The organism is Pantoea sp. OXWO6B1 (assembly GCF_001641135.1).
Classification (GTDB): domain Bacteria; phylum Pseudomonadota; class Gammaproteobacteria; order Enterobacterales; family Enterobacteriaceae; genus Pantoea; species Pantoea allii.
In genome coordinates this window covers 57,672-172,734 of the sequence record NZ_CM004290.1, presented here as the reverse complement: position 1 = coordinate 172,734, position 115,063 = coordinate 57,672, and the positions used below count along the sequence as shown (strand labels likewise).

The following is a 115,063-nucleotide window of genomic DNA, read 5'->3' as shown; positions in this document are numbered from 1 at the left end:
GTCGTCATTCTGGCGATAATAGTGGGAACGGTCATGGCGCGAGCCATGGTGAGTGGCGTCATTGAACAATACAACATCCCTTTCAGCGACTGGACGCTAATGATGTATATCACTCAGGCCATGATGATTTTGCTTTATACCACGGTATTCACCGGCTTGATGTCTATTCCACTCTGGTATTTCTTCCTGGGTGAAAGCGACGAGCAGGGCAAATAAATACGACGCCCGCCTGGTGCGGGCGTTTTATTGATCATAACGATATACCGGGTGTTTTCAGGCCACGTATTTAATCATGGTGGACAACATGGGCACGTTGCAGCGCATGTTTAAACTGACTGACATCCTCTCTCAACCAATGGCGTTGCGTCAGAGGCAGGTGCTCCAGCGCCTCGGGAAGAGGCACACCATTTAATTCGCCTTGATTGCAAAGCGCCCTGACCAGGCTTGCCTGAGAAATGCCCAGGTAGACCGCCATTTCAGATAATGTCATAAGATCTGAGTGCATGCTTACCTCCTGACCCTGAATTGTTGATGCATTTTTGTTCAATCCCATCCCGCCGTTATTGATCTAAAACAGGAATGGGCATAAAACAGTCAAAGGATTGATAAAATTGCTAAGCTGGTAAGATGGCTCCCAATAACCAGAGATAACACAGTGCAACATTATGGATTGATGGCGCTTTTGCTCGTTTCCTGTTGGGCAAACGCCCATAACATCGTTGTCGGGCAGCCTCTACCGTCGGTCTTTATTGCGGATAAAGGTGAGATGCGGCTCGATAGCGGAAAGATTGACTATCAAAAATGGAACAGTCTGACTCTGACGGGGAAAACACGTTTAATTATTCACGTTGCGGGTCGATTATCGGCAAAAGAACAGTCGGCAGCTCTCATTGACGCTCTTCAGCACGCCAACCTGCCTAAAAAACAATTCCAGACCACGACCATCGTCAATACTGATGATGCTTTACCTGGCAGCAGTCTGTTTGTGGTCAATAGTATCCGCGCCAGTAAAAAAGCATCGCCATGGGAACAGTTTATTATCGACAGTAGCGGTGTGGCACAGCACCGCTGGCAGCTTAAGCCCGAAGGTGCGGCAGTCATTGTGCTGGACCAGAAGGGACAGGTGAAATTTGCTAAAGACACGGCGCTCAGTGCTAATGACGTTTCTCAGGTAATTGCGACATTACGTGCACTGGCAAGCTGAACCCCGGGCGCTCAGGAAAACCTGTCACGCCACAGGCAAATACGACGGAGGTTTATGAATTCTCCACCTTTTCCACAGGCTCAACTAGTATTAATTATGTGGATTTAGCGAGAAAAAACCTGAAACCCTAAATGTAAAAATAACGGGTAAGCCTGCCAACCATGTTATGGCAGATTAAGCGTTTCTTTAAAGGGCATCGCACTTTTAGCGTTGTCATAAATGTATCCGTTGATAAGGACAGCCCGAATGACGGTCTGCGCAAAAAAACACGTTCACCCCACTCGCAGTGCTGCTGAGCAATTACTGGCTGATATTGATCGGCGGCTTGAGCAGTTATTGCCTGTCGAGGGAGAACGGGATTTTGTAGGTGCCGCGATGCGTGAGGGCGCGCTGGCACCGGGTAAACGTATTCGCCCGATGCTGTTGTTGCTCACAGCACGCGATCTGGGCTGCGCTGTCAGCCACGAGGGATTGCTGGATATCGCCTGCGCCGTGGAAATGGTGCACGCGGCATCGTTGATTCTTGATGATATGCCCTGTATGGATGATGCGCAGATGCGTCGGGGCCGCCCTACCGTTCACTGTCAGTACGGCGAGCATGTGGCAATACTGGCGGCGGTCGCCTTACTGAGCAAAGCCTTTGGGGTCATTGCTGATGCAGATGGCCTGACGCCGCTGGCAAAAAACCGCGCAGTGTCAGAATTATCAAACGCCATTGGTATGCAAGGTTTGGTACAGGGTCAGTTTAAGGATCTGTCAGAAGGCGATAAGCCGCGCAGCGCTGAAGCCATTTTGATGACGAACCACTTTAAAACCAGCACCCTGTTTTGCGCGTCTATGCAGATGGCCTCAATTGTGGCGAATGCCTCCAGCGAAGCACGCGATTACCTACACCGTTTTTCGCTTGATCTCGGCCAAGCGTTTCAACTGCTGGACGACTTAACGGATGGCATGGCTGACACGGGTAAGGACATCAATCAGGATGAAGGCAAATCGACCCTGGTCAATTTATTAGGCTCCAGAGCAGTTGAAGAGCGTCTGCGGCAGCATCTGCATCTCGCCAGTGAGCACCTCTCAGCCGCGTGTCAAAACGGTCATTCTACTCAACAATTTATCCAGGCCTGGTTTGACAAAAAACTCGCTGCCGTCAGTTAAGGATGCTGCATGAGCCACTTCGCGGCGATCGCTCCGCCTTTTTACAGCCATGTCCGTGCACTGGAAAACCTCGCTCAGGAGTTAGTGGCTCGCGGTCATCAGGTGACCTTTATTCAGCAACAGGACACTAAACCACTCATTCAGCATCCCCACATCGGATTTCATGCTGTAGGAGAAGAAAGCCATCCGTCTGGCTCATTATCGCGCCTGCTGCACTTAGCGGCCCATCCTCTGGGGCCGTCAATGCTTCGGCTCATCAATGAAATGGCGCGCACCAGCGATATGCTGTGCCTGGCGCTCCCCAGAGCCTTTAACGATTTGGCGATAGATGGTGTCATCGTTGATCAGATGGAGCCAGCAGGCGCTCTGGTCGCTGAAGCGCTGGGGCTGCCGTTTGTCTCGGTTGCCTGTGCACTCCCGCTTAATCGCGAACCGGATTTGCCCCTGGCGGTGATGCCTTTTGACTATGGCACCAGCGATGCCGCACGTGAGCGCTATGCAGCCAGCGAAAAAATTTATGACTGGCTGATGCGTCGGCATGACCGCGTCATTGCCCATCACAGTCACAGGATGGGCTTAGCACCCCGGGATAAACTCCATCAGTGTTTTTCGCCATTGGCACAAATCAGTCAGCTTATTCCAGAACTGGATTTTCCCCGTAAAGCGCTACCGGCTTGTTTTCATGCTGTTGGCCCCCTGCGAGAAACGCAGACGACATCAACCTCTTCGCCGCTTTATTTTTCGCCGTCTGAAAAGCCCCGAATTTTCGCCTCGCTGGGCACGTTGCAGGGTCATCGCTACGGTCTGTTTAAAGCCATCGTGAAAGCCTGTGAAGAGATTGATGGTCAGCTTCTGTTGGCGCACTGTGGCCGCCTGACTGCCTTTCAGGCCGAAGAGCTGGCGCGAAGCCGTCACACGCAGGTTGTGGATTTTGCCGATCAGTCGGCCGCGCTGTCGCAGGCGCAGCTTGCCATTACCCATGGCGGGATGAATACGGTGCTGGATGCCATTAATTATCGCACGCCCCTTTTAGCCCTTCCGTTGGCATTTGATCAGCCCGGCGTGGCCTCACGTATTGTTTATCATGGGATAGGAAAACGTGCGTCCCGTTTTACCACCAGCCATGCGCTGGCGCGCCAGATGCGTGCATTGCTGACCAACGTCGACTACCCGCAACGCATGACGAAAATCCAGACCGCCCTTCGTTTAGCCGGCGGCACAATGGCCGCTGCAGATATCGTTGAGCAGGCCATGCGCACCGGCCAGCCCGTTTTGAAGGGGAGCGGCTATGCGACCGCATTATGATCTGATTTTAGTGGGCGCCGGGCTGGCTAATGGCCTCATTGCCCTGCGCCTTCAGCAGCAGCAACCTGACATGCGTATTCTGCTTATCGAAGCGGCCCCCCAGGCGGGCGGTAATCATACCTGGTCCTTTCACGACGCTGATTTAACCGAGAGCCAACATCGCTGGGTAGCACCGCTGGTGGTATATCACTGGCCCGACTATCAGGTCCGCTTTCCCACGCGGCGTCGTAAGCTGAACAGCGGCTATTTTTCTGTGACTTCGCAGCGTTTTGCCGAGGTTTTACAACAGAAGTTTGGTCAGCACTTATGGATTAGCCGCGCGGTGGCAGAGGTTCACGCCGACGCTGTTCGACTGAATAATGGTCAGGTCATCAGCGCCAGCGCGGTGATTGATGGGCGAGGTTATACGCCAAATTCAGCGCTGAACGTGGGATTCCAGGCGTTTATCGGACAGGAATGGCGACTCAGTAAACCGCACGGTTTATCTTCACCCATTATTATGGATGCCACGGTCGATCAGCAAAATGGTTATCGCTTTGTTTACAGCCTGCCGCTATCTGCGACAGAACTGTTAATCGAAGATACCCACTATATCGATAACGCGACACTGGAACCTGAACGCGCGCGACAAAATATTCGCGATTATGCTGCCCAGCAGGATTGGCAGCTTCAGACTCTGCTTCGTGAGGAACAGGGCGCATTGCCAATAACCTTAACGGGCGATAGCACCGCGTTTTGGCAGCAACAGCCTTTAGCCTGCAGTGGACTGCGTGCCGGACTGTTTCACCCCACAACCGGTTATTCACTCCCCCTTGCGGTTGCGCTGGCCGATCGCCTGAGTGCGCTTGATGTCTTTACATCGTCCTCAATTCATCAGGCGATTACCCACTTTGCCCACGAGCGCTGGCAGCAGCAACGCTTTTTCCGCATGTTGAATCGCATGCTGTTTTTAGCGGGACCCGCCGATTCACGCTGGCGTGTTATGCAGCGCTTCTATGGTTTACCTGAAGATTTAATCTCCCGTTTTTATGCGGGCAAACTCACGCTGACCGATCGGCTACGTATTCTGAGCGGCAAGCCGCCTGTTCCGGTATTAGCGGCATTGCAGGCAATTATGACGACTCATCGTTAAAGAGCGACAACATGAAACCAACTACGGTAATTGGTGCAGGCTTTGGTGGCCTGGCATTAGCAATTCGTCTGCAGGCGGCGGGGATCCCTGTCTTACTGCTTGAGCAACGCGACAAACCCGGTGGCCGGGCTTATGTCTATGAAGATCAGGGATTCACTTTTGATGCAGGGCCTACCGTTATTACCGATCCCAGCGCCATTGAAGAACTCTTTACCCTGGCGGGAAAACAGTTAAAAGATTACGTTGAACTGCTGCCGGTTGCGCCGTTTTATCGCCTGTGTTGGGAGTCAGGAAAGGTTTTCAATTACGATAACGATCAGGCACAGCTTGAGGCGCAGATTCAGCAGTTTAATCCACGCGATGTTGAAGGCTATCGTCAGTTTCTGGACTATTCACGTGCGGTGTTTAAAGAAGGCTATCTGAAGCTTGGCACCGTGCCTTTCTTGTCGTTCAGGGATATGCTTCGCGCCGCGCCCCAACTGGCGAAACTGCAGGCATGGCGAAGCGTTTACAGTAAAGTTGCCAGCTACATTGAGGATGAACATCTTCGTCAGGCGTTTTCTTTTCACTCGCTGTTAGTGGGCGGCAATCCCTTCGCCACCTCCTCCATTTATACGCTAATACATGCACTCGAACGCGAATGGGGCGTCTGGTTTCCACGCGGTGGTACCGGGGCATTAGTGAAAGGGATGATAAAGCTGTTTCAGGATCTGGGTGGCGAAGTGGTACTGAATGCGAAGGTCAGCCACATGGAAACCACGGGGGATACCATTGAAGCCGTGCATTTAGAGGACGGACGCAGATTCCCGACCCGGGCTGTCGCTTCCAATGCGGATGTGGTTCACACCTATCGCGACCTGTTAAGTCAGCATCCTGCCGCCGTGAAGCAGTCGAAAAAACTGCAAACTAAGCGCATGAGCAACTCATTGTTTGTTCTCTATTTTGGTCTGAATCACCATCACGATCAGCTTGCCCACCATACGGTTTGTTTCGGCCCTCGCTACCGTGAGCTGATTCATGAAATTTTCAATCATGACGGACTCGCAGACGATTTCTCACTTTACCTGCACGCACCTTGTGTCACGGATTCGTCACTGGCACCGGAAGGTTGCGGCAGTTACTATGTGTTAGCTCCCGTGCCACATTTAGGCACAGCGAACCTCGACTGGACGGTTGAAGGGCCGCGACTGCGCGATCGTATTTTTGAGTACCTTGAGCAACATTACATGCCTGGCTTGCGTAGCCAGTTGGTTACGCAGCGAATGTTTACGCCGTTCGATTTTCGCGACCAGCTCAATGCCTATCAAGGCTCAGCCTTTTCTGTTGAGCCCGTTCTCACACAGAGCGCCTGGTTCCGACCGCACAACCGCGATAAAACCATCAATAATCTTTACCTGGTAGGTGCAGGCACCCATCCCGGCGCGGGCATTCCCGGCGTGATCGGCTCGGCTAAGGCAACTGCAGGTTTAATGCTGGAGGACCTGATTTGAATAATCCGTCGTTACTCAATCATGCGGTCGAAACGATGGCTGTTGGCTCGAAAAGTTTTGCGACTGCCTCAAAGTTATTTGACGCAAAAACCCGGCGCAGTGTACTTATGCTCTACTCCTGGTGCCGCCATTGTGACGACGTGATTGACGATCAAACCCTGGGTTTTCAAACCGATCAGCCGTCATTACAAACGCCTGAGCAACGCCTGATGCAGTTGGAGATGAAAACGCGCCAGGCCTATGCCGGATCGCAGATGCACGAACCGGCGTTTGCTGCGTTTCAGGAAGTGGCGATGGCCCATGATATTGCGCCCGCTTACGCGTTTGATCATCTGGAAGGCTTTGCCATGGATGTGCGTGAGGCGGAGTACATTCAGTTGGACGATACATTACGGTATTGCTATCACGTTGCAGGCGTGGTCGGCTTGATGATGGCGCAGATTATGGGCGTACGCGATAACGCTACACTGGACCGCGCCTGTGACCTTGGGCTGGCATTTCAGTTGACCAACATCGCCCGCGATATTGTGGAAGATGCGCATGTGGGTCGTTGTTATCTGCCGGCGAGTTGGCTGGAAAATGAAGGACTGAATAAAGAAAATTATGCGGCACCGGAAAACCGCCAGGCGCTGAGCCGCATCGCCCGACGTCTGGTGCAGGAAGCCGAACCTTACTATTTGTCCGCTACGGCGGGACTGGCCGGGCTGCCCTTGCGCTCAGCCTGGGCCATCGCCACAGCGAAGCAGGTTTATCGTAAAATTGGGGTGAAGGTTGAACAGGCAGGAACAGAAGCCTGGGACCATCGGCAGTCAACCACGACACCCGAAAAATTATCGCTTCTGTTGATGGCATCCGGTCAGGCCATTACTTCCCGGATGCGGCCTCATCCGCCTCGCCCTGCCCATCTCTGGCAGCGCCCGATTTAGCCGAATGTCGTTCTCTTAGCGTCGCCTGAAGTTTTGATAGCGGCGGCGCATAGAGAAAACCAAAAGAAACACAGCCTTCTTTGCCTCTTACGGCATGATGCATGCGGTGGGCCATATACAACCGCTTCAGGTAGCCTTTGCGCGGAATATACCGGAACGGCCAACGCTGATGCACCAGCCCGTCGTGAACCATGAAATAGAGCAATCCATAGGCCGTCATGCCCGCACCAATCCACTGAAGCGGCCACATTCCCGTACTGCCCAGATAAATAAGCAGGATCGATAATCCAGCAAACACAACGGCATAAAGATCGTTAACTTCAAACGCGCCTTTGCGTGGTTCATGATGGGAAAGATGCCATCCCCAACCCCAGCCATGCATGATGTATTTATGTGCCAGTGCAGCAACCACTTCCATGCCAATCACAGTAATCAACACGATCAGGGCATTCCAAATCCACAACATAATTTCTCCAGTAGAGACGTCCGGCATCAGGCGTGAGGATTTAATTTTAACAGAGATTAGCCGCGCTATTGGTGGGAAAGAAAAAAGGCGCGCCAGAAAGGCGCGCCGGAGATTAGAAATCGGCTTTCAGAACCACACGGTAGTTGGCTTTACCTGCGCGAACGTGTTCCAGTGCCTCGTTGATTTTCGACATGGGGAAATATTCCACCGTCGGCGCGATATCCGCGCGACCAGCCAGTTTCAACAGAGAACGCAACTGAGCAGGTGAACCGGTTGAAGAACCGGTAACGGCACGGTCGCCTAAAATCAGGCTAAAGGCAGGCACATCAAACGGCTTCAATACTGCACCAACGGTATGGAACTTACCGCGTGGTGCCAGCGCCGCAAAGTAGGGTTGCCAGTCGAGATCAACCGCAACAGTGCTGATAATCAGGTCAAACTGACCCGCCAGCCCTTTTAACGCTTCTGGATCACGGCTGTTCACCACGTGGTCGGCGCCCATATCCAGAATGGCTTGCTTTTTATTGGCCGAGGAGCTGAACGCGGTAACTTCTGCGCCCATCGCATGCAGAATTTTGATGGCGATATGACCCAGACCACCAATACCGATCACGCCGACGCGGCTCATCGCGGTGATGTTATGCATCAGTAAAGGTTTAAATACGGTGATCCCACCGCACAGCAGCGGACCGGCCGTTGCCGCATCCAGCTTTTCAGGTAGTGGAATGACCCACTGCCAGTTAGCGCGCAGCTTATCAGCGAAACCACCGTTGTTACCGATGGTCGTTGTGGTGCCATTGGCACAGTTAACATGATCGCCGCTGATGCACGGATCGCAATGCTGACAGCTTTTCGCTGTCCAGCCGATGCCCACGCGCTGTCCCAGCTTCAGGCCTTTACTTTTGGCACTGTCGCCAAGCGCAGCCACGCGCCCAATCACTTCGTGACCGGCAACCACGGGATAGGCTGAAATCCCCCATTCATTGTCGATCATCGACAGATCTGAATGGCATACACCGCAATATTCAACTTCTACTTCGACATCTTCTGCGTCTAACGGGCCTGGATCATAGTCGTAACGCTCCAGTGCTTGTCCCGCCTGCATGGCTGCGTAACTCTTAATTGTCATTCTGTACCTCATTTAACGCGTTGATTTGGCAGTCAGCGTGTTCGCCACCGTCACGAACTGGCCACCGCCAAGGTGATGTAAAGTATGTAGGGCTGAGTTACTGTCATCAAAATGCCAGCGCCCATCGTAAAAGACCCGACTGTCAGCAGCAGCAGTGACCACTTCGCCAAACAGGGTGTCATATGCCTGCTGTGCTTCTGTTTCCGGCAGTAAACGGCATTCCATCCAGGCGACACAGCTCTCTTCCAACAGAGGCACACCGAAGTGCTGACTCTCACTGGCCTGAATGGAGAACGCCGCAAATTTGTCCTGGTCGCGTCCTGTCGTGCTGCCGACGGCATACGTGAGGTCGACAAAACTTGCGGCGGGCACACAAATACCAAATGCGCCGCTGGCTTCGATCAGCTCACGTGACCAGGTCGATTTATCCACAATGATGGCCACCCGCGGCGGCGAAAACTCTACCGGCACTGACCAGGCCGCAGCCATGATGTTGCGACGCTCAGACTGACTGTCCCGACTGGTAATTAATATCGTCGGCCCATGATTCAGCAGGCGGCTTGCATGTTCGAGCGCGACCGGACGAAAATGCGACATTCAATAATCCTTACGTCCCGGGCCAGGAAAACGCGACGCCCGGTTCCGGGTTGATAAACGGGTTACTCTAGCGGTTTTCAACTCGCATCAGTTTGCCGCTTTGTGCCTTCGCGTTGCAAAATAGTGTTTAAGATCATGATTTAACAATCCTGAAACCTTAAACGTTGTGCACATAAAGCGAAACCGTTGAAGGAATAATTTTAGTCTGATTTGCCGTAACGTAAGAGAAATGAGACTAATCCTTATCAGGGTGGATAAACGGCTCCTGAGGTGAATACCCGGCAGAAAACGCGTAAAGTTGCCACAGTCAGTGAACCCGGAACTTAACTAGCTAATGGGAGTTGGGATGAACAACGAAAAGCTAAGAGCAGAACCTCTCACCTGGGGACAGGGACCTCACCTGTTCGAAATTTTTATTGAGCCCACCTGCCCCTTCTCCGTGCGCGCGTTCAATAAACTGGATGCGCTTTTAGAGCAGGTCGGTGAAGATAAAATGACGCTTAAAATTCATCTTCAGTCTCAGCCCTGGCACATGTATTCGGGCGTGATCGTTCGCTATATCCTGGCGGCTTCGGTGGAAAGCAAAGCGGCGGCTAAAGCGGTACTTCAGGCCGTTGCCGACCATCGGGAAGCGTTTGAGTTTACAGACCATTGCCGGGGTCCAAATATGGACGTCACGCCCCACCAGCTTCTTGCCAGGCTGAAAGAATACAGCGGCATCGATGCTTACGCCGCCTTTGATCGTCATGATTTGCAAGACCTGGTGAAATGGCACTGTAAATATGCCCGTCAAAACGGTATCCATGTTTCACCGACCTTTATGATTAATGGCCTGGTACAACCGGATATAAGCAGTGGTGATTCGGTTGAAGTGTGGGCACAACGTATTCTGGCCTGACGTAATGCTCCAGCCATTCTGGCCCCGCGGTAAAAGGACTGAGTATGACGATGACGCTTGAACAGATTAAAGCCAAATATCCTGACGCACTTTGCTGGTCATTTGGCGATTCTCCCGAGATGGCCAATGCGCTGGCGACGCTGGTGCTGTCCGGCAAAAAAATCGCCACCTGCAGCTCTCTGCAAGGCTGGTATGAAGATGATGTGAAGCCTCAACCCGGCAGTTACAGCATCATTTTAAACGGCGCGGATAAACCGGTTTGCGTCATCAGAACAACAGGGTTGTTTGTGACGCGCTTTGACCGCGTAACGCCAGAAATGGCGATAATGGAAGGCGAAGGTGACCTGAGCCTTGAGTACTGGCAGCGCGAACATCAACGCTATTTTCAGCGTAACGGCGGGTTCAGCACCGAAATGGAACTGATATTCGAAACCTTCCAGCTGGCAGAAGTGATTTAAAAAAAGCCGTTAATTCGCGCCAGCATCCAGCGCGGATTAACGGCTCAGACCGTTCAGATGACGCGCCCATAAGCAGCAATGCTAAAGCACGTGATCAAGTAGCGTGGTGCCATAGGAATTATCTACGGTACAGCGCCATTGATTATCACTTTCCAGCCGAAACACATAAGTGGCACGCCGGGTGTTTTCTATCGACTGTCCCTGCCCATCGGGATAGCGGAGCACCGTCTCCATGATAACCAGCGCGGTTCCTGCCCCTTCAATGACCTCCATCCTGCCCTGCTCCACCACCAGCTGATGCTGAAAATAGTTGGCAATGGCCTCAAAGGCACGGCGAATAGCTACGCTGCCCGTCACGGTCATTCCCGGCTTAATGACCAGGCTGGCATCGTCTGCATAGTGTTTCATCAAGGCATCATAATCACCGGCTGATATCGCCCTGTCGCATAACCTGACAACCTGTAAAACGGGATGGTCATTCATCGGAACCTCCTTACGCATAGCTGGTCAGCAATAAACCGGATGTGATAAGTATATCCCTACCGATGTTAAAAAGGAGTTAAGTATGTTTAGCCATATGGTTGTTGGGACCGATGATATTGCGCAAGCTAAAACGTTCTACGATGCTATTTTCGCGGTTATCCGTTGTGACGATCAGGGCATTGATGCCATAGGTCGCCCTTATTACATTAAAAATAATCAGCGTTTTATCATCACCAAACCCATCAATGGTCAGCCCGCCACCTTTGCCAACGGCGGAACCATCGGCTTCACCATGCCCTCATCCGAGGAGGTGTTTCGCTGGCATCAACAAGGGATTGAAAACGGTGGCACATCGGCAGAAACACCGCCGCAGGTCAGAGAAACAGATGGAAAATGCATCGCCTATCTCAGGGACCCAACCGGCAATAAGCTGTGTGCGTTTTATAATCCGACATAATTTTTGTTAACGCATTTCGTCCACGCTGTGAAAAGACGTTGTGTGCGGGTGAAAGATGGACATTAATCTGGCGGGGTTTCTGCCCGCGCTGCTCCCCATTGCGCTTTCACCCGGCGCAAGTTTCACGCTGGCAATGAACAGTGCACTTACGGCTGGTCGCAAAGGGCTGTTTAAAACCCTGCTCGGCACCGCACTGGGGATTTATACCCATGCTTTACTGATCGGTCTCGGCCTGTCGACGGCACTGGTTGCTTCACCCGCGCTGTTTGGCCTGTTAAAAATGGCTGGCGTACTCTATTTACTGTGGCTGGGCGGGCTTTTATTTATCACTGGCGTCAGGACGAAGACCTTTGCGCTGAACGCGACAGAAAGCGCGGTTACGATCAAAGGTGCATGGCTGGCCAATGTCGCCAATCCCAAAGCTATCCTGTTTTACCTGACGGTGGTTTCACAGTTCGTTGGTAACAGAGCGGGTATTGATGCCTTTCTGACGCTGGCCACAGTGCACATTGCGATCATGGTTATCTGGCTGGCCCTCTTTAGTCAGGCGCTGGTGTTCTCGGCGCAAAAACTGAACCCGGTATCGCTGAAACGCTACGTGAATATGGGTGGCGGATTACTGCTTATGGTTATTGCAGTGCGCAGTCTTACAGGCTGATGTTTTAGCGAAACGGTTATCGACAATCTCACTTAAATCGGGAAGACAGGGGGAAAACTGATGGCACCTGTTCAGCACTGGCACAAAGACGATTATCGCATTACGACGGATAAATCGCAGATGGATATTGAGGCCATTCACCGTTACCTCACCCGCTCAAGTTGGGCAGCCGGTATCGATTACGCCACCGTGGCACTGTCGGTAGAAAACAGTTTAAATTTTGGGCTGTTTCATCACCACCAGCAGATTGGTTTTGCGCGATTTATCACCGACTCCGCGACCTTCGCATACCTGTGTGATGTCTATGTCCTTGAAGAATACCAGGGTAGCGGGCTCGGCGGATGGCTGATTGAATGCTGTCAGTCCCATTCTGTCATTAACACATTGCGCCGACTCTTGCTGTTTACTTCAACCGCCCCCTGGTTGTACCAGAAATTCGGTTATCAGCCAGTGAACAGACCCGATTATGCCTGGACTATAACCCGACCCGACATTTATCAAACCAACCGCAAAGACCAGAATTAATCATCCCGCTTTTTCGTCTGTGTTATCGGTCTGCAATGATTGCCAGCCGCTGACAGCCCCGCGCTTCCAGAGCCAGAGCAGCCTGGGCGGCACGAATGCCACTGGCACAGACCAGAACAATGCGTTTGTCCGCGGGCGGCTGCCAGCTGGCGATATGCTGGGGCAATATCCGCGTCACATCGGGAATAACGCTAACAGGTGCTTCGTCGGTCCCGCGCAAATCGACCACACAGTCGTTTGGGGTTAACAGGGCCGAATCGATAAACGGAATTCCGGCTTTTTCAGGTTCGGGCGCATTGTCGAATCGGAACTGACGCAGTTGCCAGGACACAAAATCACAATTAATCATGCAACCCAATGGTGAAGGCGACAAATTCAACAGGATACTGAGTGCCATCTGCGCCTGTAAAGCACCTAAGGTGGCGACTGCCGGACCCAAAACGCCTGCAGTGTTGCAGTTGCCTGAGGCTTTGGGTAAGTGTGGAAACAGTGCGCGATAGCTTGGCGCACCGCCGCAAAATCCGCCAGCATAGCCCTGTCGCTCCAGCACCGAGGCGCAAACCAGCGGAACACCCCGGGCAAAGCAAATATCGGAAAGCAGGTAAGTCACCGCGAAGTTATCCGCTGCATCGACCACCAGATCGATATCCGTCATTGCCGCCTCAACAATACTGGCGCGCAACGCCACAGGATATACTTCAACAACCGTATCCGGGTTACGCTGTGCCAGCGCGCGTTGCGCGCAAAAAACCTTCGGCTCGCCAATGTCGGCCGTGGTAAACAGCGTCTGACGATGCAGATTATGCAGCGCCACAACATCATCGTCATAAAGCCGGATATAACCGATGCCAGCGCCAGCCAGCAGTGGCAGCAGCGTGGAAGCCAGCCCACCTGCACCGACCACTAAGACACGCGCAGCTGACAGGGACTGCTGCCCTTGCTCCCCGACGTCTGGCAGCATTGTCTGTCGTTGATAACGCGACATCACCGCTCCTTAGCTGAACTGGGCCAGCCCGAAAATGGGCGTGGACGCCGCCGCCATGTCGCGGCGTTCCATCATCCCTGCCTGACGTGCCTGATGTCCCGCGTCAATGGCGCCAGCAAAGGCACCAGCCATGCGCACCGGATCGCTGGATTTCGCGACGGCGGTATTCAGTAACACAGCGTCGAAACCTAATTCCATCGCCTGGGCCGCCTGACTCGGCGCACCGATCCCGGCGTCAATAATCAGCGGAACGTCTTTAAACCAGGCACGCATCGTGCGTAAGCCCTCAATATTGCGTAATCCCTGCCCGGAACCGATGGGCGCGCCCCATGGCATCAGCACTTCGCAGCCAGCATCCAGCAGTTTCTCGCCAACAATCAGGTCTTCTGTGGTGTAGGGAAAGACATGAAAACCCTCGGCACACAAAATACGCGCCGCTTCAACCAGGGCAAAAGGATCGGGCTGCAAGGTGTCGGCATGACCAATCACTTCAAGTTTGACCCACGACGTGGCGAACAACTCCCGCGCCATATGTGCAGTGGTAACGGCTTCTTTAACCGTATGACAGCCTGCCGTGTTCGGTAATACGCGTTTATTCAGCGTTTTCAGAAGGTCGCGAAATGCGCCGCCCTGGCTTCCTTCACGACGTAAACTGACTGTAATAATGTCTGCGCCCGATGCGCTGACGGCCTGTTGCAAAATATCTGGCGAGGGATAACCCGCCGTGCCCAGTAAAAAACGTGACTGCCCGCTATAGTCGTAAAACATCGTTAACCTCCCTGCATCGGTGATAACACTTCCAGACGACAACCGGCCTCAAGCGGTTGGGAGGAATAGCGTTCCCGGGGAATAAAGGTGCCGTTAAGCGCGCTGGCGACACAGCCCGCATCAATATCCTGTTCCGCCAACAATTCAGCCAGCGTCCGGGCCTGAGTCTCAATAGCAAGGCCGTTCAGTTCTATTTTCATCGTATTCCCTCTGACGTAAGTTGTTGCATAAGCTTCTCGGCCATCATCGGGGCCAATAAGAAGCCGTGACGATACATACCGTTGATGGAAAAAATGCCGTTTTCATAACGAACATCGGGCAGATTATGAGGGTAAGCAGGACGCAAACCCGTACCGCTTTCAATGATGCGTGCTTCGGCAAGGGCAGGATGGATGCTGTAAGCAGCGCTTAACAGTTCCATCATTGCGCGCGCGCTGATCGGGCTGTCATCCTGGCTTTCGACCATGGTCGCGCCGAGCATAAAATGCCCTTGCGCTCGAGGTACCAGATAACAGGGAAAGCGCGGGTGCAGAAGGCGAACCGGCCGGGAGAACGTTATCTCATTCGTCTGCAGGATGACCATTTCACCGCGTACGGCGCGGAGTGCCGGCAGGGATTCCTGGGCATGGATACCACGGCAATCAATAACCTTCCCACTGGGTTTACCGCTGTGAAAATTCACGCCAGCATTGATTAAGCGCGTTTGTAACTGTTGCATTGCCAGACGGGGATCAAGATGGGCTTCTGCAGCGAAAAATAGTCCACGCGCAAAACGGTTTTCCAGCGCGGGTTCGATCTCTGCAGGCATCACCCACTGATGTTCAGACGTCATGTTCGCAAAACGGGTTAATTCAGCACGGTCGCGCGGCGGCGCAATCACCAGCGTGCCCTTTTGTTCAACGCCGCTGATGCGGGCCGACCACCATGCGGCGGCATGCTGGCCCCAGTCCACGACCTGCTGCGGCGCACTTTCCGCTTCGCACCAGGGGGCCAGCATACCGCCAGCCCAGTGGGAAGCTGCCCGGCAATCAGGTAACGTGATGATTTCGACATTTTCGCCGCGCTCCGCCAGTAACGTAGCAATGCACAGCCCGGACACACCACTGCCCAGCACCGACCAGCGGCTCATTGCCAGCCAACCTGACAGCGTAAAATCAGAAACAGGATTTTCACATTGGCCTCTCTGTTTAAATCAGAGACCCGTGATACGAGAAGGGAAAAAGCATGAGCACAGTAAAAGCAGGCTCTGCGGCAAGTATCTGCACTGGGCGAAGATACCCGTCTTCCTACGCCAGTATCAACTGGGTCAGGTTCTAAGGGTCGCTAAGCCGCGCATTGCGCTATTAGCCTCTCAGTCTCTCTGGCGAGACTCCCCTGACGGGTTCTAGTTGTATTTTAAGCTGCGTCTTACGTCAAGGCTGACGCAACAATTTGTCATCAGCGTCTAAGGCACATTCAGATAACGCAGCAAGGCGGTCATACAGGCCGCGCCCAAAATAATCACGATAAGCGGGGCTTTACGCCAGGCAAGAAAAAGGGCAAACGACACACCCAACAACCTTGCCATCCCGGCAAAATGCGGGCCTTCAAACAGGGTGGTGGTGGCCGCTACGGCCAGTAACAGCACGGTTGCCGCATCAGATAGCATATGCTGCGTCCGTTCACTGACAGGCAACCTGTTACCCAGTTTGACGCCGGCATAGCGAATGGCATAGGTCCCGGCGGCCAGCAGTGCAATTCCTGCAATAATCATCGGGTGATTCATTTACGCGATCTCCACGTCAGCAGCCCTAACAGGGAAAACAGAACCGGCATCCCTGCGGGAACAAATGGCGTGACCACCAGCGACACCAGCGCACCTGTCGTCGCAGGGATACAGGTGCGGGGTTTACGTAGCGCCGGGAAAATCAGGGCGATAAGAATGGCGGGGAAAACGGCATCCAGACCGATAGCGGAGATACTCGGGATAAACTGACCAATCGCGGCCCCAAGCATCACGCTAAATGGCCAGATCAATCCAATACCGATGCCACACAGCCAAAAGGCACTGCGGCGCTGGGCCAGTGTTGGCTGAGAGATGCCAAACACCACACTTTCATCGTTCATGATGTGACAGCCGAACAGGCCTCGCCAGCCCTGACCCACCAAATCTTTAACAGCAATACCGAAGGGGAGATGGCGTGCGTTAACCAGCAGGCCCGCCGCCGCCGCAGTCAACGGGCTGCCACCGCCTGCCACGATGCCAATAAATAAGAATTCTGATGCACCAGCCAGTACGAGAGTCGATAACGCCAGTGGCACCCAAAACGGAAAGCCATCCGCAGTAGCAAGAGAACCATAAGACAGGCCTACAATCCCATCTGCGATACAGACCAGAAAAATCGCTTTAATCACGCCCTTATCGAGCGTCGTTTTTTTTGCCGGCATCAAAATCAAATCCCATATCGAACGTTTTATCCATTATAATGAACATCCAACATGTATTACAAGATGAACGATACGTTCGTTTTAATGAACAGGATGAATGATGAGTACGCCCATTAACATCATTGCCAATAGCTTAGTGAGAGAACGCCAGCGTACTGGCCTGACGCTCGCAGAGGTGGCCCGTCGCGCAGGTATTGCAAAATCGACCCTGTCTCAGCTTGAAGCCGGTAATGGCAATCCCGGCATTGAAACATTGTGGTCACTGTGTGTGGCGTTGAATATTCCTTTTGCCCGCCTGATGGAGCCGGAAGCGAATCGCCTGCAGGTTATTCGCCGCGGCGAGGGTCCAGCGGTAGCCGCCGAGCAGGCTGACTATAAAGCGGTGCTGTTGGCAACCTGCCCACCGGGCGCTCGACGGGATATCTATTTGTTGCACATCCAGCCCGGTAGTGAACGCTGCTCACAGCCGCATTCGCCCAATACCATTGAACATTTAATTTTAACCCAAGGGCGTGCGCTGGTGGGTCCGGTCGATTCACCGGTTGAACTGGCGGTAGGCGATTACATCAGTTATCCGGGCGACAGTGAGCATATTTTCCGCGCGCTTGAGCCCGACACGCTGGCTGTGTTGGTCATGGAGCACGTGTGAAGGCAGGCTTCCCTGCCTTCGTTTACCCATGCGCAGTCATGACTGCGGAACCCTGTCTGAGGGAAGCCAGTGAGATGACTTGATGCGCGCTCTTCTCCAGTAAGGCGAGGTCATGGCTGACCAGCAAAATGGCACAACGCTGCTTTGTTGCCAGCCCGGTAAGTAGCGCCAGCGTCTGCTGCTGAACAAGCGGGTCCAGACGCGACGTCGGCTCATCGGCAAATAAAAAGACAGGGTCCAGTAGCATGACCCGCAGCAGGGAAAAACGCTGAAGCTCGCCACCTGACAAACCAGAAGCCGGACGGCTCAGTAAATCATGCGCTAATCCCAGTTGCACCATCAGTTCATCACGTCGCTGAACCGTGGCGTGGTGCAGGCGCAGCACATCATCGATAACCTGTGCCATCGACACGTCAGGTGGAAAAATGGCGGAGGGATCCTGATACAGTTTTTGGTAACGTAACTTACTGATCTTGCCGGGCCGTATGACTCTGCCTGCATCCGGTTTTACCAGACCACACAGCGTATCTCCCAGGCTACTTTTACCACAGCCGCTTTCGCCGTAAAGCCCTACGATTTCACCGGCCCGAAAGGTTAAAGCCGCATCGTGAAACAGCCTTTTTCCTGAACGTTTCAGCGAAAGGCCTTCTGACTGTAACACGATGGTTTCATCACAGGGCACCCGCAAGCCTGTTGCCCAGGCCTGCGGTTCAGCCGCCAGCAACTGTTGCGTGTAGCGCTCTTGTGGCCTGCTCAGCACCCGCCTGGCAGTGCCCTGCTCAATGACCTGGCCTTTATGCATCACCATGACATCGCCAGCCAGCTGCCTGGCCAGTGCAATGTCGTGCGTGATCGTCAATAAGGTTTCGCCCCGGGCAACCGCCGTGTTCAACAGGCGACCTATTTCATCCCGTCGAGCGACGTCCAACCCTTTAGTGGGTTCGTCAGCAATCAACATCGTGGCCCCACCAGCACGTGCCGCCGCAAAACAAACGCGCTGGGCCATTCCGCCTGAAAGCTGCCAGGGAAAACGCGCTGAGGCCTGCGTAAGCCCCAGATGATTGAGCACTTCTGCAGTGGACTGCTGGGCGTCATCACGCGTTAATCCCCGTACATAACGGTAACCTTCTTCAACCTGAGCATTAACGCGCATCGTCGGATCGAGCGCGAGCCAGGGTTCCTGCGGCAGTGATGCAATGCGGTGTCCCCACAGCGCCCGAAGATGAAGCAAATCGGTTTGGAGATCATAGTGTTGCCCGTCGATCTCAACGGTGCCTTTTGCGTACAGCCCCTGAGGTAATGCGCCCATGATGGCCTGGGCGAATAAGCTTTTCCCCGATCCGGTTTCCCCGACCAGCGTCATGGGCCTGCCTGGTTGAATGACCATGCTCACAGGCTCGACGATGCAGTGTTCGGCGTAAACGGCGACCTGTTTTATCACCATGCCAGTCATATACGCTCCTTGTTCACCAATAAATTCAGGCCGATCAATACGATAAAAAGCGCCATTACAGGCTGCAGTAAAAGCCAGGGGGCTTCCCAGGCATAGGGAAAGAGTTCTGTCATCATCAGTCCCAGCTCTGGCGTTGGCGGTCGTACGCCCACGCTGATGAATCCCAATGCGGACACCGCCATAATGGCATTGCTAAACGCATACACCGTTAATGTCAGCAGCAAAGGCGCCATTGCTGGCCACAAGTGTCTGCGCAACAGATAGACCATCGAGAAACCAAGCAGTAAAGAGGACTGGACTGCCGGAGACGTAACGACGGGCCGCAAGGCGGCTCGCGTCACACGGAAAAACTCCACCCACAGTACCAGTGAAATACCGAGCCACAACATGCCTGGCGAGTCTGGCGCGATAGCGGCTAACAGCAACACCAGCAACAGACCGGGAAGCGCCAGGCACATATCCGCTAACGCATTGCATATGCGGTCAACCCAGCCACCGTGCCAGGCACTGATGATCCCCGCCAGGGTGCCCATCGTCAGTGCCGTAATGACGCACATCGCCGCCAGCCCCAGCGACAGACGAAGCGCTGCGCTTAAACGGGCCAGCATTGAACGACCAAGGTGGTCATAACCCAGCCAGGCCTCTCCAGTGGGAAGCTGTAACATCTGCAGCAGGTCCTGTTGCACGGGGTCCCCGGAACTCAACAGTGGCACCAGCCAGGCGAACGCGAGCAACAACAGGAGGAGAGTCAGACCCGTTTTTTGACGGTAGGTCATGCGCGTTTCCCCCTTGGGTCCAGTACGTAACACAAACCATCGACAAGCATATTTAAAGTGACAAACGTCAGCCCCAGTACCAGCGCACAGGCCTGAATTACGGGCACGTCCCGGGCAAAAATCGCATGCACCAGCGCATGGCCAATACCCGGCCAGGCGAACAGCGTTTCGACCACCACCACACCTTCCACCAACCAGACAAACTGCATGCCGAGCCAGGTCACGACCGGCACGCTGAGGTTGCGTAGACCGTGCCGCCAGAACAGACGCGAGCCAGACAGTCCTTTCTGTGTCCCCCAGCGATACCAGGTTGCGGTGACGGCCTGATGCGTTGCCTCACGTACCACACGTGCGCCCACGGCACTCAGTGACAACGCCAGGGTCATTGAGGGCAGGATGAAATGTCGCCACTCTCCCTGCCCTGCACTGGGCAGCCAGCCCAGGCGCAGCGCAAACAACACGACAAGCAGCAGGCCCAACGCAAAATGTGGAATCGATTTGAGTATGGCTGCCAGCCAGTTAATGAGCCGGTCCAAAAAGCCGCCTGGATGGCAGCCCGCCCAGAGACCAATCGGTATAGCCAGCAACAACGTCAGCAACAGGGAGAAGCCGGCAAGCGCAAGCGTTTGTTTTAATTGCCAGGCCAGTTCGTTGCTTACCGGCTCACCCGACACCAGTGAATGACCAAAATTGAAGCGCAGCAGATCCCACAGCCATTGCCACAGTGCGCTTCCCTGAGCAGTGATATCCGCCAGTTGCTGTTGTACTTTGGCGACGGCGGCCAGATCGACCCGATCATAACCATAACGCCCCGATGCAATGCGCCAGGCCATATCACCCGGTAACGCCTGCACCAGAACGAAGGTTAAGATGCCGACGGTGAGAACGACAAAAGCGGCCTGGCACAGGCGCCAGCTGAGTTGTTTAAGCATCACTTCACCCATCTCATATCACGCAGACCGAAATGGCGTTCAAAGGGATCAAGCGTTACCGAGGTAAGATTGACATTGACCGCTGCCGATTGCTGATACCAGGCGATGGGGATCACAGGCAAATCACGCTGTAAAGCCGAAGTAATGACCTCTCTGGCCTTTTGCCTCATCGCAACATCATAACGGCGTGATAGCGTATTGAGCGCCTCGCCAAAGGCCTTGTCATGCCAGTTCATCGCGCCCCAGTCACCGCCCTGGGTGCCGTAATCCTGAAGCAGCGTGCCGGTGGGATCGGGTGTTAAGGCAAAATTACGGGCGAACAGCGCCATCTGCAGGCTCCCGTCATGATGACGGGCAGGAATTTCACTGGAGTTGGTTGAATTGATGACGACATCAATTCCAGTCTGACGCAGTTGCTGTTGGATCACCATGGCGATTAACGGCAGTTCCGGGCGATCCGGATAGGTTAACAGCGTCAGTGTAAACCGCTGCCCGTCGCGCACCAGAATCCCATCCCGACCGGGCTTCCAGCCTGATTGTGTGAGTAATGCTGTTGCGCGCTGTGGTGAGAAATCCAGGGCCGGTAATGCGGGATTGTGCCATTCCGCCATTGAAGGCGGAAACATCTGTGTTGCTGCGCCGGGATAGCGCAATATTGCATTGGCCAGTGCGCGACGATTAATTGCCAGGCTTAACGCCTCTCGCGTGGTTTGCTCTTTGAGAAAAGGATGAGTCAGGTTCAGTTTGAGCATCACCGTTCGCGGAACGGAAACGGTAAGAAGTTGCAGGGATTTTTTTTGTGACAGGCGTTGGCGGCTGGCTGCATCAAGGTTAAAAACATAATCGGCGTCTCCGCTTTCGGCCAACAGTGCGCGGGTTTCTGCACGTCCTGCGGATAAAAATTCAGCGTTAACAACGGCGGGTTTATTCCCCCAGTATCCCTCAAATCTTTTTACGCTCAGCGTCTGAGGCGGTTGGAAACGGACTAACTGGAAAGGACCGCTACCAATGATGCGCGTGATGGCGTTTGCGTTATCCCATGATGCCAGCGCCAGAATTTGTGAACGGCTTTCCGCCAGTACCGCCAGGAGCGGCGTAAAGGGTTCACTGAGCGTAATGGTGACCTGTCTGTCTTCGCCGACAATCGATGTTATTGGGGCTTTATCCAGTAAACCCGGCTTACTGCGGGCGATATTCAGTGATTTTACGACACTTTCAGCGGTGACCAGAGATCCATCGTGAAAGTGCGCGTTCGCCCGCAGCCTGAAACGCCACTGCAGACCGTCAGGAGAAGCCTGCCAGCTCTCTGCCAGCGCAGGAACAGGCGCACCTGTGATATCTGTCTCCACGAGTGTTTCAACGACATCCATGCGAAGTAAAATATCGCCGGAAAGTGCAGGATCGGTCCCTTTAATTTCAAAAGGGGCCGCAATTCGAACCGATCTGGTCTCGTCAGCATAAGCACTCAATGAAGCCACTATCAGGCCCGCAATCGCGCTGTAAAACAGGCTTTTAAGTTGTGTCATGATATTTCTGTTTACCACATAATATTTCCCAGAATGTATAATGTTATAACATATCATTTAAAATCAAAACCCATTAAAGCGCAGGGAGATTAGAAACGGGTCAGCCCCGCTTCTCGCTGCCAGTGTGCGTTTCGATCATCCTGACAAACAGTGTTGAAAATTACCTTCATTTTGTTATGTTATAACATTATATATAAAGCTGATTTGAAGGATAACGCATGGCACACCATTCCCTCCCCGACTTCCAGGACACTCGTTTACCGGTTTCTGTGCTGTCGGGTTTTCTCGGCGCAGGTAAAACCACGCTTCTTAACCACATTCTTAACAATCGTGAGGGGCGACGTATTGCTGTCATCGTTAATGACATGTCTGAAGTCAATATTGATGCGGCGTTAGTGCGCAACGGCGGTGCTGAGCTGTCGCGTACCGATGAAAAGCTTGTAGAGATGAGTAATGGCTGCATATGCTGCACACTTCGTGAAGATCTGCTGCTGGAGGTCAAACGGCTGGCGCAGGAAGGTCGTTTTGATCATCTGGTCATTGAATCAACCGGCATATCTGAACCGCTTCCCGTGGCAGAAACCTTCACCTTCGCCGATGAGGACGGTGAAAGTTTATCCAGTATTGCCCGACTGGATACGATGATTACTGTCGTAGATGGTTATAACTTCCTTCGTGATTATCGTTCCGTCGACTCACTGCAGGCGCGCGGTGAATCCCTGGGCGAAGAAGATGAACGGTCTGTCGTAGATTTACTGATTGATCAAATCGAATTTTGCGATGTACTGGTCGTTAATAAAACAGACCTGATCAGCGAGGAAGATCAACAGACGCTTAAAGCAATGTTGCATTCATTGAATCCGCGAGCGCATATCATCACCAGTCATTTTGGTAACGTCCCACTTGATCAGGTGCTGGATACCGGGCTGTTTGACTTTGATCAGGCAGCGCAGGCACCAGGCTGGCTAAGAGAACTTCGTGGCGAGCACCAATCAGAAACTGAAGAGTACGGTATTCGTAGTTTTGTTTATCGCGCCAGGCGGCCCTTTCACCCCGAACGTTTCTGGCATGCTGTTAACCACCAGCTTGATGGTGTGATTCGTTCCAAAGGCTACTTCTGGCTGGCCAGCCGTCCGGAATTTGCTGCAATGTGGTCACAGGCAGGGGCGGTTGCCCGTCATGGACATGCCGGAAGCTGGTGGGCCAGCATTCCACGTGAGAAATGGCCTCAGGATACTGAGTCTCTTAATTTTATTGCAGAAAACTGGCTGGATGGCATTGGAGATGCCCGACAAGAACTCGTATTTATCGGTATAGAAATGGATGAGAAACAGGTGCGTAGTGCGCTTGACGCCGCGCTCTTAACGCCACAGGAAATGGCCCAGGGGCCCGCATACTGGGTGACGCTTTCCGATCCGATGCCGGGCTGGTTTGAGGATGCGGAATCCTGAGGGTCAGATCCGGGGCGCTTCAGATAACCTGCTGTGGTGAACAGTCAGTCAAATCATTCTGTCGCGCAGTCCTTCAGAATAAACCGGCGCACAACGATGCGCCGGTTTTAGCTGTGAATCCGCAGAACAAACTTCAGTAAGGCTCATTAACGGCGGTTTTTCCATACTGTCTGCACATTACAGAATTCATGCACGCCAAAGTGTGACAGCTCGCGGCCGTAGCCACTCTTTTTGACACCACCGATAGTAACGCGCGGATCGGAAGCGCCATTGCCGTTAATAAAGACTGCGCCCACTTCCAGCTCATCACTCATGCGTGCGGCAACCTCTTCATCAGCGGTCCAGACTGTTGCACTCAGCCCAAAATCGCTGTTATTGGCGATTTCCAGCGCATGCTGAGCATCGTTTGCCACTGCAATTGCCGCCACGGGACCAAACAGCTCTTGTCTGAAAGCGGTCATGTCGTTGGTGACATCTGCAAGGATGGTTGGGGCGTAATAATTGCCCTGCCCTGCTATTTTCTCGCCGCCTAACACCAAACGGGCACCTTCACGCAAACTGGCTTTGACCTGCTCATCGAGCTCATCGCGCAGATCGGCTCGTGCCATCGGACCGATGAAAGTCTGTTCATCAAGAGGATCGCCAATTTTGAGTGATTTGACTGCGTCAACAAAACGCTTTTTGAACTCATCAGCGATGGATGCTTCGATAATAAAGCGTTTAGCGGCCATACAAACCTGTCCGGTATTTTGATAGCGGCCTGTTACTGCCGATTTTACGGCCTCATCAAGGTCAGCATCGGCCAGCACGATAAAAGGGTCCGATCCCCCTAACTCAAGCACTGTCTTTTTCAATGCCGCACCTGCCTGTGCTGCGATAGCTGCACCGGCACGGACGCTACCTGTTACAGCAACAGCCGCGATGCGATCATCTTTGATTGCAGCTGAAACGCCTTCGTTATCAACATTAATCACATTAAAACCGCCTTTGGGCAGGTCAGTCGCATCAAACAATTCTGCCATCAGCGTAGCGCTGCCCATGACGTTGGGGGCATGTTTGAGTAGGTAGGTATTGCCAGCAAGTAGCATGCCTACTGCGCCGCGCAGAACCTGCCAGAAAGGGAAATTCCACGGCATGACGGCCAGAATAACGCCGATTGGACGAAATGACTGCCATGCATCAGGAACCTGCGAAGGCTGGTCTGCCAGCATTGCAGGTCCATGTTCCGCATACCAGTCGCACAGGTTCGCGCATTTCAGGATCTCTCCTCTCGCCTGTGCAACGGGCTTACCCATTTCAAGGGTAATCATCCGTGTCAGTTCAGGTTCGCGCTCACGAAGCTGTTGGCTCAGTTGACGAAGCACGCTTACACGGGTTGCCATGCTGCTTTGCCGCCACTCTTTGTAAGCCGTTGCGCTGGTATTTAGCGCTTGCTCCAGTTCAGAAGCGCTTTGCATTGGGTATTGGGCAAGAATCTCGCCTGTTGTGGGATTACGTGAAATCGCAAAGTCAGTCATGGACTTGATCCTTTATCAATAAGAGACGCGATCACCATACGCTGGGATGATGCTGATGAAAAATGAATAATAGTGAGCAAGTTGTTTATAAAAAATGAAAGCAGAATTTATAAAGAGAATGATCCTTTGAGAAAATCATTATGATCGACTTTCTCGCTATGCTTTGAGCAAAGGCTGTGAGGATACTCGCAAGGTGTGCGCAGAGAGGCTGTTTTTTTTGAGTTATCCACTTATACAGTGATTAGTTCCTATATAACGATCATAAAGAGATCCCTTATAGATCCAAAGAGATCCCCGATCGCCGCAGGCCGCACCACACAAGGGCTGAGAGGGTGTTGTCATTCACTGTAATCAGTAAAGTATTCACTGTAATCAGTACTTTATTCACTACACACAGTAGAAAGTTCACTATAATCAGTGCTAATGTTCACTGTAGTCAGAAAACGATCCTTTTCATCCACAGAATGAAGATCTTATCCAATGGCAGATAAAGATAGTGAAAACAAAGCGTTACTAGAGCCTTTTCTGTCTGTGACCAAAAACAGTGGCGAAGTTATCCAGCTTCATCCAAACAAAAATAATACCGTCCAGCCTGTTGCTTTAATGCGCCTGGGTTTGTTTGTGCCCACGCTTAAATCCACAGCGCGTGGCATCTCGGGTGCGATGGCTTCAACCGATGCCACTAAAGAACTTAAAAACCTTTCGCTGGTTAAAGCGGAAGGTTATGAAAAGATTACCATCACCGGTGCCAGGCTGGATATGGATAATGACTTTAAGACATGGGCAGGTATTATCCAGTCATTTTCCCGCTATCCGACACAGGGAGACACGGTGACGCTGCCCTTTATTGATTTCGTGAAGATGTGCGGAATACCTTCTGCGAACTCCTCTGCTGCGTTACGCAAGCGCCTTGACGCCTCATTACGTCGTATCGCGACGAATACGCTTTCTTTTGAAGGTAACGGTAAAGCCTACCATACGCACCTTGTCCAGTCGGCCTACTACGATCGTGAAAAAGATATCGTGCGCATACAGGCCGATCCTAAGCTATTTGAGCTCTACAACTTCGACCACAAGGTTTTACTGCAACTACGCGCCATCTCCCGCCTTAAGCGTAAAGAATCGGCTCAGGCGCTTTATACGTTCCTTGAGAGCCTGCCAACCAATCCTGCTCCTATTTCTCTTGCGCGTTTACGCATGCGCCTGAATCTCGGATCAAAAATTACCACTCAGAACCATGTGGTGCGTCGCGCGATGGAACAGCTCAAAGAGATTGGTTACCTTGATTATTCTGAAGTTAAACGCGGGCGTTCCGTGTTTTTCATCATTCACAGCAGAACGCCAAAGCTTGATGGCATAAGCAATCTTGAGGGAATCGATACGCTCGAAGACATCGATTTTGAGGACTAGCCCGAAGGTTCACTGTAATCAGTACATCCTGCGTTGCAGTGTCACTTTTGCCTGAAAGTGACATCCGCATTCTCTTCTCCGCTATTCCCGTGCGATGTAGTGCGCAAGGTGTTCACTGTAATCAGCGCCGTTCACTATAGTCAGTAAAAGCGTACTGCCTAAAACTCTCTGTTCAAACCCCTTTTTTTAAATGTGATATTAATCAATTGCTTATATGTTTGTAGGCGCTCACTATTATTATTGTTAGTTCCTGTTTCCTCTTCCGAACACACAATTACTGATTACAGTGAATGTTGCCTCTGGCGTGCACATCAGCAGACAGGACTGATTATAGTGAATCCCCGCACGTTATCTATCAAGCTGATTACAGTGAATTTTAAATGTATCCCTCTGTTTAAAAAGAGCTTTTTTTTGGGTTTTTTCGAGTCCTTCTCCTCGTTTTGGCTTTAACATTCCAGATAATGACACGTGAAAAAAGTGACAGGGTTAGTTGGATTGCTGATTACAGTGAACGTGATGTTACCTGTAGAGCGCGATAGTCATATCGGCCATCACATTTACTGATTACAGTGAACATCTTGACTCATTACAGTGAACGTCCAGCCGGTAGCGCGGTACCTGAAAACACAGGTGCTGATTACAGTGAACATTTCACCTGTCGGTGCCCCGCTTCCAGGTTTGGTGCGGATTCTCGTTTTTTCATCTACTGATTACAGTGAATGTTTTACTGACTACAGTGAATCTGCAAACTGCATTCAACCATTTTCACAGGTAATGACTAAATGCGGTGCGGGGGAAGAGACATTGTTAACTCCACTGACTACAGTGAATGTTTTGACGAAAACGCCTCTGGCGGCACGGACTTCCTTGATGCTCTGTTGATGGATAACGAGGCATTGATTACCGGCAGACTGTCTCCCCTACTGACTACAGTGAATGTTTTAACCCGGGTACGGCATACAAGCGTTCTGGAGTGCACCGTCATGGCACTTGATGAGGGTGGCGGTGTGCTGAAGAGTGCTGCTGGGCATGAAAGCCAGACTCAACATGACTGAGATTACTGACTACAGTGAACGTTTATGCGAACCGGGCAGTTTTACTGATTACAGTGAATATTATGGTTGCCGCCCTTGCTGACTATAGTGAATTTTTAGCCCTGCTGTAGTAAATCAAAAACTGTCTTTACCTCCCTCACTCACTCCTGTTCTTTACTGCCTGGTGCCGGCTGTAGAGAGCTGTCCAGTAAGATGAGGAGTTTCGCATTATCGCTAAGTCGTTACTGACTACAGTGAATCTTCTACTGTTTATAGTGAATGTTTTAGGCTTGTTGGGTTTCCTGTTTCTACTAACCACAGTGAACGCATTAGAGCGTCCTGATTGAGCGCGCTATGACGCTACCTTAACCTGTTTCCTCTTCTTCATGCCGGGCCAGCTAACCTTTTCAGGGCAGATTGATTAATGTAAAAACCTACTGATTACAGTGAACGTTATCACTTCTGTTCATTGTTCAGGTTGCCCGTTTCATACATATGGGGCGCGGGAGTGGGATTCGACAGGGCTGTGTTCAGGCTTATCAGGCGTTATAAGGTGGAATAAGCTCGGACTAGACGCGTTTCACGCGATGCCTGTCCAGCGCGACACTCGCTCATTACAGTGAATTGTGCGAATAGCGTCACAAAAATCAGGAGTTTCACACCTAACACAAGATTACGTTTATAAGATAAATTCTTGCCTCATGTGCAGGATTTAGGTATAAATTCATAAATCCTACATGTTTGGAGTAAGTATGGCTAACGATGATAGTCAGGTCATGAAAGTTGCTCAGCGTTCAGAACGCATGTTATTGAGCCTTACTGAACAAATTCAGGCACAAAAACTTGAGTTGCAAGAAAACAGTTACTACCAAATCTATGCCAAGGCTGCGCTGGCGAAACTGCCAAAGTTAACGCGTGCCAGCGTAGATTATGCAGTGAACGAAATGGAAGAGAGTGGCTATCAGTTCGATAAACGTGCAGCAGGCAGCTCCGTCAAATACGCGATGTCCATTCAGAATATTATTGATATTTATCATCATCGCGGCGTGCCTAAATACCGCGATCGCCATACTGAAGCCTTTACTTTGTTTGTGGGTAATCTTAAAGGTGGTGTTTCAAAAACCGTTTCTACGGTTTCTCTGGCTCACGCGCTGCGAGCGCACCCTCACCTCTTGTATGAAGACCTGCGCATTCTCGTTATTGACCTTGATCCACAGTCCTCGGCCACCATGTTTTTAAACCATGAGCGTTCTGTTGGACTTGTTGAGGCCACGGCCGCTCAGGCGATGCTGCAAAACGTCACGCGTGATGAGCTGGTGAATGAATTTATTGTGTCATCCATCATCCCCGGTGTGGATGTGCTGCCTGCGTCGATAGATGATGCATTTATTGCATCAAGTTGGGATCAGCTTTGTGCCACACATCTGCCCGGGCAAAATATTCATTCAGTGTTATACGATAATGTGGTTTCTAAGCTTAAAAAAGATTACGACTTTATCTTCATTGATAGCGGGCCACATTTAGATGCCTTTTTAAAAAATGCGATAGCCGCGTCCGATCTGCTGATGACGCCTGTCCCGCCTGCGCAGGTGGATTTTCATTCCACACTCAAGTACCTGACCCGTTTGCCCGAGCTCATTGGCATTATTGAAGAGTCCGGCGCGACCTGTCGACTTCAGGGCAACATTGGGTTTATGTCTAAGCTTTCAAACAAAGCAGACCACAAACTTTGCCACAGCCTGGCGAAAGAAATTTTCGGTGGCGATATGTTGGATGCGACGCTGCCGCGTCTGGATGGTTTTGAGCGATGTGGTGAGTCTTTTGACACCGTGATATCTGCCAATCCCTCTACCTACGTCGGCAGCAGTGAGGCGTTGAAAAATGCCCGTTCTGCCGCTGAAGACTTTGCAAAAGCGGTTTTCGACCGCATTGAATTTATCCGCCTGAACTGAGGTTTATATGAGTGCAAAAAGAATAACGATCGGCAGAACCTTCAGCCAGACACCGTTAAACACAGAAAAAAGCGCTGATAGCCATTCACAAACGTTTGTACTGGCAACAGGAAAGCGTGCCTTATTTCGTTTTGAACATATTCTTGCGAATGACGTTGAAGCCAAAACGTTTGTGACCATGGAAACAAATGGGCGTGATCAGTCTGGACTCACACCGGACTCGCTACGCGATATTATTCGCACTATTAAGCTTCAGCAGTTCTTCCCTGCCATTGGTGTCATGCAAGGTGAACGTATTGAGATCCTGGATGGCTCACGACGTCGTGCGGCGGCGCTGTACTGTAAAACCGGCCTTGATGTGCTTGTCACAGATGCGGCGATAACGCCTGATGAAGCCCGCCGGCTGGCTCAGGATATCCAGACAGCACGTGAGCATAATTTGCGTGAAGTCGGTATGCGGTTACTGGCACTCAAAGACGGTGGCTTGTCACAAAAAGAGATTGCTGAAAACCAAGGGCTTTCACAAGCCAAAGTTACGCGAGCCCTGCAGGCCGCTAGCGTTCCTGCTGATTTGATATCCCTTTTTCCGAATCAATCTGAGCTGACTTATCCTGATTATAAGGCGTTGCTCCAGGCGGCGGATAAACTCAGTGAAACAGGCCAGACTGTAGAGGCACTGATAAACGCAATCTCAGCGGAAATTGATGTGGTAAGAGCGCGTGAGGGTTTAGCTGAGGATGAACTGAAAAATACCATTCTCAGGTTGATTCGTCAGGGCAGTCAGACACTGGTGAAAGAACCGGAAAAAGATAAAACAACGGCGGTCACCCTCTGGTCTTTTGCAGATAAAGATCGCTTTGCACGTAAAAAAACGCGCGGAAGAATGTTCAGCTATGAGTTTAACCGTCAGTCCAAAGAGCTCCAGGATGAGCTTGATAAGGTCATTGCTGAAACCTTAAAGAAATATATGACGCGTTAAAACGTACATCAAACCAGGCAACCTGTATTTGTCTGGTTTGCGCTTTTCCCCCTTCTTTTTTTCTCCGCCATTCACGTTTCAGTACGCTGTTAATAGCGAATTTCAGGCTGAAATCGCCAAAGAAAATTGCCTCAGTCTTTTTTAAGATTATGATTTAAATGGCTATTTTATTTTCACTAATCTGAGATTCGCCAGTTTTTCGTGATCGTAAAAACTGATCAAAAAAGCATTTTGAAAACCGGACAAGAATGACAAAGACGGTTTTAACGCTGAAAATTTTCATTGAACGTCGATGTAAGGCCTGAGCGATATTTGCTCAAGCATTCTCCTGTCTGGAGGTCTCTCTTAACAGCTTAACGATCCGAGATAGCATTTTAACCGCATCACGCAATATGCAGAGTCGCTAACAGCATAACGGGATGGCGAAAGCAGCGCTGTTTTTAAGATTATACTATTGATAAATAACGTTTTTAATATGGCGATTTCAGGCTGAAATTCCATCCGAAGTGAAAGTTTTGTCATTGCAGAGGCGATAAAATCGCTCAGATCTACAGATTTTATCCGCTTTAGAATGCGAAAAGGAAAAATGCTAAATATCATTGAGAATGATATACAGAAAATATCCCTTACTTATCCACAGAAAAAGTGGATAAGTAAGGGAATTCTGAATAAACCCTTTTGAACGTAGGCTGTCATCCTGTTGCAATCAAATGGTAAAAGTGGATGACGAAAGTCACACCTTAGCCAATTCATCTGATCTGTAAGAGCAAATGCCTCTCTGAGTAAACGATATTGCTTAGGTGCAAAACTGAGGTTTTGACGTGTCTGGAAAACTTATTGGCGAGTGCAACAGATTAAGGCCACGACAGACCGCCCTCAATATGTGCACTTATGTCCCTGGCCCTTCTACAAACATTACTGCCGATCTCTCTTAACTCGGTATGATCGCGACGTCACATCGTCATGTTGAACAAAAAAGATTTTACGACGGATTATTATTTATCCGTTCCTGCGAAACCTGAATGTAAAGCGTTCATTCAAGGCCGTTCTTAGTATGTGTCGTATGAATCACGTCCCAACTCGGTCAGTCTAACGTTCCCCCTATCAGACGCAAAAGCCCTGATGCCATTTGTCCAAAGAAAACAGTATCAGCCAATGCCAAACTGGTAGTTTCTTTAGAGGATAACGGCGAAGAGATTGCCCGTACTTTTATTCACTGTAATCAGAAACGGCTGCTCTGGAGCCGATCGCTTCCACTTATCCCTTTAAAAAAGTTGCCACTCAGTATCATCTACTTATTGCAGTGAATGCTTCAGCGTTGGCATACGTGAGTGTACATTCTTACGGAGCGGGTGATATTTCCCGTTCAGCGGCAGACAGGATTACAAGTAGAGTCAGCGCAATCCGGGGTTTAACCAATGGGCTTAAAGGGAAGGATCGTATCTGTGTCGGTGTTGCGCTGATTACAGTGAATACATGCATAACGTTCACTGTAATCAGTAACAGTAAAGCGGCCTGTTTGGCGATTTCAGCCTGAAATTCTTCTTCCCCCTTAGATTCAGTGAACCAGAATGGTGTTAAGAAGTCGGTCAGAGGATACTTATGGGAGAATATCTGGCTCAGGCATACGCGCACGACAACTCAATTTTTAACGGCCTAAAAACAATGCTTATATCATTCACGCGTTGCTGCCTGTTTAAACTCTATCTTTGACCAGTATTTAATGAGCCAGAAAACACACCATCATTCGACAGATCACATTGCAGATACCGTCGTTACTCGGATAAATGGGTAATCCCGTGCGCTTTTAAATGCGTTCCTTATCTGGATTAACAAGGTTGCGAGGCAACGGACAATTAGCCATCATTACGCCGCAAAAGGGAGTATTTACTCTGCTACGTGGTAGTTCTCAGCTTTAACTCAGTACCCTGACTGTCGTTGATTTGTTGATGCTATGTTATTTAACATAATACACAACGCTGTAGTGAACCCTATATGCTGATACCCGACTATTTGCAGCCACTGCGTGTGCTGTGTTTGTTTAGCTGCCTGATTACAGTGAACAGAAATTACATTCACTGTAATCAGATATGGGCAGGATGCTTGGCGATTTCAGGCTGAAATTCAGGTGCTGCACTGCGTTTCATCGGCAGGCTGAATATATACCTGCACCTGGAACAGGAGAAACGAACGTTCTTCATTATGATAAATTGCTGAAGCCTGCCACTTGCAGCACAGTGCATTCCCCAGACGAAAAGCAAAAGTGTTCAGCTGGTTGTGGGGCACTTTCAATGACGGTTCACGTGGAAGCTAAATGGCTGCGTTTGACTCACCACCAGGTAGATTGTGCGGCGGAATATTCCGGCGAAGAAAACCTTCCTTTGTGGCGTTGAGGAGCAGCAGCTGACCTGTCCCCGCGAGCAATGTGCACCCTGGCAAAAAAAATCATTATGTTGCGTATAGCGGGAGCACATGAAAGCCAAAAACCGTTCTGATAATCCAGAGATAACATCCAGATCATAAAAGGCGGGCAGGGCGCGTAGCCTTGCTTATCCTCTGCTTAACACCGAGAGAGCGACAACCTTAACCGGGCTGGAAATGAATTGCTGTTCCCTTCCAATGCGCAGAGACCAGCATCATCAAGAGGATTCGTGCTGATAGTTACAATCAAATATAAGCGCAGAAGGCGTCAGCTATGCAGTAGATAGCATTGTCAACACCGGTATTGGGCGCATCAGATATCCATGTGCCGGTCATCATGATTTCCCCTGAAGGCGAAAAGTTAGGCGAGCAACGTGCAAGAGCATGCCATATTTTACTTTGATAGGTTGTTGTCACTGACCGGCATTTCAAAGCTAATCCTGTCCTGCAAAATATCGTCTGCCTGCTTAGCAAAATAAATATCCATAACGCTGCGTTTTGATGGTGGTGACGCTAACGGCGGACATCGTATGAATAAGAGGAGTTATGCACCGCCGATAAGAGTGTAGTTAACCTGTATCACAACGTGCGTGCAGTATTTATAAAATCACAGGGCGATGATTGCGTCGATTTCAATGAGCAAGTCTGGCGAAAACAGTGCACTAACCTGCACCAACGAGCTGGCAGGTAAGTGGTCTCCGTATCGTTTAAACAGTACGTGACGCAGCGCATCAATATCGGCAAAGGAGGTAATAAAAATAGTCACTTTGATTAAATTCGCCAGTGAGGTGTGCTCCGCCGCGGCTATAGTTTCCAGTTGATCGAAGATGACGTCTGCCTGATCCGCAATATCACTCTGATGCGCGGTAGTACCGAAAGCCGTTAAGCCTGATACATAGAGCGTTTGATTGTGGCGGACGGCATGGACGTAAGGGGCATTTACCTGCCCCAGTGCGGGATAGTTTTTCCGTTCTGGCACCATAGTGCTTTGCTCCTGATGAATCATTTCTGCGCACGTATCAGTTGTGTGCACTGGCTACTGTTATGTGAAGCTTGCTGTTTCTGCTCAGGCGTCAGCGTCTTCCAGTCATTAATGACCCGGTTTGCGAGGGCAGGGATGAAATGGATTTTTTGCAACGCGTAATCTGAATTACTGCCCTCTATCACGTTTTGCATATCTTTGTGTAACTGATGTTCATTCTGCTGAGATACCGCGCAGAGCACGGAAATGTAATAGGCCTCATCTTCAGCATTATAATGGGGAATTAACCACCATCCCAGGCCGCCAATGGCAATGGCTGCCGGAATAATGAATTTACGTTTTAAAGCTGTCATGTATTTATCCTGACTTATTCATATGACTGGTGTGAGTGGCCAGAGCCCGGGCGCGTATCCTGCCATAAATGCGTTGCATAGTTAAACCCTCGCTAAAGTGAGCCGTCTCTGCCGTGGATATGCCATAAGATTAGGAGATTTATGGAAGAAAAACCGGTTGTAACAGGTGTTTACTTTCCATGAAATCCTGGCCAGAAAACTATAAAAATTAATACAATTAACAGGTTACAGACCCAGACTTATCTGTATTAACCGCTATGCATTCGAAAGCCTACTACCATTAGATGGCGGGGTTTTAGGTAACCCTGGGGAGAGATATACACATTCATAGGGGAACGGCGTGCTTATAAAAAAGAAGAAGATAAGATCTCATACAGAGGACCGCTATCTGGCCCTTGCACTGGCAACAACCGCCGGCATACTTAATGCTATGGCATTGGGCGCATTTGGTTTTTTCCCGTCGCACATGAGCGGGAATACCTCTCAAATTTCAACAGAAGTCTTTACTTCCGATCTGGATAGCCTGCTTTTTCTTGCCGGTTTGATCTCGGCATTTGTCATTGGATGCACATCCGCCAGGTTAGTCATTATCGCAGGAGAAAGGCGTAAAATCAGAACCATTTTCTGCCTGATCATACTGGCAGAAGGTTTTGCCCTGACTGCCGCATCGCTGTTTGAAAAATTATTTTATTCACCCAGTTACAATGGTGAGGTCCTGTTAATGCTTGGATTCCTGATGGGGCTCCACAACGCGACCTCGACACAATTATCAAACGGCCGCGTCAGATCGACACATATTACTGGCACGCTTACTGACGCCGGAATCGCATTCGGTTCTTATCTGTCGTCGTTTGTATCACGTGCAGAGCCTTGTGACAGACGATTTGCACAAAAGCAGTTATATACGCATTTAACTACGGTGTTGTCTTTTTTAACCGGTTGTATTGTCGGTCTGCTCCTGTTTAAAACCTATGCCTTTAACGCTATGATTGGGCTGGGTATTTTTCTCATTATTCTCTCAGTAAGCGCAATTGTGACCACGTTATATAATGCAAAGAAGTTGTAATAGTTAATTTATCGGAAAGGCGGTTTTCGCTGATGTTTATTTCGTTAACCGCCTTTTGTTTATTAATGAAATGCTGATCACGACAATAAATAATATTTTTATATTAAAACCTGGAATCGCTATTCAATGGATTGGGAACGTTATGCGAGCATACATTCCGATTAACTGACCAAAAAAGAAATAAATCTTTACGGTTTATCTGATTTTGTAAGATTTTTAGGGTGAGTATAATTTTTTAGCAGGGATGAAAATAAATAGACCCAAAAAATCAATAATATAACGCTGTATTGCCGCTTCGCTTAAGGTTTATTTTCATTATCCGCTTTGTTTTCATGATAACAAAGGTGTTAGTCTGTATATACATACACCAGTTGGAGGTTATGTGAATAACCATGAAGACAACGATATTCGTGCGCTGATTGGGAGAGTGGTAAGTGAACTTCTGAAGGTGGGTGAGCCCATACAGTTTCACCAAATCACAGATGCATTGTTTCGTTTGAGTCAGGACAGCCGTGACAGGCGATTCAAAGTACTTTGCCAGCGCGCAATCCATTTTTTTTCACGCAAAATGCACTAATGCTGACCTGTAACCTCACCATTTTGCAGGATAAAACAAAACTGACGTGGGCATTACCTGCGTCATCCATTACTGAATCACGCAGGTAACAGAATCAAATACCTGCATCGTCCGGCGTACGGCCGACAACGATTTCCAGCGTTCTGCGTAACAGCTCAATCCGGAACTCATCATCAGTGCATTCAAGCTCTGCAATCAAATACAGGATGATGGCTTTATTGGTTACGCGCTTCTCATCGCTAACGATATTTCTGATAACTCTGCCAAGCAACTCAGTTTCCTGAGCAAGATGCTCTCCCTCACTGCGAAAAAACTCGATGATGGCTAAATCTGATGTGCTCTGTTGCATAGTCATAATTCTCTAGGAAAATCGTCAGTTGCATCTTTGGGAGTCAGCCGACAGTGTCATTAAATATTAAGGTTAATCGGGCGTAACACAGGTTAGTTCTTACACTTTACGATTGCTCAATCGTTAGGCAATCGTCTTGAACTTAATGTTTTTTAGAGCCTTCCGGAGGGCCATCGTTGTTTAAGCGATGATTATCACGTTCGGGAAGATCGACTCTTCGGCGGCTGTTGGCTGAGGCTATTCCTTTTTGGACTTCAACAATCGCAACTTTAATAGCCTGAAGCTTCGTTACATCGTCGGTTTCGCCTGCCATCGCTTCTAGCTGAGCAATTAACGCATTACTGGATATCGGACTTTCCGATTTGAGTAAGGTCAGAACAGCCTCACCTATCATCACGTCCGTTATTTTTTCTTCTTCACTTCTGTACATACTGGCTTCTCTGATTACGATTTGTGGCCATGTTCCGGTCACGATGACGGGGACAGCTAACCTTCCCGCGTCAGCTGTGGGCAGTACTATCCCTTTGAGTAAATGTGGTACTGCCCGATCAGAAATTACTTTCGGTAACGAATTAATATTTAAAGATGAAAACCTTCTATTCGCTTTCGCGACTAAACAATAATCCAATCAACTCCTGGTAATGACGTTGTTGCTCCGTGGCATCACAACTATCAAGACGGTGAAGTAATTTACTGCAAATTGCTTTACGAGAAAGGGTTTGACCTGCGCGCAGTAGCTCAACAACAATCTCTCCCAGCGTTTCTTGCTGCGAGGGCAAATTTGCCTGGTTGAAGTAACGGGCGATGTCGCTGGTATTATCCGGTGCATGTCCGTTCTGACGCATACTGTTATCCTCAAGTGGTTAAAATGTACTTTGCCATAGAGCGAAAGTTATACAAGTTTTAAAAACTTGTACAGAATTTTGATGAACTTGAGAGGTTTTTTTTGTGCAAAAGATGCTAACGCATTTAAAACAAGAAGTTACAGAAGGATAGAGCATGTGTGGAGGTTATGTTGCCTTAACGCTAAAAGGCACAAGGTTAATAACCTGCTGCTCTGAAAGGAGCATAGTACTATTTTAAGAAAATGTCATCGCAGTCATTATCTGCGGATGGTGAAAACACGGACTTACGTGCTGACCAGCCGGGACCTGCTGCCAGGCGAGATCCAATTTTCCTGAAACCCATAAGCCATTTCGTTGCATCATACAATTGTGACAGTCTGGCCTCATCGACTTCAGATTTCGTCATCACGTTAAGCTCATCGACCAGAGACTCGACGCTGACATCCTGATTAATTGCAATCAGATTCAGGGCGGCTTCGCCAATGATCGTGTTGGTCAGTTGCTGCTGGGAAAGTAACAAAAGAGCCTCCTTTGATCGTTGTTCGATGAGAGTAATTTTAGCAAAGAATACTGTTCCCTTTTACCTTAAGAGCTATCCGCTGTGAGGAATCGGTTGTGCACCGCACATTGCGTCGAATTTTTGCATATCGGGTTGCGCCATATTGCCCGGATTTTGCTTTTAGAATAACTATTTAGCCACTCTGCATTACAAAAGCTCAAACTTCCATTCATTTCATTAAAAAACTTCACAAAGTGTTTCTGTGTGTTCTTTTATAGCCTGTGCTATAAAAGTTAGCTAATGCTAAATTATGAAAATGGTTACATTCAAACGTTGGGTGGCGAATATGGTGAGAAAAATATCAGTTACTACACTTGGCATCTTTTTTAGTCTGTTCCTTAGTGTTCACAGCTATGCGGCGGAAAAATTTAAGGTTGTCACCACCTTTACTGTTATCGCTGACATGGCAAAAAATGTGGCAGGTGACGCAGCTGAAGTCACGTCGATTACCAAACCCGGCGCGGAAATTCATGAGTATCAGCCGACGCCGGGGGATATCAAGCGTGCACAAGGCGCGCAACTGGTGATGGCTAATGGCCTGAATCTGGAGCTCTGGTTTCAGCGTTTTTATCAGCATCTCAAGGGCGTTCCTGAAGTCGTCGTTTCAACAGGCATAACGCCGATGGGAATAGGGGAGGGGCCGTATAACGGCAAACCTAATCCTCATGCATGGATGTCGCCAGATAATGCACTCATTTATGTGGATAATATCCGTGACGCCTTAGTCAAATACGATCCAGCCAATGCCAGTACCTATCAGCGCAATGCTGCCGCCTATAAACAAAAGATTGTCACAGCGCTCGAACCGGTTCGTCAGCAAATTGCCGCTATTCCTGAAAACAAACGCTGGATAGTCACCAGCGAGGGCGCATTCTCCTATCTGGCTCGTGATTTAGGACTTAAAGAGCTTTATCTCTGGCCAATCAATGCGGATCAGCAGGGAACGCCGCAACAGGTTCGCCACGTTATCGACCAAATGAAAAAAAATGCCATTCCCGTTATCTTCAGTGAAAGTACCGTTTCCGATAAACCAGCCCGTCAGGTTGCACGTGAAACCCATGCGCATTATGGCGGCGTGCTGTTTGTGGATTCCCTGAGTACGTCCAGTGGTCCGGTGCCGACTTACCTTGACCTGTTGAAAGTGACCACTCAAACCCTGGTCAACGGCATCAACGATGGGATGAAAACACAATGAGCCCAACAATTGTTGTTTCCGACCTCTCGGTGACCTACCGCAATGGACACACCGCGCTGCATAATGCCAGTTTCAGTGTGCCAGCGGGTTCAATTGCGGCACTCGTCGGTGTTAATGGATCGGGAAAATCCACGCTTTTTAAAGCGATGATGGGATTTGTACCTGCCCACGCTGGGCAAATCAGCATACTGGGTATGCCAATACGTAAAGCGCTTCGTCGCAGCCTGGTGGCCTACGTACCCCAGGCGGAAGAGGTGGACTGGTCTTTTCCGGTTCTGGTGGATGATGTGGTCATGATGGGACGTTACGGGCATATGGGCCTGATGCGCAGACCTAAACAGCACGATCGTGACCGCGTGACTGACGCCCTGGCCCGTGTCGATATGCTGGCATTCCGCGAACGGCAAATCGGTGAGCTTTCTGGCGGTCAGAAAAAACGCGTTTTTCTCGCCCGAGCGATTGCCCAACAGGGTGAGGTGATTTTACTGGATGAACCCTTTACCGGCGTTGATGTTCAGACTGAGGCCAAAATTATCAGCTTGTTGCGTGAACTGCGTGATGAAGGCAAAACCATGCTGGTTTCGACACACAACCTCGGATCGGTTACCGAGTTTTGTGATTACACCGTCATGGTTAAAGGCACCATTCTGGCCAGTGGACCCACAGCCACCACATTCACGCCCGAAAACCTTGAGCGTGCATTTAGCGGCGTGCTGCGTCATGTGATGATCGACGGCGGCCACAGTCAGGTTATCACTGATAGTGAGCGTCCTGTGATTGCACCGGCATGCGCTAATCCATCGCGAGGCCAACCATGACAACATTACTGGAACCTTTTGGTTATCAATATATGGTGAATGCCATGGCGATCTCAGCCATGGTTGGCGGCCTGTGCGCCTTTCTTTCCTGTTACCTGATGCTGAAAGGGTGGTCGCTTATTGGCGATGCACTATCACATTCAATTGTACCCGGCGTGGCGGGCGCTTATATGCTCGGCTTGCCCTTTGCCTTGGGCGCTTTTTTATCCGGGGGATTAGCCGCAGGAAGCATGTTGCTGCTTAACCAGCGCACGCGGCTGAAAGAGGATGCCATCATTGGTCTGATTTTTTCCTCGTTCTTCGGTCTTGGGCTGTTTATGGTTTCACTGAATCCCACTTCCGTGAATATTCAGACCATCGTACTTGGCAATATTCTGGCCATTGCGCCTTCCGATATCTTTCAACTGGTTATTATCGGACTCACCTCTGCCATCATTTTATTTTTTAAATGGAAGGATTTGATGGTGACCTTTTTTGATGAAAACCATGCCCGCGCCGTGGGTTTACATCCCGGACGTCTGAAGATCTTATTTTTCACCTTACTGGCTGTTTCAACGGTTGCGGCCCTGCAAACCGTGGGAGCCTTTCTGGTCATCTGTCTGGTTGTCACACCGGGGGCAACGGCATGGTTACTGACCGACCGGTTTCCCCGTTTACTGGTTATCGCTGTCGCCATCGGTAGCATTACAAGCTTTCTGGGCGCGTGGGTGAGCTATTACCTTGATGGCGCGACGGGCGGAATCATTGTTGTGGCGCAGACATTACTGTTTTTGCTGGCCTTTGTGTTTGCGCCTAAGCATGGTCTGTTGGCGAACCGCCGTCGTGCCCAAACGCAGTCCATCCGGGAGGCATGATGATGTGGCTGGAACCGTTTCAGTTCGATTTTATGAATCATGCTTTACTCATTGCCGCCGTGGTCGCGGTGCCTTGTGCGCTGCTGTCCGTTTTTTTGGTGCTGAAGGGCTGGGCATTGATGGGGGATGCCATGAGCCATGCCGTTTTCCCCGGCATTGTGTTGGCCTGGATGCTGTCGTTACCTCTGGCTGTTGGCGCATTCAGTGCCGGTTTTTTCTGTGCTGTTGCCAGTGGTTATCTCAAAGACAACAGTAGAATCAAGCAGGATACGGTCCTGGGCATTGTTTTTTCCGGTATGTTTGCCGTGGGTTTGATCTTATATATTGCCGTGAAACCGGCGATCCACCTCGACCATATTTTATTCGGCGATATGCTCGGTATCAGTCGCAGCGACATATTCCAGACCCTGGGCATTGCCGCCGTAATTGTCGTCATGGTCAGCCTGAAGTGGCGTGATTTGATGCTGTTCAGTTTTGATGCACAGCAGGCGCAGGTCTGTGGTTTGCCGGTGCGCTGGCTGCATTATGGGCTGTTATGTATGGTCTCTCTGACCATTGTGGCGACATTGAAAGCCGTTGGCATTATTTTATCGATTTCTCTGCTCATCGCCCCAGGTGCCATTGCCGTTTTGCTGACCCATCGATTCTCCCATGCCCTGATGCTGGCGACGCTGATTTCACTGATTGTGTCACTCTGTGGTGTTTATCTGTCTTTTTTTATCGACAGTGCCCCCGCGCCGACGATTGTCGTGTTGTTTGCGCTGGTCTTTATCGTCAGTTTTCTGATAACTAACCACAAACTACCGCGCTTACCCCATTTATGATGCTGATGAACGCGCTGGCCGCCGTGTAAACCCAGGCGGCTGGCGCGCCCTAATCACGCCAATCTTCGTATTTTTACTTCGCCTCCTAAAAATAAGTGCTAAACCTAATGACGTACATACGCATGTAAACATCAGGGTTATCCGACTTTCCCCGTTCTTATCTCGCCCGTTATGTATAAGCAACAGATCACCTAACCGGCTCTGCAATCATGGGAAACAGACAATGTCAGAAAAAATACCGTTAACGATGCAGGTCAATGGTCAGACCCGAGAGGTAAACGTCGATCCTCGCGTAACCTTATTAGATGCGCTGCGCGATCATCTTAATCTGACCGGCACGAAAAAAGGCTGCGACCAGGGGCAATGTGGTGCCTGTACCGTCCTGGTTAATGAGCAGCGGGTGCTGAGTTGTCTGACGCTGGCTGCGCAGACGCAAGGTAAAACCGTGACCACGATTGAAGGTCTGGAACAGGCTTCAGGTGAACTGCACCCGGTGCAGCGCTGTTTTGTTGAGCATGATGGTTTTCAGTGCGGTTACTGTACGCCAGGGCAGATTATGTCTGCGGTTGCCTGTATCAAAGAAGGCCATACCGGCTCCGACGATGAAATTCGTGAATACATGAGCGGCAACCTTTGTCGCTGTGGTGCTTATCCTTTCATCATTGATGCGATTAAGCAGGCTGCGGCTGAAATGGCGGAGGAGGCACGATGAATGAATTTCACTGGCAGGTTGCGCATTCCATCGAGGATGCGGCAGGAGCCAAAAATCAACCCGAAAACCATCTTATCGCGGGTGGCACGACGCAGCTCGATTTAATGAAATGTGGTGTTTTTACGCCCTCCCGCCTGACCAATATTGCTGGGTTATCCGGCCTGTCTGACATTGATTTCAGTCAGGATACCATCACGATTGGCGCACTGGTTACCATGAGTGACCTGGCCAGTCATCCGGCCTGTGAGCGAGAAGCGCCCGCGCTGTATGGCAGCTTATGGCAGGCGGCATCGCCGCAAATTCGTAATATGGCCACCCTTGGCGGTAACTTATGCCAGCGTACCCGCTGTGCCTATTATCGCGATCCGGCAACCTTCTCCGCGTGTAACAAACGCGTTCCTGGCTCTGGCTGCGCCGCGCTACATGGCGTCAATACCAATCATGCCATTCTGGGAAACAGTGAGCACTGTGTTGCCGTCTATCCCGGTGATTTTGCTGTTGCCCTGACGGCATTCGATGCAACGGTGGTGGTGCAAAACAGCCAGCAACAGAGGCGACGTATTCTGGTTGAGGATTTCTTTCTGCTGCCAGGGGACACACCGCATCATGAACATGCTCTCCAGGCGGATGAAATTATTGTGGCCATTGAAATCCCGCAGTCTGCCGCGCTGAAGCACTCCCACTATTTAAAAGTCCGCGATCGCACTTCTTACGAATTCGCCAGTGCCAGTGCAGCCGTTGGACTGACTCTCAATCAGGGCCGGATTGAAACGGTTCATATCGCTTTGGGTGGTGTGGCAACAAAACCCTGGCGCGCACGCCGCATTGAGCAGGCGCTGGCAGGTCAGCCTTTCGAGCAGCAAACGCTTTATGCGGCTGCCGAGTTGATTACTCAGGAAACCCAGGCGCTCTCTGGCAATGCGCACAAAATAAAACTTACGCCACGGGTCATTGCGCGCGCCTTGATGGCGGCAGGAGAAATGGCATGAAACATGACAAAAACGACCTGCCAGGCAATGAGAAAGATGTCTCCGCAGCGGGCGAGCATAACGATCACTATCGCCGCGCACCCGCCAGCCTTTCGGGCCTGGGGACACCACGATCCCGGGGTGATGGCAAGGTGAAAGTGACGGGAAAAGCCCGTTACGCGATTGAGCATAAACCTGAGAATGCTGTGCACGGTGTTGTGATTCAGTCCACTGTCGCCAGTGGGCGAATCAAACATATGGATACCGCCAAAGCCGAACGCGCTGATGGCGTTATTGCGGTCTATACGCACCTCAATACTTTAAAGATTAACAAGCCGACGCCCATCGCCGACGGTGGCGCTGCCCAGACAACTTATACGCCGATCCAGGATGATGTCATTATCCATAATGGTCAGAATATTGGCCTGGTCGTGGCCGACACGTTCGAGCAGGCAACATACGCAGCCTCACTGATCGAGATTGCCTATGAGACGTCGCCTGCGCTGATATCCCCGACAGATGAGGGTGTAGAACCTAAGCCACTGACGTCCCAGGATATTAATCTGGGCGACGCGCAAGCGGCAATGCGTAACGCCGAGGTCCGTATCAATCAGCGTTACACCACACCACGTGAATACAATATGCCCATGGAGCCTCATGCCTGTATTGCACAGTGGGATAATGGCCACATGACGGTCTGGGAGCCCAGCCAGTGGGTGATGGGTGCCCAGGTGGAAATTGCGGAATGGATGGGCATCACACCAAAGCAAGTGCGTATCATTTCACCCTATGTTGGCGGCGGCTTTGGGTCTAAACCCGTGCCCTATACGCATGTCGCGCTGGCCTGTGTGGCATCACGCGCGCTTAATCGCCCGGTTCGTGTGTCACTGACGCGTCCACAAACCTTTACCGGTCTGGGCGGGCGTCCGGCGACCTCACAACAGCTTGAAATGGGCGCGACGCGGGAGGGTAAAATCCAGTCCGTTATCCTGCGCAGTTTCAGTGAAACGTCACTTATCGATGTGTTCGCCGAAAACTGCAGCAAGGTGACCGGCCGCATGTATGCCATCGAAAATCTCTCTGCCCAGCATCAGGTCAGGCCTGTCAACATGGTGACGCCAGGCTGGATGCGCGCGCCCGGTGAAAACCCGAGCGCATTTGGTTTGGAAGTAGCGATGGATGAGATGGCCTATGAACTCAATCTTGATCCGCTGGCTTTTCGTCTCCTTAACTGGGCCGATCGTGATTACCAGAAGGATCTTCCGTGGAGTTCGCGCCGCCTGAAAGAGGCGTACCAAAAAGGCGCTGAGGCGTTTGGTTGGGACAAGCGCATCATGGCACCGCGATCGATGCGCGAAGGCCGAGAACTCATTGGCTGGGGAATGGCTTCGGGTACCTATCCGGTGAATACCATGCCGGCGGAAGCAAAAATTCTGCTGTCTTCTCAAGGACAGCTCGTGGTGCAGTGCGCCGGCGCGGATATCGGCACCGGCACCTATACCATACTGGCGCAAACCGCCGCCGATATACTGGGCGTTGATTCACAACGCATCGACGTTGAGTTAGGGGATACGCAACTGCCTCGGGCGGGCGTGGCGGGTGGATCTCAGCTGGCAGGAAACCTGACCGCCGCCGTAGACGATACTGCGAAAAAGCTGCGTGCGCGTTTACTTGCGCTGGCCAGCCAGACCCAGGGTTCTCCGCTTGCCGGCGTACCACAGGATCGGCTCACGCTGGCGAACGGGGGGATACAGCTCACCGCCAAACCTTCCCAGGCCGTTAGCTTTAGTGAACTGATTAAGCTGGCTCACCTGGACGGGCTCAGCGTGGAAGGTGGCACCTTCTCTCCGGAGATGTCAGCGCAGGAGCGGGACAGCGTCACCGGTAGCCTGAATGAAATGAGTCGACCACAGGACGTGTCGGCTCACAGCTGGAGTGCGCAGTTTGTTGAAGTAAGGGTGGATGAAGATTTTGGCACCATACGTCTAAAGCGCATGGTCGCGGCTTTCGACAGTGGCCGGCTCTATAATCCCAAACTCGCCCGAAGCCAGTGGGTGGGCGGCATGATTATGGGCGTAGGTCAGGCATTACTTGAAGGCGGAATTATTGACCCGCGTAATGGCAGAGTGATTAACAACAACCTGGCCGACTACCTGATTCCAGTGAATGCAGATATTCCCGCCATCACCACCATTGATGTTGGCGAACCTGACTACAAAGCCACCAGCATGGGCGGCAAAACGGTGGGTGAACTCGGCATCGTGGGCGTTGCTGCGGCCATCAGCAATGCGGTTTATCACGCTACCGGTAAACGCGTCAGGGATTTGCCCATTACGCTGGACAAGATCCTTTAAGCATGCATGGCGATGTTGGCAGGAGTGCGGATGTGAAAACGGCAATTGTGCTAACGGCGGCGGGAATGAGCCGCCGGTTTCGACAGGGAAATGGCCACCACAAACTGCTGGCGGTACTGGAGGGAAAACCCGTTTTGCAGCACACGCTGGAACAGGCAAAGGCAAGCGGTATGGATGTCATTGTCGTCACGCGTCCGGAAGATAAGGCCATTCATGCGTTACTGCACAACGTAAGACCGGTATTTTGTGTCAGTGGCGGTTTGGGTGAGTCGATAGCGGCAGGCGTCGGCGCCTGTCTGGACTATGATGCGGTCATCATTGCACTGGGAGATATGCCTTTTCTCACCGCTGAAAGCTATCAGGCGGTGAATCAGGCTTTGCATTTTTATCCGCTTGCGCGCCCGCAGGTTGAAGGCCAGCCCGGTCATCCGGTTGGCTTTCAGCGATCGTTTTTTCCCGCGTTGCAACAGCTGACAGGCGATGTGGGTGCACAAAGCGTGCTTAAACATCAGCAAATCCGCTATGTGCCGCTCAGCGATCGGGGTTGTCTCGACGATATTGATTACCCGGATGACTTACGGCACGTCAGGAGCCACTTATGATTACATTGGATCAGCGGGTTATCGACACGGCCTTGCGCTGGCATCATGCGGGGCAGGCGGTCTGGTTGTGTACCGTACTGCGTACCTGGGGCTCTTCGCCCCGGGCGCCGGGCACGATGATGGTCATCAACCAGAATGGCGAGTGTTGTGGCTCGCTTTCGGGTGGCTGCATTGAAGAGGATTTTTTGGCGCGTCTGGCAGAAGGACGTTACCGGGTAAACAGCCAGGTCATCCGCTATGGCGAGGGTGGACGGCAAACCCAGGTACAACTGCCCTGTGGCGGCAGGCTGGACGTGCTGGTGGAATACCTGCTCCCTGATACTGTCAGCGGCGCGCTGTTACAGGCCATGCATCAGGCGCTCATCGGTAAATCCCGGCTGATAAAAACCTTGTCCGCAGGCGAACGTGCATCCTGGGACGTTGTGGCCCTCTCGGCCGTGTTACCTGTGCTCAGCTATCAGGACCCTGACATCGTGTTGCCCGTGGGCGCCATTCCCGAACTGTTGGTGGCAGGCTATTCTGCCGTTGCGTTTGAATGCATTCGTTTTGGCCAGCTGTTGGGTTTTCATGTACGGGTCTGTGAACATCGTCCGGAGATGTTAAGTGAGCTGGAACGCCACTTTACGGGTGAAGATAATATCACGATTGTGCCGCAGCATCCTGCACGCTGGCTGGAGTTAAACGGTGCCCATGCTTCAGTCGCCATCGTATCGTTAACACACGATCCCCGTATTGATGAGTTAACCATGATGGAAGCGGTCAACACGCACGCATTTTATATCGGCATCATGGGATCGGAAAAAAACAGCGCCAAACGAAAGGCTCGCCTTCAGGCGATAGCGGGATTTGATCAGGAGGAACTCGCCAGGATTAGCGCGCCGATTGGCATAGCCATAGGCAGTAAAACGCCTGCGGAGATTGCGTTGTCGGTGATGGCAGATATCGTACGGATTAAAAACCAACACGGAGCTTAGGTCAGCAGAGGGGCCGGCGGCGCTACGTGCAGCTTGCCGCCGGTTCGCAGGTTACTGCGACTCTTTCTTCAGCGAGTAAAAATAGGTGCCTGAATAGGGAACGGGAAGGAAATCGTTAAAGATCTGCCGCAGAGTTTGTTCCGGATTAACGTCATTAAACAGGTCTGGATAAAGGGTTTTGGCAAAAAACTCTGCTGCGGCAACATGCCAGGGGCTGAGATAAAAATTATGCCACATTGCCGCGGCATGACCGTTATGCAGCGCACGCAGCTGCTTCAGGCCATTTTGTTGCGCGGTGAGCTGCTGCAGGGACGCACGCGTTTCCGCCTGACTGATAGCGGGACCGATACGAAGGTCTGAAGCATCGTCGCTGCCACCGCTACCGGTCGCGAAATAATATTCCGGATTCGCGGTAATCACTGTTTCTTCATTCAGCCGACCGAATACGCCAGGCACCTTCTTACTGGCAATATTGTCTCCGCCCGCAAAGGACAGCACATCGCCAAGGCTTCCGTTCACGGCGGTCACGCAGCATTCATTTCGGCGGCCCAGGTGAAGCTGTAACAGCACTGTGGGTTTACGGCCCTGAAAACCGGCAAGGCGCTGCTGAATAGTCTGCATATGTTGCTGATAAAACTGATTGAAAGCCGTTGCCCGCTGACGCTGATTCAGCACCTCTCCCAGAATGGCAACACTGCGCGTCGTGTTTTGCAGGAGATGTACCCGTAAATCAATTTTCACCACGGGAATATTGGCTGCTTTTAATACCGCTTCCAGCCGTTGCCCCGCCTCACTGCTGCGAGCCAGTTCGGGCAGGATAACCACGTCCGGTTTTAACGCAATCACCCGCTCAGGATTGATATCATTGGTGCCATCTAACCCTATTGACGGTATGTTCAGCATCTCGGGAAACTGGTGCGCGAAAATATCCCAGGTCTGCCGGTCGTACTTTTTCAGGTCCTGCGGCCAGCCAACCAGCCTTTTGAAAGGATTGCCGGCCTCCAGCATGGCAAAGGTGTACAGCATCCTGCTCTCACCGAGGACGATTCGCTGGGGATGATCGGGCACAGTAACCCGAGTGCCATTGATATCGGTAATCGTTTTGCCCCAGGCGAGCGTGCTGATTGTCACGGACAGCAGCAGGAGCGTGCGCAGCCAGAACTTCATAAAAGAATCAGAATTCAACACGGGCTTGTACCATCAGGTTGCGGGTTTCACCTTCACGTACGCGCAGGTTACCGCCGCTCGACGTGTAATAGTGTTTGTTAAACAGGTTATTCAGATTAAGCCTCAACTGGGTTTTTTCGCCCAGCAGGTGGTTGTTCCAGGCAATGAAGCCGTCAGCGACAACGTAATCCGGTAAAGTAAAGCTGTTGTCAGGATCGCCCGCACGATTGCCGACATAGCGTGCACCACCACCGACACGAAAATCGCCGGGCAAACCCGGTATGACCAGGTTATGGCTCAGGTAAAGCGCACCGGCATGTTCAGGCGCATTTTGTAAGCGGTTGCCGTTGTTGGCCGGATTGATCGTGTCATCGACGATCTCGGCATTGTCATAACTGTAATTGGCACTGATATCCCAGTCTGGCGTAACTTCGCCATTCAGCTCAACTTCCACGCCCTGAGAGCGCGCTTTGTTAACAGGACGAGTCGTGCCATTAATGCTGAGTGACATCTGCTTTTCATCAATTCTGTAAAGCGCGACCGAAGCGAACAGGCGAGGGGAGATTTGCCATTTGCTTCCTACTTCCCAGGTCGTTCCCTGCTCGGGCTTGCTGACATTACCTTCGTCATCCACATCCGTTGAGGGCGTGAAGGATTTACTCATGCTGGTGTAAAGCGAAATATCGGGCGTTAATTTATAAATCAGCCCGGTTTGTGGCAGGAATTTATTCCCTTCATCATCCAGTGTCTGAATCACCGGGTTGAAACCTTTCGAAGCCCGTTGCTCGTAATGTTGGTATCGCCCGCCAACCACCGCGATCCAGTCGGGACTCAGCGAAATGCTGTCTTTCAGATAAACCGAACGGCTGTGAATACGGTTCAGGTTGTTGGCATTCGCGCTATTTTCAGTGGTGCTGTCGGTTACGGGAGACAGCATGTCATAAACCGGATTGAAATAGTTGAAGCGCCGGTCATTTTTGCCCTGATACTGATGCGCACGATAGGTTTGATTCATTTCATAATCTGTGCCGAATACCAGCGCATGTGTCATGCCAAAAAGTTCTGGATTACCCAGCACATCCCACGACAGGTAGTTGGTTTTTTGATTAAATCCGCGGTTGGCATCGGCACGCCGCGTAACCACGCCGCTGGCAGGATCAATCGCCGTCACCCGCACTTCATTATTGTCATAACGGCGCTGATTCCAGCCAAGGGTCAATCGCGTACTCCAGCTGTCATTAAACTGCCAGTCGTAATGAGCGTTGAGTGCCTGATTGCGTCCCCAGGCATGATTGGCTTTGTCATCCAGTCTCTTCTTGTAGGGCAGGTCGACAGGAGAGCCGTTAATAAAGGCGGTGCCGCGATCGTAGGGAATGTCATAACGATAATCGCTGTAACTCACTAACAGGCTGGCTTTTTCACCATACCATTGCAGCGACGGGGCCAGCAGCGAGTGTTCATCACTGCCAAAATTACGCCAGTAATCCTGACGTTGTTTTTCTGCGATCAGCCTGAAGGCAAAACCATTGCCCAACGGCCCGGTCACATCCAGCGTACCGGCACCGCCGCCTTCACTCGCGTAGCGACCGCTTACCGAGGATTGCCATGAGTATTGAGGCTTTTTGCTGATGACGTTGATCACTCCACCAGGATTCTGAATACCGTAGAGCAAAGACGCCGAGCCTTTGAGTACCTCAACGCGTTCCGTCGTGGCATCCAGATTTAACCCCTGGCTGCTGCGGATGCCATCACGATAAATGGAACCATCGGAATTGCTACCGAACCCACGGCGGACAAAACCATCTTCTGTTCCCGCCAGTGTGTTTGCCTCAGCAACGCCACTGACAAAACGCATCGCGTCGCTCAGGCTGCTGGCCTGGTAGTCGTCGAGCTGTTGCTGTGTCACGGTACTGACAGATTGCGCCTCATCCAGACGAGACACAGGGGTTTTTGTGCTAACGCTGCTGGTGGAGGCGGCATAGCCGTCATTGCTGTTAGCATCGCTGGTTACTGTCACCGTATCATCACTGGTCGCCGCCAGGCTTTCACCCGGTGCAAGCAGCGCGCCAGAACAGATCGCCAGCATCACCGCCTGCTGGATTCCCAGGTGTTTAATATCGTTGGAACGTTTTTTCATTATTTGTTTTCGCTGATCATCAAAGAGAGAAATAAAGTAAATAACCACATTGACTGCGCGTATTTATTCAGCGACGAAGGAAAAGCATAAAGGATCTGTTCACGCGCTGATTTGTAATTGATAATCATTCAACCATTGCGCGATGTAGTAGTAAACAGAAATACCGGAATTTTTACTACATGTTAAAATGCACGCCGCAATGCTTTTTCCTGGCTGGTTTTTGCTTATTACTTAATGAAATTAAAGGCGATTATCCCTTTCCCAAAACGGATTTCGGCAGGCGATGGGTGGTAAGCAGACGGCTGCTTTCCGCATTGCTGGCTTTCTGACTACAGTTTGCAGGTTTACTATCAGTGGAAAGCGAAAGAGAAAACCGGGTCCTTAAAAGCTTTACTGAGCCCCAGGCAATGGGATTTTCTCACCTGTGCTTAGTTAACCGGGAAAACGAAAAGGGTATGTCGCAGTGTTTTTGCTATTTAAAAAGGCGGACGATCATCGGAATACAAACTAAAAGCCGCGTTGACATATTGGGTGAGCGTTTACGTTCACGTGAGCAACAACTCTCTCCACGCCTTCTGGTGGTCGCACATTATATAAATGACAACCGGGAAACGGTGATTGACAGTACGGCAATGGAAATTGCTACTGCTAACCATACGTCTGATGCCACCGTTATCCGTGCCATCCAGGCGCTGGGTTTTTCAGGTTTGCGCGATCTCAAAAAAGTGCTGCAGGCCTGGTTCGGGCCTGGCATGTCTTCTGAAGAGAAGATGATCACCACGGTGAATGACGTGACGCGTGATGTCTCCTCCTCAATAGACTTTGTTTTGCAGGGACATCTTCATGCGTGCCACGTTTTATCTTCTGAGCACAACCGTCAGGCGCTGGCTGAGGCGACTTCATTGATGATCGAAGCCCGTCAGGTTGCCATTTTTGGGATCAATGCCTCAGGCATCCTCGCTGATTACAGCGCCCGGCTGTTAAACCGCATTGGCTTACCGGCGTTTTCACTTAATCGTGCAGGCATTGCGTTGGCGGAGCAAATGTTGGCTTTGCAACGGGGCGATGTACTGGTGATGATGGCGCAGAAGTCAGCGCATCGTGAGGGCAGCACCGTGATACGCGAAGCCAAAAGGCTCAGCATTCCTGTTATTTTACTCACCAATGCCACCGACTCGTTTTTTGCCCGGGAAGCTGATGTGGTGATCCACGTTCCGCGCGGGGGAGAAAATGGCCGCATCCCGCTACATGGCACCGTCATGGTTTGCCTGGAGATGATGATTTTATCGGTTGCCTCTTCCCTGCCAGACCGCACAGTGAAAACGATGAAACGTCTGCAGGATTTCTACAGAGGGCTTAAGCCTGCGGCTAAGAAATAGCGCATCCGTTTTGGTGTAACAAAGCTGGACGATAATCTGGCAAATCCCGCGTTGCCACGGCCCAGGGCTGAACAGTCGCCCTCAACCGTTAAGGCGCATTTTTGAACGTATCCCGGCATCAGCGATGAGCAGGGGGCTGGCATTTTTCGGAATTTTAAAAAAAATTTCTGTTTTTGCGAGCGCACGCCTGCTTTCGCCTGGAGCGTTCTTCAATCAACGGCTATTACTCTGCCGTGACGTTATTTGCTGTTCTTCGATTTATCCATCCTTGTTACGTCCCTGAACGGAGCTAATCATGAAGAAAGATCGTGCATGGTTTCCTGTGTCGCTAGTGGCCCTTGCCACCATGAGTGCCCTGATAACCCCGCTGCCGGTAATGGCATGGGACAGTCTTACCGTATTTGGTGACAGCCTGAGCGATACAGGAAACGTCGGCCGGTTTACGTATAATTCCGCAAATAATCTGCTTTATGATGAAATTATCGCTCGCGAAGCAGGGCTGACATTGCAACCCTCTTCCGCTGGCGGTAGCAATTACGCAGCAGGAGGCGCCGTTGCTGTGCCTGCCCTTAATCCACAATTTAATACTCAGGATCAGGTTGCCCGTTATCTGGCTTCTACCAATGGTCGGGCCGATCCCAATGGCTTGTATATTCACTGGATAGGCGGCAACGATCTGGCGGCGGCGGTTGCCCTTCCGCCATTGGCCACATCGATTGTTGATAACAGTGCAGGCGCGGCAGCCAGCCAGGTCAAGGCGCTACTTGACGCTGGCGCGGGCACCGTGATTGTGCCGACGGTACCCAATGTGGGGGCGACACCCGCATTAATAGAGGCGATTCTTCAGCCGTTCAGTTCCGCTGCCGTGACTGCTGCGTTTCAGTCTCTGAACGCGGCAGCCACGCCTGATAATGCAGCGCGACAGCAGGCCATTCAGGCTGCGTTTAATCAGGCCGCCGCGCAACTTTCAAGTGTGCCAGCTGTTCGCGACCTGATTGCGCAACAGTTATTTGCAGCATGGCAGCAGCTGAGCGGTCAGGCGGCAGCACTGACCGCGCGGTATAACCAGCTTGAAGAAAACGCACTGGCAACCACCCAGGGAAACATTGTTCGGGTGGATATCAATGGACTCTTCAGTGAAGTCATCCAAAATCCCGCCCTGTACGGGCTGAGTAATACGGCAGGCATGGCCTGTCCACCCGGCACCTCTTCCGTAAACTGCACCTCAGCAACAACGGGTTTTTCATCTCAGCAAAATTATCTGTTTGCCGATCGTCTTCATCCCAGTCCTGCCGTACATGCCATTATCGCTGACTACATCCAGTCGATTCTGGATGCGCCCGCCCAGGTGGCTGTGCTGACCCAGGCACCCCTGGCCATGCTGCATGATATGCACAACACACTGGATGGTCATTTACAGCAACAGCGCAAGCAAGCTTCAGAAGCAGGTCAGTTCACGGTGTTTGGCGGTTATGCCGGTCAGCACGCCCGCAACAAAGATGATGTTTTTAACGATGGCGACACCGATACCGCTAATCTGTCTGTTGGCATCGGTTATCAGCTCACCGATAACTGGCAGGCGGGGGCATTGCTGTCGACCGCCAGTCAACGGCAGCAGCCCTCTGATCGCTATGATTACCGGCTTCGTGGCAACATGGTCGCGCTCTGGAGCCAGCTTCAGCTACTGGATCAGCTGTGGGTGAACGCCGATGTCCACTATGCGGATCTGGATTATGACGGGATAGAACGTCAGATTAAACTCGGGCCCGCTACCCGCACAGAACAGGGAAGCAGCGCAGGAAAACTCATGGGGATGCGGCTGCAAACGGGCTGGGATTTACCGTTAGGCGATGTGGTCACCACCGGGCCCGTTGCCAGCTATGCGCTGGACTATGTTAAGGCGGACGGTTACCAGGAGCTCGGCGACAGCAGCAGTGCGATGCGGTTCTCCGGGCAAACCCGGCACTCACAAGTTGGCGCAGCAGGTTGGCGTGTCGACACCAAAGGCTTATGGATCAATCCATGGGCGCAGGTGAGTTATAACCATCAGTTTGGAGATACTGACTCCTCAGTGAGTGCAGGTTTAAAATCGACCCGTACTGCCTTCCGACGTACCCGTGCAGGCCAGGATAAAGACTGGGTGGATATGGCTGTTGGCGCGAACGTACCCTTCGGCGATACGGTAACCGCTTATGCCGCCGTATCGACGGTGGCGGGTGCCAGTGATTATCATGACGTCACATGGAACCTGGGTCTGAGCGCACGCTTTTAGGGTGAGTGATTCGCAGGGACGCGAGACATTTCAGTCTTACTTATCAGACTGAGCCGGGTCAATTCATCCGTTGCAATGACGTCATGGCGTGCAATGATGACTTCCGGTGTGACAGGGCAGGTGGCACAGAAAGTTTGACGCCACCCGCTTCGCAAGCGTGTTTTGGTAAGGTATAGTTCGCGTTTTTGGAGGAACCATGCTGACCAATTCATCTACACGGCTCAATAAATACATCAGTGAGAGCGGAATATGCTCTCGTCGCGATGCCGATCGCTTTATCGAACAGGGTAACGTTTTCATCAATGGCAAACGCGCCGCGGTGGGTGCCCAGGTTTTTGCCGGCGATGTCGTAAAAGTGAATGGTCAGTTAATTGAGCCACGTGATGAAGATGATTTAGTGCTGATTGCACTGAACAAGCCCACCGGGATTATTACCACCATGGAAGAGGGTGAGCGCGATAATATCAGTGACTTTGTTAATCACAGCAAACGCGTTTTTCCTATTGGTCGTCTTGATAAAGATTCTCAGGGCTTAATTTTTCTGACCAACCATGGCGACCTGGTCAATAAAATTTTACGTGCCGGCAATAACCACGAAAAGGAATATGTGGTTACCGTCGATAAACCTGTTACCGATGAGTTTATTGCGGGCATGGCGGCGGGCGTTCCTATGTTGGGAACGGTGACCAAAAAATGCAAAGTAAAGAAAGAAGCGCCTTATGTGTTTCGTATTACGCTGGTTCAGGGGCTTAACCGGCAAATCCGTCGCATGTGCAAACACTTTGGCTATGAAGTGACGAAGCTTGAACGCACGCGCATCATGAACGTCAATCTCAAGGGCATTCCCTTGGGTGAATGGCGCGATCTGACGGATGATGAATTAGTCGAGCTGTTCAAATTACTGGAAAACTCATCCTCGGATGAAAAACCAGCCAAGAAAACATCACAAAAAAGTCCGGCGGCGAAAAAGCCGATGAAAAGTGCACCTAAGCAGGGTGATAAGACCGAGGATAAATCTGCGTCGCGCAAGCGTTTCAACCAGCCCGGCCGTAAGAAAAAAGGGCGTTAACACAGGTACCTGTCAATGCGTCCACGCCCGCTAATTATCAGTGAATACCGGCCTGAATGGGCAGATCACTTTTCAACTGAAGCTGCCGTTGTTGCGGCGGCGCTGGGCGACACGCTTGTGACTATCCATCACATTGGCAGTACAGCTGTGGAAGGCTTAGCGGCAAAACCCGTCATCGATATGTTGACAGAAGTGTTAAATCATGACTCCCCGACTGCTGAGGCGCTAATACAGATGGGCTACCAATCGCGCGGAGAAAACGGGATGCCGGGGAGACGCTATTTCACGAAAGGTGCGGAGGCGCGGACCCACCACATTCATGCTTTTATCTCTGGCAGCCCCGATATCAGGCGGCATCTCGCCTTTCGGGATTATTTACGTCACTCTCCAAAGGTACGGGATGAATATGCGGCGGTTAAATGCGCTGCACAACTTGCCTGTCAGGGCGACATCAAGATTTACGGTCAATTGAAACATGATTTTATTGCCTGTCATCAGCAACGGGCATTAGCCATATTCCCATTCTGATTTATCCGCTCAAATTTCAACGCTATATCCGCTGACGCCCGACAACCGTTTCAGCCCTGTGTGTACCTGCTCAGGAAATAAGCGCGCCTGAAATCCCTGGCCTCATACAAAAACAACGGACAGGATGGGGTGAAGATACCTGTGTAGCGCGCGCGAGTGATTAAAGCATTACTGAAGCCGTGCTTAACGCCGCACAATCAGAGGACGCCACCTTTTCAGGATGAAAACGGCATGGCAGGATAAGCCAAATAACAAAGGAGTGGGCCTGATGTTACTGAAAGGTATGAATGATCCGTTGCTTAAGGCGTATCAGAACCCGAAATCAAGGTTGATGATCAGCCGTTTCAGAGGATTAGCCGGGGATCGACGGCTCAGTGACTGGCAGGTATTTTGTATTCTCGTGAATGGATTTACTAATTACTGGTATGTGCACTCAGGTCATTTCACCATCAACGTTGAATTAACTAAAACCCGACAGTTCGATTTCATGCAGGATTTTTTGCATTTTTCCGTCACGCTGGACGGCTTATTGAGTGATGAGAATTTTCGCTGTCCCGATTTTATTTTGCCGCATTATGATGTGCCTTATGAATTTTGCCGTTGGCGCAACAAGCGTGGCTACGATTCACAGGTGACGTATGTGGGTAACCACGGTGTAAAAACACATAAAGGCCTGTTTATTGCCACCCATGATGTCGCCCGAGATGAATATCATATGAAATGGGAAGGTACTATTACCGTTTTTGATAAAGCCTTTTTTAAAATGGGAAGTTTCAATACCACGAGCGACTTTTTGGTCAATGACATCACCAAAAACATTCGTGAAGGCGTGATTAAACATCTGGGCCTGTATCGTGACCTGTTTAATTATATTTTCCCTTCGCCAACGGCCGCGCGTATTCAGGCTCGTGACAGTAAACGTTACCTGGCCAGGAAATAAAAAAACGGTGAGCGCGGAGTGGGCAGAAACCTGCTCTGATTAAAACGTCATTATCCAGGATCTCAGCCAGGCAGCTTCCATTTAAGCCAGGTATCAAGCTCTGTCTCAGCCATTGGCTTTATATTAAAATACTCACGTGCAACATCGTCACGGTCTTCTAAAGGCGCAGAAACCGATGACGGGTAATCTTTTCCATCGGCCAGCACGAGGGTATTGAGCGCTTTTAAGGTAGTAAAGATGCTGTGGGCAATCAGACGTGACGTGATCCTGGCATTAAGTTCTTTTGCCAGTACGTTATCAAGTTTTATGACTTCAGGCGGGCTCTGTCGTAGGTAACGTATTTTGCTGTAGCCCTTAGCCGTATCTTCCCATGACATGCTGAAGCCTGAAAGCCTGAGCATTTCCAGTCCGAGCATAGCGGTTGGACTGTCAATCATATGCTCGGTTTTCAATATGTTGATGATAAGCATTGATGTGGGAAGGGCGGCCTTGAGCATTTTTTCAGCCAGTTTTTCTGCAAACGTGCTGTCAGCAATATCTCGCTCATTAATACTGATTGTTATTGGCAACTGGACAGGATGATGTCGTAAACGTTTAAGACGGGAAATGGCGCTGTCGACCTGCCAGGTTGTCAGTTGCGTATCAAGTTCCGTTCCTTTAGCCAGAGCGACAAAGTGATCTGCTAACAGCTCACCGCGTAACGGATGATGCCAACGCACCTGTGCTTCAAGACCAACGGGTTTACCACTTTTAATACAGACTTTGGGCTGAAAAACCAAGAATAAGCCGTGATTGTGCCGTAAGGCTTCTGCCAGGTCGCTCATCAAGGTGACATCAGTCGCACAGCTTATGTCGCTGATTTCATCAAAACGAACCTGCGATAATGTCTGTCCGCTGATGTACTCCAGCGCATTGACTGCCCGTCGGAGGACTTCACAAGGCGGCGCATCGCTGGCAATAAAATCAGTTTGCTCCGTATAGGTCGTCAGCGCCATGGTCAGACCGTCGCCCATATCAGCGCTGATTGCTCCCAGCCGCTCAGCCACCCAGGTTGCACTCACGGGGCTGTCAGCCTGGGTTAAAATAGCAAAACGTCCTGTTGCGATAGTGTAAAACTGGCAGCCATTAGTTGGCCGAAGGCGTAACAGCAATAGTGTCGCGACATCTTTCAGCAGTGACTCCAGCGCGGCCATGCCCAACGATCGTGATAACTCAAACGCGCGTGACATATCGATACAATCAATCAACACCAGACGGCGCAGCGATTTATCCTTTTGGGTGGCAAGGCGCTGTATATCGCGAATAAGACGTTCGCGGTTGGCTAACCCGGTAACCGGTTCGATGAAAGCCGCGGAGTGCCAGGCATCAAGAAAAGCGATGATTAACCCAGCCAGGGATTCTGTTATTTTTTTTGCTGGTCATTGAAAGGGCGCGGCACTGTATCCGTCAAACACAGCGTGCCCAGTATCTGGCCATTGCGGTTTTTTAGCGGCGTACCTACATAAAAGCGGATGAAAGGTGCATGCCTGATCAGTGGATGATGGGCAAAACGTGAATCGCAGGTGGTGTCCGGTACAATGACCGTTGCGCCGCCTTCCACAACATATCGGCACAGCGCTTGCTCGCGTGACGTATCCTGCAGCTCAATATTATAGTTGGCGCGAACAATATGCTGGTCATCGTTCAGAACAGTAATGTAACTTCCATTGATACCCAGCAGTTGACTGGCCAGACGCAAGAATTTTTTCAGCACCTCATCCCGGCCCCGATCGGAAAGACTAAGTGCTTTTGTTGCACTGGTGCGGTGATGTTCCTTGTCGCTAGATTCCGTAGACATTTCCGCTCCTGCCCGTTTGCTCAATGAAACTGCAAAAGAAGAGTGTACGATAAATAGCAAAAATAAAGCCCAATCATTATAAAAGGCAAAAGCAATTAAATTAATTTTTTCTTTGGAAGGGTTAAGGCGTAATTATTTTTTTATCCCTACCCACTTAACGCAAATTAAAATTACCATTGGCGTCAGTGTCATTTTTAAAAGGTTTTTTCTGGCCAGTAAGGTTAAATAACATTGCAGTTATTTAATTAAACAGGGTCGCGTTTACTTAATATTATGCGCTAAATTAAATTTATCCTATTGTTTGGTTTTGTTAATGTATGATCGGGCGTGAGAATAACCGGTAAACGTCATAAGTTAGCGTGCCACATCGCCGTATACTGAGTTTTTGTGAACATTAGCTGGTAATACAAGGGATTAATCATGATTAACAGCGGGAAGGGGGTTATAAACAGCCCTCAGCCGCAGCGTTATCTCTGAATGCGTGAAATGGGAAATGCGACATTAAATAAATAAAATTAATCATTGAGGTGATGCCCTTTTTGCAGGGCCGACCTGTGCGTTGTCTTACCTGAGAATCATTTCTGTTGCATATTAATGTAAATTATCGTGCTCATCTCCCAACCGATACCTGCATATCAGGACAATAACTGATAAGCTAACAGCCTCAATCACGATGACGTTGGAGCTGCCCTTTGCTGACCACAATTATTTATCGCAGCCACATCTCAGATGACGTGCCCGTTAAGACGCTTCCTGACATGGTGGACGATGCCAGCATATTCAATGCTTCCCATGAAGTGACCGGCATTTTGCTCTTTAATGGCACCCATTTTTTCCAGTTACTGGAAGGCCCTGAAGAGGGCGTGCTTGCCGTTTACCAGCGCATCTGTGCCGCTCGCCGCCATCACAACGTGGTTGAATTGATGCGTGACTACGCGCCATCCCGTCGGTTTGGTAATGCCGGTATGGAGCTGTTTGATTTACGCCAGCATGATCGTTCAACCGTGCTTCAGGCTGTACTCGATAAAGGCACGTCTAAATACCAACTGACCTACGCTGACAGGGCGTTGCAGTTTCTGCGTACCTTTGTTGAAGCGCGTGAGAAAGAAAACTATTACGAGGTCTTGCCATCCGAATACTGGGAGTTTATTCCCGAACGTCCTGCGATGAGTGCGGCAAAACCCGCTTCCTCCGGTATTAGTTTCCGCCCGGTGGTCGATCCCCTTGCCAGACAGGTCACAGCGATTGAGGCAATCACGGATACGCGTCATCGTGGCACCGACCAGAACGGCTCCGAGCAAGCGTTACATGATGCTGACCTTGAGGCGGTGATCAAGGCTTTCGATATGGCCGGCAGGGCCTGTCCGGATGAAATGACCCTGTATGTCAGCCTGCTTCCCATGACGCTGGTGGTGGTACCGGATGCGGTTGCAAAGATTGTCTCGACAATCAATGCGGCCGGATTAGTCCCGGAACAGGTGGTGCTTGGCGTGAGCGAAACCGAAGTCATCTCCAGACTCGAAGCGTTTTCCGTTGCCGTCAGGCAGCTCAAAGCCGCAGGTATCAGTTTGTCCGTCGATAACTTTGGTGCGGGATCGGCTGGCCTGTCGTTACTGACACACATCCAGCCCGATCGCATTCGTATCGATTCCAGTATTACAACGGATGTTCATCGGAGCGGCCCGAAGCAGGCGGTTGTCCAGGCGATTATCAAATGCTGTTCTGCCTTAGAGATCACGGTGATCGCTGCTGGTATCGTTAAGGCCGAGGAGTGGATGTGGCTTGAAGCGGCGGGCATTATCAACTTCCAGGGCAGTCTGTTTGCCTCCGCAGGTTCGGGTCATGCCGATGCGGTTGCCTGGCCGGAATATCGTGATGCTATGTAGTGTTGCCCTATCGCCTCGCGGCGAATAGCGCAGGTATTAAACGCTTTGCGATATATCAACAGCAGCAAGGATCGCTGCGCTTATTCTCCTTTGACTTCAATCATGATGCTCCCCACGTTGTACGCGCTACATTCCCCTTTGATACCCAGATAAAACCTGCTCTGGATATAACGTTCGCCCTCCTGTTTACCGAGATAGCTGTCTTTATTCGTGCGTTATAAGCGTTATATGAAAAGACATACAGCTGAGAAAATAACGGATTTTTAAACGGCAAATAAAATTAGCCAGGCGCACCGACATTATTTACGGGATTAATTTTCCTGAAAAGAGCGGGATGTTTTCTCTTCGCTGCACTTAATGCCGTCATTCGCATTTTGCGAATGAGCCGTTGTGCCATAACAACCATTCACACTCACAAATTGCGTCGGCGCAATCCTCTTTTCTGAGATTGCCTGGACAGAAAAAGCACAGTTTGCGATCATAGCGGCATTACGGAAAATAGAGACCTTATCGGGCATTTATAATATGAAAGAAAACAGCCGTTTAGAATCGATAATGAATTACCTCAAAGGGAATAATCTGGTCACAGTTGAGCAGCTTGTTACGGTAACGGGTGCCTCACCGGCAACGATCAGACGCGATCTGATTAAACTCGATCACGAAGGTGTTGTCAGCCGAACACATGGCGGTGTGACACTGAATCGTTTTATCCCTTCTCAGCCGACCACGCTGGAAAAGTCCTCGCGTAATCTGGTGGAAAAACATGCTATCGCGCGCGTGGCGGCCAGCTTTGTTAAAGCCGGAGATGCTGTCATTCTGGATGCGGGCACCACGATGTTTGAACTGGCCCGGCAAATTACCCATATGCCGTTGCGCGTGATTACCAATGACTTACACATCGCCCTGTTTCTCTCAGAGTTCAAACAAATCGAAGTGACAATAATCGGTGGGCGCATTGATGAGAGCAGCCAGTCCTGTATTGGCGATCACGGGCGTAAAATGCTCAACAATATTAATCCTGATATTGCGTTCCTGAGTGGCAACGGTTGGGACCTCGCTAAAGGCGTAACTTCCCCGACAGAAGAAAAAGCGGCACTGAAACACGATCTGATAATGAACGCTCATCGCCGGATTTTACTGGCGGACAGCTCAAAATATGGGGCATGGTCACTCTTCAATGTGGTGCATTTAAATGAGCTCACCGATATTGTCACCGATGCTAATCTGGACGTTGAGATCAGGCAAGCGCTTCAGTCAAACCTGACGCCTACGCTGACCATCGCGGATTCTATATAATCAGCGTTTTTGCAGAGCGTTGTTGCCGATCACATGGGTGCTCAGAGCAGCGACTGTTCGCTTACCTGAATGTCGCTGCATGCCTTCTTTCTTAATAACTCTGGCGATCAGTTAATAACGTCGGCACTGCGGGTACTGCGGGTGCATTATCAATATCTTCCTGAGTCATGCGAAACGCTTCCGGGTAGTGTTCGCGTTGTGTACGGCGGGCAGGTTCAGTATTACGCCAGGTATACAGGCAGTGCTGGCATTGAAAGACGATCCAGGCATCTTCAACCGGAGATGTCGCCATGGTTTCAATACTGTGGTCTTCACAACGGGGACAAATCATCTGTTTCTCCTTATTTACGTTTTGCCAGCATGGCGGTGAGTTTCTCTACCCAGAGCGCCGTTTCAGGCAGATCTTTCACTGGCTGGCTATAGTGACCTCGCACATCAGGTGCGACAGGTGTGGTGGCATCAATAATCAACTTGTCAGTAATGCCGGCGGGACTGGAGCCGGGGTCAAGCTCCAGCACTGACATATTAGGGAGTTGGACCAGGTCGCCGGCAGGATTAACCTTCGAAGAGAGTGCCCACATTACCTGCGGCAGATCAAAGGGATCAACATCTTCATCGACCATGATGACCATCTTCACGTAGCCCAGGCCATGGGGAGTAGTCATAGCACGTAATCCAACAGCCCTGGCGAATCCACCATAGCGTTTTTTAGTGGAAATAATGGCGAGTAAGCCATGGGTGTACATGGCATTAACCGCCTGTACTTCCGGGAATTCGGCTTTAAGCTGCTGGTAAAGTGGAACGCATGTCGCGGGGCCAATCAGATAGTCAATTTCAGTCCACGGCATGCCTAGATACAGTGATTCAAAAATGGGGTTCGTGCGGTATGACACTTTATCAATGCGCACCACGGTCATATTACGGCCGCCTGAATAGTGCCCGGTGAATTCACCGAAAGGGCCTTCAATTTCACGTTTACGACTTTCGATCACGCCTTCAAGAATCACCTCAGAGCCCCATGGTACATCCAGACCTGTCAGCGGCGCAGTCGCAATCGGATAGGCTTGTTCACGTAGGGCTCCTGCCATTTCATACTCAGACTGATCGTAGCGAAGTGGTGTAGCGCCCATTAATGTAATGACAGGATCGTTACCTAAGGTAATCGCGATGGGCAAATCCTCCCCACGTTCTTCGGCCTTATGCAGGTGGAGAGCGATATCGTGCATGGGCACAGGTTGCAACCCAAGCTTGCGCTTGCCTTTTACCTCCATACGATAAATGCCGACGTTTTGTTTCCCAAAGTTATCAGGATCCAGCGGATCACGTGAAACAACACAGGCTTTATCCAGATAGAAACCGCCATCGCCATCATTTAAACGAAACAGCGGCAGTATATCGAACAGGTTGATATCATCATTTTCCACGCTGTTTTCAGCCCACGCCGGATTGGCTCGTCGTTCTGGGGCGACAGGAAAATTATCCCAACGACGGATAAACTCGTCGACCTGCTGTTTAACGGGCGTAGTCGGTGCCAGACCAAGGGCAATTGCGTGATTTTGCCAGGATCCCAGGGTGTTCATCACGACATGTGCATGGTGAAATCCTTTAATACGGGTGAAAGAGAGGGCTGGAGCACCGTCGCCTATGCGACCAGTGGCGTTTGCAGCAGCGGCAATATCAGGTTCTGCATTAACCTCTTCATCAATATGAAGAAGCTGACCTTGTTCATTTAACATGCTAAGAAAGCTGCGTAAATCGTCATAAACCATGATTAATCCTCGTGAGACAGGTCATGAAGGGGAGCGGTGGTTGCACACAGCCCTTGCCAGCGCTGCGCTTTTGAAAAGTCGATACCAAATTGATCGAGTACACGCGCCACGATGTGGTTAGTGATGTCGTCCAACGATTTTGGATGATTATAAAAAGCAGGCATTGGTGGCACTAAAGCCACGCCCATACGCGACAGTGCCAGCATATTTTCCAAATGGATGGTGCTCAGTGGGGTTTCGCGCGCAACCAGCACCAGTTTTCGGCCTTCTTTCAGGACAACATCGGCAGCGCGTCCCACTAAGCCATCGGCGTATCCTGCTCTGATCCCGGCCAGTGTTTTCATACTGCAAGGGATCACTATCATGCCGTCAGTTTTGAATGAACCTGATGAAATCGAGGCGGCTTGATCGGCCGGACTGTGAACCACATCAGCCATTGAAGCCACATCTCGCGATGAAAAAGGTGTCTCCAGTTCGATAGTGGTTTTGGCCCATTTCGACATAACCAGGTGGGTTTCGATATCAGGAAACGAACGGAGTGCCTGTAGAAGTGCGACGGCCAGAGGTGCGCCTGTTGCACCAGTAATACCAATAATGAGTCGCAAATCGACCTCCAGACTGATTGTTCGTATACGAACTAAAGTTATCGCGATTAATCTTTGGTGACAAGTCGAATGGCACAAAATGTTCGTGTACGAACGAAGTGGCGAGTGCGATCAGGAGTAACCCGACGTCAGGGGATAAGGTATTCTTAAGGAAAAAGAGGATTACAGGCTTAACTATGAAAACTCAACTTGGCAATGTTCATTTTCATCTGATGCGACAGCTATTTCAGGAACACACATCACTATGGCAAAAAACGCTGAAAGAGATTACTAAGCAACAATATTCGGTGCTTTGCGCCGTCGCCGATAAGCCAGGAATAGAACAGATGGAACTCATGGCTGAAGCGTTGATGACCAAAGCTACCCTTGCGGAGTTACTGGTAAGGATGGAAGCAAAAGCGTTGTTGATACGCGTGCAAGGGGAAACTGACAAGCGCCGTCGCTTTATAACCTTGACGGCGCAGGGTCATAGCGTACTGGAGTCAGCCAGAACAGCAGCGATGTCGGTGGATGCGCATTTTCTAAAAAAGCTGACTGCCGAACAGCAGCAGCAGTTGATTTCCCTGCTTCAGGTAATGGTCAATGATGAAAATTAGTTACTTCGATAAAGCCACATCAATATGCCTGTAATCGTTAACGAGTCTGGCAATCGTTAAGATCGTGTTGGACGGCACTGAGCATGGCCTCTACTTTACTATGTGTGGTTTCAGGTACAGGCAGGTGTCACCTTCTTCAACATGTTTTGGATGCCAAACCATCGCCGCATTTTCGTCGCCAATATAGGTCATTCCCAAAGGCTCTATGATCGCGTAAGGATGTGCAAAAGCGGCACGGTACGCGAGTAACTCTTTCGCCATTGCCACAACCTGATGTGAAACCTCATCCGGGTGACTGACAATATCATTCAACTGTTCTTCGGTAAGCATACTTCCATTCCTGAACAACCCTGACCAGCAACCCTGAGGAGGCGCTGGGGGTTTAAATCAGTTAATCGTGGTCAAACAGGCGCCCGTGAGTATTCGTCGTTGCAGAACGGTCAGGGGAAGATAGCCCATGTTGGCTGTAAGGGCGTAGCTTACTACGTGAAGGGAAGATTTCGAAGTCTGTTCACACAGAGATCTAAAGGAAAGTGAGGGGCGATGACAGAAGGGCTGCTACAGTCTGCATCGACAACCGCCGCCGCGCACAATGGAAAAGCCGCCTTAAGCGGCCTGGCCTTGATCCATCCGCAAATTATATATGCAGCTATGCACTTACAGGGACGCGGTTATGGATGTTGGCTTCACTGATCCTTTACTGCGCGTTGTGATCGTGTCACTGAGCGACGATTTTGACTTCAGCAACGCAATGAAGATGTCGCGGTAACAGGTTGGGAAACACGACCCAAAGAGATCAATTTCACAGAATTAACAACTTGAATTAAAAGGATTCTGGTATTATTTCTCTGGCCATCAGGATTAACGGCAAGCGCCTTTAAGGGATTGATGGTAACCATAAAACTAATAACAATTGTTATTATTTGCGCGATTATTTAATTACCGCTTTTATGGGTTATTAATCGCCCCTGTTGTTCAGAGAAACGGCAAACCCGATGCTGGCAGCACGGTATCATGTTAAAAATTTCTGAAAACAGTTTCGCGCATGTTATACAGTCGCACATGGCCCCTGTTTGCTATAAATTGTCGGTTAATATGGCGCTAAATATTTAAATTTAAGCTAAATTGTTTTTCTGCGTTTTTTGCACCCGCACAAGGGGAGGCTGTTGTGCACGATAATCAAAGTGGCAATGACGAAAATCGTCTTAAAGCGGTTAAAGCACTTTTGTCACCTGATATTACCAGGGATGAGGTGCTGGAAAAATTTGTTCATCTTGCCGCGCAGGCGCTGGGTATTTCAGGCAGTTTTATTTCAATTATTGATGATAAAAATCAGTATATTAAGGTTTCCCGCAACTTTAACCTCAAAGAATCAGCACGCGAAGTTTCCTTGTGTCGTCATGTTATTGATGGCGACGGGCAGCTCGTTGTACAGGATACATTGCAAGACAGCCGCTTCACTTTTCATCCCTTAGTTGAGGGTGAACCTCACATCCGGTTTTATGCGGGCGTGTCGTTATCCAATCTGGAAGGGCTGGTGTTAGGGACGCTTTGCGTGACCGATACGCAGCCTCATACGTTTAGTGATGAGCAGTTGGAAACACTGAAGTCGCTGGCAAGACTGGTGACATCCTTTCTGGATGCATGGAATCTTGCCAGTTTCACCGATCTGATTACGCATCTACCGAACCGGCCACGCCTGATTCGCGACATGCAACAGCTGGCCGTCAGCAATCCCGATCGTCGTTTTCGCATGATTCTTATCGACTGTATTGATATTCCCCAGGCATATGAGTTATCACGTACCTTTGGCATTGCGCCAGTGGAAAACTTACTCAGGCAAATTGCCGGGCTGGTCAGCGCTCGTCTTCAGCTTCAGCCAGATGACATGCTTTATTCATTTGCACCGGGGCGCTTTGCATTAATCCAGCCTTATTTTGGCGGCTATAGCGCGCAAAGTACCATTGAGGTGTTAACCAACCTTAAAGCAGATTTAGCGGATAACATCACCATTGATATCGACGTTTATGCAGGCGAAACCGAGTTTGTTTCCCGCGATATTGATGCAAATGAAGTTGTCCGTCAGGCGGTCAGTGCGTTGCACGAATGTATTCACCAGAACGGTGGTGCTATGACGTTCGATCATGCATACGATTCGCGGCGCACGGAAGATTTCTTGATTATGAACGATCTGGCCCAGGCGCTTAAAAAAGACGAAGGCCTGTACCTCGCGTATCAGCCAAAAGTGTGCTTAAAGACGGGAAAAACCGTTGGGCTTGAGGCATTAATTCGCTGGCACCATCCGGAAAGAGGCGAGCTGTTTCCCGTCGACTTTATACCCTTGGCCGTAAAAACCAACCTGATTTCGGTGCTGACTGACTGGGTTATCGATCGCGTCATCATTCAGTTAACGCAGTGGAATAAAGAATTTGAATTAATCCCGGTATCCGTCAACGTCAGCGAACGTGACTTTTCCAGAGCGGAGTTTGCTTCCAGTTTAGCCAGTAAGATGCAGGCTGCAGAATTGCCAACATCATTAATGGGCGTGGAATGTCTGGAAAATGAGCTGATAACGGAAAGCGATGTGGCGATTAATGGACTCGAAGCGCTTAAAGCCCACGGGTTTATTATCTCACTGGACGATTTCGGTACAGGTTACAGCAACATTAGTTACCTGCAGGAAATTCCGTTAGATGTGATTAAGGTTGATATGTCTTTAATCAGTCGGATGGATAGCGATTCTGCCTCCAGAATTATCGTCAGAAGCATTATCCAGATGTTGAAGGAGTTGGACTATACGGTGTTGGCAGAAGGTGTAGAAACAGAAGCCACACTGAGTTTGCTGAAGCAGTACGGCTGCGATCAAATCCAGGGCTACTTCTTTTCGAAACCGCTTCCAGCCAGCGATATCGAACACTGGTTACTGCAGAAGTAAACGCGATAAAGGCGACAGTATCTGTCGCCTTCTCAGTACGGTCAGTCAAGCTGAGTACAGCGCGTTTTGCACAACGCGCACTCGGGCAGCAATAAGGTGAATGCGCGTTGTGCCGTCAATCCAGATCGCTGCCGTTACTGGCAATCACTTTTTTATACCACCAGAAGGATTTTTTTCGCCGCCGGGCCAGCGTGCCTTGCCCACGATCGTCACGATCGACATACACAAACCCATAGCGTTTACTCATCTCACCCGTTGAGGCGGCAATCAGGTCAATACAGCCCCACGTGGTGTAGCCGATTACGGGTATCCCATCACTTATCGCCTCTCCCATGGTCCGAATGTGCTCACGCAAATAGCTGATGCGATAATCATCAATAATTTCGCCTTCATCATTGACCTCATCGCGTGCGCCCAGGCCATTCTCCACCAGGAAAAGCGGCTTCTGGTAACGGTCGTACATCATGTTCATGGTGATGCGGAGTCCAAGCGGATCGATGCCCCAGCCCCATTCACTACGCTGAATATGCGGATTCGTAAGGGATTTCACCACGTTTGCCGCGCTGCTGTTCTGCTCATTCATATCGGCGGACGCACAACGGGAAGCATAGTAACTGAATGACACGAAATCGACGGTGTTCATGAGTACATCAGCATCGTCTTCTGCCATTTCAATCTGGATGCCTTTCTCGCGGAAAAGGCGAGCAGAGTAGGCGGGATAGGCACCCCGCGCCTGAATATCAATGAAAAACAGGTTCTCACGATCTTTTTGCAGCGCCGCCCAGACATCGTCAGGTTTGCTCGACCAGGGATAAAAATTGCCGCCAGCCAGCATGCAGCCAATCTGATTATCCGGGTTGATTTCATGAGCTATTTTTGTCACCCGCGCGCTTGCCACCAGCTCATGGTGAGCGGCCTGATATTTAACCTGCTCACTGTTTTCACCCGGTTCAAATACCAGTCCTGCGCCCGAAAAAGGGCTGTGCAGCATGATATTTATTTCATTAAAGGTCAGCCAGTACTTCACTAAACCATCAAACGCCTCAAAACAACTGCGTGCATAACGGGCAAAAAAATCGATCATTTTACGATTGCGCCACGAACCGTATTGCGTAACCAGATGCATAGGTACATCAAAATGGCAAAGCGTCACTAAGGGTTCAATGCCGTACTTGCGACATTCGGTAAACATGTCACGATAAAAAGCCAGCCCCTCTTCATTGGGCGTGACTTCATCGCCGCGCGGAAAAATACGGCTCCAGGCAATCGACGTGCGAAAAACCGTAAAGCCCATTTCTGCCATTAAAGCGATGTCTTCACGATAACGATGATAAAAATCGATCGCAGTGTGGCTGGGATAGAATTCATCGTCCCGCAGTGCGTCACGTTTTTCCTGACCCAGCTTGACCGGCATACGTGCAGGCCCGATGGGGAGCATGTCAACGGTGGTTAATCCTTTCCCGCCTTCAAGAAAAGCGCCTTCTGACTGATTTGCGGATAAGGCACCGCCCCATAAAAATCCTTGCGGGAATCGTGATTCAGACATGAAATCCTCTTTAACACAGTCATTAATGATCAGCTAGCGTTAGCCGCTTTTGCTTTTTCAGGTGAAACCTTAGGTTGTGATGCTGCCAGGCTGGTGGTTTCAGGAATATCGTCAAAGCCCAGAATCAGGGTAAGAATAAATGACAGCACCACAGAGAGCACCATCACCGCGACAACCCAAACAATGGACATCGGGTTGGCTGGATCAAAAAACTGAACGCTGGTAAACAATCCGGGTGATGCCATCGAATGGCTGGCCAAACCGCCTATGCCGGCGACGGCACCACAAATAAACCCACTGATCATACTGGCAATCAAAGGGCGTTTTAAACGCACAGCGACACCGTAAAGGGCCGGTTCAGAAATGCCGGCCACAATGGCAGAGGCTGCTGCTGCCAGCGCGGTTTGACGTAATTCCGGGTTTTTCGTTTTACAGGCGACGGCGAGCGAAGAGCCGCCAAGGGACAGATTAGCGCCAATTTCCGAAGGCATAACCATGCCCTCTTTACCGGTTTCAGCAATGGTCTGGATAATAGTGGGTGTGAAAACCCGATGCATGCCGGTCATCACCAGCAAGGGCCAGAGCGCGCCCATAATCGCAACCGAAAGCCAGCCCAAATAACCGTGAATGGTGTAAACCACGGCGGAGATTCCACTGCCGATCCAGATACCAATCGGGCCAATCAAAACAATCGCAATCGGTGCGGCGATCAGCACAATCAACATCGGCTTCAGAAAGTTTTTTGTTACCGCAGGCGTAATACGATCCACACCACGTTCAATGTGAGACAAAATCCACGTCATCACCAGCGCCGGTATTACCGTATAGGTATATTTCACGGCCGTTACCGGGATGAAAGCAAACTCCACGGGTTGTCCCTGCGCCGCTTTAGCCATCAGGTCAATAAAGTTGGGATGCACCAGGACGCCAGCGATGGCTATCGCCAGTGACATGTTCGTCTTGAATTTAAGCGCCGCTGACGCAGCCACCATAATGGGCAAAAAGAAGAAAGCACCATCTCCAATCACGTTCAATATGACCAGAGTCGATGAGCCTTTCTCAAATACACCGGCCATATCCAGGATCATGGCCAACAGCTTGACCATTGAACCGCCGATAATGGCGGGAATCAGCGGTGACATGGTGCCGACCAGCGCATCCAGAATAGCGGCCCCCACGCTTTTTAGCGTGAGTCGCCGTTTCCTGGGCGCAGTACCGTCTGACTGCGGATCGCCCAATGCCAAAACTGCCTCATAAGCTTTCGACACATCATTGCCAATAATCACCTGCAACTGTGTATCGGTATGCACAACGCCCATAATGCCATTGAGGGTTTTTAATCCGGCAAGGTCAACCAGGCTATCGTCTTTCACCACAAAACGCAGGCGAGTCATACAATGCGTGACGGCACTGATATTGTTCAGGCCGCCCAGCTTATTAACGATAGCCTGTGAAATCTCTGCATAATTTCCTGGCATGATTTTATCTCGTAGGGTAGAGGAAAATGCGCTCGGGTTTCCGCTGGAGCCGCCGCTTTATTGTTATACGCCTTCAGTCAGCCTGACTCAGGTTGTATCTGACCGAAGGGGCAGCTAAATAGGAAACCGGTTTCACAAAATCATGAAGATGTTTTACTGTTTAAACAAGAGCGTAAAATGACCATCTGTTATTTTTGTGATGGCAATCACTTGAAGTGGAAAAGAGCGCCATGCCGGGCTAAGGGCAAATATTTCAAATAATGAAAGGCTTAGGTAGACTGCATTTACTCTGAGGACACGGGCAGCGAGAACATGACAACAATATCTGAAGTAGCAAAACGCGCCGGCGTCTCAAAAGCGACAGTATCGCGAGTGTTGTCGGGCAATGGTTATGTGGGGCAGGAGAAACGAGATCGCGTATTACAGGCCATTGCGGAGACAGGCTATCGGCCAAATCTGCTGGCACGCAACCTGGCGAATAAAAGTAGCCAAACCATTGGGCTGGTGGTCACCAACACACTTTACAGCGGTAACATTTTTAGTGAGCTGATGTCGCACTCTGCCAGAATTATGGAGCAGCAAAATCGTCAATTGATCCTGGCCGATGGTAAACACACCGCAGAACAGGAGCGTGCGGCTATCCAGTTTCTGCTCGACCTGCGTTGCGATGGCATTATTATCTATCCGCGCTTTCTCAGCATTGATGAGCTGGACGCGATGATCTCGCAGCACAAGCAACCTGTCATGGTCATTAATCGTCGCCTGCGTATCAATGACAGCTTCTGCGTTTATAGCGATCAGCACATGGCCAGCCAGATGGCCATCCGTTATCTGATGGAGCAGGGCCATCGTAATATCGCGTTTATTACGGGATCACTGGATTCACCTACCAGTCAGGAACGGCTTTCGGGCTATCAAACCGCGCTACGCGAGCAGGGAATCGCCATAAATCAGCAGCTTATTGTGCACGGAAAGTGGACCGCGCAAAGCGGCATGCTGGCGGTGAAAACCTTGCTCGCAAGGGGACAATCCTTCAGTGCCATCGTTGCCAGCAATGATGAAATGGCTATTGGGGCCATCAAACAGCTGACGGAAAATAATATCGCTGTGCCAGGAACAGTCTCCGTGATTGGCTTTGACGATATCCCGCTGGCGCCCTACATTATTCCTGCACTTTCCAGCGTGAAATTTCCCGTAACCGATATGATTAACGAGACCATTAACCGGCTGGTTTCGATGCTGGATGGCGGCGAGTTAACGACGTTAACGCCTTTTAAGGGCAGCCTTGTCCTGCGCGACTCCATCACCGTTGCCCCCTGACGTCTCTGCCTGCAAGGCGGCGATCCCGACCTGCATCAGCGCGATACCTTGCTCAGAAAGCCGGGCCACCACGTCCGGGGAAAGCCCATCCTCTGTAATAACATGGCCAGGCTGATAACCGGACGACAAGGGATAAGGATGTATTTGCCCGAATTTAGATCTGTCGGTCAGAACATAACTGTCTGCGCCTTTCGCCAGCACGGCGTCAACCACATCACATCTCTGCATATCGCGACCGGTAAAGCCGGTTTCCGGATGCCAGCCATCTGCGCCAACAAAGGCTTTGTGAAAGTGGATCTGCTGAATACAGTAGCGGGTTAACGGGCCGGTTATGGATTCGCTGCTCTTTTGCAACATGCCACCCAGAATAATCACGTCACAAGCCGCATCTTTAAGCAGGTGACCGATATAGTGGCTTACCGTGATTAACGTCAGGCTTTTGCGGCTGGCCAGTATGCGTGCCAGCAGGGCATTGGTGCTGCCGCCTTCAATCAATACAGACTCGCCATCGTTGATCAGATCAGCGGCATAGCGGGCGAGAGCCAGCTTAATACCATAACGGGTGTTCATGCGCGTGCCAACATCGTCGCTGTCCAGCGCCTGGGCCGCGCCATGAACCCGACGCAGAACCCGCTGTTGCGCCAGTTGGTTGAGATCCTGACGTACCGTGACCTCTGAAACACCGACAAGCTGAGCCAGCTCGCTGACGGCGACGCTGCCACGTGAATTAACCAGTTCGATAATTTGTTGCTGACGCGTATTCATCGTGGTTCTTTGCATCCATGGATTAAGCTGACGTTAAGCGATACGGGTTTCAGGCTAAACCCAGCCCCCGTTTTCCGTTGAGATTAAGATCGGCGAGGGTAAAGCGATTTTTCCAGCCAGCTTCGTAGTGCTCAGGAGGAAAATCAGCAGGGGAATGGCCTTGCTCAAGTGCGCGCGCGACAAGATGCGCGTAGGCCCGGTTTTTATCACACATGGGCGCAGCGGGAATATACATAACATTGCCCCAGCCCTGCTGGTTTTCAACCGGTGCGACGGCGTGAATGAGGTCACAGTGCCACCAAACGGAGTCGCCCGCCGTTATAGCCGGTACCGAGCATAATCCCTTTATCAAATGTGGGTGCCATTTTTCATTTACTGCAAGCACGCGCCCCGGCTCAACGCCACACAATTCATCGTCAGCCACATCCGATAATAACGGTCGAAGCAGGACATAGGCGATGGCTTCCGGCACGGGAACCACGTGCAGTAAGCCCTGACCGGGCATCATATCGGAGAGCGCAGTCCATCCCTGAAACGTGCGGAAAGCCGAGCATTTTGTGGTATCGGGAACATCAAACTCGTTCACTTCGCTACGATGGGCTGCATTCCATGGGTCGTAACGCTCAACATTGCCGTCAAAAAGCGAGCGAAAGACGCGTTGATACGCGGGCAACAACCAGCGTTCAAGCGCACCGGAATCCGTATGCGCCCCCAACCCTTTCGACGTTGTTCCCGGCGGACGTCGGCGAATTCGGTCCGGATAGATAAGATTCACATCCGGATCGAACCATTGCTGACCTTCGGATTCGAATCGCCACAGGCGATTTAGAAACGACTGCACCTGTGCCATTTCATGACTCTGGCGCGCCTCCATTTGCGCCTGAGACCAGTAAATTGGATAAATTTCAGGCCGGGAGGCTTCGAGACTTCCAAAAAAATTGTCCCCGGGACCGCGATACTGTGCATCGAACTGATTGTCATCCAGATAACGCAACATGGCGGCATCCCATGCCAGCGCCTGTTCTCGGGGAAAATGCTGCTTTACGACCACACAGCCACGACGTTTTATTCTTTCTCGTGTCTCAGGGGGCAGCGTGCCATCTGTAATCTGTTCGGGTGAAATCACCGGCCAGGCGCTGCCGCTCTGTTGTTCTTCCGCTTTGGCCTGGCTTATGGCCTGCTCGATTTTATTGCAAACCTCACTGAATAAGCCTTCAACATCGCCGATCTGCTGACGCACCTGCTGCTTAAACTGACGGATCGCTGCTGGAATATCGTGGGGTAACGGTGTGTGTTGAAGCTTCACAGTCATAATTGTGGCCCTTAACAGATAGTTTATATTTCAGATGAAGATTTTTTTCATTACATTCGAAAGATGAACTTATGTTTAACAGATTGCTGATGGGTAAAATCGCGACTGGCGCACAATGTGAGCTAACAGAAGGATATTTAATGATTGGAATTCTCATTAATCCCTACAGCGAGTAAGCTTGAAGCAACAGTCAGCCTATTCAGGCCGGGAGACAAGGGGGGAACGACAATGGCAGTAAGGATGATTGCAGTTGATATGGATGGGACTTTTCTGGACGAAAATAAGCAGTACAACGTTCAGCGCTTTTCACGCCAGTACGCCCTGCTAAAACAAAAAGGCATTCGCTTTGTTGTCGCCAGTGGCAATCAATATTATCAGCTACAGCGCTACTTTCCTGACATCAAAAATGAAATCGCCTTTGTCGCCGAAAATGGCGCGTGGGTGTCAGAGGGCGACCAGGAAATTTTTTGTGGTGAGCTGGCCAGGGAAAGCGTGCACCGCGTGTTGGAGATACTGGCAAAAGAGCCGGATATCAGCACGGTCGTCTGTGGACGTAAGGGCGCTTATGTTCATTCTTCCATGCCTGAAAGCGTTATTCAGATGCTCAATAACCATTATTATCGGCTCGAAAAGCGCGATAATCTTTATGATATTGACGACACCATTTTTAAATTTTCGCTTAATCTGGCGCACGAAGGCATTGAAAGCCTGATGGATCGTTTGCATAACAAACTCGGCGAGATCGATCATATTATGCATCCCGTATCGAGTGGCTATGGTTTTATCGACCTGATTATTCCTGGTTGTCATAAAGCACATGGCATTGCTTTGCTGCAACAAAAATGGGGCATCAGCGATTGTGAGGTGGTGGCGATTGGCGACAGCGCGAACGATATTGAAATGCTGCGTCAGGCCTGTTTCAGTTTTGCGATGGCCAATGCCGTAGAGCCGGTATCCGCCGTGGCGCGTTTTAAAACTGAAAGCAATCAGGATGAAGGGGCGCTAAATGTAATTGCCCGGATTCTGGCGCGCGAGTTTCCCTTTGAATAACGCCTTAACGCCGGGATTTGTGCTGTGCCCATAAAGGCAAAGGTCGTATATCAGATAGGTGTGACAGTGTCACATCAATGATGTTATTAAAGGTGAATGATTAGCTTTTTACGACGCTGTCAGCGGCAGGTGCCAGCGTCGTCGGTGTACCAAAGCATCATAAAAGTTGCCGCTTATAGTTACAACATACTGTAAGTGACAGTAGCAAAAGCCCAGAGTCAGCATACGCGTGGTTTTCAGGTCTTGCAGAATAGCGATCCACAGCCCGGCTTACACCGGGCTGATGGGGATTATTTGTCGGCTTTCTTCTCTTCTTCGGTGCCTGACGGTTGCGTTTCAGCATCCGATCGCCAGGGCTTCAGCAGCTGAATATCCAGAATCACATAAACCATCGTGCTGATAAACAGGGAAATCACGCTGCCAAATACGCCGCTGGTGGTGAAGGTCAGATAGTTATAGATAATCAACCAGGTGAGACAAATGAACATCGACAGGGCTAGCATGATGGACGAGAGCGAGTAGTTACTGGTGCCGGCGCCTTGCTGATGCGTCAGTTTAAACAGGTTTCCAGTCGTGTATCTTTCTAAAATCAGGAGGGTTTTTTGCCAGTTACGACGTTGTCGTGAACCCGTGCGTACAATAAACAGATACAGGACGGAGATAAAAAAGCCTGAAAACGCAATCAGGACTGGAACGGCTTCCAGCGCATACTCAATACTTTTATGGCTCGCCCCGGCTGGGCTCAGGTCCAGCGTCAACGAGGCACCCAGCGCGGCATAAAGGAACACGAACAACGCTAAAAAGGTTATCGTGCGTTTCCAGTCTGCCTCGGCTTCGCGGTTCTTTTGCTGAAGCGCAACGGTGAAAGCGCGTTCGATATGTTCAGCCTGGGGCGAGTGCATTTCAATCGCGTCAACCGTTTCATCCAGCAGGGCTTCGATAAAAGGCTTGTGGTCACTGTGCAGGGGAATATTCATTACGTGGATTCTCAGTAAAATTTCCGCTTATTTTAGTCAGCCTGAGAGGAAATGATACAAGCTTCACACGTTAAAAATCTTCAGGCTGAGTCAGTTAAGTATCAGGTAATGCGTTTTACGACAGCCGCATGATGTACACTGCTAGTGAACTTACCACGAGGAAAGCGATTATGAATGACAAGAAGATGATTTCCATCGATCAGTTCAGTGATGAAGAGCGACTTGCCGTTAACGAAGCCCTTCAAAATCTGATGGAAAAGCACCGTCAACGCACTGGCAAAGAGCCTGACAGCAAAAAAGAAAAAGAGCTTAACACTGAAGCCCGCCAGCAGGTGATGGCCGATAAACTGCTTAATGAAAAGTTAAAAGCAGAAAAAGAGAGCAAAAAACCGGTCAGGAAAAAGAAACCTTCATCAATTGCCGCGAGTGAAGTTAGCGACTTTAACTGGTCTGCTTCAGTCGCAAAAGGCCGCAGAAGATAACGACAGAATAATGATGCTGACGCCTGACGATATAATTCTGTTTATCGTTGGGCTTATGCCACTCTCACTAAACTGCCTGTACAAAATCAGCATTGAGCAGAGTAAAAACAATAATAAATAAAGCGGTAAAACGCTTAAAAATTTATGCGGTTTACATTTTTTATGGATAAACTGCGCTGAATATACCGTCAATTACGCTTGCGAATGACTTATTACTCCCCCGAAGATCATCATCTTAAGATGCGATCCACGCGATTTGTCCGTCGCATGTTCGCCATGCGCCAACTGGGCACGATTTTATGCGCTTTGCCGATTGCATCCGTTTTGATGGAGCTGGGCAAAAAACCCGCCATATTGGTCTTACTGATTAGTAACGTTATTATCTGGCCCTGCCTGGCATATTGTCTTGCCATTACATCACGTGATTCAACCGCCAGAGAACGAACCAATTTAACGCTCGATGCCGCCTTCGGCGGTATTTGGGTAGCACTCATGGCCGTGAGCCCGATGCCATCCTTTGTCATTATGGCGGTACTGGTCTCCGACCGTTATGCCGCCGGAGGCTGGCCACAACTTCTCTCTGCACTACAGGCGTTTCTGTTTGCCTTTATCATGGTATGGACAATAGAGGGCGCGCCAGTTTTGATGGAATTTAGCATCCGTTCGGCATGGCTTACGATACCGCTGGCCACGTTTTATCTGTTAGCGCTAAGCGTGGTATCCCATAATCTGACGTTTAATCTGCGCCAGAAGAACCGTGAGCTGGAAAGGATCGCCTTGATGGACCCCAGTTTGCAAATTCCTAACCGACGCCTGTTTGAACGGCGGCTTGAAAGTGAATTTCTGCGCACCCGGCGTGGAGACAGTAAGGCGTACCTGATACTTATTGATGTCGACCATTTCAAGAACGTCAACGATACCTTTGGTCATGAAGCAGGGGATTTTCTACTGGCTGAAATTTCCGGGTTGCTGCGTGACAGCGTAGGGATGAAGGACATCCCGGCGCGCTTTGGTGGCGATGAACTGGGCGTGATCGTACGTGACTCAAATGACGTTAACATCGTCAGGCTGGCCGAAACCATTCAACGAAACATAGCGCAATTACGCTTGCCTGCTTCAGCAGAGTTCAGATGTTCAGTCAGCATTGGTATTGCCTGTGCGGAAAAAGCCAGCTCTATACATGAATGGCTGCGACGCGCTGATGAAGCCCTGTATGAGGTTAAGCGATCGGGGCGTAATGATCTGAAATTATGGCAGGCCTGATAATACATGAAGCGGTGTAGCACGGGCGCTTTTTTACTGGTTTAACATCAGCTTACCGATACTGTAATCAGCCAGAAATTAACGCCGCCTTATCTCAAGGCGGCTTTTGCTATCAGATTGCAGGATAGTCGCCAGTGCCTTCAGGCCAGGGCGTAAGCAAATCAAACCCTGTCTCAGTCACCGCCACCGTATGCTCCCACTGGGCTGAAAGCGATCGGTCTTTCGTGACCACAGTCCAGCCATCAGAGAGGACGCTGGTGCCGGCTTTGCCTGCGTTGATCATGGGCTCGATGGTGAAAATCATCCCTGCCTTCAACGGCATCCCTTCGCCTGGGGTACCATAATGAAGAACCTGTGGATCAGTATGATAAATCTCGCCCACGCCATGACCACAATATTCCCGCACCACCGAAAAGCCGGCGTTTTCAGCAAGGCGCTGAATGGCGGCACCAATATCACCCAGTGTCGCACCAGGCTTCACCGTTTTAATGCCCGCAACCAGGGACTGATAAGTAATATCGACCAGGCGTTTGGCGCGTACGGACGGTGTGCCAACAAAATACATTCGGCTCGTATCGCCATACCAGCCATCTTTAATAACGGCTACGTCGATATTCACAATATCGCCGTCTTTTAATTTTTTGGCAGCAGGGATGCCGTGGCAAACCACATGATTCACAGAGGTGCAGGTTGTGCGCGTGTAACCGTGATAGCCGATGTTGGCTGGCGTAACCTTAAGTTCATTCACGATAAAATCGTGACAGATATCGTCCAGTTGTTCAGTCGTGATTCCCGGGCGCACATGCGGGGTAATCATTGCCAAAACCTGGGCTGCAGCATGTCCGGCAGCACGTGCTTTTTCAATTTCTTCTGCGGAATGGATCTTAACGGTCCCCATTACACTTCTCCTTGTGAGGCTAAATCGGCGTTATGTAGCACCTGGCGAATATCCGCGCCGCCGTTCATTTCGATACGGATCAACGTTTGAGCCAGCTCATGTTGTGTCAGTTGAGGATACAGCTCGGCCAACATACCGAGTTTTAACCAGTGCTCAGCCTGAGCGTTGATCGAGCGGCTCATCGCCTGGCTGGCGATGCGCAGGTTTTCATGCATCAGATCGGATATTTTGACAATGCCCATACGAAGCCTATATGGAATATATACGTTTTGTATACAGGCTACGCGTTATGAAGGGAGAGTTAAAGAAAAAAATCACAGCGGGTCAGAACGTTTCAGTAATATTCATCCGCCAGCGCACCTGTGTCAGGCCCGTTTTCCAGATTGCGATTTTTAAGCCCTCTGGCAGATCCTGAACCATACTCTACATCTGAAAATCGGCAACAGAGACGCTGAGTGCATTATGTCGGCGGTACAAAGGTTATCCGTGAAGGCTAAATTTTTTATCACCGCTGGCCATACTGTCTGATTCGGCCAGGTCAGTGCTGGATAACGGTAACCGTCTTTTCAGCAATGGGCCGACTCCTGAGAATCCGCCTTCACTCGGCACATCAGTTAAAAAAGAAGCGGTTCAGATTAGTCAGGATGATTACGATAGGTGAGATGTTTAAAGGCAGATGATGATATTTTAATGACGGGCACGAAGGTGCCTGAACCGCATAAAACGGCATGATGAAACGGTCACGCTTATCCACTTCTTACTTCGTAATTACCGGGAACAACGTTATGAGAGCATTCTTCATCACAGGCCTGATGTTCGCGTTAACAGCATGCTCTAACTCAGTGGGACATAATTTTGATACCGCCACCGTTCAGAATATCAGGCCAGGTCAGACAACACGTGCGGAACTGATCGCGATGTTTGGCCCGCCTGATACGGAAACACCTTACCCCAATGGGCAGCAGTTACTGATGTGGAAATACAGCAAAGCCAGAGCGCTGGATACCTCTGCAGGTGAAACACTCACAGTGCAGACAAAAAATGGCAGAGTGTTTAACTACACATTTAGTAAAAGTTGACGTCCTTTTAGGGAGATATCAAGTCGCCTGACAGAAGCATGAATTTTTACTTTGTTCGAACGATTGCGGATTCACATATTGATTTACGCTATCCCTCTTAATTCAGGAGGGATGTGATGAAAAAACATTTCATTTTTACCTCATGCCTTATGGTGATGAGTTTACTGTGGGCCGAGAGTTCTGTCGCAAAGGCTCTCCGGCAGACGGATGACCAAATTCGTCAGCTGATTATTGAGGATTCAATCGCGTCCTATCCCGGTGTTTGCGCGTGCCCGTTTAATTCAGCGCGCAACGGTAGCAGTTGTGGCAAGCGTAGCGCATGGAGCAAGCCGGGCGGCTATTCTCCCCTCTGTTATAAAAAAGACGTGTCCCGGGAAATGGTGGAGGAGTGGCGTAAAAGTCATGGTGCCTGATGGCGTCCTGGATTATCGGTTCGCTTTGTTGTTTAAACGACATTTACCGTTGAGCATTGCTGTTCAGGTCAAACAGAGCGCGAGACTCGCCAGCGTCTCCTCAGTTTGGCACTCAGCGTCATAACTGAGAATGCAAAACCGCATTTAAGAACGGGTCATCATAAAACGCGGTGATGATGACGTCTGCGCATCTAACAGGCGTGGTATGTGCGTATGTGTTCAGTATTTAACGGGCATTTTTTCGTCTCCTTCTACCTTGTCTGCGTTGATCCTCTGTTGCCATTCAGGGCTTATATCAGCAGCGCAAATATCCCCTGCTTTTTTATCAGAATCCGCGTAGCGGCGTTATTGTGACTCCAGACTTAATAGGTCTGGAGTCACAATCATCTGAAGAGTAGAATCCGCGTTTCAGCTTTATCATCAGGGAAGGGCAGTGACAGAAATCCGCACAAAAACCGTTTCGCCCCATGTCGGGCATCACGTCATGGCGTGGCTTAATCAGGTCAGAAGTGCTTCGTTATCTGAGGTAGATAACTTTGGTGATGAAGGCACAGTTGAGCAGGTCATGAAAGTGTGGGTAAAACTGTCATTACTTGTGACGCGTCGTCGTCCCGAAATTGCGGTGTCCTCCCTGCTCAGACATGTATTGCCCAATATCGGTGCGCTGCCGTTAAAAGATCTGACGCGGCTGCGGCTAAATCGTTTGTATAACATACTGATTTCAGAGGGTAAAAAAGAAGAGGCGCGCCGGGTCTTTGCTCTAACGAAACAGTTTTTATCCTGGGCTGAAATGCAGGGTTATCTTGAACATTCTCCCGTTGCGTCAATGAAGAAACGCGATATTGCCGGTCGCGCTGCGCCGCCGCGAAGCCGGCAGTTGTCGGATGCGGAGATCTGGGTGTTCTGGCATGGTCTGGACAACTGGGCGCTTTCTGAGCAGGCACGGTGGGCACTGCGCCTTTGCCTTGTCAGTGCGCGACGTCCTGATGAAATCGTCCAGGCACGCAAGTCAGAATTCAATTTGCAGTCAGGGCTCTGGAAACAGGGAACGCGTAATAAGTCTCATCGCGAACATACTTTGCCCGTCTCGGCATTAATGCGACTCTGCATCGAATCATTACTCAATGCCAGCGATCCCGCTTCGCCCTGGCTGGTGCCGGCACCGCGCGATGTGATGCAGCCGCTGTCTAAAGGCGCGTTAAATCAGGCTTTGCGCCGTATGCTGCGCGCACCGCGTGGGTTGGGGCTGGAACACTTTACGCCACGAGATTTACGTCGAACGGCACGTTCGAAATTATCTGCGCTGGATACGCCCAACGACGTGGCAAGAAAAATTATGAATCATGCGTTAGAAGGGATAGACCGGGTTTACGATACTCACGACTATCTTGTGCAAATGCGGGCTGCGCTGGACAACTATTCGGCATCGTTAGAATTAATTATAAACAGTGATGATTACCATTGTTTACGTCATCGTTTTGAGGGCGAACCGCTAAAATTAGACGGCTCATCTGTTATGACTATGAGCCCGTAAAGCATGATTGATACGGTTTCCAATAAAAAGCGGTGTTGTTATCAACACCGCTTTTTTTATCAGATCAGGAAGTCATCAAGAGAACCGCCTGCATCCAGCGCCTTTTTAATTGGCGATGGTGTACGACCCTGACCTGTCCATGATTTAGTTTCACCGTTTTCATCGGTATATTGGTATTTAGCCGGACGTGGTGCACGTTTAGCTTTTGTTTTCGTTTCTGTTGGCAAATCCACCAGCTCAGAAATATCAATGCCGTCATTCATCAGCATTTCTTTATACTTAGCCAGCTTGTCTGCTTTTTCACGCTGCAGGGCTTGCTCGGCTTCTTCTTCTTCACGGCGTTCAGCGACAACGACAGAAAGCTTTTCGAGCATCTCATTTAACACATCAAGCTCAATTTCCCGGGCTTGTGCGCGTAAAATACGAAGGTTATTTAATGCTTTGAGCGCATCCATTGATTAATCCTTAAATTACAGCGAATATTTAAACAGGGTCATTCTACGAAAAATATTCCAGGAAGGAAATATCTCTTCAGTCTGAAATGTACAAATTTGTTACTGTTAGGATTATTACCACTTCTTTGGGGCGCAAACAGACATAACGTATTAAAAAACATTGATGTCATAAACCCTATTTAGGCAGCACAGCCATGCTCAGGAGTGAGCATCTTCTGCGCAAGACGTATTATAAACTTTATTTATAAATAGAAAAATCAATTAAATCATAACATAAAGCCATCTTGCCTTTGCCAGTAGTAGTGCAGATCCCTTAAGATAACGGGTTTCATCGGCCCCGCAGAAAAATGATAACGTATAGTGAATAATATCTGCCATTTAATAGAAAAACATTCGCATCGTCAGAATGCACCAAAATGCCTGTCGCTGACAGTGACATTTGTCATAAGTAAACCCTGATATTCATGTTGGAATCTGCTTCAAATTGGCTTAGCCCATTGGCTCTTTTATCGCGGCTTTTTTTTGAACGAGGTATAAACGTCTCATCCAGCCGGAACCCAATATCAATACATTTTTTGTGCCTAACAGAGGCGTCAAACGTGACATACATGATGTCTTATGCTGGCCTGACAGTTAATCACGCTGTATCACAGCCATAAGTATGGCGAGCTAAATCATAAGCGAAGCGCTAATAAGGTTAAGACAGAATAAAAATTCAATCACTAATAACCGCTTTAGATAACGTTATACCTATATCGCAGCGGAAACCCGATGGGATTTTTCCTGGCATTTACCCAGGCATTCTCCGGGGGACTGAAATCAAAACAGGAGTGGAACCCGGCAATCATTTTATTCATAAGATGACATCACTCGCTGTACAATAAATTACCAGCCTTTTAAAAACGCCTGGGTTGTTGTGGCCTTTGTCTGGTGACCCTACACCTCATCTTTCAGCAAAACTCCCGCGTTATCAATGCCGTACTCCTTTCAGCTTTTCTGGAATCATTACTTATAAATATTAACAATAACTTGCAATGATAATCTAAATGCGTATATTTCTCATTTGCTTTTGTGTTTGATGGCTTTTGACCTTATTCATTATGCTCAGGCTGTGCGGCAGTTTTTGGGGACTGATTCGCTGCAGTGGCAAATAAAAAACGAAACGAGGCGTTTACAATGCTTTTGAGTACACTTCATGTTCAACGGGATCGCCTGCAGTCGATTTTCCCTCTGGTTCCCTCTCGCTATTCACTTTTGACGACGTTAATTACTGGGATCGTGTCACACAACGTGTTTGCAACGACAGCGCCTGTTTCGGCAGTGAATAACCAAACACTCATCGTCACGGCTGCTGAACCCCCTGTCGTCGAAAACACAGCATCGGATTACAGCGTTCCGGTAACCCGGGCGGGCAATAAATTGCTTTCGACGGTACGTGATATCCCCCAATCCGTCAGCATTATCAGTGAGCAGCGGATGAAGGACCAACAGCTCCAGTCACTGAATGACGTTCTGGATAATACGACAGCCATTCAGACCAGCACCGCGGATATGGATCGCAAGACCTATTATTCTCGCGGGTTTTTAATCGATAATTATCTGATTGACGGTATTCCCACCGTATTTGAAGAGCGCTGGAATCTGGGCGATGCACAAACCGATAGCGCACTGTACGAACATATTGAAGTGGTCAGGGGCGCAAACGGGTTATTAACCGGGGCAGGCAATCCTTCAGCGGCCGTTAATATGGTGCGTAAACATGCTGACAGCCGTCAGCCAGAGGGAGAGGTGTCTTCGAGTTTCGGCAGCAGGAATAAGCAGCGTTACGTCATGGACGTACAGTCACCGCTTACAGCGTCAGGCAATGTGCGGGGCAGAGTGATTGCGGGTTACCAGGACAATAACAGTTTTGTTGAGCGGTATGGCGCAGAAAAGAAATTTATCTATGGCGTGATCGATGCGGACCTGAATAATACCACCACCGTTTCTGCGGGCTATGAATTTCAGCAACTCAATACTGACAGCCCAATGTGGGGCGGACTGCCTCGCTGGTATACCGATGGTACAAAAACTGATTATCGTCGCGGCTTTAATACCGCGCCTGACTGGACTTATAACGATAAAGAGAGCAGAAAGCTCTTTGCCCGGCTGAAACACACCTTTGACAGCGGCTGGCAATGGACTTTAAACGGAACGCACGACCAGTCCACGCTTAACAGTAAAATGATGTATATCGCTGGCTATTTCGACAAAAATACCGGCGCAGGCGTTTCGCCTTATGCTGATTATCCGGTCGTAGGCGGCACGGGATATAATTCGGCAAAACGTAAAGTCGATGCCATCGACACCTTTGCCAGTGGCCCTTATCAACTTTTTGGACGTAACCACGAATTAATGCTGGGTGTCAGCTACAGCAGGCAGAAAAACACCTATTACGGTACCTTTGCCAATATCTCTTCAGCGGAATTAGGTGACTTCAATCTCTTTGATGGTCAGTTCCCGGAAACGGACTGGGAGCCACGCACGCTATCCCAACAGGATATTACCCGCCAAACTTCAGGTTACCTTGCGACACGTATTTCAGTCGCCGATCCGCTAAATCTGATACTGGGCGCGCGTTATACCCGTTGGAGCAAAAACACCCTGACCAATGATATGGAAAAAAATAATATCACGCCTTATGCCGGTTTGATTTATGACATTGATGAGAACTGGTCAACGTACGCCAGCTACACCTCTGTGTTTCAGCCACAATCCTATCGTGATATCTCAGGCGCCTATCTGGCACCGGTTATGGGTAAAAATTATGAAGCGGGCGTCAAATCTGACTGGTTCGACAGCCGTTTAACGACGTCGTTATCGGTGTTTCGTGCCGAGCTGGATAATGTCGCGCAAACCACGGGGCGTATTATTCCGGGGACCACTGAGTCAGCTTATGAAGGTAAAAATGGCACGGTCAGCCGCGGGGTCGAGTTTGAAATTAATGGCGCAATAACCGATAACTGGCAAATGACATTGGGTGGCACCCGTTATATTGCAGAACAGCGAGAGGGCACGGCGTTAAAGCCCGATCTGCCACGAACGCAGTTGAGCGTCTTTACAAGCTACCGTTTATCCATGCTGCCTGACCTGACGGTAGGCGGCGGTGTGAAATGGCAAACCCATGTCTGGAGTGATAACTCCGCACCAGAAGGCAAGGGGACATGGCGTGCAGAGCAGGGGAGTTATGCCTTAGTGAATGTGTTCAGCCGCTATCAGGTCACTAAAAATTTTGCTGTCCAGGGCAACATCAATAACCTTTTTGATAAAACCTATGACACCAACGTTGCGGGAGACATCGTTTACGGCGAACCTCGCAACGTGTCTGTCACCGCCAGCTATCGCTTCTGAACAGTCTACAGCCTCTTCAATAGGCGCCTCACGCGAGGCGCTTTCAGCAATCGGTGTTTTGCTCGCCTCTGCCAACTGCAAATCCATGATCCATCACGTTTTGATGCAATCTTCACGTCAGAAAGCCCCGGATTTGCGCTACACTGACCAGCGTTAACCCTGTGTTCTGCCGCTATCATGGTGCTGTTTGAGGCAAACTAATTAACCTGGAAGAAGTATGAAAATCAGATTCCTTTCGGCCAATGAACAAAAACTGGCAGAGGTTCGCGGAATACTGGAGCCAGTGGGCGTAGAAGTATTACCGATCGCACGTCGCATAGAAGAAATTCAAACGGAGAACGAGCTGGATTTAGTCCGCGATAAGCTGACCAAAGCTTTTTCTATTATAGGACGTCCTCTTTTCGTCGAGCATACCGGGCTTTATCTGGATGGTCTGAATGGCCTGCCAGCCGGTCTGACGCGTATTTTCTGGAACCGACTGGATGCCGACCGTTTTGCCTCCCTGGTTAACGGGCTGGACAGCCAGGGCGTCACGGCCAAAACGGTACTTGGCTATTGTGATGGGCGCAAAATGTATCAGTTTTACGGTGAATTGCGCGGGACGATAGCGCCAAAGCCTGCGGGTCCCCGGGGATTTCAGTGGGATTGCGTCTTTATCCCCGAAGGTTACGACCAAACCTTTGCTGAAATGGGCGACAAGAAAAACGAAATTTCAAACCGTCGCATTGCGCTGGACCGCTTCGCGTCCTTCCTGAAAACCGCACGAGGCGTGGCATGAAACCTGAACTAAAACGGGCTTATGATTCCGGTAAGCTGATACTGTTTGCCGGTGCGGGCCTTTCCCGCAATCTCGGCCTGCCGGAATGGCATGAACTCATCGCCCATCTGGCTAACGAGCTGGGTTACGATCCCAAGATTTTTAATACCTATGGGACGCATCTCTCTCTGGCGGAGTACTACAAGCAGAAAAAAGGATCGCTTGGCCCGTTAAGAAGTTGGATGGACCGCGAATGGCATCGGCCGGATATCGATGTCCGTAGCTCTGAAATTCATACCATGATTACTCAGGGCAATTTCTCCCGTATTTACACCACCAACTATGACAGGTGGTTAGAGGCGGCGCACGAGGCGCACGGCGTACCCTATTTTAAAGTGGCTAACGCGGCTGACTTGGTCTCATTAACGGAAGATAAGCGCCATATCATCAAACTTCATGGTGATTTCGACGACGATACTTCCATTGTTTTAGATGAAAGTAGCTATTTTGAGCGCCTCTACTTTGATTCGCCACTGGATATCAAGCTGACGCATGATGTGATGGGCAATTCCGTATTATTTGTGGGTTACAGCATCAGTGATTTTAATATTCGTCTGTTGTTTTATCGCCTGACGAAAATGTGGGGACGCACTGGACTGGCCACCGCGCGCCCTAAGTCCTACCTCTTTACTAATCGCAATAACCCGGTGGCAAAAGAGGTCTTGGGTCAGTGGGGCATCGAAATGATCGTGTCAGAAGAGGACGATCCCCGCAAAGCCCTGGCTGACTTTATGGAAGAGTTACTGGCTTAATAACCCAGACCGCTTCAACCGGTGCACGGTAAAAACGGCGGACGACCTCCGTCTTAGCGGTAGTGTTTATTCTTCTCTGGAAAACGCGGACTACTGTGATAGACTGTATGAATACACAGTACCTGAGGGCAAAAACTATGGCTGTCGAAACAAAATTTGTAGTGGTCAGAAAAGGTGAAGAGAAGATGACATTTGCCAACAAAAAAGAGGCTGATGCCTACGACAAGATGCTGGATATGGCGGAAGCCTTCACCGACTGGCTGCTGACGCATCAGGCTGATATGGACGAATCGCAGGCTGAATCATTAGGCTTGTTGCTGGCAGAACAAAAAGAGGCGGTGCAACATATCCTTCGCACCAGTAAGTTACCCGAGTCCGTAACGGTCGACAGCGCAACGGATGTCGCGGATGCTGATTCTCCTGCTCAAAACGACAAAAAGGTGCGTGCCGTTAAAGCCGCCTGATCCTTTACGCTGGAAGTCAGCTTCCAGCGTACCGCTTTACGTCTCTCGCGTTCTGATATCATTCGTAACTCCCTTCCGCAAAAATGTGTTGTATGTCAGTCATTAGCGTATCAAGTGCGTCACGGCAAAAGCATAGTGATGAAGATATCTGGCAATGCACGTCAGGCAAAGCGTATAGCCATGAAACCTGCCTGGTTTGTTAAGCATGGTCAATTTCCGGTTCAGTTATGTCCTGTCAAAGGGGTGACGTAAACTGACATATTATTCCTGATGCGGTATTGTTTCACATCAATACTATCGATATTAGCAATGGATTGATGCGCATTTCCCGTCAGTAACTCAGGTTAAATCTGTGCGATCGCCCCGCGTGGTAGGCTGGGAGATGACTAAAAAAGTGACGCCGTCACTGCTGTCGTTTCGCGCCTGGTGACGGGCTCCCGGCGGGATTTCAATCCCCTGCTGAGCCTGCAGGCGATGTACAACGCCCTCAATTTCCATCGTCAGCTGGCCCTCAAGGATAAAAAGAACTGACGGGCGCGGCTGTGAACGTGCCGTGTTTCAGAGGTGGCGGGCGGCATATGCTCATAAATAATGCTCAGATCCTGGCTTTTCACAAAATGCCAGCCATCACAGTTATTTCCCCACACAGAATGTTCCGCATTGTCTTTTGAAATCATACTTCCTCACGTTACGTTCGACGGGCTATGTGATCCGGCGCGGGTATGCATCAATCTTATTAAAGTTCATTTATGACACGCCGATAGTTCTTCCAGGGACACGACAGATTGTATCTGACAGGGTGGTCAATTTAGCCGGTATATTCCAGGGGAATCAGTATGACCACTCAACCCGTAAAAAAAACGATGAGTACCCGCACGCAGATGCTGCTGGCGGGCGGCTTAACCATCACGCTTGGATTTACCGTCACAATTGGTGTTCTGAGCTGGCAGTCGGCGAAAGAACAAAAAACGCTGGCGGAAAAATATCTGCAGCAGATTGCGCAAAGTCGTGGACTGCAAATTCAGCAAGAGCTGAGTTATGCCCTTAATATGGCGCACAGCTTAGGGCAAAGCCTTATCGCATTACCGAAAGCGGGCGTTAACGATCGTAAAATTGCCGACAAAATTATGGAATATACACTCAGGGCCAACCCTGACTATCTCTCCATGTCCGTTATTTTTGAACCCAATGCTTTTGATGGTCGGGACGCAGATTTTGCCACGCAGAAAGGGCAGGCGCCTCAGGGGCGATATGCCTGGTTTGTCGACCGCGATCAGTCCGGTAATTATTCTATGCATCCGTTACTTTCTTTTTTGACGCCGGGCCAGGGCGATTATTATCTGGTGCCGCAGCAGACAAAGAAAGACACGCTGATTGAGCCCTACAGTTATGCCTATAACGGCGTGCCGACGTTGTTGACCTCGGTGGCCTCGCCCATTGTCGATCAGGGCAAACTCTATGCGGTCGTTACCTCCGATATATCCCTGGCCTCGTTACAAAAGAAAGTGAATCAGATTAAGCCGTGGCAGGGTACTGGTTATGCGTTACTGCTTTCCAATAGCGGTAAAGTGGTTTCCTCACCAGATAAAGATGAGGCTGGTAAAGCCTGGAAAGGTGAGAAAGACAATTTCACTCAACAGATCGTGGAGCATGACGATCCGTTGCTGGGTGAGAAGGCCATGTACACCTGGTACCCGGTAACGGTGGGTAACAGCGATAAGCCCTGGTACGTCGGCATTGTGGCACCGGTCAGTCAGGTGATGGCGGCGGCGAATCGGCAACGCTACTGGGCCATCGGACTGATGCTGGTGAGCATTCTGCTGGTTGGGGCTGTCCTGGGGTTATTGTTCAATCGCAAAGTGATGCGCCCGCTCGGCGGTGAGCCAGCCGAAGCGGCCAGAATCGCGCTGGCCGTTGCGGACGGTAAGCTGAGTAACGCCATCACGGTGGCACCCGGCGACAATACCAGCCTGTTTTATGCTCTGCATACGATGCAACGTCAGCTGCAATCTATTGTGGGTCAGATTAAAGATGCCAGCGCATCGGTACGAGAAGGTGCAAGCGAGATCGCCAGTGGTAACCTCGATCTGGCATCGCGTACCGAACAACAGGCGGCAGCCCTGGAAGAAACCGCGGCCAGCATGGAGCAAATCAGTGCAACGGTTCGGCTGAACGCCGACAATGCGCAGCAAGCCACCAATCTGACCGAAAATGCTACCTCTATCGCCAGCCGGGGTGAAACGCTGGTTGGGCAAGTGGTGCAAACCATGTCGCAGATCGATGACAGTTCGAAGAAGATTGGTGATATTACGACCATGATCAACAGCATTGCCTTCCAGACTAACATCCTTGCGCTCAACGCGGCAGTTGAGGCGGCGCGTGCCGGCGAGCAGGGCCGTGGATTTGCTGTCGTTGCCTCGGAGGTTCGTAATCTTGCGCAACGCAGTGCGAGCGCAGTTAAAGATATCGCGGCCCTCATTGAAGAATCCAGCGTTCGCGTACAAAGCGGTGTGAAACTGGTCAACGAGGCGGGGAAAACGATGCACGAGATGACGAAGGCTGTCTCTTCTGTGCAAAGTATTATTGATGAGATTGTGTCGGCCTCAGATGAACAGGCGCGCGGTATCGGTCAGGTCACGATCGCGGTTAACGAGATGGACGGCACGACACAGCAGAACGCCGCACTGGTACAGCAGATGTCTGCGGCAGCCAGTTCACTTGAAGACCAGGCCCAGCAGCTGGCGCAAACGGTAGAACAGTTCCGTTGATATCGGGCAAAACAGAAAATAAAAACAACCCGCGCGCTGCGGGTTGTTTTATTAGAGGGGATTAGCCTGGATAGATACCGCGATCTTTACGTGCCATGAGAATACGTTCACAGGCGACGATATAGGCTGCGGTACGCAGAGAGCAGTCCTTCTCTTTTGCTTTTTCCCAAACGTGAACCATGGCTTCCGTCATGATCTTGTCTGAACGTTTGTTAATTTCGTCTTCGCTCCAGAAGAAGCTGGCCATATCCTGCACCCATTCGAAGTAACTGACGGTTACCCCACCGGCGTTACAGATAACGTCGGGCACCACAATCACACCGCGGTTGGCCAGAACATCATCGGCGTCCGGATAGGTCGGGCCATTAGCGCCTTCAAGCACCAGCTTACAACTCAGAATCTCCGCACGTTCACGGGTAATTTGACCTTCAAGGGCGGCAGGAATCAGAATATCCATTTCCGTGTGCCAGAAGGCGTCTTTCTCAATGCTTTGCGCGCCCGTAAAGCCTGCAATCTGCTTGTGTTCAATCTGCCATTGCGTCAGCGCATCCATATCAATACCGTCGGCATTGAACAGCGTAGCGGTATGATCCTGAATCACCACCACGCGTGCACCGGCCTGGCTGAACAACCGCGCGGCCTCACTGCCTACGTTACCAAAGCCCTGTACGGCAACGCGTGCGCCTTCAATTGGAATACCTGCACGGCCTGCTACTTCACGGCCTGTGACAAATACACCGCGACCTGTGGCTTTTTCACGACCCAGAGAGCCGCCCAGGTGAATAGGTTTGCCTGTGACCACGCCGGTCACGGTGGTGCCGAGATTCATAGAATAGGTGTCCATCATCCAGGCCATGACTTTACCGTTGGTGCCCACATCCGGTGCCGGAATATCTTTCTGTGGCCCAATGATGATGCCAATTTCACTGGTATAGCGGCGTGTTAATCGCTCAAGCTCGCCTTCAGACAATTTGAACGGATCAACGCGAATGCCGCCTTTTGCGCCACCATAGGGCAGATTGACGGCGGCACATTTGATGGTCATCCAGGCTGAAAGGGCCATCACTTCATTTAAATCGACATCGGGATGATAGCGAATGCCGCCTTTGCCCGGACCGCGTGACAGGTTGTGCTGAACACGATAACCCTCAAAATGGCGAATAGAGCCGTCATCCATTTGCAAAGGAATATCAACGATTAATGCACGTTTAGGATGACGTAAAGTGTCAATCCAGCGAGTGAGGTCGCCTAAATAAGGCGCAACGCGATCGATTTGTTGTAGGTAGGTGGACCAGGCTGAAGTACTACTGTCAGACGCGTAAGATAACTTATCCATACAAAACCTTTCTTATCGAAGTTATTTATTGTGTTGAACCGTGGAAACGACACGCGCTTGAGCGCGCCGACATAATTTATCACCACCAGAAAAAATTTGATGTCGACCAGGCAGGGATTATCCCCATGCTATATCGATTCCTGGTGAATAAGAGTGAATAATAACGCCCATTACCTGCCTTAAGGTCGGCTGTTTTGTGCATAAAGAACGCATAATTAATGCATAAATTAAAAATTTGACTATTTATCAGTTCTTTGAAGAGGGTCAAAAAGTTAAGGAATTGTTTCAAATGATATTGACTTTGTTGCACCAGTAAGGTGCATAAATAAAAGTAATGCGAAGCGTTGTTTCGCTAATGCGAAGAGGCGCATGAATAACACAACGTGATTTGTTTTACGCCGTCATCTATTCAATTAAGTCTCCAGCGCACCCTTTTACATTAAGCGCAGGACAGGGCGAAGGTTCTCTTTACCTGAACTGGAATACAGGTTTTAACGTTAAAAATGAATCTTGCTGACGCGCGGCGTTGTCCTGGCTGTGCACGGTTTACGCCGGCAGTGAAGACTACGCGGTGCCTCAGCCTGTTTGCAGCGATCCATACCAAACCGGCATAAATACCCGCACAGCGCACTCTTTGTTCATGCGTTAAATAATGTGTGACCTGCACATCCTGCGTTTTTAATAAAGCGGTAGGAATTTATGTTTCGTAAAAGAATGCCCGCGACCGTCTCTGCTGAAAATTGCGCAATGCGCAAAAACGACCGGGAAGATAAAACAGAGTGATATTGCTAATGGTGTTTTCATCCGGGTTCACTCATATGTTTAAACGGATAAAGACAACGCTATCCGCCTGTATTCAGGGATGGTTAACCAGCAAGCTGGCGCTCTGTTAACGCCTCCATCAGCCTGTTTTTTCGCCCTCGGCCATCAGAGACAACAGGTGGTTGACCGCCTTGGATGTATGATTACGTCGCCATGCAAAAGCAACATCCGTGAACAGGGTATTATTTTCAATTTCGCGAAAGCACACCTGTGGATTCTGAACGCAAACCATCGATTCCGGGATAAGCGCGATACCGCAACCTGCGCCCACCATGCCAAGAGAAGAACTGATTTGCGGCGCCTGCTGGAAAGATGAAGGGGTGAAACCTGCGCGTAAACAGGCACTGACGATAAGCTCATAAAGGCTGGGTGAAACGTCGCGCGGGAAAATAATTAAGGTTTCCTGTGCCAGCTCACTCAAGGCAATACAGGGATTTTGCTGCAGGCGATGCGTCGCCGGTAAGGCCAGCACCATCCGTTCGGTAGAAATAACACGTAAATTAAAGGGCTTACTGCTTTCGCAGGGGAGACGAATAAAGGCCGCGTCCAGTAATCCTTCCTGCAGATCCTGAATAAGTAATGACATATTCTCTTCCCGTGTCATTAATTCCAGCGCGGGATAACGCCCTTTAAACCGCCGTATAATCTCAAAGACGCGAGGATTAAACGCCACCGAACTGGCAAAGCCCAGCGACATTTTGCCGCTAATTCCCCGGGCAACACCTTTCGCCTTCTCCAGCGCATGATCGGCGAGTTGAATGATTTCAATCGCATCCGTCAAAAACGTTTTTCCTGCATCCGTCAGTTCCACGCCGCGCGTCAGCCGTTTCAACAGCGGTGTACCGATTTCATGCTCCAGTCGCTGAATTTGCTGGCTCAACGGTGGCTGCGAAATGCCAAGCAGTTCGGCCGCGCGAGTGAAATGCAGCGTCTGTGCGACAGCAACAAAATAACGAAGGTGGCGCAGTTCCATATTAAAAACGTCTCAAAGTTAACAGGTTTTGCTATTGGATTCTGTCATCAAACAGGGCCACCATTATGTTAACACGGCTTAACAGTTAACCTATGAGGCATCCGATGAGCAATTTTGTAACTGATTGTTCCTGCGAGGATCAACTAAAAGATACTGTCCAGAGACTGCAGAAAAACATGCCAGAAAGCGTTATGTATCAAACCTCTCTGATGAGTGCGCTACTGAGTGGGGTTTATGATGGTGAAACCAGAATTGCGGACTTATTGCGTAAGGGCGATTTTGGCCTGGGAACCTTTAATCAGCTGGATGGCGAACTGATTGCTTTTGACAGCAACGTTTATCAGCTGCGCGCCGATGGCAGTGCCCGGCCTGCCGATCCCGATCAGAAAACCCCCTTTGCGGTAATGACCTTTTTTCAGCCGCAGCATAAACATGTCTTTGAACGTGCGGTGCAACGCGATGAGCTGCATCAGCTTATTGACAGTGAAATCACGTCAGATAATCAGTTTTGTGCACTGCGTGTAAGTGGACATTTTTCCTCAGTCCAGACGCGTACCGTTCCGTGCCAGTGCCGCCCCTATCGATCGATGCCTGAAGTCCTGGGCAATCAACCCGTATTTGAATTCACCCACCGCAGCGGTGAACTCATTGGTTTCCGCACGCCGCAGTACATGCAAGGTATCAATGTTGCGGGCTATCACGAACATTTCATCACAGACGACAGAACCGGTGGCGGCCATATCCTGGATTATGTGCTGGAGCAGGGCACGCTGACCTTTGGTGCCATCAGCACACTGGTCATCGATTTGCCAGAAAACAGCGACTTTCTTAATGCCAACCTGACGCCAGAAAACCTGGATGACGCAATCCGTTCTGTCGAAAGCTAATGACGAGGTCTGAATATGAAAACTCTCTCTGATACGAATCTCTGGACCTGCGGTGCCGACTTGGTTGTCGCACAACTTGAAGCGCAGGGCGTCAGCCATGTGTTTGGCATTCCAGGGGCAAAAATCGATAAGGTATTTGATTCTCTGCTGGATTCGACTATTCAAACAATCCCCGTGCGGCATGAAGCCAATGCGGCTTTTATGGCCGCTGCGGTGGGCCGACTGACGGGTAATGCGGGCGTGGCGCTGGTGACATCCGGTCCTGGCTGTTCAAACCTGGTCACCGGTATGGCTACCGCCACCAGTGAAGGCGATCCGGTGGTGGCCATTGGCGGTGCGGTCAAACGCTCCGACAGCGCCAAGCAGGTTCACCAGAGCCTGGATACCGTCTCCATGTTTCGCCCGGTGACAAAATATGCGGTCGAAGTGACGGATTCTTCTGCGCTGGCGGAATGCGTGTCGAACGCGTTCCGTCATGCAGAGCATGGACGCGGCGGCGGTGCATTTGTCAGCCTGCCGCAGGATATTGTTGATCAGCCGGTAACGGGTAAAGTGCTCACCAGTAAAGGCCGCATCACCTTGGGCGCGGCACCTGACATCATGATTGATGCGGTCAGCCGTGAAATCGCCAACGCGAAAAACCCGGTTATTTTACTGGGCCTGATGGCCAGCCAGCCTGAGAACAGCGAGGCGATTCACGATCTGTTAAACCGCAGCCATATTCCGGTCACCAGTACCTATCAGGCCGCAGGTGCCATTCGCCAGGAACACTTTTCCCGTTTTGCCGGTCGCGTTGGGCTTTTCAACAACCAGGCCGGTGACAAGCTGCTGCAACAGGCGGACCTGATTATTACCATCGGTTACAGCCCGGTTGAATATGAGCCAGCGATGTGGAACAGCGGTAATGCGACGTTAGTCCACATTGATGTGGTGCCCGCAGAAACAGATAACCGCTACCTGCCTGATGCGGAACTGGTCGGCAACATTGCCGAGACTCTGCGTAAACTGGCTGAACGTATCACCCATCCTTTACAACTCAGCCATGAAGCTGCAAGCGTACTGGACGATCGTCAGCAACAGCGGCAGTTACTTGCCTTGCAGGGGGCAAGCCTCAATCAGTTTGCCCTTCATCCACTGCGCATCGTTCGCGCGATGCAGGACATTATTAACAGCGATGTCAGTCTGACCGTCGATATGGGGAGCTTCCATATCTGGATTGCCCGCTATCTCTACAGTTTCCGTGCACGGCAAATCATGATCTCCAACGGACAGCAAACCATGGGCGTTGCTCTGCCCTGGGCGATCGGCGCCTGGCTGGTCGATCCACAGCGCAAGGTCGTCTCGGTTTCGGGAGACGGCGGCTTCCTGCAATCAAGCATGGAGCTGGAAACCGCGGTCAGGCTGAAAGCGAATATTTTGCACATTGTCTGGGTCGATAATGCTTACAACATGGTGGCGATGCAGGAAGAGAAGAAATACCAGCGTGTTTCAGGAGTGAACTTTGGCCCAATCGACTTTAAAGCTTATGCAGAGGCATTCGGTGCAGCAGGGTTCGCGGTGAACAGTGCATCTGAACTTGAGCCAACGCTACGCAAAGCGATGGATGTGCAGGGGCCGGCTGTGGTGGCGGTGCCGGTGGATTATGCCGATAACCACTTGCTGATGGGTCAGCTACACCTCAGTCAGTTGCTTTGATTTCAATGGAAAATGGAATAAGGAAACGATGATGAAAAAGCGAGTTGCGCTTGTTACAGGTGCGGGTCAGGGCATTGGTGAAGCCATTGCCTTACGTCTGGCTAAAGACGGTTTTGCGGTTGCAGTGGCTGATTTCAATATCGAAACCGCTTCTCGGGTCGCGGAAAAGATCGAAAAAGAAGGCAGCCGTGCGCTGGCCATCAAGGTTGATGTGTCAAAACGGGATCAGGTATTTCATGCGGTAGAAGAAGCACGCCGCGTCTTGGGTGATTTTAACGTCATCGTCAATAACGCGGGTGTCGCACCCTCCACGCCGATTGATGAAATCACCGAAGACGTCATCGACAAGGTTTACAACGTTAACGTCAAAGGTGTGATTTGGGGCATTCAGGCGGCGGTAAAAGCGTTCGCATCGGAAGGGCACGGTGGGAAAATCATTAACGCCTGTTCTCAGGCCGGGCACGTAGGCAATCCCGAACTGGCAGTGTACAGCTCAAGCAAGTTTGCCGTGCGAGGTTTAACACAAACTGCGGCTCGGGATCTGGCACCTGCGGGGATCACGGTGAATGGTTTTTGCCCCGGCATTGTTAACACGCCAATGTGGGCAGAAATCGATCGGCAAATTTCCGAAGCGGCGGGCAAACCTGCCGGTTATGGCACGCAGGAGTTTGCAAAACGCATCACGCTCGGCCGCCTGTCAGAGCCTGAGGATGTGGCGGCCTGTGTCGCCTTTCTTGCCGGCCCGGACTCTGATTACATCACCGGACAGTCGTTACTGGTAGACGGTGGCATGGTGTTTAGCTGATCGGATAAAAGTCTGGCGCCAGTGCGCCAGACTGCCCGTATTCCACGCGAACCTCAGCCCGAAACGCGCATTGCTGCCGTGATTTATCCTGCCATGACCACTCTGGTTACCTTTCCCATAGTTTACTGACAATTTTAAGAGCATACCGAGCGTTTGCGGGCTTCCATCATGCGCTGAAACCGCTAAAATGATGCGCTCATTTGCCACGGAGTCAGACAGTCATAATGCGTTATCGTAATCTTTTTGCCGCACTCGCGGTCGCCACCACATTAGCCGGATGTGCTAAACATCCTGCCGCCAATACCACTGCTGATGCTGCCGTTGCTGCCGATGATTTTACAACCGGTCCAACGCAGATTGATGTTTCACACGTCATTACGCGTGCTGATGACGGATCGCATATTTATCTGACGGTAGATGGCAAAGATGCAGGCGAACTGCCAAATGGTGAAAGCAAGATTGTTCATGTTGCTGCGGGTAAACACGAAGTCGGTGGCTATGTGCGCACGCTGTTTGGCCTGGGACGTGTGACTATCGATCCACTTGAGGTGACAACGTCACCTGATGATGTCAAAAAGGTGGCTTACACGGTGACCCGTAATAAGGCGACGTTTGTTGAACAGCCAAAACAGACTGAACAGCCGCAACCACAGCCACAAGAGCAGGAACAGGGCTGATTCAATCTTGAGGGGCAGAGAGAGCTTAGGGCACCCAGCTGAAGCCTGATGTTTGCATGAAGACAGATAATTTCAGGTTGCTGTCGTCATCATGCTGATCGCTCAGCAACCGCTTCCAGCGCTTCTGGCCACCTCATTCTGTAACCGTTCTTATCATCTGTATCAGACCGCCCTGTGATGACGATTGTTCTCTTTTTAAAGAGAATAATCTGCTCATGTGGCGTTCCGGATAACAGAAACAGCATCAGGGATGCGTGGCTAAAGCCCCAAATCGCTGAGTGAAGGATGATCGTCCGGCCGACGGCCCTGAGGCCAGTGAAACAGTCGCTGGCTGTCGGTAATAGCTACATCGTTAATGCTGGCATAACGTTTCACCATGAAACCATTCTCATCAAATTCCCAGTTCTCATTGCCGTAGGAGCGGAACCAGTTGGCCTGGCTGTCGTGCCACTCATAGGCAAAACGCACGGCAATACGATTCGCGTGAAAGCTCCATAACTCTTTAATCAACCGATACTCGGCTTCGCGTTGCCATTTGTCTTGTAAAAATGTCACGATTTCGGCCCGGCCCGTGATGAAGGTATCTCGGTTGCGCCATGCGCTGTCGGGTGAATAGGCCAGAGAAACGCGTTCCGGATCGCGGCTGTTCCAGGCGTCTTCTGCCAGGCGAACTTTCTTTATCGCATCCTGTACATCGGTAAACGGCGGTAACGGCTGACGTTGTGCTTCCATTGTGTCTCCTGAAATCCTGACAGACTCAGCGGCACCACAAAAGCAGGGTGTCGGCTGAATAGCATCAAAGAGCGGGGCGTGACGAAATAGCGCCTGTTTTAAAGTGAAATGGCGTGAACCTGACAGACCGCGCGTGCCGCTTCTTTCCCTTTTTTCACGAAATGCGCCGTGTAGAAATCAATGAAGTCGTCGGAAGGCTGAAAATTATGGGGCGTCAGTGAGACAGAAAATACCGGCACATTCGTTGCAAGCTGTGCCTGCATTAAGCCACTGACCACGGCCTGAGCAACAAAGTCGTGGCGGTAAATTCCACCATCTACCACCAATGCCGCACAGACGATGGCGTCAAATTGCCCTGTTTGCGCCAGGCGCTGTGCCAGTAACGGCATTTCAAAGGCACCAGGCACATCCCAGGTTTTGATCGCGTAAGGCGTGCCACTGTTCTCCATTTCCTGATTAAAGCCAACCAGGGTTTGAGAAACAATGTCGCTGTGCCAGTTTGCCTTGATAAAGGCGACTCTTAACGGTTGCATAACTTACTCCAGTAAACGTGACATCCGGCTCCCGTGAAATCGCAAAACGATCGCCTTCTACCAAATAAAAAATAAAGCTGTCTGATGCGCAGCACGACAGATTCGCTCAGCACTTCTTAATAAACCTGGCCGCCTGAGGGCGGAATGCAGGTGAAGTCACTAACGTAAGGGCGACATTATAAGCTGATGTCAATAAACCCTGCTTACCTTTAATGAGCTTTTACAGCCATCCACTGTTGCAATAGCCAGGGGCTTAGTGCAGCAAGGGGTGCTTTTGCAGGAGCCTTAACAGCGATGTCGTAACGCCCTTTTTGCGTAACGCTTTCCACTTATGTGTCTGCTTAAAAATACTACTGGATATTTAAACAGGTAATTGTATAATTATTCCACTGCCCGTTGGGTGTTGTCTGGAATGATTAGGGGGTAAAGCCCATGATGATGTCGACAGAAATCTTCAAAGCAACGGATCATGCCATTACCATGACCAGCCGTGAAATTGCCCAAATGACCGGGAACACGCACGGTGAAGTCAAACGTTTAATCAAAAGCCTTGAAACGGCGCAGCGCCTGTCCCAGCCGCTTTTAGTCAATCTCTATGAGCGGCAGGGTGAGATGCGTCAGGAGTTCTGCCTGAATAAACGCGACTCCCTGCTTGCCGTCGCCCGGCTTTCGCCCGGTTTTACTGCCGATGCGCTTGACCGTTGGCAAGCCCTGGAAGAACGCATTCATCTGCCTGACTTCACCAATCCCGCTGAAGCGGCGCGTGCCTGGGCTGAACAGTTTGAACAGCGGCGGGCCGCAGAGAAGCAGTTGGCGGAGTCAGCACCTAAAGCCGCTTTTTTTGACGACTTTGTTAACGTCGAAACCTCTCTGGGTTTTCGCCAGCTGTGTAAAATGCTGAAAGCCAAAGAGGCTGATTTCCGTCAGTTCCTGCTGGAGCGTAATATCATGTTCCGTGACAAGGGAACCCTGACGCCTCAACATTATCATCTTCAGGCGGGTTACTTTACGCTGCATTCAGGCACGGCGGATAATCAGCATGCTTTCTCTCAGGCGCGTTTTACTGCTAAAGGCGTCAGATGGATTGCCCACCTGTGGGCCGGGCATCTGTCGACACAAACCAAAGGTGCGGCGGCTTAGCACTTGCCGGTACAGGCCGCCAACTAAGCGGCCTGCTCCGACAGGCTGTTTACCAGCCCTTAATAGCATCACCTTTGTAGACTTCTTCAGCCTTAGCCGCGACTTCTGGAGACTGTAAAGCAGACTTCAGCTTTTGAATCTTATCGCTGTCTTTATTGTCCTGGCGTGATACCAGCGCATTGACGTAAGGCGATGAGGCGCTCTCCATAAACAATCCGTCGCGATGGGCTGACAGGCCCGCCTGAGCAGAGAAGTTGGTATTAATAATTGAAAGTGTGACGTTCGGGTCGTCGAGAGTACGGGTTAACTGCGGCGTATCAACTTCAACCAGCTTCAGGTGCTTAGGGTTCTCGGTAATATCCAGCGAGGTGGGCAAGTAACCAACGCCCTCTTTGAGCTTAATCAAGCCCTGCGCCTGCAACAGCAGCAGACTGCGGCCCAGCGTCGTGGCTTCATTAGAAAGGGTAATGGTATCGCCATCTTTAAGTTCACTGATGTTTTTAATTTTGTGAGAATAAGCAGCGATAGGGAAGACAAAGGTTTTACCTACGAAGGCAAATTTGTAGCCACGCTCTTTGGATTGTTCTTCAAGGTAAGGAAGACTCTGAAACGCGTTGGCATCCACTTCTTTATTATTGAGCGCTTCGTTTGGCAGCACGTAATCGTTGAAGTTAAGGACTTCAACATCCAGCTGATACTTGTCTTTAGCAATTTTTTGCACTTCCTGCCAGATCGCTTCATCGGGACCGGTGTTTATCGCGACTTTAACTTTATGATCATTATCAGGTGAACAGGCGGACAATAATAATACGGAACTGGCGATTAGCGCCGTAAATAAACCTTTCATTAGTAGCTATTCCCATCAGTAAAAGATGTCAAAAGCCTAATACAAATTCTCAGCCTTGCGTACTGACGTGGCGATATAAGATATAACCATTAACGCCTGATTTGTTTAAAAAATCACCACAGGATAATCCATGACTCAACGACCTCTGCATGAAAAAATCCATTATGAAGTCAGGCCACACCACGCTGAATAATCAGCTACGTTTAAACACGTCACTCATTTCGGCATCGCCGACTCGCTGTCAGGAGCAAACATGTCAGGGAATCATCCCGATAAATCATCAGATTCAGAAATCGTCGCCGTGCAGGTATTAAAAAGCAGTCAGGCGTGGAACGGTCAGCGTATTGAAGCTTATCCGCAAGGGGAGCCCGAACTGACGGTGATGCGCCTGACCCTTCCGGCCCATACCTCATTGCCGTGGCATACTCATCCCATGCCGAATGCGTGCTTTATCTTGTCAGGCACGCTTGTGGTTGAGGATAAAGAAACCGGTGAACAACAAACCTTTCAGGCTGGCGAAGCGTTAAATGAAACGGTAAACAGCGCACATCGCGGCTTTACGCTGAACACGCCTGCCGAGCTGGTGATTACCTATGCGGGGGTGAAAGGGATGGAGCTGACCGACCCGCTTCCCGGCGAACCTGAAGAATTTTAACGGGAAGAGGTATGCCGTTGTCGGTGAGCACTGGCAGCGCGGTGCCGCCCAACCATAAGGGAGCAAGGCCGTGAAATCCTTCGGGGAGCAGGCTATGTCGATGACGTCATTCAGGGTAATGACGGATAAAAAAACCAGCCGATAAAGGCTGGTTTATGTTGTTATGCGACACACTTCAGGCTTTCAGCGATGCGCCCCCACAGATAACCAGTTCCTGACCGGTAACAGGCGCGGCAAGTTCGCTGAGTAAATAACCCACCAGCGAGGCCACTTCTTCTGGCCGGATTAAGCGACCAATCGGGGGCACTATAGGTGCCGAAGCGGCGCGCTCAGGTTTGGTGAGCATCGGCGTTTCTGTTGCGCCAGGCGCGACGACGTTAACGGTAATGTTACGCGGTGCCAGCTCCATTCCCCAGGAGCGGACCATACCGACCAGCGCCGCTTTGGTTGCGGCATATTGCGAACGGTTAGCGGCACCCCGGGAGGTACGGCTACCTATAATGACGATCCGGCTGCCAGACTGCATCGTTGGCGCAAAGTGATTGACCAGGACTTCCGCCGCGTGAACGTGCAACGACCACAGGCGCGCGCTGGCCGCGCCATCCAGCTCACCCAAGGGTGCGGCCACTATCATCCCTGCGGCATGTATCAGCGCATCCGGCGTATCAAGATGGCTGATAGCCGATTTAAGCTGGTCGGCGTCCGTTAAATCAACGGCAATCCAGTCAAGGTTCGGTGATGTCATCTCACCTTGCGTTCTGCTCAGGCCGGTCACTTTCCAGCCGTGACTCAGCAGATGCTGTGTGATGGCTTTGCCGATTCCGGAGCTGTATCCAGTGACGATAGCGTGACGCATCTCAGCCTCCCAACATAGATTTTGGTACTTTAAATACCGCTTTGCGGACCGTCATCGGTTCGTTTACCGCACACAGTGCCTGATGCGGTTCACCGGGCAGAAATACCGCAAAATCTCCTTTTTTTAGCACAATGCTCACCGGCAAATCGCTTCGGTTGGTGATAAACAGATCGGGTTTTTTCTCTTCATCCCCGGTATCGGCCACCGACTGCATTCCCGCGTTGATCATCTCTTCCCCTTCCAGCATCACCTGAATATCAGCCCAAAGATGGTGATATTCCGTATGTCGTAATGCCGCATCCTGAGTGCTGGCCTGCTGAATATTACAAAACCACTCAGCCTTTTCCGGTTGCCACTTACCGATGTCTTTTGCTGCTAATGCCTCAAGTGAGCATTCGGGTAACTGGAGTAGGGCTAACAGTTTATCCGGTAACCCTGCCATTGGCAGGGCGTTCAGGTTTCCAATCATCATCTGACTATTCCTTCACCCAGTCTGGCGTGACGCGAGCATATTTGATCGCCTGACGGAAATACGTATAAGCGATATGCAATGTGCCTTCGGCATCCTGTTTGATACTTGGATAGGAAAACTCACGGTTAAGCTTTTCCTGCGAGTTATTGGTCATGCAGTAACCATCGCCCTCATCCAGATTTTTCTGCCATGGCCAGCTCTTGCCGCCATCAGCCGAAATAGCCAGGGTCATGGGCGCGCGTGGTGCCCCCCAAAATGCGGCACGGCCGGTAGTTTCTGGCTCTTTTCTGCCATCACCATCATCGATCTCATCATACAAAGAGGCACGACGTTCCGTGGCTCCGGCCGCGCTCATATTGTTAAACACCAGGGCCAGTTCGCCGCTTTGAAGCGTTGTCACCTGAATTGAGGAGTTGTTGTTAGGCAGAACGGTGGCTTCAGGCGCTGACCAGGTTTCACCGCCGTCGGTTGAGCGGCTGAGATAGATATTATCTGCCCAGCGACTGCGATAAAGGGCAACAAGCGAGCCGTCCTGTAAGGCGGTGATGTTCATGTGCACGCAACCCAGGCTGTCCGGCACCACCACATCCCGCCAGCTTTTGCCCTGATCGGACGAAACTTTCACCGCGCTGATATCATCATTACCAACCCACTTTTCGCCCGGCTGAGTGCGGCAGTAGAAGACGGGCAGTAACCAGTTACCATTCTCAAGCACGGTGATAGGCTGACGGATGAACGTTCCTGGCTTATCTAACAGGGTGTCAATCGGCCCCCAGGTTTTACCCAGATCGCGGGACTGGCGGTATCTGACAATCGCGGTATCCTGATTGCCGGATACCTGCGCTGTCCATAACAGCCACAGCACATTATCGGGCGCGAGAAACAGCACAGGGTTCTGCTCAGAACGTGTTGGATCGTCAGACAGTTTTACCGCCTCGCTCCAGGTCTCACCTCCCGCCGGCAAGCGCGAGCACCAGACGGAGATATCAGCAATCCCTTCCTGCGTGCCGCCGAACCAGACACAGAGCAGGGAACCATCGTGAAGCGGCAAAATATTTGCCGCGTGGTTTTGCGGGCACGACGAAGGCAACATTGCCGTCAGCACTCGGCCATCTTTTTCCCATGGCTTCACATGGCCATCACGAATTACGGTTACAGTCATTTTATTCTCCTTTGCTTGCTGCAGTTTTTGCGTCTTCAGCGGCTTGGGTTCTGGCTTTACTTGGGATCATATGATCGATAGCCATGATTAACGCAGGCGTCAGGAGCGCGATATACATGTTGTTAATACCAAACGGATCCCCTAAGAGATACCAGATGGAGGTGACAACACAGGCGCCAATCAGTCCCGCGTTTGCGCCACGGGTACTTCTGTAAAATGGCGCGTAGAAAGCAATCACCGCGACAACGGTAATAGACAGACGAATAGCACGTGTAAAGAAAGAGAGCTTCAGGACTTCCGGTACGAACAGAACAAAAATCAGCGGCAGGAAGCCAATTAACAGCGATAACCAGCGGGTAGTTTTAAATTCCTGCTCAGGTGACGGCTTGAAGTAAGGCACATAAAAATCTTTCACCACCAGTGAGGCAATCGCCAGGGCTACAGTACTGACGCTGACAAAGATGGAGGCAACCAGCGAGGTCGTCACCAGACCGGCCAGCCACGGGTTCATGTCCTGCAGGAACACGGGCATTGCATACAGGCTGTTAATGTCGGGATGCAGATACTTAGCGGCCACGCCGATCACCGCAATCGCCAGGGCAATCGGCATACAGAACAGGAAAGCAATCCAGGTTGAACGCTGCGCAGACTTAACATCTTTGGTTGAGGAGATGGCCTGAATCACAAACTGCGTGCAGAAAATCGAACCAATGGTACCGATGAGCCAGGCAAAGATTGTTGACGCACCAATATTCCCGTCCCAGGTCCAGTAATAAGCGGGCATTTCGTCGATCATTGGCTTGAGGCCGCCCGTTTGCGACAGGGCAAACCATAAAATGGCCAGCACACCAAAATACTTTAACCCGCTGTGCAGCATGGTGACCCAGGCAATCCCTTTCAAACCACCAAACGCAAAATAGAAGGTACTGACCACGGCCGTAATAAATGCGGCAACTGGTAAGGTGACGTGTAATACCGTCGCGATAGCAGCGGCACCACTCACATAATTTCCCACATTGACCAGGAGCAGGGCATAAATCATGATCAGTGAAATAATATTTTTAGTACTGTTACCGTATTTTTCAGCGATAGCACCTGAAATGGTAATCTTGCCGGTATTATAAATACGTTTTACCAGGAGCATACCAAATAACGGGAAACCAATTGCGGCACCAATAACAGACCATGACGCCGCGATACCGCCTTCGAAAGCGGCCTGAGCAGTCCCAATAGTGGATTTTGCGCCTATATATTCTGACATCAGCAGAATACCAACGATAAAGGCTGGCATGGCTCTGGAGCCTTCCATAAAATCGCCAGAGTTTTTACTGCGCAATCGGAATGTCAGCCAGGTGGTAAAGACAATATAAGCCACCACAATGCCAATAATTATCAGGGTGTCCTGAGCGTTGAAAGTTTTCATTATAGCCTCAGATATAACAAGATAAATTCGGGGAGCAGGGTGTACTCCCTGTATTTACGATTTATTACTTCTTATTATCACTTCAGGTAGAGGTTGATGATTCTGCGGATTTCATCTTCCTGAGCGGCATCAAAATGAATCGCATAACGACTTTCGCCCACGTTATGCCCCAGAATCTGCAACGCTTTTTTTACCGCTGCAGGTGAAAAGGCCACTTTATAAAGGTCGGTGCGTAAACCCGTTACCTGCTCTTGTGCCAATCGCGATCCGTCGATATCTCCAGCGTGGAACCGGGACCAGATATCATTTATTTGACGGGGCGCAACGTTAGCCAGACCTGAAATGCAGGCTGAACAGCCGTCTACATAACCCTGATGGATAAGCGAATCCGGCCCGTTCAGGACAGCAAAGTCTTTGCTATCCTTCACCGCATCCAGATATCCACTCAAGCTTTCGTAGCTTCCCGCACTGTCTTTTACGCCAATAATATTGGGGTGCTCAGCCAGTATGCGGGCCGTTTCTGGCGCAATGGTATTGCCCGTTCTGGCCGGAATGTTGTACAAAAAAACCGGCACGGAAAGGGCATCAGCGATAGCCGTATAATGGTTAATCAGTTCGCGTTGATTGAGGGGAACAAAGTAAGGCGTAATAACCGAAACCGCGTCTACGCCCAGTTTCTCAATTTGTTTACCTAAGCGAATGGTTTCACGGGTAGAGATCTCACCAATATGTGCAACGACGTTTCCGCGTCCTGATACTTCATCGACACAGGTTTCAGTCACAGTGAGTTTCTCTTTTTCATTCAGAACAAAAAACTCACCGTTGGTGCCGCCGCAGAAAATCCCATTGCCCGCATTCAGTTGACGAATCACCTGACGTTTAAGCTCATCAAGATTAAGCTCACCTTCTTTGTCAAAAGGGGTAACAATCGCTGTTAGCACACCTTCAATTTTTTTACTCATTGCCCACTCCTTTTTAAATTAAACCGTTGGGAAAAGCGTCCGGTAAATCGCAGCCACGTCCTGATGGCTGACCACGCAAGGCGCATTGTTCATCAACCGCTTCACATTCAGAGCCGCTTCGCTAAGGGAATCAATGTCATCTGAAGGCACACCTAAGGCTTCCAGGTTATCCGGCAGGTTGAGTCGTTTGACTAATTTGGCGAGATAGTCGACCAGCGCATGGGATTTCTCTTCCTGGCTTAGCGTGGTATCGGCATCCGGAATCAGGTCCCAAACGTTGGCAAATTTTTCCACGGCAAACGGGCGCACGACTTTCATGCAGGGTGCCAGCAGAATGGCGTTGGCGACACCGTGAGGCAGATGCCAGGTCCCGCCCAGCGGATAAGAAAGCGCATGCACAAGGTGAGTGCCGGCATGGGCAATCGCCGCGCCGCCATAATAAGAAGCCCACAGCATCTCCAGCCTGGCGTTCAGGTTATGCGGCTCATTAACGGATGTTTCGAGATTACGGAATAATTTATGCAGACCCATTAACGCCACGTTGTCGCCCACAGGGTTAGAAATGGTGGCGGTGTAGCATTCAAGTAAATGGCACAACGCATCAATGCCCGTTGAAGAGGCGATGTGCGCCGGCATGCTGGTTGTCAGTTCGGGTAGCAGGGCAACATAATCGGGCAGCATCACAGGAGAAATAATGCCCACTTTGGTATTTTTCTCTGGAATGGCCAGAATGGCATTGGGTGTCGATTCCGATCCGGTGCCCGCAGTAGAAGGAATGAGCAGCGAGGACAAACGGGCTTCGATTTTCTGACCGTCCAGCAGCGCCTTAAGCGACGGGCTGGAAGCATGGCATAAAACAGAGAGGAGCTTCGCCACATCTAAAACGCTTCCGCCGCCAATGCCCACCACCAAATCATAGGTTTTGCCTGTCGCGCGCGTCAGCACGGCCTCAACATCGGTATGCGTTGGCTCAGCGGGAACATCATCAATGAGTTCAACATGACGGTCATCCTGGCCCAGTAGTGCCAGAATTTGCTGAGTCGCGGACAAATTCACAATGTTCTTGTCTGTCAAAACCAGCAGTCGGTTACGGCCCACCACGACTGGCGTGAGGGCGTTTATCGCGTTGGAACCGCTTAAGATTGTACTGTTAATTAATGCCACGTTTTTCTCCCCGTTTTTGACTGAAATTCTTCATGCTGCTGTAGCGCATTCACTCAGTGACTAAATTTATAAATAAAATGAGGCTTTATTAAATTGATCTTGCTCACATATAATCGATTGTGATTGAATATAATCAAACGACAGATGAGTAGCATTGGAGATCCAATGACGGTGCAGGCGGGTAATCAAAAAAATGCATTGTGCTGGCCGATGATTTCACCGGCGCGAATGATGCCGGTGTTTCGCTGGCTGAAGCGGGCATGGTCGTGGATGTCATTTTCCAACAGCCCTATCTGAGTAAGGCTCAGGCGATTGTGCTGAACAGCGACAGCAGGGCGTATTCAGCGAGCGATGCCGCACAGCAAGTCACAAACCAAATGACTGCACTTTTGGCAGACCAACCCGGTATGACCGTGGAGTGGTTTATCAAAAAGATCGATTCGACGATGCGAGGTAATCCCGGAGCCGAAACAGAGGCAGTGTTGCAGGCAACCGGCATCAATCTTGCGGTCATTGCGCCTGCGTTTCCGGCAGCAGGACGAACAACGCAAAACGGTGAATGTCTGGTTTCCGGCAAGTTGCTCACCGCGACGGAATTTGCCAGCGATCCAAAAACCCCGATCGTGAGTGCAGATATCAGTGACATTGTGCAAAAACAGAGTGGCATTAGCTGCATTAACGTCAGGTGCAGCGATCTTGCCCGGCACGCGCAAGAGGTGCGCGAAGGAATGACCGCCCTCATCGTTGATGCAAAAACTGATGCTGAGTTGGATCACATCGTAGAAATATGTGCATCGTTACGGCCAAAGCCGTTGCTGGTAGGCTCAGCTGGGCTGTGTGATGCTTTTGCTCGCTATTTTACGTCAGCCAAAAAGTACCCAGGCCTGTTCGCTGTGGTGGGTTCAATGAGTGAAGTCGCTCAAAGACAACTGGTGCTAGCCGCAGAACATCCGCGAGTTGAACACGTCTATATCGATACCGCTGAACTGCTGGAGAAAGGTAGCGATCGTTTCAGAGAGGCCATTACCTGCATTCTTCGTCATGGCTCACATTGTCTGGTTCATACCTGCTGTGACAGTGGCGACAGGCAACATATACAGAGGCTGTGTGAACAACGTGGCATTACCCGTAAGCAACTGGGTGAAAAAATCAGTTTTCTGCTTGGAGAACTGGTCCATTCGGTCATGCGCATCACGCCACCAAAAGCACTGTATCTCTCCGGTGGTGATGTCGCGACTGCAACCGCAACCGCATTGGGCGCAACAGGATTCAGAATTCGGGGCAGGGCTGCAGGTTGTGTTCCCTACGGGCGCTTACTTGGCTGTGACTGGAATCAGACTGTATTTACTAAAGCCGGTGCTTTCGGTGATGAAACCACCCTCTTAAAAATTTTGAGTTTCGTTGAGGAGAAAACAGGTGACTAATACTGTTGCTATAACAATGGGCGATCCTGCAGGGATCGGTCCTGAAATCATTATCAAGGCTTTAGCCGAAGGGCCATTGAATGGCTCACCCGCGGTGGTTATCGGCTGCGCACAGACTTTCCGCCGTATACTGGCAATGAACATCACACCTCAGGTTGAACTCAGCGTTATTGAGCAGGTGGATCAGGCACAGTTCGCGCCGGGCATCATTCACATTATTGATGAGAAAGTTGCCCATCCGGAGGCGTTGCAGTGTGGTGTGGTTCAGCCCGAAGCCGGTGATGTGGCCTATCGGTGCATCAAGCGAGCAACCGAAATGGCGATGCGTGGCCAGGTCAAAGCGATTGCTACCGCGCCACTGAATAAGGAAGCGCTGCACCTTGCAGGACATCATTATCCCGGCCACACCGAGTTACTCGCGATGTTGACGGACACCAAAGATTATTCGATGGTGCTGTACACCGATAAGCTGAAGGTTATCCACGTCACCACGCATATTTCGCTGCGTAAGTTCCTGGATACGCTCAGTCAGGAACGGGTGGAAACGGTCATCAGAATCGCCGATACCTTTTTACGCCGGGTTGGCTTCACCCAGCCGCGTATTGCGGTTGCAGGCGTAAACCCACACGCTGGCGAAAATGGTCTGTTTGGTGATGAAGAGATTCGAATCCTGACGCCGGCTATAGACGCAATGAAAGCGCAGGGCATTGATGTTTATGGCCCTTGTCCGCCGGACACCGTATTTATGCAGTGTAATGAAGGTATGTATGACATCGTTGTCGCGATGTATCACGATCAGGGACATATCCCACTTAAGCTCCTCGGTTTTTACGACGGTGTGAATATCACGGCAGGATTGCCTTTCCTGCGCACCTCAGCCGATCACGGCACCGCATTCAATATTGCCTGGACAGGCAAGGCGAATCCCGAGAGCATGGCGATATCAATCGATATGGCGATGAAAATTACCCGAGAATAAATAACGCATCGGGTGTTAATACGTTCTGATCACTCAGGCGATGGTCATACATCGCCTTTTCTTTAGTGATCATATTAGTGATTGCTGTAGCCAGTATTGCCACAAAACTGTTATCTCAACAGGTGACACTGATAGCCTTAAATGCGGCAGCAGTAGCTCGTTGATATTTAAAGCTTTACGCTTCAGGGCATCGACCGCTCTTTCCATAAATATCGTACGCGCAAGCGCGTTACGGCTCCTCCTTTAGTTAGACCAGCCCGTACCCGCCGACGCAGTGCCGGATCGCGGAACCAGTCGAGCATAAACAGCGTTCGTTCAATACGGCCAGTTTCCCTCAGTGCTTTGGCAGGCACTGTCAGATAAAGACTCTTCGCAGGCCGACCCGATTACCGGCGCCGTGATAACCGCTATAAATAATATGCTTTTCGATCTGATGGCCGTAATCTCGCATAAGGACTGGCTGAGCCGCCGCCAGCGGCAAAAACAGGAAATTGAACGCGTAAATACGTTGGGTAAATATAGGGGAAACAGGCCGAACAGGAGCGTCATCATAAAGTCCTGTACTACCGGCAGGTCAAGAAACTCAGTATCCGGGAAACAGCGGATGCACGGAGTACGGTCCTTCGCAAATCTGCCGTATCCAGGCATGGTACCGGTAATCATAAGCCGAAGATTTTGGTTAAGACATGATTAAGGTATGATGCGCTGATTTTATAACCATTACATTCATGAGGGATTATGACTACGGGATTTTATCTGTATCACCTGGATAAAACCACCTGCGGGGGACGGATCCTTTCCGGTGCGTCTGACGACACCTACGAAATCGGTGGCATAGAGCGGCAGCAGGTCAGGGAGGGCGACCCGGTGACTTGCGGTAAGCACGAGGGGCGCTTCCGGGTGTGCGGCGGCATGGGGGATTCCTATGAAGTGGGCGATGAACTGAAAGAGTGGGCAGGTTCACTGGACAGCTATAGTTCCTGCCCTTGCCGCGCCCGATTTATTCCGTCAGTTCAGACGCACACCTACGAGAGCGACTGCAACGCCGGACGGCTGGCCGAACGGTCTGAGAAGGCGAAAAAACAAGCCCAGCAGTCAGAGCCTGAACAGCGAGCGCAGGTCGCGAAGAAGAAACGGGATATCACGCTGACCATCGGCGTATTCTTTGATGGCACTGGCAACAATGCGAATAACAGCGGTGCCCGTCAGGCCGCCTGTTCCGGTGAACATTACGGAATGAATGATGCAGAATCTATGTCTGCGCTAGAGCAGTGTGTCCAGCTGAATCGCGGAGTCAGCGGTACTGCCGCCGGAAGCTATATCGGCTACTACAGTAACGTGCACTGGCTCTATACGCTTTATAACCCGGAAATAAAAACTGATACAGGGGCAGGACAGTACGCCATTTATATTGAAGGTATCGGTACGGAAGACGGGGCTGGCGACAGCACTTACGGAATGGGCACTGGCCGGGGCGATACCGGCGTAGTGAGTAAAACCGATAAAGCAGTCGCAGCATTGGCTGCCGGTATTCAGGGCTATTTAGACAGACACACAGATGCCCGGTTCTGCACCATCAAAGAGTTGCAATTTGATATTTTCGGCTTCAGCCGGGGAGCGGCGGCGGCGCGCCACTTTGCCAACCGGATATTCAGTCAGGACAGAGCCATTGTATCGGCGATTAAAGCCGGTCTGAATGGTATTGATTTTTCCGGTACGTCCGGGGGCAAAACCCGCTTTCTGGGGATATTTGATACCGTAGCCGCCATCGGGACACCGGTTAACGGCCTCAACCCGCACAGCGCCGATACCGGGGATGTCAATCTGGCGCTGCGTCCGGGCGTTGCTGATAAAGTATTCCATATCACTGCGCAGCACGAATGCCGCTTCAATTTCGCGCTGAATAGCGTGAAACCGGCGTGGCCGGAGCTGGCCCTTCCCGGGGTGCATTCTGACATAGGCGGCGGCTACAATCCCGATGAGCATGAATTATGTTTTCTTACCCGACCCGATTTTGAAACCGTTCCCCTTTCTACACCAGACACAGAAACGCGGATTTATCAACAGACCTGCGGGGAGCTTACAGCGATGGACGGTTACCCCGCGATAGCGCCACTGCTGAATGCGGTGGAAGTGAATGTCGATACCTGGCATGACGACAGACTGCCAGCAGATCGTTACGGATCGCTACAGAAACGCAGCGGCGCTGCGCTGGTTATCGATCGCCCGACGCGTAACGACTGGTCGAAGGTGGTGTTGCGAGTGATGCTCGATGCGGCGCAGGATGCCGGGGTGGAATTTTCCCCTATTTTACCTAAAGACGACAACCTGTCACTCCGGCCAGAACTGAACAGCCTGTGTGAAAAAGCAATCGTGATGGGCCGTGCCATAAGGAGTGGTAAGTCAGCCCCCGGCTTTACCACGCCGGAAATTCTGATGCTGGCCGAAAAATATATCCATTGCTCAGCCAACTGGAACAGCGTGGTGAGAGACGGTCGGGGAAGTATCAGCGGTGCAGTCAGACCAGCGAAGCTGGTAACATTTACCAACCGGCCAGACGAGCGCTGGCAGCGGACAGTTTATAATATGGATGGGAATAAAATATGGAAATAATTCGTGTGGCCTGGCTGTTTCCGTTGCTCATTCTGACGGCCTGTCAGGGGCAGTCGTTGCCCGGAAGTGACCCTCAAAACGATGAGCCAGTAGAGTGGACCTTTGATTTTTTCACACCTAAGGCGCTGCCCGCACTGGTGACGTACGCCGTTGTTCAGGATGCCGATGGCAAAGTTTATGAATTTAATACCCTGAACCGTACATCTGTTCTACCCGACGTTATCGGTGAGTGGAACGACAAAGACCGTGTGTCTGGTGGCTACTGGAATCACGTTAAACGACCTCCCAGACATATTATTTTTTGCTGGGACTCTATTATCGATAAAAAAGTGTATGAGACCGCACTGACAATCCCTAAACCCATACTGGAGAAAATGCTCAGGCCGAGTGATTACAGGAATTATCGGGGAAGAACTGCGTATTACGACAGAGTGCAAATTGGTCTGGCTCCGGAGGGAAAAGTCGCCGTCTGGTTGCAGGGGATTAGTTCTGAGCCAAATTATCGCGTCAAACCGTCAGTCCTTAAAACCGTTTCAGGGGACAAATTAGATATGTGCAAAGGAATAACGCGGTTTTCTAACGGCTATGAGTACGGAAAAGATACCGAGGAGTTTATCAAAGGGAAAAAGTATCCTTATGGTAGCTGGTAAGCTTGCTATTGAGCCCTGGGGGATCTTCCCAAGATCCTTTGGGACTTGGAGGTCAAGTTTAAGCCTTAACGTACAATAATTTCCAATACCCAAATTGACCCCAAACATATTGTTCCCACGCATCAAGGGCGCGGAGCAGAGAACCTGCTCTCGCAACTGGCCATTAAGCCCGGTCAATATGTTGCGGGGAATATGTATTTTACAACGACCCGATTCCATCAGGAAAAAAACGGCGCAACCTTTGTGGATATTGTTCGTGACGAAGCGCACGACGCTGGCCTGAAGATGCCTTTCAAAGGCGATATTGACCTCAATAAATTAGCCAGGCTCATTGAAGAAAAGGGCGCGGATAACATTGCCTATATCTGCCTGGCGGTCACCGTGAACCTGGCAGGCGGTCAGCCCGTTTCAATGGCAAATATGCGTGCGGTACATGAAATGACCCGTCAATATGGCATTAAGATTTTCTACGATGCGACACGCTGTGTTGAAAATGCCTATTTCATTAAAGAGCAGGAAGCAGGATACGAGAACACCAGCATCAAAGATATCGTTCATGAAATGTTCAGCTATGCCGATGGCTGCACCATGAGTGGCAAAAAAGACTGTCTGGTGAATATCGGCGGCTTCCTGTGCATGAACGATGACGAGATGTTCCAGGCCGCGAAAGAGCTGGTTGTGGTTTATGAGGGGATGCCGTCATATGGCGGATTGGCCGGTCGTGATATGGAAGCCATGGCTATCGGGTTGCGTGAAGCCATGCAGTATGAATACATTGAACATCGTGTGAAACAGGTGCGCTATCTGGGAGATAAGCTCCGTAATGCCGGTGTACCTATTGTCGAACCGACGGGTGGACATGCTGTATTTCTTGATGCCCGTCGTTTTTGCCCCCATCTGGCGCAGGATCAGTTTCCGGCACAGAGTCTGGCAGCCAGCATTTATATGGAAACCGGCGTGCGTAGCATGGAACGTGGCATCGTTTCCGCCGGGCGCAGTAAAGAAACGGGGGAAAACCACCGCCCCAAACTGGAGACAGTACGCCTGGCTATTCCACGTCGTGTTTACACCTACGCACACATGGATGTTGTTGCTGATGGCATCATTAAACTGTATCAACACAAAGACGATATTCGCGGTCTGAGGTTTGTTTATGAACCCAAACAGCTCCGTTTCTTTACTGCCCGATTTGATTATATTTAATACGATTCAGGTCCCCTGACAGGGGCCTGTTTTTTATAAACAGGATTTTATTTCGGACCTGCCTTAATGACAGGTCAGCTGTTAACAGTTTAGTATCCACATCATCAAGAATGACGCCAAAATGATAATAAAGAGTCAACAGGAGCATTTTTTCATGGATATTAATAAAACAACACCCGGTTTGCTCAGTGGAACAATGCTTATCATTGCCACCGTTATCGGTGGAGGAATGTTCTCTCTTCCTGTTGCTATGGCTGGCGTATGGTTTCCGGGAGCATCGGTTATTTTAATTGTTGTGGCGGTAATGATGCTGTTAACCGGTTTAATGCTGGTCGAGGTTAACCTCCATTATGGTGGTGGCGCGAGTTTTAACACCTTCACCAAGGACCTGTTAGGTCATAAATGGAATGGGGTCGTCGGTATTGCATTCGGGTTTGTATTATATATTTTAACTTATGCTTATATTTCTGGCTCCTCTGCCGTCCTGTCCCAGACAGTGGAAAAATATAGCGATTTTCATCTTCCGGCCCGGTTATCGGTGGTTATCGTTAGTCTGCTGGTCGGGGGCATCGCCTGGTACAGTTCGCTTTTAGTCGGTCGTATCACAACGGTGCTCATTATCGGTAAGTTTCTGGCGTTTTTTGCTACTTTTTCCGGTCTGGTATGGCATGTCGACGGG

General features: G+C 50.5%; 107 protein-coding genes, 5 pseudogenes and 1 riboswitch (2 of these 113 only partly in view). Of the genes and pseudogenes, 62 read left to right on the top strand and 50 right to left on the bottom strand.

The window, feature by feature from the left end; translation table 11 throughout:
* Positions 1-216: the final stretch of a DUF2534 family protein gene (locus A6A26_RS00855; RefSeq protein ID WP_063877031.1), read on the top strand. It extends 1,527 nt beyond the left edge of the window; 216 of the gene's 1,743 nt are visible here — the last part of the coding sequence; the start codon falls outside the window, past its left edge; its stop codon occupies positions 214-216.
* Positions 217-286: 70 nt separating this feature from the next.
* On the opposite strand, the gene A6A26_RS00850 is transcribed toward A6A26_RS00855, so the two are convergent.
* Positions 287-505, bottom strand: coding sequence for a MerR family transcriptional regulator (locus A6A26_RS00850; RefSeq protein WP_063877030.1), 219 nt, complete (start codon positions 503-505; stop codon positions 287-289).
* Positions 506-673: 168 nt separating this feature from the next.
* On the opposite strand from A6A26_RS00850, the gene A6A26_RS00845 reads away from it, so the two are divergent.
* From A6A26_RS00845 to crtB, 6 genes are all read left to right on the top strand, one after another.
* Positions 674-1,204: a YtfJ family protein gene (locus A6A26_RS00845; RefSeq protein WP_063877029.1), complete on the top strand. Its 531-nt coding sequence runs from the start codon at positions 674-676 to the stop codon at positions 1,202-1,204.
* Positions 1,205-1,450: 246 nt separating this feature from the next.
* On the top strand, positions 1,451-2,359 hold the full coding sequence (locus A6A26_RS00840; protein WP_063877028.1) for a polyprenyl synthetase family protein: 909 nt from the start codon (positions 1,451-1,453) through the stop codon (positions 2,357-2,359).
* A gap of 9 nt (positions 2,360-2,368) precedes the next feature.
* A complete protein-coding gene (locus A6A26_RS00835; protein ID WP_063877027.1) occupies positions 2,369-3,664 on the top strand; it encodes a glycosyltransferase in 1,296 nt (431 codons plus the stop codon).
* Positions 3,648-4,796, top strand: coding sequence for a lycopene beta-cyclase CrtY (gene crtY, locus A6A26_RS00830; protein ID WP_063877026.1), 1,149 nt, complete (start codon positions 3,648-3,650; stop codon positions 4,794-4,796). Before A6A26_RS00835 ends, crtY begins: the two co-directional genes overlap by 17 nt.
* An 11-nt stretch (positions 4,797-4,807) precedes the next feature.
* Positions 4,808-6,286 carry a phytoene desaturase gene (locus tag A6A26_RS00825; protein ID WP_063877025.1) on the top strand — a complete coding sequence of 493 codons (1,479 nt, stop codon included), beginning with the start codon at positions 4,808-4,810 and terminating at the stop codon, positions 6,284-6,286.
* Positions 6,283-7,212, top strand: coding sequence for a 15-cis-phytoene synthase CrtB (gene crtB, locus A6A26_RS00820; RefSeq protein ID WP_063877024.1), 930 nt, complete (start codon positions 6,283-6,285; stop codon positions 7,210-7,212). Before A6A26_RS00825 ends, crtB begins: the two co-directional genes overlap by 4 nt.
* Here crtB and A6A26_RS00815 read toward each other — a convergent pair.
* From A6A26_RS00815 to A6A26_RS00805, 3 genes are all read right to left on the bottom strand, one after another.
* Positions 7,151-7,678 (bottom strand): sterol desaturase family protein, encoded by a 528-nt coding sequence (locus tag A6A26_RS00815; protein WP_063877023.1) that lies wholly within the window; start codon positions 7,676-7,678, stop codon positions 7,151-7,153. The two genes, crtB and A6A26_RS00815, sit on opposite strands and share 62 nt — an antisense overlap.
* A gap of 112 nt (positions 7,679-7,790) precedes the next feature.
* Positions 7,791-8,807, bottom strand: coding sequence for an NADPH-dependent aldehyde reductase Ahr (locus A6A26_RS00810; RefSeq protein ID WP_063877022.1), 1,017 nt, complete (start codon positions 8,805-8,807; stop codon positions 7,791-7,793).
* 12 nt (positions 8,808-8,819) lie between these two features.
* Positions 8,820-9,404: a flavin reductase family protein gene (locus A6A26_RS00805; RefSeq protein WP_063877021.1), complete on the bottom strand. Its 585-nt coding sequence runs from the start codon at positions 9,402-9,404 to the stop codon at positions 8,820-8,822.
* Positions 9,405-9,750: 346 nt separating this feature from the next.
* Here A6A26_RS00805 and A6A26_RS00800 point away from each other — a divergent pair, with 346 nt between their 5' ends.
* Positions 9,751-10,302, top strand: coding sequence for a DsbA family protein (locus tag A6A26_RS00800; RefSeq protein WP_063877020.1), 552 nt, complete (start codon positions 9,751-9,753; stop codon positions 10,300-10,302).
* A 44-nt stretch (positions 10,303-10,346) separates the two neighbouring features.
* On the top strand, positions 10,347-10,760 hold the full coding sequence (locus A6A26_RS00795) for an ASCH domain-containing protein (protein ID WP_063877019.1): 414 nt from the start codon (positions 10,347-10,349) through the stop codon (positions 10,758-10,760).
* Between the two features lie 81 nt (positions 10,761-10,841).
* On the opposite strand, the gene A6A26_RS00790 is transcribed toward A6A26_RS00795, so the two are convergent.
* Positions 10,842-11,243 (bottom strand): YybH family protein, encoded by a 402-nt coding sequence (locus tag A6A26_RS00790; protein WP_063877018.1) that lies wholly within the window; start codon positions 11,241-11,243, stop codon positions 10,842-10,844.
* A gap of 82 nt (positions 11,244-11,325) precedes the next feature.
* Between A6A26_RS00790 and A6A26_RS00785 the strand changes: the two genes are divergently transcribed.
* Genes A6A26_RS00785 through A6A26_RS00775 form a run of 3 tightly spaced genes read left to right on the top strand, consistent with a single transcriptional unit; the run spans position 11,326 to position 12,883 of the window.
* Positions 11,326-11,700: a VOC family protein gene (locus tag A6A26_RS00785; protein ID WP_063877017.1), complete on the top strand. Its 375-nt coding sequence runs from the start codon at positions 11,326-11,328 to the stop codon at positions 11,698-11,700.
* A 55-nt stretch (positions 11,701-11,755) separates the two neighbouring features.
* Positions 11,756-12,358, top strand: a complete 603-nt coding sequence (locus A6A26_RS00780) for a LysE family translocator (RefSeq protein ID WP_063877016.1) — start codon at positions 11,756-11,758, stop codon at positions 12,356-12,358.
* A gap of 60 nt (positions 12,359-12,418) precedes the next feature.
* Positions 12,419-12,883, top strand: coding sequence for a GNAT family N-acetyltransferase (locus A6A26_RS00775; RefSeq protein WP_063877015.1), 465 nt, complete (start codon positions 12,419-12,421; stop codon positions 12,881-12,883).
* Positions 12,884-12,905: 22 nt separating this feature from the next.
* Here the strand turns inward: A6A26_RS00775 and A6A26_RS00770 are convergent, their stop codons facing one another.
* From A6A26_RS00770 to A6A26_RS00745, 6 genes are all read right to left on the bottom strand, one after another.
* A complete protein-coding gene (locus A6A26_RS00770; protein WP_063877014.1) occupies positions 12,906-13,868 on the bottom strand; it encodes a HesA/MoeB/ThiF family protein in 963 nt (320 codons plus the stop codon).
* Positions 13,869-13,877: 9 nt separating this feature from the next.
* On the bottom strand, positions 13,878-14,636 hold the full coding sequence (locus A6A26_RS00765; RefSeq protein ID WP_063877013.1) for a thiazole synthase: 759 nt from the start codon (positions 14,634-14,636) through the stop codon (positions 13,878-13,880).
* A 2-nt stretch (positions 14,637-14,638) separates the two neighbouring features.
* Positions 14,639-14,836, bottom strand: a complete 198-nt coding sequence (gene thiS / locus A6A26_RS00760) for a sulfur carrier protein ThiS (RefSeq protein ID WP_063877012.1) — start codon at positions 14,834-14,836, stop codon at positions 14,639-14,641.
* On the bottom strand, positions 14,833-15,765 hold the full coding sequence (locus A6A26_RS00755; protein WP_063877011.1) for an FAD-dependent oxidoreductase: 933 nt from the start codon (positions 15,763-15,765) through the stop codon (positions 14,833-14,835). Before A6A26_RS00755 ends, thiS begins: the two co-directional genes overlap by 4 nt.
* 137 nt (positions 15,766-15,902) lie before the next feature.
* Positions 15,903-16,022: riboswitch (TPP riboswitch) on the bottom strand.
* Between the two features lie 58 nt (positions 16,023-16,080).
* Positions 16,081-16,401: an AzlD domain-containing protein gene (locus A6A26_RS00750; protein ID WP_063877010.1), complete on the bottom strand. Its 321-nt coding sequence runs from the start codon at positions 16,399-16,401 to the stop codon at positions 16,081-16,083.
* Positions 16,398-17,063, bottom strand: coding sequence for an AzlC family ABC transporter permease (locus A6A26_RS00745; protein WP_063877009.1), 666 nt, complete (start codon positions 17,061-17,063; stop codon positions 16,398-16,400). Before A6A26_RS00745 ends, A6A26_RS00750 begins: the two co-directional genes overlap by 4 nt.
* Before the next feature lie 100 nt (positions 17,064-17,163).
* Here A6A26_RS00745 and A6A26_RS00740 point away from each other — a divergent pair, with 100 nt between their 5' ends.
* The gene (locus A6A26_RS00740) at positions 17,164-17,712 is read left to right on the top strand and encodes a helix-turn-helix domain-containing protein (RefSeq protein ID WP_063877008.1); all 549 of its coding nucleotides are present in this window, start codon (positions 17,164-17,166) and stop codon (positions 17,710-17,712) included.
* A 22-nt stretch (positions 17,713-17,734) separates the two neighbouring features.
* Here the strand turns inward: A6A26_RS00740 and A6A26_RS00735 are convergent, their stop codons facing one another.
* From A6A26_RS00735 to A6A26_RS00720, 4 genes are read right to left on the bottom strand one after another with little or no spacing between them, the layout of a single operon-like run.
* A complete protein-coding gene (locus tag A6A26_RS00735; protein WP_063877007.1) occupies positions 17,735-19,165 on the bottom strand; it encodes an ABC transporter ATP-binding protein in 1,431 nt (476 codons plus the stop codon).
* Positions 19,162-19,941: an ABC transporter permease gene (locus tag A6A26_RS00730; protein WP_063877006.1), complete on the bottom strand. Its 780-nt coding sequence runs from the start codon at positions 19,939-19,941 to the stop codon at positions 19,162-19,164. Before A6A26_RS00730 ends, A6A26_RS00735 begins: the two co-directional genes overlap by 4 nt.
* Entirely contained in the window at positions 19,938-20,873 is a 936-nt protein-coding gene (locus tag A6A26_RS00725; protein ID WP_063877005.1) for an ABC transporter permease, read from the bottom strand. The genes A6A26_RS00730 and A6A26_RS00725 overlap by 4 nt, the downstream gene beginning before the upstream one ends.
* Entirely contained in the window at positions 20,873-22,399 is a 1,527-nt protein-coding gene (locus A6A26_RS00720) for an ABC transporter substrate-binding protein (RefSeq protein WP_063877004.1), read from the bottom strand. The genes A6A26_RS00725 and A6A26_RS00720 overlap by 1 nt, the downstream gene beginning before the upstream one ends.
* 218 nt (positions 22,400-22,617) lie before the next feature.
* On the opposite strand from A6A26_RS00720, the gene zigA reads away from it, so the two are divergent.
* Complete coding sequence (gene zigA, locus A6A26_RS00715; protein ID WP_063877003.1) at positions 22,618-23,850, top strand: zinc metallochaperone GTPase ZigA; 1,233 nt, start codon at positions 22,618-22,620, stop codon at positions 23,848-23,850.
* A gap of 146 nt (positions 23,851-23,996) precedes the next feature.
* On the opposite strand, the gene A6A26_RS00710 is transcribed toward zigA, so the two are convergent.
* Positions 23,997-25,367, bottom strand: coding sequence for an aldehyde dehydrogenase family protein (locus A6A26_RS00710; RefSeq protein WP_063877002.1), 1,371 nt, complete (start codon positions 25,365-25,367; stop codon positions 23,997-23,999).
* A gap of 480 nt (positions 25,368-25,847) precedes the next feature.
* Here A6A26_RS00710 and A6A26_RS00705 point away from each other — a divergent pair, with 480 nt between their 5' ends.
* The 4 genes from A6A26_RS00705 to A6A26_RS00690 all read left to right on the top strand — a co-directional run bounded on the left by A6A26_RS00705 (position 25,848) and on the right by A6A26_RS00690 (position 30,742).
* Positions 25,848-26,777 (top strand): RepB family plasmid replication initiator protein, encoded by a 930-nt coding sequence (locus A6A26_RS00705; protein WP_063877001.1) that lies wholly within the window; start codon positions 25,848-25,850, stop codon positions 26,775-26,777.
* 782 nt (positions 26,778-27,559) lie between these two features.
* On the top strand, positions 27,560-27,832 hold the full coding sequence (locus tag A6A26_RS00700) for a hypothetical protein (protein ID WP_063877000.1): 273 nt from the start codon (positions 27,560-27,562) through the stop codon (positions 27,830-27,832).
* 731 nt (positions 27,833-28,563) lie between these two features.
* Positions 28,564-29,763 carry an AAA family ATPase gene (locus A6A26_RS00695; protein WP_063877098.1) on the top strand — a complete coding sequence of 400 codons (1,200 nt, stop codon included), beginning with the start codon at positions 28,564-28,566 and terminating at the stop codon, positions 29,761-29,763.
* 7 nt (positions 29,764-29,770) lie between these two features.
* On the top strand, positions 29,771-30,742 hold the full coding sequence (locus A6A26_RS00690; RefSeq protein ID WP_063876999.1) for a ParB family protein: 972 nt from the start codon (positions 29,771-29,773) through the stop codon (positions 30,740-30,742).
* A gap of 3,028 nt (positions 30,743-33,770) precedes the next feature.
* On the opposite strand, the gene A6A26_RS00685 is transcribed toward A6A26_RS00690, so the two are convergent.
* Positions 33,771-34,145, bottom strand: a complete 375-nt coding sequence (locus A6A26_RS00685; protein WP_063876998.1) for a RidA family protein — start codon at positions 34,143-34,145, stop codon at positions 33,771-33,773.
* Between the two features lie 20 nt (positions 34,146-34,165).
* Entirely contained in the window at positions 34,166-34,498 is a 333-nt protein-coding gene (locus tag A6A26_RS00680) for a hypothetical protein (RefSeq protein ID WP_063876997.1), read from the bottom strand.
* A 340-nt stretch (positions 34,499-34,838) separates the two neighbouring features.
* On the opposite strand from A6A26_RS00680, the gene A6A26_RS00675 reads away from it, so the two are divergent.
* Entirely contained in the window at positions 34,839-35,564 is a 726-nt protein-coding gene (locus A6A26_RS00675; RefSeq protein ID WP_063876996.1) for a YoaK family protein, read from the top strand.
* Between the two features lie 671 nt (positions 35,565-36,235).
* Here the strand turns inward: A6A26_RS00675 and A6A26_RS00665 are convergent.
* From A6A26_RS00665 to A6A26_RS00650, 4 genes are all read right to left on the bottom strand, one after another.
* Positions 36,236-36,490 (bottom strand): biofilm/acid-resistance regulator YmgB/AriR, encoded by a 255-nt coding sequence (locus tag A6A26_RS00665; protein ID WP_063876994.1) that lies wholly within the window; start codon positions 36,488-36,490, stop codon positions 36,236-36,238.
* Between the two features lie 142 nt (positions 36,491-36,632).
* Positions 36,633-36,920 (bottom strand): hypothetical protein, encoded by a 288-nt coding sequence (locus tag A6A26_RS00660; RefSeq protein WP_063876993.1) that lies wholly within the window; start codon positions 36,918-36,920, stop codon positions 36,633-36,635.
* 166 nt (positions 36,921-37,086) lie between these two features.
* A complete protein-coding gene (ycgZ, locus tag A6A26_RS00655; RefSeq protein ID WP_063876992.1) occupies positions 37,087-37,335 on the bottom strand; it encodes a regulatory protein YcgZ in 249 nt (82 codons plus the stop codon).
* A 229-nt stretch (positions 37,336-37,564) separates the two neighbouring features.
* Complete coding sequence (locus tag A6A26_RS00650) at positions 37,565-37,855, bottom strand: hypothetical protein (RefSeq protein ID WP_063876991.1); 291 nt, start codon at positions 37,853-37,855, stop codon at positions 37,565-37,567.
* Between the two features lie 325 nt (positions 37,856-38,180).
* Here A6A26_RS00650 and A6A26_RS00645 point away from each other — a divergent pair, with 325 nt between their 5' ends.
* From A6A26_RS00645 to A6A26_RS00605, 9 genes are all read left to right on the top strand, one after another.
* Positions 38,181-39,089 (top strand): metal ABC transporter substrate-binding protein, encoded by a 909-nt coding sequence (locus tag A6A26_RS00645; RefSeq protein ID WP_063877097.1) that lies wholly within the window; start codon positions 38,181-38,183, stop codon positions 39,087-39,089.
* Positions 39,086-39,907 (top strand): manganese/iron ABC transporter ATP-binding protein, encoded by an 822-nt coding sequence (locus tag A6A26_RS00640; RefSeq protein WP_063876990.1) that lies wholly within the window; start codon positions 39,086-39,088, stop codon positions 39,905-39,907. The genes A6A26_RS00645 and A6A26_RS00640 overlap by 4 nt, the downstream gene beginning before the upstream one ends.
* Complete coding sequence (gene sitC / locus A6A26_RS00635; protein WP_063876989.1) at positions 39,904-40,761, top strand: iron/manganese ABC transporter permease subunit SitC; 858 nt, start codon at positions 39,904-39,906, stop codon at positions 40,759-40,761. The genes A6A26_RS00640 and sitC overlap by 4 nt, the downstream gene beginning before the upstream one ends.
* The gene (locus A6A26_RS00630) at positions 40,758-41,585 is read left to right on the top strand and encodes a metal ABC transporter permease (RefSeq protein ID WP_371558850.1); all 828 of its coding nucleotides are present in this window, start codon (positions 40,758-40,760) and stop codon (positions 41,583-41,585) included. The genes sitC and A6A26_RS00630 overlap by 4 nt, the downstream gene beginning before the upstream one ends.
* A gap of 223 nt (positions 41,586-41,808) precedes the next feature.
* A complete protein-coding gene (locus A6A26_RS00625; protein WP_063876987.1) occupies positions 41,809-42,297 on the top strand; it encodes a (2Fe-2S)-binding protein in 489 nt (162 codons plus the stop codon).
* Entirely contained in the window at positions 42,294-43,286 is a 993-nt protein-coding gene (locus A6A26_RS00620) for an FAD binding domain-containing protein (protein WP_063876986.1), read from the top strand. The genes A6A26_RS00625 and A6A26_RS00620 overlap by 4 nt, the downstream gene beginning before the upstream one ends.
* Complete coding sequence (locus tag A6A26_RS00615) at positions 43,283-45,619, top strand: xanthine dehydrogenase family protein molybdopterin-binding subunit (RefSeq protein ID WP_082875121.1); 2,337 nt, start codon at positions 43,283-43,285, stop codon at positions 45,617-45,619. The genes A6A26_RS00620 and A6A26_RS00615 overlap by 4 nt, the downstream gene beginning before the upstream one ends.
* Before the next feature lie 2 nt (positions 45,620-45,621).
* The gene (locus A6A26_RS00610) at positions 45,622-46,221 is read left to right on the top strand and encodes a nucleotidyltransferase family protein (RefSeq protein WP_063876985.1); all 600 of its coding nucleotides are present in this window, start codon (positions 45,622-45,624) and stop codon (positions 46,219-46,221) included.
* Positions 46,218-47,195 carry an XdhC family protein gene (locus A6A26_RS00605; RefSeq protein ID WP_063876984.1) on the top strand — a complete coding sequence of 326 codons (978 nt, stop codon included), beginning with the start codon at positions 46,218-46,220 and terminating at the stop codon, positions 47,193-47,195. Before A6A26_RS00610 ends, A6A26_RS00605 begins: the two co-directional genes overlap by 4 nt.
* Before the next feature lie 51 nt (positions 47,196-47,246).
* Here the strand turns inward: A6A26_RS00605 and A6A26_RS00600 are convergent, their stop codons facing one another.
* Together A6A26_RS00600 and A6A26_RS00595 are read right to left on the bottom strand one after the other, a co-directional pair.
* Positions 47,247-48,383: an ABC transporter substrate-binding protein gene (locus tag A6A26_RS00600; protein ID WP_063876983.1), complete on the bottom strand. Its 1,137-nt coding sequence runs from the start codon at positions 48,381-48,383 to the stop codon at positions 47,247-47,249.
* Positions 48,370-50,448: a TonB-dependent siderophore receptor gene (locus A6A26_RS00595; RefSeq protein ID WP_371558852.1), complete on the bottom strand. Its 2,079-nt coding sequence runs from the start codon at positions 50,446-50,448 to the stop codon at positions 48,370-48,372. Before A6A26_RS00595 ends, A6A26_RS00600 begins: the two co-directional genes overlap by 14 nt.
* A gap of 506 nt (positions 50,449-50,954) precedes the next feature.
* On the opposite strand from A6A26_RS00595, the gene A6A26_RS00590 reads away from it, so the two are divergent.
* The 5 genes from A6A26_RS00590 to A6A26_RS00570 all read left to right on the top strand — a co-directional run bounded on the left by A6A26_RS00590 (position 50,955) and on the right by A6A26_RS00570 (position 56,687).
* On the top strand, positions 50,955-51,878 hold the full coding sequence (locus A6A26_RS00590) for a MurR/RpiR family transcriptional regulator (RefSeq protein ID WP_063877095.1): 924 nt from the start codon (positions 50,955-50,957) through the stop codon (positions 51,876-51,878).
* 295 nt (positions 51,879-52,173) lie between these two features.
* On the top strand, positions 52,174-54,150 hold the full coding sequence (locus tag A6A26_RS00585) for an autotransporter outer membrane beta-barrel domain-containing protein (RefSeq protein WP_063876981.1): 1,977 nt from the start codon (positions 52,174-52,176) through the stop codon (positions 54,148-54,150).
* A gap of 196 nt (positions 54,151-54,346) precedes the next feature.
* A complete protein-coding gene (rluF, locus tag A6A26_RS00580; RefSeq protein ID WP_063876980.1) occupies positions 54,347-55,219 on the top strand; it encodes a 23S rRNA pseudouridine(2604) synthase RluF in 873 nt (290 codons plus the stop codon).
* Positions 55,220-55,234: 15 nt separating this feature from the next.
* Complete coding sequence (locus tag A6A26_RS00575) at positions 55,235-55,747, top strand: GrpB family protein (RefSeq protein ID WP_063876979.1); 513 nt, start codon at positions 55,235-55,237, stop codon at positions 55,745-55,747.
* Positions 55,748-56,015: 268 nt separating this feature from the next.
* Entirely contained in the window at positions 56,016-56,687 is a 672-nt protein-coding gene (locus A6A26_RS00570) for a hypothetical protein (RefSeq protein WP_063877094.1), read from the top strand.
* A 62-nt stretch (positions 56,688-56,749) separates the two neighbouring features.
* Here A6A26_RS00570 and A6A26_RS00565 read toward each other — a convergent pair.
* A pseudogene (locus A6A26_RS00565) lies at positions 56,750-58,524 on the bottom strand (EAL domain-containing protein).
* Between the two features lie 692 nt (positions 58,525-59,216).
* On the opposite strand from A6A26_RS00565, the gene A6A26_RS00560 reads away from it, so the two are divergent.
* Together A6A26_RS00560 and A6A26_RS00550 are read left to right on the top strand one after the other, a co-directional pair.
* Positions 59,217-60,410 (top strand): diguanylate phosphodiesterase, encoded by a 1,194-nt coding sequence (locus A6A26_RS00560; RefSeq protein WP_063876978.1) that lies wholly within the window; start codon positions 59,217-59,219, stop codon positions 60,408-60,410.
* A gap of 525 nt (positions 60,411-60,935) precedes the next feature.
* Complete coding sequence (locus A6A26_RS00550) at positions 60,936-61,706, top strand: DeoR/GlpR family DNA-binding transcription regulator (protein ID WP_063876976.1); 771 nt, start codon at positions 60,936-60,938, stop codon at positions 61,704-61,706.
* A 91-nt stretch (positions 61,707-61,797) separates the two neighbouring features.
* Here A6A26_RS00550 and A6A26_RS00545 read toward each other — a convergent pair whose 3' ends face one another.
* Genes A6A26_RS00545 through A6A26_RS00535 form a run of 3 tightly spaced genes read right to left on the bottom strand, consistent with a single transcriptional unit; the run spans position 61,798 to position 64,080 of the window.
* Positions 61,798-62,037, bottom strand: coding sequence for a non-oxidative hydroxyarylic acid decarboxylases subunit D (locus A6A26_RS00545; protein ID WP_063876975.1), 240 nt, complete (start codon positions 62,035-62,037; stop codon positions 61,798-61,800).
* A gap of 10 nt (positions 62,038-62,047) precedes the next feature.
* Positions 62,048-63,475, bottom strand: a complete 1,428-nt coding sequence (locus A6A26_RS00540; protein WP_063876974.1) for a non-oxidative hydroxyarylic acid decarboxylases subunit C — start codon at positions 63,473-63,475, stop codon at positions 62,048-62,050.
* 2 nt (positions 63,476-63,477) lie between these two features.
* Positions 63,478-64,080 (bottom strand): non-oxidative hydroxyarylic acid decarboxylases subunit B, encoded by a 603-nt coding sequence (locus A6A26_RS00535; protein WP_063876973.1) that lies wholly within the window; start codon positions 64,078-64,080, stop codon positions 63,478-63,480.
* 176 nt (positions 64,081-64,256) lie between these two features.
* Here A6A26_RS00535 and A6A26_RS00530 point away from each other — a divergent pair, with 176 nt between their 5' ends.
* The gene (locus A6A26_RS00530) at positions 64,257-64,676 is read left to right on the top strand and encodes a MarR family winged helix-turn-helix transcriptional regulator (RefSeq protein ID WP_063876972.1); all 420 of its coding nucleotides are present in this window, start codon (positions 64,257-64,259) and stop codon (positions 64,674-64,676) included.
* A 90-nt stretch (positions 64,677-64,766) separates the two neighbouring features.
* On the opposite strand, the gene A6A26_RS00525 is transcribed toward A6A26_RS00530, so the two are convergent.
* Complete coding sequence (locus A6A26_RS00525; RefSeq protein ID WP_063876971.1) at positions 64,767-65,006, bottom strand: hypothetical protein; 240 nt, start codon at positions 65,004-65,006, stop codon at positions 64,767-64,769.
* 838 nt (positions 65,007-65,844) lie between these two features.
* Here A6A26_RS00525 and A6A26_RS00520 point away from each other — a divergent pair.
* Complete coding sequence (locus A6A26_RS00520; RefSeq protein WP_063876970.1) at positions 65,845-67,611, top strand: sensor domain-containing phosphodiesterase; 1,767 nt, start codon at positions 65,845-65,847, stop codon at positions 67,609-67,611.
* Between the two features lie 115 nt (positions 67,612-67,726).
* Here the strand turns inward: A6A26_RS00520 and A6A26_RS00515 are convergent, their stop codons facing one another.
* Together A6A26_RS00515 and ascF are read right to left on the bottom strand one after the other, a co-directional pair.
* Positions 67,727-69,157 carry a 6-phospho-beta-glucosidase gene (locus tag A6A26_RS00515; RefSeq protein WP_063876969.1) on the bottom strand — a complete coding sequence of 477 codons (1,431 nt, stop codon included), beginning with the start codon at positions 69,155-69,157 and terminating at the stop codon, positions 67,727-67,729.
* Between the two features lie 29 nt (positions 69,158-69,186).
* Positions 69,187-70,635 carry a PTS cellobiose/arbutin/salicin transporter subunit IIBC gene (gene ascF, locus A6A26_RS00510; protein WP_063876968.1) on the bottom strand — a complete coding sequence of 483 codons (1,449 nt, stop codon included), beginning with the start codon at positions 70,633-70,635 and terminating at the stop codon, positions 69,187-69,189.
* 312 nt (positions 70,636-70,947) lie between these two features.
* Between ascF and A6A26_RS00505 the strand changes: the two genes are divergently transcribed.
* Positions 70,948-71,955, top strand: a complete 1,008-nt coding sequence (locus A6A26_RS00505) for a LacI family DNA-binding transcriptional regulator (RefSeq protein WP_063876967.1) — start codon at positions 70,948-70,950, stop codon at positions 71,953-71,955.
* On the opposite strand, the gene A6A26_RS00500 is transcribed toward A6A26_RS00505, so the two are convergent.
* Entirely contained in the window at positions 71,899-72,720 is an 822-nt protein-coding gene (locus A6A26_RS00500; protein WP_082875120.1) for a DeoR/GlpR family DNA-binding transcription regulator, read from the bottom strand. The genes A6A26_RS00505 and A6A26_RS00500 overlap by 57 nt on opposite strands.
* 49 nt (positions 72,721-72,769) lie before the next feature.
* Complete coding sequence (locus A6A26_RS00495; protein ID WP_063876966.1) at positions 72,770-74,032, bottom strand: DUF1479 domain-containing protein; 1,263 nt, start codon at positions 74,030-74,032, stop codon at positions 72,770-72,772.
* A 228-nt stretch (positions 74,033-74,260) separates the two neighbouring features.
* On the opposite strand from A6A26_RS00495, the gene A6A26_RS00490 reads away from it, so the two are divergent.
* On the top strand, positions 74,261-75,082 hold the full coding sequence (locus A6A26_RS00490; RefSeq protein ID WP_063876965.1) for a Cof-type HAD-IIB family hydrolase: 822 nt from the start codon (positions 74,261-74,263) through the stop codon (positions 75,080-75,082).
* A 290-nt stretch (positions 75,083-75,372) separates the two neighbouring features.
* Here A6A26_RS00490 and A6A26_RS00485 read toward each other — a convergent pair whose 3' ends face one another.
* Positions 75,373-76,059, bottom strand: coding sequence for a RipA family octameric membrane protein (locus A6A26_RS00485; protein ID WP_063876964.1), 687 nt, complete (start codon positions 76,057-76,059; stop codon positions 75,373-75,375).
* Positions 76,060-76,229: 170 nt separating this feature from the next.
* Between A6A26_RS00485 and A6A26_RS00480 the strand changes: the two genes are divergently transcribed.
* Both A6A26_RS00480 and A6A26_RS00475 read left to right on the top strand, forming a co-directional pair.
* Positions 76,230-76,541 (top strand): hypothetical protein, encoded by a 312-nt coding sequence (locus tag A6A26_RS00480; protein ID WP_063876963.1) that lies wholly within the window; start codon positions 76,230-76,232, stop codon positions 76,539-76,541.
* A gap of 204 nt (positions 76,542-76,745) precedes the next feature.
* Positions 76,746-77,804 carry a diguanylate cyclase gene (locus tag A6A26_RS00475; protein ID WP_063876962.1) on the top strand — a complete coding sequence of 353 codons (1,059 nt, stop codon included), beginning with the start codon at positions 76,746-76,748 and terminating at the stop codon, positions 77,802-77,804.
* A gap of 112 nt (positions 77,805-77,916) precedes the next feature.
* Here the strand turns inward: A6A26_RS00475 and map are convergent, their stop codons facing one another.
* Positions 77,917-78,702 carry a type I methionyl aminopeptidase gene (gene map, locus A6A26_RS00470; protein ID WP_063876961.1) on the bottom strand — a complete coding sequence of 262 codons (786 nt, stop codon included), beginning with the start codon at positions 78,700-78,702 and terminating at the stop codon, positions 77,917-77,919.
* Positions 78,702-78,944 carry a ParD-like family protein gene (locus tag A6A26_RS00465; RefSeq protein ID WP_063876960.1) on the bottom strand — a complete coding sequence of 81 codons (243 nt, stop codon included), beginning with the start codon at positions 78,942-78,944 and terminating at the stop codon, positions 78,702-78,704. Before A6A26_RS00465 ends, map begins: the two co-directional genes overlap by 1 nt.
* Before the next feature lie 543 nt (positions 78,945-79,487).
* Here A6A26_RS00465 and A6A26_RS00460 point away from each other — a divergent pair.
* The 3 genes from A6A26_RS00460 (at position 79,488) to A6A26_RS00450 (ending at position 81,728) form a co-directional block, all read left to right on the top strand.
* Positions 79,488-79,781 (top strand): hypothetical protein, encoded by a 294-nt coding sequence (locus A6A26_RS00460; RefSeq protein ID WP_063876959.1) that lies wholly within the window; start codon positions 79,488-79,490, stop codon positions 79,779-79,781.
* Positions 79,782-79,897: 116 nt separating this feature from the next.
* Positions 79,898-80,194, top strand: a complete 297-nt coding sequence (locus A6A26_RS00455; RefSeq protein WP_063876958.1) for a hypothetical protein — start codon at positions 79,898-79,900, stop codon at positions 80,192-80,194.
* A 484-nt stretch (positions 80,195-80,678) separates the two neighbouring features.
* Positions 80,679-81,728 (top strand): tyrosine-type recombinase/integrase, encoded by a 1,050-nt coding sequence (locus tag A6A26_RS00450; protein ID WP_172823875.1) that lies wholly within the window; start codon positions 80,679-80,681, stop codon positions 81,726-81,728.
* 59 nt (positions 81,729-81,787) lie between these two features.
* Here the strand turns inward: A6A26_RS00450 and A6A26_RS00445 are convergent, their stop codons facing one another.
* Positions 81,788-82,183 (bottom strand): H-NS family histone-like protein, encoded by a 396-nt coding sequence (locus A6A26_RS00445; protein ID WP_063876956.1) that lies wholly within the window; start codon positions 82,181-82,183, stop codon positions 81,788-81,790.
* A 1,176-nt stretch (positions 82,184-83,359) separates the two neighbouring features.
* On the opposite strand from A6A26_RS00445, the gene fhuE reads away from it, so the two are divergent.
* The 4 genes from fhuE (at position 83,360) to A6A26_RS00425 (ending at position 87,606) form a co-directional block, all read left to right on the top strand.
* A complete protein-coding gene (fhuE, locus tag A6A26_RS00440; protein WP_063876955.1) occupies positions 83,360-85,573 on the top strand; it encodes a ferric-rhodotorulic acid/ferric-coprogen receptor FhuE in 2,214 nt (737 codons plus the stop codon).
* A 217-nt stretch (positions 85,574-85,790) separates the two neighbouring features.
* Positions 85,791-86,351 carry a non-canonical purine NTP pyrophosphatase gene (locus A6A26_RS00435; protein WP_063876954.1) on the top strand — a complete coding sequence of 187 codons (561 nt, stop codon included), beginning with the start codon at positions 85,791-85,793 and terminating at the stop codon, positions 86,349-86,351.
* Positions 86,348-87,142 carry an SIR2 family protein gene (locus A6A26_RS00430; RefSeq protein ID WP_063876953.1) on the top strand — a complete coding sequence of 265 codons (795 nt, stop codon included), beginning with the start codon at positions 86,348-86,350 and terminating at the stop codon, positions 87,140-87,142. Before A6A26_RS00435 ends, A6A26_RS00430 begins: the two co-directional genes overlap by 4 nt.
* A 137-nt stretch (positions 87,143-87,279) precedes the next feature.
* The gene (locus tag A6A26_RS00425) at positions 87,280-87,606 is read left to right on the top strand and encodes a YebG family protein (RefSeq protein WP_063876952.1); all 327 of its coding nucleotides are present in this window, start codon (positions 87,280-87,282) and stop codon (positions 87,604-87,606) included.
* A 339-nt stretch (positions 87,607-87,945) separates the two neighbouring features.
* Here A6A26_RS00425 and A6A26_RS00420 read toward each other — a convergent pair.
* Positions 87,946-88,283 (bottom strand): annotated as a pseudogene (locus tag A6A26_RS00420) (cupin domain-containing protein).
* A 159-nt stretch (positions 88,284-88,442) separates the two neighbouring features.
* Here A6A26_RS00420 and A6A26_RS00415 point away from each other — a divergent pair.
* Positions 88,443-90,374 (top strand): methyl-accepting chemotaxis protein, encoded by a 1,932-nt coding sequence (locus A6A26_RS00415; protein WP_063876951.1) that lies wholly within the window; start codon positions 88,443-88,445, stop codon positions 90,372-90,374.
* A gap of 61 nt (positions 90,375-90,435) precedes the next feature.
* Here A6A26_RS00415 and A6A26_RS00410 read toward each other — a convergent pair whose 3' ends face one another.
* Positions 90,436-91,710 carry a Glu/Leu/Phe/Val family dehydrogenase gene (locus tag A6A26_RS00410; protein ID WP_063876950.1) on the bottom strand — a complete coding sequence of 425 codons (1,275 nt, stop codon included), beginning with the start codon at positions 91,708-91,710 and terminating at the stop codon, positions 90,436-90,438.
* A 901-nt stretch (positions 91,711-92,611) separates the two neighbouring features.
* Entirely contained in the window at positions 92,612-93,505 is an 894-nt protein-coding gene (locus tag A6A26_RS00405) for a LysR family transcriptional regulator (protein WP_063876949.1), read from the bottom strand.
* Positions 93,506-93,609: 104 nt separating this feature from the next.
* On the opposite strand from A6A26_RS00405, the gene budA reads away from it, so the two are divergent.
* From budA to A6A26_RS00385, 4 genes are all read left to right on the top strand, one after another.
* Entirely contained in the window at positions 93,610-94,392 is a 783-nt protein-coding gene (gene budA / locus A6A26_RS00400; protein WP_063876948.1) for an acetolactate decarboxylase, read from the top strand.
* A 15-nt stretch (positions 94,393-94,407) separates the two neighbouring features.
* Complete coding sequence (gene alsS, locus A6A26_RS00395; RefSeq protein WP_063876947.1) at positions 94,408-96,087, top strand: acetolactate synthase AlsS; 1,680 nt, start codon at positions 94,408-94,410, stop codon at positions 96,085-96,087.
* Positions 96,088-96,118: 31 nt separating this feature from the next.
* The gene (locus tag A6A26_RS00390) at positions 96,119-96,892 is read left to right on the top strand and encodes a (S)-acetoin forming diacetyl reductase (protein WP_063876946.1); all 774 of its coding nucleotides are present in this window, start codon (positions 96,119-96,121) and stop codon (positions 96,890-96,892) included.
* A gap of 224 nt (positions 96,893-97,116) precedes the next feature.
* The gene (locus A6A26_RS00385) at positions 97,117-97,569 is read left to right on the top strand and encodes a hypothetical protein (RefSeq protein ID WP_063876945.1); all 453 of its coding nucleotides are present in this window, start codon (positions 97,117-97,119) and stop codon (positions 97,567-97,569) included.
* 258 nt (positions 97,570-97,827) lie between these two features.
* Here A6A26_RS00385 and A6A26_RS00380 read toward each other — a convergent pair whose 3' ends face one another.
* On the bottom strand, positions 97,828-98,301 hold the full coding sequence (locus tag A6A26_RS00380) for a nuclear transport factor 2 family protein (protein WP_063876944.1): 474 nt from the start codon (positions 98,299-98,301) through the stop codon (positions 97,828-97,830).
* Positions 98,302-98,399: 98 nt separating this feature from the next.
* Positions 98,400-98,834 carry a 6,7-dimethyl-8-ribityllumazine synthase gene (locus A6A26_RS00375; RefSeq protein ID WP_063876943.1) on the bottom strand — a complete coding sequence of 145 codons (435 nt, stop codon included), beginning with the start codon at positions 98,832-98,834 and terminating at the stop codon, positions 98,400-98,402.
* Positions 98,835-99,266: 432 nt separating this feature from the next.
* Between A6A26_RS00375 and A6A26_RS00370 the strand changes: the two genes are divergently transcribed.
* The gene (locus tag A6A26_RS00370; protein WP_063876942.1) at positions 99,267-99,974 is read left to right on the top strand and encodes a phage antirepressor KilAC domain-containing protein; all 708 of its coding nucleotides are present in this window, start codon (positions 99,267-99,269) and stop codon (positions 99,972-99,974) included.
* 49 nt (positions 99,975-100,023) lie between these two features.
* Here the strand turns inward: A6A26_RS00370 and A6A26_RS00365 are convergent, their stop codons facing one another.
* The gene (locus A6A26_RS00365) at positions 100,024-100,821 is read right to left on the bottom strand and encodes a MetQ/NlpA family ABC transporter substrate-binding protein (protein ID WP_063876941.1); all 798 of its coding nucleotides are present in this window, start codon (positions 100,819-100,821) and stop codon (positions 100,024-100,026) included.
* A 253-nt stretch (positions 100,822-101,074) separates the two neighbouring features.
* Between A6A26_RS00365 and A6A26_RS00360 the strand changes: the two genes are divergently transcribed.
* Positions 101,075-101,476 (top strand): cupin domain-containing protein, encoded by a 402-nt coding sequence (locus A6A26_RS00360; protein WP_063876940.1) that lies wholly within the window; start codon positions 101,075-101,077, stop codon positions 101,474-101,476.
* 175 nt (positions 101,477-101,651) lie between these two features.
* On the opposite strand, the gene A6A26_RS00355 is transcribed toward A6A26_RS00360, so the two are convergent.
* The 6 genes from A6A26_RS00355 to A6A26_RS00330 form a co-directional block, all read right to left on the bottom strand.
* Positions 101,652-102,332, bottom strand: coding sequence for an SDR family NAD(P)-dependent oxidoreductase (locus A6A26_RS00355; RefSeq protein WP_063876939.1), 681 nt, complete (start codon positions 102,330-102,332; stop codon positions 101,652-101,654).
* Position 102,333: 1 nt separating this feature from the next.
* Positions 102,334-102,804, bottom strand: a complete 471-nt coding sequence (locus A6A26_RS00350; protein ID WP_063876938.1) for a NanQ anomerase/TabA/YiaL family protein — start codon at positions 102,802-102,804, stop codon at positions 102,334-102,336.
* Between the two features lie 4 nt (positions 102,805-102,808).
* Positions 102,809-103,966, bottom strand: coding sequence for a sialidase family protein (locus tag A6A26_RS00345; protein ID WP_063876937.1), 1,158 nt, complete (start codon positions 103,964-103,966; stop codon positions 102,809-102,811).
* A 1-nt stretch (position 103,967) separates the two neighbouring features.
* Positions 103,968-105,389 (bottom strand): sodium:solute symporter family protein, encoded by a 1,422-nt coding sequence (locus tag A6A26_RS00340; protein WP_063876936.1) that lies wholly within the window; start codon positions 105,387-105,389, stop codon positions 103,968-103,970.
* A 77-nt stretch (positions 105,390-105,466) separates the two neighbouring features.
* Complete coding sequence (locus tag A6A26_RS00335; protein WP_063876935.1) at positions 105,467-106,351, bottom strand: dihydrodipicolinate synthase family protein; 885 nt, start codon at positions 106,349-106,351, stop codon at positions 105,467-105,469.
* A gap of 18 nt (positions 106,352-106,369) precedes the next feature.
* The gene (locus A6A26_RS00330) at positions 106,370-107,515 is read right to left on the bottom strand and encodes an iron-containing alcohol dehydrogenase (RefSeq protein ID WP_063876934.1); all 1,146 of its coding nucleotides are present in this window, start codon (positions 107,513-107,515) and stop codon (positions 106,370-106,372) included.
* Positions 107,516-107,712: 197 nt separating this feature from the next.
* Between A6A26_RS00330 and A6A26_RS00325 the strand changes: the two genes are divergently transcribed.
* Both A6A26_RS00325 and A6A26_RS00320 read left to right on the top strand, forming a co-directional pair.
* Positions 107,713-108,939, top strand: a complete 1,227-nt coding sequence (locus A6A26_RS00325) for a D-threonate kinase (RefSeq protein WP_063876933.1) — start codon at positions 107,713-107,715, stop codon at positions 108,937-108,939.
* Between the two features lie 16 nt (positions 108,940-108,955).
* Complete coding sequence (locus A6A26_RS00320) at positions 108,956-109,918, top strand: D-threonate 4-phosphate dehydrogenase (RefSeq protein WP_253851856.1); 963 nt, start codon at positions 108,956-108,958, stop codon at positions 109,916-109,918.
* A 138-nt stretch (positions 109,919-110,056) separates the two neighbouring features.
* Here the strand turns inward: A6A26_RS00320 and A6A26_RS25140 are convergent.
* Positions 110,057-110,265: pseudogene (locus tag A6A26_RS25140) on the bottom strand (Tn3 family transposase); the annotation flags it as partial.
* On the opposite strand from A6A26_RS25140, the pseudogene A6A26_RS25875 reads away from it, so the two are divergent.
* The 5 genes and pseudogenes from A6A26_RS25875 to A6A26_RS00300 form a co-directional block, all read left to right on the top strand.
* Positions 110,262-110,577, top strand: a pseudogene (locus A6A26_RS25875) (resolvase); the annotation flags it as partial. The pseudogenes A6A26_RS25140 and A6A26_RS25875 overlap by 4 nt on opposite strands.
* 79 nt (positions 110,578-110,656) lie before the next feature.
* On the top strand, positions 110,657-112,531 hold the full coding sequence (locus tag A6A26_RS00315; protein WP_063876931.1) for a phospholipase effector Tle1 domain-containing protein: 1,875 nt from the start codon (positions 110,657-110,659) through the stop codon (positions 112,529-112,531).
* Complete coding sequence (locus A6A26_RS00310; protein ID WP_063876930.1) at positions 112,522-113,181, top strand: DUF2931 family protein; 660 nt, start codon at positions 112,522-112,524, stop codon at positions 113,179-113,181. The genes A6A26_RS00315 and A6A26_RS00310 overlap by 10 nt, the downstream gene beginning before the upstream one ends.
* Positions 113,182-113,283: 102 nt before the next feature.
* Positions 113,284-114,384, top strand: a pseudogene (locus A6A26_RS00305) (tyrosine phenol-lyase); the annotation flags it as partial.
* A 154-nt stretch (positions 114,385-114,538) separates the two neighbouring features.
* On the top strand, positions 114,539-115,063 hold the start of the coding sequence (locus A6A26_RS00300; protein ID WP_063876929.1) for an aromatic amino acid transporter. 726 nt of this gene lie beyond the right edge of the window; only the first 525 of its 1,251 coding nucleotides appear in the window; its start codon is at positions 114,539-114,541; its stop codon lies beyond the right edge, outside the window.

What these genes read in the sequence shown, in the direction of transcription:
- A6A26_RS00850 (WP_063877030.1), bottom strand. Translation starts at nt 505, where the DNA reads ATGCACTCAGATCTTATGACATTATCTGAAATGGCGGTCTACCTGGGC.
- A6A26_RS00845 (WP_063877029.1), top strand. Translation starts at nt 674, where the DNA reads ATGGCGCTTTTGCTCGTTTCCTGTTGGGCAAACGCCCATAACATCGTT.
- A6A26_RS00840 (WP_063877028.1), top strand. Translation starts at nt 1,451, where the DNA reads ATGACGGTCTGCGCAAAAAAACACGTTCACCCCACTCGCAGTGCTGCT.
- A6A26_RS00835 (WP_063877027.1), top strand. Translation starts at nt 2,369, where the DNA reads ATGAGCCACTTCGCGGCGATCGCTCCGCCTTTTTACAGCCATGTCCGT.
- crtY (WP_063877026.1), top strand. Translation starts at nt 3,648, where the DNA reads ATGCGACCGCATTATGATCTGATTTTAGTGGGCGCCGGGCTGGCTAAT.
- A6A26_RS00825 (WP_063877025.1), top strand. Translation starts at nt 4,808, where the DNA reads ATGAAACCAACTACGGTAATTGGTGCAGGCTTTGGTGGCCTGGCATTA.
- A6A26_RS00815 (WP_063877023.1), bottom strand. Translation starts at nt 7,678, where the DNA reads ATGTTGTGGATTTGGAATGCCCTGATCGTGTTGATTACTGTGATTGGC.
- A6A26_RS00810 (WP_063877022.1), bottom strand. Translation starts at nt 8,807, where the DNA reads ATGACAATTAAGAGTTACGCAGCCATGCAGGCGGGACAAGCACTGGAG.
- A6A26_RS00805 (WP_063877021.1), bottom strand. Translation starts at nt 9,404, where the DNA reads ATGTCGCATTTTCGTCCGGTCGCGCTCGAACATGCAAGCCGCCTGCTG.
- A6A26_RS00800 (WP_063877020.1), top strand. Translation starts at nt 9,751, where the DNA reads ATGAACAACGAAAAGCTAAGAGCAGAACCTCTCACCTGGGGACAGGGA.
- A6A26_RS00795 (WP_063877019.1), top strand. Translation starts at nt 10,347, where the DNA reads ATGACGATGACGCTTGAACAGATTAAAGCCAAATATCCTGACGCACTT.
- A6A26_RS00790 (WP_063877018.1), bottom strand. Translation starts at nt 11,243, where the DNA reads ATGAATGACCATCCCGTTTTACAGGTTGTCAGGTTATGCGACAGGGCG.
- A6A26_RS00785 (WP_063877017.1), top strand. Translation starts at nt 11,326, where the DNA reads ATGTTTAGCCATATGGTTGTTGGGACCGATGATATTGCGCAAGCTAAA.
- A6A26_RS00780 (WP_063877016.1), top strand. Translation starts at nt 11,756, where the DNA reads ATGGACATTAATCTGGCGGGGTTTCTGCCCGCGCTGCTCCCCATTGCG.
- A6A26_RS00775 (WP_063877015.1), top strand. Translation starts at nt 12,419, where the DNA reads ATGGCACCTGTTCAGCACTGGCACAAAGACGATTATCGCATTACGACG.
- A6A26_RS00770 (WP_063877014.1), bottom strand. Translation starts at nt 13,868, where the DNA reads ATGTCGCGTTATCAACGACAGACAATGCTGCCAGACGTCGGGGAGCAA.
- A6A26_RS00765 (WP_063877013.1), bottom strand. Translation starts at nt 14,636, where the DNA reads ATGTTTTACGACTATAGCGGGCAGTCACGTTTTTTACTGGGCACGGCG.
- thiS (WP_063877012.1), bottom strand. Translation starts at nt 14,836, where the DNA reads ATGAAAATAGAACTGAACGGCCTTGCTATTGAGACTCAGGCCCGGACG.
- A6A26_RS00755 (WP_063877011.1), bottom strand. Translation starts at nt 15,765, where the DNA reads ATGAGCCGCTGGTCGGTGCTGGGCAGTGGTGTGTCCGGGCTGTGCATT.
- A6A26_RS00750 (WP_063877010.1), bottom strand. Translation starts at nt 16,401, where the DNA reads ATGAATCACCCGATGATTATTGCAGGAATTGCACTGCTGGCCGCCGGG.
- A6A26_RS00745 (WP_063877009.1), bottom strand. Translation starts at nt 17,063, where the DNA reads ATGCCGGCAAAAAAAACGACGCTCGATAAGGGCGTGATTAAAGCGATT.
- A6A26_RS00740 (WP_063877008.1), top strand. Translation starts at nt 17,164, where the DNA reads ATGAGTACGCCCATTAACATCATTGCCAATAGCTTAGTGAGAGAACGC.
- A6A26_RS00735 (WP_063877007.1), bottom strand. Translation starts at nt 19,165, where the DNA reads ATGACTGGCATGGTGATAAAACAGGTCGCCGTTTACGCCGAACACTGC.
- A6A26_RS00730 (WP_063877006.1), bottom strand. Translation starts at nt 19,941, where the DNA reads ATGACCTACCGTCAAAAAACGGGTCTGACTCTCCTCCTGTTGTTGCTC.
- A6A26_RS00725 (WP_063877005.1), bottom strand. Translation starts at nt 20,873, where the DNA reads ATGCTTAAACAACTCAGCTGGCGCCTGTGCCAGGCCGCTTTTGTCGTT.
- A6A26_RS00720 (WP_063877004.1), bottom strand. Translation starts at nt 22,399, where the DNA reads ATGACACAACTTAAAAGCCTGTTTTACAGCGCGATTGCGGGCCTGATA.
- zigA (WP_063877003.1), top strand. Translation starts at nt 22,618, where the DNA reads ATGGCACACCATTCCCTCCCCGACTTCCAGGACACTCGTTTACCGGTT.
- A6A26_RS00710 (WP_063877002.1), bottom strand. Translation starts at nt 25,367, where the DNA reads ATGACTGACTTTGCGATTTCACGTAATCCCACAACAGGCGAGATTCTT.
- A6A26_RS00705 (WP_063877001.1), top strand. Translation starts at nt 25,848, where the DNA reads ATGGCAGATAAAGATAGTGAAAACAAAGCGTTACTAGAGCCTTTTCTG.
- A6A26_RS00700 (WP_063877000.1), top strand. Translation starts at nt 27,560, where the DNA reads ATGCGGTGCGGGGGAAGAGACATTGTTAACTCCACTGACTACAGTGAA.
- A6A26_RS00695 (WP_063877098.1), top strand. Translation starts at nt 28,564, where the DNA reads ATGGCTAACGATGATAGTCAGGTCATGAAAGTTGCTCAGCGTTCAGAA.
- A6A26_RS00690 (WP_063876999.1), top strand. Translation starts at nt 29,771, where the DNA reads ATGAGTGCAAAAAGAATAACGATCGGCAGAACCTTCAGCCAGACACCG.
- A6A26_RS00685 (WP_063876998.1), bottom strand. Translation starts at nt 34,145, where the DNA reads ATGGTGCCAGAACGGAAAAACTATCCCGCACTGGGGCAGGTAAATGCC.
- A6A26_RS00680 (WP_063876997.1), bottom strand. Translation starts at nt 34,498, where the DNA reads ATGACAGCTTTAAAACGTAAATTCATTATTCCGGCAGCCATTGCCATT.
- A6A26_RS00665 (WP_063876994.1), bottom strand. Translation starts at nt 36,490, where the DNA reads ATGCAACAGAGCACATCAGATTTAGCCATCATCGAGTTTTTTCGCAGT.
- A6A26_RS00660 (WP_063876993.1), bottom strand. Translation starts at nt 36,920, where the DNA reads ATGTACAGAAGTGAAGAAGAAAAAATAACGGACGTGATGATAGGTGAG.
- ycgZ (WP_063876992.1), bottom strand. Translation starts at nt 37,335, where the DNA reads ATGCGTCAGAACGGACATGCACCGGATAATACCAGCGACATCGCCCGT.
- A6A26_RS00645 (WP_063877097.1), top strand. Translation starts at nt 38,181, where the DNA reads ATGGTGAGAAAAATATCAGTTACTACACTTGGCATCTTTTTTAGTCTG.
- A6A26_RS00640 (WP_063876990.1), top strand. Translation starts at nt 39,086, where the DNA reads ATGAGCCCAACAATTGTTGTTTCCGACCTCTCGGTGACCTACCGCAAT.
- sitC (WP_063876989.1), top strand. Translation starts at nt 39,904, where the DNA reads ATGACAACATTACTGGAACCTTTTGGTTATCAATATATGGTGAATGCC.
- A6A26_RS00630 (WP_371558850.1), top strand. Translation starts at nt 40,758, where the DNA reads ATGATGATGTGGCTGGAACCGTTTCAGTTCGATTTTATGAATCATGCT.
- A6A26_RS00625 (WP_063876987.1), top strand. Translation starts at nt 41,809, where the DNA reads ATGTCAGAAAAAATACCGTTAACGATGCAGGTCAATGGTCAGACCCGA.
- A6A26_RS00620 (WP_063876986.1), top strand. Translation starts at nt 42,294, where the DNA reads ATGAATGAATTTCACTGGCAGGTTGCGCATTCCATCGAGGATGCGGCA.
- A6A26_RS00615 (WP_082875121.1), top strand. Translation starts at nt 43,283, where the DNA reads ATGAAACATGACAAAAACGACCTGCCAGGCAATGAGAAAGATGTCTCC.
- A6A26_RS00610 (WP_063876985.1), top strand. Translation starts at nt 45,622, where the DNA reads ATGCATGGCGATGTTGGCAGGAGTGCGGATGTGAAAACGGCAATTGTG.
- A6A26_RS00605 (WP_063876984.1), top strand. Translation starts at nt 46,218, where the DNA reads ATGATTACATTGGATCAGCGGGTTATCGACACGGCCTTGCGCTGGCAT.
- A6A26_RS00595 (WP_371558852.1), bottom strand. Translation starts at nt 50,448, where the DNA reads ATGCTGGCGATCTGTTCTGGCGCGCTGCTTGCACCGGGTGAAAGCCTG.
- A6A26_RS00590 (WP_063877095.1), top strand. Translation starts at nt 50,955, where the DNA reads ATGTCGCAGTGTTTTTGCTATTTAAAAAGGCGGACGATCATCGGAATA.
- A6A26_RS00585 (WP_063876981.1), top strand. Translation starts at nt 52,174, where the DNA reads ATGAAGAAAGATCGTGCATGGTTTCCTGTGTCGCTAGTGGCCCTTGCC.
- rluF (WP_063876980.1), top strand. Translation starts at nt 54,347, where the DNA reads ATGCTGACCAATTCATCTACACGGCTCAATAAATACATCAGTGAGAGC.
- A6A26_RS00575 (WP_063876979.1), top strand. Translation starts at nt 55,235, where the DNA reads ATGCGTCCACGCCCGCTAATTATCAGTGAATACCGGCCTGAATGGGCA.
- A6A26_RS00570 (WP_063877094.1), top strand. Translation starts at nt 56,016, where the DNA reads ATGTTACTGAAAGGTATGAATGATCCGTTGCTTAAGGCGTATCAGAAC.
- A6A26_RS00550 (WP_063876976.1), top strand. Translation starts at nt 60,936, where the DNA reads ATGAAAGAAAACAGCCGTTTAGAATCGATAATGAATTACCTCAAAGGG.
- A6A26_RS00545 (WP_063876975.1), bottom strand. Translation starts at nt 62,037, where the DNA reads ATGATTTGTCCCCGTTGTGAAGACCACAGTATTGAAACCATGGCGACA.
- A6A26_RS00540 (WP_063876974.1), bottom strand. Translation starts at nt 63,475, where the DNA reads ATGGTTTATGACGATTTACGCAGCTTTCTTAGCATGTTAAATGAACAA.
- A6A26_RS00530 (WP_063876972.1), top strand. Translation starts at nt 64,257, where the DNA reads ATGAAAACTCAACTTGGCAATGTTCATTTTCATCTGATGCGACAGCTA.
- A6A26_RS00525 (WP_063876971.1), bottom strand. Translation starts at nt 65,006, where the DNA reads ATGCTTACCGAAGAACAGTTGAATGATATTGTCAGTCACCCGGATGAG.
- A6A26_RS00515 (WP_063876969.1), bottom strand. Translation starts at nt 69,157, where the DNA reads ATGTCTGAATCACGATTCCCGCAAGGATTTTTATGGGGCGGTGCCTTA.
- ascF (WP_063876968.1), bottom strand. Translation starts at nt 70,635, where the DNA reads ATGCCAGGAAATTATGCAGAGATTTCACAGGCTATCGTTAATAAGCTG.
- A6A26_RS00505 (WP_063876967.1), top strand. Translation starts at nt 70,948, where the DNA reads ATGACAACAATATCTGAAGTAGCAAAACGCGCCGGCGTCTCAAAAGCG.
- A6A26_RS00500 (WP_082875120.1), bottom strand. Translation starts at nt 72,720, where the DNA reads ATGAATACGCGTCAGCAACAAATTATCGAACTGGTTAATTCACGTGGC.
- A6A26_RS00495 (WP_063876966.1), bottom strand. Translation starts at nt 74,032, where the DNA reads ATGACTGTGAAGCTTCAACACACACCGTTACCCCACGATATTCCAGCA.
- A6A26_RS00490 (WP_063876965.1), top strand. Translation starts at nt 74,261, where the DNA reads ATGGCAGTAAGGATGATTGCAGTTGATATGGATGGGACTTTTCTGGAC.
- A6A26_RS00485 (WP_063876964.1), bottom strand. Translation starts at nt 76,059, where the DNA reads ATGAATATTCCCCTGCACAGTGACCACAAGCCTTTTATCGAAGCCCTG.
- A6A26_RS00480 (WP_063876963.1), top strand. Translation starts at nt 76,230, where the DNA reads ATGAATGACAAGAAGATGATTTCCATCGATCAGTTCAGTGATGAAGAG.
- A6A26_RS00475 (WP_063876962.1), top strand. Translation starts at nt 76,746, where the DNA reads ATGACTTATTACTCCCCCGAAGATCATCATCTTAAGATGCGATCCACG.
- map (WP_063876961.1), bottom strand. Translation starts at nt 78,702, where the DNA reads ATGGGGACCGTTAAGATCCATTCCGCAGAAGAAATTGAAAAAGCACGT.
- A6A26_RS00465 (WP_063876960.1), bottom strand. Translation starts at nt 78,944, where the DNA reads ATGGGCATTGTCAAAATATCCGATCTGATGCATGAAAACCTGCGCATC.
- A6A26_RS00460 (WP_063876959.1), top strand. Translation starts at nt 79,488, where the DNA reads ATGAGAGCATTCTTCATCACAGGCCTGATGTTCGCGTTAACAGCATGC.
- A6A26_RS00455 (WP_063876958.1), top strand. Translation starts at nt 79,898, where the DNA reads ATGAAAAAACATTTCATTTTTACCTCATGCCTTATGGTGATGAGTTTA.
- A6A26_RS00450 (WP_172823875.1), top strand. Translation starts at nt 80,679, where the DNA reads ATGGCGTGGCTTAATCAGGTCAGAAGTGCTTCGTTATCTGAGGTAGAT.
- A6A26_RS00445 (WP_063876956.1), bottom strand. Translation starts at nt 82,183, where the DNA reads ATGGATGCGCTCAAAGCATTAAATAACCTTCGTATTTTACGCGCACAA.
- fhuE (WP_063876955.1), top strand. Translation starts at nt 83,360, where the DNA reads ATGCTTTTGAGTACACTTCATGTTCAACGGGATCGCCTGCAGTCGATT.
- A6A26_RS00435 (WP_063876954.1), top strand. Translation starts at nt 85,791, where the DNA reads ATGAAAATCAGATTCCTTTCGGCCAATGAACAAAAACTGGCAGAGGTT.
- A6A26_RS00430 (WP_063876953.1), top strand. Translation starts at nt 86,348, where the DNA reads ATGAAACCTGAACTAAAACGGGCTTATGATTCCGGTAAGCTGATACTG.
- A6A26_RS00425 (WP_063876952.1), top strand. Translation starts at nt 87,280, where the DNA reads ATGGCTGTCGAAACAAAATTTGTAGTGGTCAGAAAAGGTGAAGAGAAG.
- A6A26_RS00415 (WP_063876951.1), top strand. Translation starts at nt 88,443, where the DNA reads ATGACCACTCAACCCGTAAAAAAAACGATGAGTACCCGCACGCAGATG.
- A6A26_RS00410 (WP_063876950.1), bottom strand. Translation starts at nt 91,710, where the DNA reads ATGGATAAGTTATCTTACGCGTCTGACAGTAGTACTTCAGCCTGGTCC.
- A6A26_RS00405 (WP_063876949.1), bottom strand. Translation starts at nt 93,505, where the DNA reads ATGGAACTGCGCCACCTTCGTTATTTTGTTGCTGTCGCACAGACGCTG.
- budA (WP_063876948.1), top strand. Translation starts at nt 93,610, where the DNA reads ATGAGCAATTTTGTAACTGATTGTTCCTGCGAGGATCAACTAAAAGAT.
- alsS (WP_063876947.1), top strand. Translation starts at nt 94,408, where the DNA reads ATGAAAACTCTCTCTGATACGAATCTCTGGACCTGCGGTGCCGACTTG.
- A6A26_RS00390 (WP_063876946.1), top strand. Translation starts at nt 96,119, where the DNA reads ATGAAAAAGCGAGTTGCGCTTGTTACAGGTGCGGGTCAGGGCATTGGT.
- A6A26_RS00385 (WP_063876945.1), top strand. Translation starts at nt 97,117, where the DNA reads ATGCGTTATCGTAATCTTTTTGCCGCACTCGCGGTCGCCACCACATTA.
- A6A26_RS00380 (WP_063876944.1), bottom strand. Translation starts at nt 98,301, where the DNA reads ATGGAAGCACAACGTCAGCCGTTACCGCCGTTTACCGATGTACAGGAT.
- A6A26_RS00375 (WP_063876943.1), bottom strand. Translation starts at nt 98,834, where the DNA reads ATGCAACCGTTAAGAGTCGCCTTTATCAAGGCAAACTGGCACAGCGAC.
- A6A26_RS00370 (WP_063876942.1), top strand. Translation starts at nt 99,267, where the DNA reads ATGATGATGTCGACAGAAATCTTCAAAGCAACGGATCATGCCATTACC.
- A6A26_RS00365 (WP_063876941.1), bottom strand. Translation starts at nt 100,821, where the DNA reads ATGAAAGGTTTATTTACGGCGCTAATCGCCAGTTCCGTATTATTATTG.
- A6A26_RS00360 (WP_063876940.1), top strand. Translation starts at nt 101,075, where the DNA reads ATGTCAGGGAATCATCCCGATAAATCATCAGATTCAGAAATCGTCGCC.
- A6A26_RS00355 (WP_063876939.1), bottom strand. Translation starts at nt 102,332, where the DNA reads ATGCGTCACGCTATCGTCACTGGATACAGCTCCGGAATCGGCAAAGCC.
- A6A26_RS00350 (WP_063876938.1), bottom strand. Translation starts at nt 102,804, where the DNA reads ATGATGATTGGAAACCTGAACGCCCTGCCAATGGCAGGGTTACCGGAT.
- A6A26_RS00345 (WP_063876937.1), bottom strand. Translation starts at nt 103,966, where the DNA reads ATGACTGTAACCGTAATTCGTGATGGCCATGTGAAGCCATGGGAAAAA.
- A6A26_RS00340 (WP_063876936.1), bottom strand. Translation starts at nt 105,389, where the DNA reads ATGAAAACTTTCAACGCTCAGGACACCCTGATAATTATTGGCATTGTG.
- A6A26_RS00335 (WP_063876935.1), bottom strand. Translation starts at nt 106,351, where the DNA reads ATGAGTAAAAAAATTGAAGGTGTGCTAACAGCGATTGTTACCCCTTTT.
- A6A26_RS00320 (WP_253851856.1), top strand. Translation starts at nt 108,956, where the DNA reads ATGGGCGATCCTGCAGGGATCGGTCCTGAAATCATTATCAAGGCTTTA.
- A6A26_RS00315 (WP_063876931.1), top strand. Translation starts at nt 110,657, where the DNA reads ATGACTACGGGATTTTATCTGTATCACCTGGATAAAACCACCTGCGGG.
- A6A26_RS00310 (WP_063876930.1), top strand. Translation starts at nt 112,522, where the DNA reads ATGGAAATAATTCGTGTGGCCTGGCTGTTTCCGTTGCTCATTCTGACG.